This window comes from Peribacillus sp. NPDC056705, assembly GCF_043656335.1.
This window is the reverse complement of record NZ_JBHTYI010000013.1, coordinates 1-109,861: the sequence shown is the minus strand read 5'-3', so window position 1 is coordinate 109,861 and position 109,861 is coordinate 1. Positions and strand designations below refer to the sequence as shown.

Genomic DNA, 109,861 nt, shown 5'->3' with positions numbered 1-109,861 from the left:
AAAGAAAATAAGAAGGAAAAATCTACAGAAACTAATAAAAAAGAAAATAAGAAGGGGAAATCTACAGAAACTAATAAAAAGGAAAAACCTTCGGAAACTAAAAAAAAAGATATACAAGGGGCAACCCAAGATAACTTGACTGAAGAATTTAGGAACTCAGGCCCTCAAGAAATGAACGAACAATCCTCAAAGAAAAATAATTTAAAAGAAAAAAGGAAACTGATAGATAAGAAATGTTACGAGTTAATAAAATCCACTGAAAAAATGTATACAGAAAGCGGAAATGAAAAAAACGATTATTGTTCATTGATGAAATTTGCTGAAAAAGTGCATGGGAAATTGAAGGCAAAACGGTTAAAGCCTTAGATACAATCCAAGGCTAATTGAAAGGAGGACATGGAATGATGATTTTGTTTTTTTCTGTAATTGGGGGAGTCTTCTATTCTTTTTTTGTAAAACCTCAAAATCAAACCACTCCTGATACCGTAAATATTACACCATCCAAAAGCAAGGCGGCGGAGGTAAATGCTTAGTTCACAAATTGTCTTGATGTCAATAATTTTTACTTTAACAATTATTCTCATGTTATGGAGACCATTTGGGATTAATGAAACGATACCTACTACAATAGGTGCCTTGACTGTATTAGTTGCAGGCATTGTTCCTTGGATGGATGTTTTAAATATATTTGATATTATCAGGGGCGCTTCGTTAACCATATTATCCACCATAATGATGTCTATTGTACTTGAGAGCATTGGTTTTTTTAGGTGGGTTGCTTTAAATATCATCATCCGGTCTAAGGGTTCAGGGGTTAGATTATTCGCCTATACTAATCTCCTATGCTTTTTCATGACAATGTTTTTCAATAACGATGGAAGTATCCTTATCACAACTCCTATTATTATTCACATTGTAACGTTACTAAAGATTAAACCTCACCAAAAAACCCCCTTTCTAATATCAGGAGCTTTAATTGCAACGGCAGCGAGTGCCCCAATAGCAGTAAGCAATATTTCCAATTTGATTGCACTAAAGATTGTAGGATTGAGCCTTAATAGTTATATCAAAATGATGTTTGTTCCTTCAATGATAGGGATTTTAACAATCGGGTTATTACTATATCTATACTTTAAGAAGGACCTACCAGGGAAAATCCCCAGTGTACCAGTAAAATGGGATAAAACCTTTTCACGCTATGTGCAAACTCATCCACTCGATGTTAAACAACAATCCGAAGATAATGATTGGAAGTTGTTTAAAATGAGTTTTGCAATCGTCATTTTAACTCGGGCGAGCTTCTTCGCACTTACACCATTTGGGGTTCCCTTGGAATTGATCGGTTTGGTTGGAGCGTCCCTTTTGATATTACTGAGATGGTATAAAACCAAAACTGGTCTTAGCGATATTGTAAAGAAAACACCCTGGCATGTTCTTTTATTTGCTTTCAATATGTACGTGCTGGTATATGGTTTGAAGAATGTTGGCTTGAACGATTATATAGTCAGCAATTTAAAACCCTTAATTATGGACAGCCCATTCCACGCAACCATGATCATGGGCATATTATTAACTATCCTATCCAATTTTTTTAATAATCTTCCTGCAGTTATGATAGGGACTTTGTCGATAACAGAGATGGGATTGGATCCTCACCTTGTGCAAATTGCTTATCTTGCTAACGTGATCGGAAGCGATATAGGTGCTTTGTTGACGCCTGTTGGTACGCTGGCTACATTAATTTGGATATATATATTGAAGAAACACTCCATCAATATCTCATGGGGAAAGTATCTTAGAGTTACCTTTTTGATAATTCCTATAGGGTTAATTGTAAGTTTACTCTCACTGTATTTTTGGACCACTTGGTTATTAAAGTAGGAAGGAGAGGTTATTATGAATAAAATCTTACAAAAGATCAGAGGAGAAACAATTAAAATAGAAATTTCAGGAAGAAAATTCTTTTTCGGTACACTGGTTGATACTGGTATTGATGTAGTGGTTATCTTTAATGGGCAGGATTTTGTGTATCTTCCAATAATTCATATTCAAAATTGCAAAGTAAATACTACGGAAAACGAGGAGATTTCCCTTCCTGTAGACTCACCTGGAATTGAAGCTGAGGAAGAATTATCACTGCGAAAAATTCTTTTATCCGCGAAAGGGATGTTCACGGAAATATACGTAACTGGTAACCAGCCTTTACACGGTTATATAACAAGGGTGATGAATAATTACTTTGAATTCTATTCACCAGTTTATAAGACTATGTATATACCTTTATTTCATTTAAAGTGGATTATCCCATACACAGACAATCAAACTCCTTATGGTTTAAGTAACAAGGATCTTCCTGTACATCCTTCAAACATTTCATTGGCAAGAACCTTTGACGTACAAGTGGAAAAACTGATCGGTAGCTTAATTATTTTTAATATAGGAGAAAACTCCAATTTAATTGGACAAATTAATAAGTTTGAAGATAATTTTGTTGAACTTATTACGGCAAGAGAGGAACTTGTATATTTAAATCTTCATCATATTAAAACAGTTCACCTACCCTGAATTAAAGGCAGCAAATATGCTGCCTTTTAGATATTCCTTTTCTAAAGCGTAACAAGGTGAGAATACTTTACGAAAGGCTGTTTTCGCATACTTTGTTGCTATTTACCAAGGAAAGCGGTGTGGTTGATTTCCCCTCCAGATGCTCGCTTTCCGCGGGGCGGGCGGTAAGCCTCCTCGGCGTAAACGCCTGTGGGGTCTCACCTGTCCCGCTGCTCCCGCAGGAGTCTCGCACTTTCGCTCCAATCAACCTTAAATCGTTTAGTTTTTAAAAACAACAATCTTTACGAAAAGAGCCTTACGAAAAAACCACTTCTTACATATTTATCTTTTAGTAAAAAATCAGGAATTTGTTCAATCCGCTTTTTTTTCCTCATAATGATTATCGCTGTTGGCTTTGTCCATGGAGTGGTCGAAAACCAAGGGAGTTTTTGTTGAATTGAAATAAGTGACACCCCTTCCCGAGGGTCTTTCTTTAGATACTCGATTTCTACGGGATATTTAATGGGTATCCTGGTTTCTTATCATGTATAATTTGGAATTAATTATAAACAAGTGGATAGCGTTGAAATATTTCGGGGAATTTACTAGTAACAAACCATTCTATAACTTTAATGAACTCCCTCAGTTTATAGACAAAGCTCACGAATACTCGTTTATTCTCAGGATTTCAAATCACATGGTATAGGTTGATTTAGATGAACGAAAGAGATAGGACCGTTATTATAAGATGAGGGAAGATTGAAATAGGGATCTATTGAAAATCCCATTATTATTTATACTACACGCATTTTCCACGCTGCCCTTGGAGGCTTTCCCCCCCCCATCTCAACGGATTATATTCATATGTCCTTTCATTCCTTCTTCATGCCTATCCAAGGGGGGGAGGCCGGTTTTGCAAACGGAACGGGCATTGCCCTTTTGTTCATTACATCAATCTTTTGAAATAAATAAATACTGTAGTATGTGTAAAAAAATGTAATTTAATAAAGGCATATTGTATTATTTAACTATGGATAAATATTAAATAAATAGAAGAAGTTAAGGCTGACATTAGTTAGCCTTAACTTCTTTTCTGGGAGCGGGTTTTATGAAAAACAACTTATGGTAATAACGGTCATTTTATTTATTGGGATTTCAGGTTGGTTATTATATGATAATAAATCAGCCGAAAAAACAAATGAAAATACAAAAGGAGTTCAACCAGGATTTGAGGAAAGTTCTAACACCATATCCTTCGGCCTATTAGATGAAATCGATAAAGTAGTAAATAACGGAAGTATACTAGAACCAAAAGAAAATAAGCTCGAGTATACCTTTTCTCACTCTAATTTTATCGAAGTGGAAAGGGACTAAGCATTAATTGTCCTCGATAACTTTAAACAAATTCCTTTTACAGTCCAAGGAAAGCAGTACAATGTATATCCTTTTAATGCGAGGGCAAATAAAACCGTTGAATTCAAGACAAGTATTTCCGTTAAAAAAGATACAAGTGAAATAGATTATCTTGTTATTAAAAAACCTAATTATTTTACAGAGAAATTAGATATTCCAAAGATGCATTCATTACAAGAAATTTTACCTTTGCGCTTTCAGGTTAAGAACAACAGTCAGAAAAAAAAATGCTACCTTTACTCCTGAAGAAATGTTTAACGAAGGACCAAACGATACCATATTTATAAGTAAACAAAAAGAGGAATTAACGATTCTTCCAACAGAAAGAAGTGGGGAAGATATTTATATATCTGTCGGAAATATTAATGAGGAAAAAGAAAACTACAATATTGTTGCTTTAAGTAATTGGAAGCAAGTTCCTTTTGAAAATAATGAATTAGTAGGTAATGTATTAGTGAATCCAGGTGAAAGAAAAGTTTTTAAATTTAAGCTGCCATTTGTAAAAGCTAACTCGAATTTTCAAGTTATTGCTTTACCAAGACCCTATGAAGTTAGCGAAGAAGATTATGAGAGCACAAGAGCAGAGGGGTCAATGCGAGCAGTTATAAAACCCTAAATAGTATAATAACAGGTCCGAACAGCTCAATAACCTTAGATAGGAAACAAATAAAATCCTCTGACAGTTTTTATCAAGTTGATATATATAGTTGTTTGTGAGTTTGTCTAATTTTTTGATGCTAGGGCTAGTAAATTCAGAGTAATGTCCATACAGGTAGAGAAAAATTTCCTTAGCTTATTTGAAAACCCTTCTCTAAATTGAGAGGGGCTTTTCTAAAGTATAGGCTTAGCTTTCCTAACTCTAACTCCGTAATATCAATATCGTCGTTATAAACCACTTGATCAATTCGGAAATCCTCACTTGCTGCAAATCTAATTATAATCTGCTGAATCCATTCGTATGCCGCAATAGCTGATGTCCAGTCTGGGTCCTATTTAAAGTCTGAATTTAGAACAGGGAAGCTTCCACATTGTAAAAACTTCGTTCCTTTTGAATGTAAGTACACTTTGATATTTATGTTCATTCTTACCTACCTCAGAGAAGGATCATACCAGCCTTCACCAATGATCATATTCTCACCTTTCCTTGTATAAGTGAATTTCGCTATATTTTGACCTTCTAAATGATAAGGTGCTTCCCAGAAAATCGTCACCTCACTGATATCGTCCTATTTGGCAAGATTAGCTGCTACCAGAGGGGGAGAGAATGTGTAACCAATTATCGTTCTTTCCGGATTTGGATCAAAAAGAGGTCAGTTCTATCCTTGTGAAAGAACTGAAATTGTATAAGCATTGAAGATACAACAACAAAATAAAAAAAAAAAAATTAAAGGAGAAAGGGATTGTTGACATATATTCCCCAAGAGAATGATGTAGCAAAGGAATTAAAAGTGATTCAAATGGAAAGAGCCTTAGAATATAGCCTTTACCCAATAGAACGCAAATTCATTGAAATGAAGTATTTGAGCCATGAAGGGCAGAATGTTATCTATATGGATATGGGGCTACAAAAAGTTGCAATTTTTCAGATTGCATCCTCCTTAGGGATAATGTAAATAGCAGAAAGTCCGTTTTTTATTTCGGTCTTTTTTGTTGTTTAATTGTGTCATTAAATTATTTAGAGCATAGAATGAATTAACCCATTTAAGTTCCTCCTTATAAAAATAAGGAGTGATTGTATGTCAGGTAGTCGTAGAGATGGCTGTTGTGATGGATTTGACGGAGGCTGTGGATTTAGTGGTGGATTTGCCTTTTTAGTTGTATTGTTTATCCTCTTAATTATTGTTGGAGCTAGTTTCTGCGGTGGTTTTGGTGGCGGTGGATATGCCCCAGCATATGGATATGGTGCATGCTGCTAAGAATATCAAAAGCTGACCTAATTTTGGTCAGCCTTTTATTATTTAATTTCTATTTCAGATGGGGTACTTTTAACTTTGTAAATCTGTATTTCCCTGATTCTACGCCTTAAAGTAATCGGCTCATTAGTTTTATAAAAACAGGGACAAAATCAGGAGAAAAAGGCGGACAAAGTTGCTGCCTTTTTTTATGCCCATTTTTATAAGATTAATCCATGAAATAATTCCTGGGAGACGCACAGTTTAAAGTTATTTTAGAAATTGTAAAATCAGTTGTCGGAAATATAAAAGGTGTAATAGACGGTGGACGAAAGGTCATCATGGGTTTAATACAAGTTTTTTCCGGATTGTTTACCGGTGATTTCTCAAAAATGTGGATAGGAATCAAGAATATCTTTTCAGGTTACATTCAGTTTATTTGGAATTTCATGCAGCGAATGTTCTGGGGTAAGCTGCTTAAAGGTATTTATCATTAGCGAAATTAATGGTAAATGCATTCAAGGGCATGTGGGGCAGTATAAAAAATGTTTTTTCTACCGTCATTAAGTGGATCGTGGATTTTGTGAAGAATCGATTTGCTGCAATGAAAAATACAGTGAATACGATTACTACCACTATAAAAAAACTCATCTCTACTATTGAGAATTTTATCTTAGACTTTTTCAAATTAGTGATTAAATCTATTGTGGATTTTATTTAAAAATCGTTTTACAAGTTTGAAAAATACAATCAAGGCCCTGTAAAAGGATGTTGTTGATTATATTGTAGAACTTCGGGGAAGTTTAGTTGAATAATGGTTCTGGAAAGTATAGGTTAGTAAAGTTATACTCTTAAATATAAACTGAATTCATCGGGGGAGAAAATGGAATTATTTGTGGGAATAGCTCTTATACTAATTGTGTTTTTTTCTTCAAGTATTATTGAAAAAAGATTAAAGAATATAGAAAAACAAAACAATCGTGTAATAGAAATTTTAGAAGAAATTAGAGATAAGAAATAAAGGATCTTTAACTATCTACTAATCTATTATAATAGTTCTTCTTTTGTCTATACTGTCTATTAATATGGTATAGATTGGAAAGAAACATGTATGATCTTAACTGATGTATGGGGTTTATATAAGGCAGATAAGCAAATCCAAGGTAATTCTCCACAAACATTAAAGGCCTATTACGTCCAAATAAACTTCATTTACATAATCTTATAAATTGATGGATATCTTACAGTAGGTTGGAACCCCCTTTATAAAAGGTATGACGTCAGTTAGTTAAAATGCTTATAGATTAGCTTATATAGAAGTTTTTAAATTGAAAAAAGGCCAGTAACAGAAATACGCTCTGTTACTGGCCATTTACAAAAACTCTGTTCTCTTTTAAAATAATTTATTTATTTTTTTTTCTAGGGTTAAATGCTCGATTTGAAATCTTATTTCACCTTCATCCTTTTCAGGTTCCATCTCTACCCAATCCCCATTTGTATGAGTCATTGGCATGGAGCCTTCTTGAAAAAATCTATGAAGTCGGCAAATTATTAGGCAGCCCGCATTAAAGCAAAAGGCGAGTAGTTTTTTAAAATACAGAATAATAACAATGGTCCATGCTGATATTTGAGCATGGTTCCTTTTCTTAGGTAGTGCAGGAGAAGGACAGTGACTTGTCTGCAAAATGAAATACCAAGAAGTTAGAAGGGTAGCTAAATTTTTTCAATTTTAGAAAAATATTATCAATATTGCTAAATTGGTAATTTCGATAATTACTATGTTTTACAGTGTACCTTGCCAAAAATGAAAATAAATAAAGAATTTAAATATTAAAACTGTAGATTTTATAAGGTTTACAGAAATGGCATAATTTTTGCATATAAAGATTTGCATACAACGAAGAAATAAAACGGCAGCATTTCAGATTACTAAAATTAGGAGGCATAATAATAATGAACTATTCATCAAAGCTAGTAAAAGTAAATAAAGATCCAGGGCATGGCTCACACATCTCCCCTGTTTATATGACTTCAACTTTTGTTTTTGATAATGCAGAAGTAGGAGCACAACGCTTCGCAGGAGAAGATTCAGGATTTATGTATTCACGACTGGGAAATCCAAATGTAAGAGAACTGGAAGAGAAGGTAGCGGCATTGGAATTTGGCGAAGGTTGTTTAGCTTTCTCATCTGGAATGGCTGCCATAACTGGCTGCCTTTTGGGTGTTTTGCAGGCAGGAGATCACGTTGTTGCACACACAGCGTTGTATGGGGCGACGCACGCATTTCTATCCAAAACGGTAAAGAAATTTGGAATTGATGTAACATTTGTACCGTTTAAGACAGGGAAAGAGCTTGAACCACATATTACAGATAGAACGAAAGTGGTCTACTTCGAAACTCCTTCTAATCCGACGCTTTCCTTAGTGGATATGAAGAGTGTAGCGGCGATCGCAAAGCAAAAGGGTATCTTAACTATTGTTGATAATACGTTTTTGTCCCCATATTTACAAAATCCTATTCTATGCGGCATTGATATTGTTGTCCACAGTGCAACGAAGTATTTGTCGGGTCATGGATATCTTATTGGCGGACTAGTGATTTCCAGCAAGGAAATTATTGATCCGATGAGAAAAGAAGTGCAGAAGACTATGGGAGCAAATTTGGCCCCTATGGATGCCTGGCTTCTCTTTCAAGGGATACGTACATTGCACATTCGCATGGACCGCTCACAAGAAAATGCACAAAATTTGGCTGAACGCTTGGAAAAACATAAGGCTATAGAGAAGGTTTATTTTCCAGGGCTAGCAAGTTTTGAAGATAAAAATATTATGGAGAAACAAATGAAAGGTCCTGGAGCAATGATTTCTTTTGTCTTGAAGGGGGGATACGAAACAGGTGTTAAAGTTATGAATTCTGTAAAACTGAGTACTTTAGCAGTTTCCCTAGGAGATGTAGGTACATTAATTCAACATCCAGCTTCGATGACACATGCGATAATCCCTAAAGAAGAAAGAGAAAAAGCAGGTCTTTATGATGGACTCGTTCGTTTTTCGGTTGGAATTGAGGATGTAGAAGATATATGGAAGGATCTAGAAATGGCATTAGAATAACGGCACGGCTGTAGGATTTGTCAATTTCATTGCGGTTAAGGGAATTTATAATGCTGGCATGAATAGCAAATTACTATCCATATTTAAGAGATTAGCGAAGCAAGGAGGCAAGTGATGTATAAAAAAGGAAAAGGGAGGCTCCTGAATTCTGATGGAGTCAGTGCAGTATCAATCCTCGAGGGTCGGTCAAAAGATTTTCTTCCGCAATTGGGGAGGCTTCTAGCGTAACAGTCATGCGGGAATAATCAAGGCGGGGATAGGAATTGAACCGGAAGATTTGTTGAGTGTTTAGGTTAAATATGATCTGGAAAAATCCAAGTAGATAAAGAAGGTGTAAAAATTCTAAACCTACTGGTTTTAGAATTAAATCATGTCATTGAAGAACGGAATAAACCAGTATATGAGATGTTTTCAATGTTAGGAAAATCCTTGTATTAGTTGCGGATGAATTAAAAATTAGTTTATCGACACTTTATCGTAAGCTAAAACGATACAATCTAAAAGTTTATCCACTTTACCTGAGATTGCAAATGTTATTTGCAATCTTTTTTCGTCTCCGTAGGGGATATTTCGCATATTTGGAAATATCTTTTCCGAATTTGGGAACCGAAAAACAGTTCGGATCGGTAGGTTATCACCATGTTCGTCGCGGAAATGGGAATTTATCAACTAGTTCGATAGTAGGAATGTTGAATTAACAAGGATTTTATTTTGGCACAACCCTTGCATAATATTATAACGAAAAGGAGGAGGTGGAGTCCATTTGAAAAGTATAGATAAAATTTACAGAATATTATAACTATACGGAATAATGAAACTGGAAATCTGTAAACCATCCATTTTTTTGAAAATGCAGGGGGACACTAGTGTTGTATTTTGGTTTTCACCAATAAATTTTCAATTATTCGAGGAACAGGTGAAAATGATGAAATTAGATTACTATACGACAAAATTAACAACGGAGTCGTTCTTAAAATTACTGCCTTTTGCGTAGCTAGAAGAAGTCGAAAGCCTTCATGCGCTGGGCGATTGTCTTTTCGATGACCAGCTTCAAAAGGGAATTAACCTTGATTCTATTAGTATTTCTCAGTTGTCACGCCGTTTATGTATGAATCCAGACCTATTCCAAAGGCTTTTTGTGTAACAAATTCATGTCAAAACGCATTATACGAAACTTGTGATGCCGTTAAAAATCATCGATTCAAGCACTTTGCCACTCTATTTGACGAATCAAAAATGGGCAGAAATCCGCAAAACGAAGGAGGAAGTGAAGTTGCATCTTCGTCTTGTGTTTATGGAAAAAAGAATTTCCTATCCTGAAAAAGCCGTTATGACAACTGCCAAAGAACATGACCGCGGCCTGCTTGAAATCATGCTAGAGGACAAACAGAACCACCTTTTATAAGGTATTTACCTTTTTGGCTCCAAACAGAAAGAGTGATTAAACTGAAAATTATGACACTACTTATCAACGCTGGTGAGGGGGGAATTATTTATGAAAAAGAGTTTCATCATCATCGCTTTTTCGATACTCGTAGCACTTGTATTATCTGCATGCGGAAAGGCTGAAAATCAGGCAGCAAGTCAACCCGGCAAACAGGCAGATGAGAGCAGGGATATACTAGAGCAAATTAAATCGAGTGGGACCATTAAAATTGGAACAGAAGGAACCTTTGCACCTTTTAGCTACCATGATTCTTCAGGGAAGTTAACCGGTTTTGATGTTGAAATCGCGGAGGAAGTAGCAAAAAGACTTGGTGTGAAACCAGAATTCATTGAAACCCAATGGGACGGTATGTTCGCAGGACTCGATTCAAGGCGGTTCGATATTATTGCTAATAATGTAGGAATTACTCCTGACCGCCAGAAAAAATACGATTTTTCAGTGCCGTATATTATGTCAAAACCTTTCTTAATTGTTCACAAGGACAATAATACGATTAAATCATTTGAAGATTTGAAAGGAATAAAATCAGCTCAGACATTAACTAGTAACTATAAAGATATAGCAGCATCTTATGGTGCTGAGATCGTTGGAGTGGAAGGTTTTAATCAATCCATTGATTTATTACTTTCAAAACGTGCGGATGCGGTTGTAAATGACGGACTATCCTACCTAGATTTCAAAAAGCAAAAACCTGATGCACCGGTTAAAACTGTCGCAGAACTTGATGATCCGGCAAAAATGGGGGTCATGATGAGAAAAGGGAATAAAGAATTGGAAGAGGCCGTAAATAAAGCGCTTTCCGACATGATGAAGGATGGTAAATATTTAAGTATTTCACAAAAATATTTTGGAAAAGATGTTTCAAAATAGGGAGGGTTCTACATGTTTGCTGATGAAAGAATGGACCAAATTTTTGACATCATTGTAAATTCCTTTTTCCCGATGTTAAAAGCTGGGGTTGCGTTTACGGTTCCCTTGACATTAGTATCCTTTTTACTGGGACTCCTACTTGCTTTACTTACGGCATTAGCTCGAATCTCGGGAATTAAACTCCTAGACGCTGTTGCGAGATTTTATGTATGGGTGATTAGGGGAACACCGCTGCTTGTTCAGTTGTTTATCATTTTCTATGGCCTTCCGAGTATAGGCATTACGATTAGCCCCCTTCCTGCTGCGATTATCGGTTTTACGCTTAGTGTTGGCGCCTACAACTCAGAGATTATTCGTGCGGCTATACTCTCCATTTCCAAAGGTCAATGGGAGGCGGCTTATTCTATTGGGATGAGCTATCCGCAGGCATTAAAAAGAATTATTCTCCCTCAGGCAACAAGGGTATCTGTCCCGCCTTTGGCAAACAGTTTTATTAGCTTGGTAAAGGATACATCGTTGGCTGCTACCATTACGGTGACTGAGATGTTTAGAGTTGCTCAGCAAATTACCGCAACAACCTATGAACCATTGGTACTCTATTGTCTAGCAGGATTTATTTATTTGATTTTCAGTACCGTTCTTTCGAATGCTCAAGGACAGATGGAAAAACGGCTCGACCGTTATGTGACGGGCTAATTTGATAGGGGGAAATATACATGATTGAAATAAAGAACCTGCATAAACAATTTGGACAAACAGAGGTTTTAAAGGGAATCGATCTAAAAATTGAGGAAGGCCATACAGTTTGTATTATTGGGCCATCGGGTTCAGGGAAAACAACCTTGTTACGCTGCCTGAATTTATTGGAAACGCCTACAAAAGGGACCATCAAGCTTGGAAAGTTTTCTTTGGATTTTCAGGATAAAAAACCAGTTCCAAAAGATAAGGTGATTAAGTTCCGTCAACAAACGGGTATGGTTTTCCAAGGTTACAATTTGTTCCCTCATATGACTGCACTTGAAAATGTTATGGAAGGTCTTGTTTATGTTCGTAAACAAGACAAGGAAGCCTCTCGTACGAAGGCTCTTCAATTGCTGAAAAAGGTAGGACTATCGGAACGGGCGAACCACTATCCATCCCAGCTATCCGGTGGACAACAACAACGTGTAGGAATTGCACGGGCGATGGCTATGGAACCTGAAGTTCTGCTTTTTGATGAACCTACTTCCGCGTTAGATCCTGAGTTAGTTGGTGAGGTTCTTAAGGTCATGAAAGAACTTGCTAAAGAAGGAATGACCATGGTTGTAGTGACACATGAAATGAATTTTGCGCGTGAAGCAGCGGATAAAGTCGTATTTATTGATAAAGGTGTAATCGTTGAAGAAGGAACACCTCAACAAATTTTTGAAAATACAGGGCATGAACGGACATTACAATTTTTAAATAGACTTTGTTCATAGGTAAGGGCAGGTACCCCCAAGCTGCGGAAAAATGGAAAACTCGTTACTCGGCACTTTCCCGCAGGTTAGAACGACAGAATCTTATAACTTATACCCTGGGATTGCAAATTTCAATTGCAATCTTTTTTTGAATAACTAAGATAAAATTTTCAAACTTGGGAGATGGATTTTGCAGATTTAGAGGCTCAGATTGATTCTTCCGTTAAAATGTTAATCCTTTGCAGCCCGCATAATCCGGTGGGAAGGATCTGGACACGACAAGAGCTCACACGGTCTAGGGGGAGAAGGCTTTATGATAACGAATATCGCATGTCCACGCTCTACTATGGAAAAAGCTCTACTACAGTTAGAACAAGCAGTCAAGCAACTTTCCTATACAGGAAAGTAAAACATCAGAATATTGGGGAGGAATTAAAATGGATCACACGAATGAATATGATTTCAAAAATTTTGTTCAAGATATGACGGTTATGGTGGAACTTAGTCAGAATGATAACGAATGTGTTGTGGAAGCAGAAAGGTTAGTGAGGAAATTAATTCAATCCCAATCATGGCTTCCTTCTGAGAAAAGAAGACCCAGTGAGGGAGGGTACACGCGGCATCTGTTGTATTGTGACCCAGAGGATCGTTTCGAAGTGATCGTGCTAGTCTGGAAGCCCGGCCAGAAGACCACTCTTCATGATCACGATGATACATGGGGAGCAGAAGGAGTTGTAGCGGGTAAGGTTAAGGTGACTAATTATATACGATTAGAGGAATTATCTGGGGGTAATATTGTTAAGTTACAGCATACTGATACTATCATTGTAAACGAGCAGAATACAGGAAAGCTACTGCCTCCAGCAGACTGTCATATCTTGGAGGGGGTAGGTAATAAACCAGCAATCACGATCCACGTTTATGGAAAGCAATTGAGAAAATTTCGGGTATTCACCCCTTTAGACGAAGAGGGGCTATATCTTGCAAAAGAAAAGCGGGTTGAATACTCCCCTGCTTAGAATCGATTAAATAGTGAAAGTGTGGTCCGGTCTGTCCTTACATCCTAAGCAGAGGCGGGCTACACAATTTCATTTTGGCACATTCAGAATTTAATGGAGAAAATGCGGATCTACAACTAATCATAATAAAAAGCCACCTTAAAAAAGATGGCTTTACCTCTTACGTCTAATAATAAGGATTAACATGGTAAGGATTAAAATGGTAAAGGTAAACATGATGAGGATGATTACGGAAACCAAATTCATTTAGACGCCAATCACTTAATTTAAATGTCTCATTGGTAGACCATAATGTTTTTTCAAGACAGCCCATAGTCTAACACACCTTTTTTCCATATCTTATGAATGAGTAAATGAGTATGATTGGGTCGTGATAAGCTTCCATTAATGTTGGCGGTATTGCCATATGCCTATTTCCCATATGTTTCTTGCCTTTTTGTACCATTATTCGATTTAGTGGTGCCAATGGATTTGCAAATATTGTTCAAGTGTTACAACAACTATCTTGTATCTTTCCTTTATAACTTTCTTGGACCGTTTTGTTACATGTTTTCTTGGTCTTGAAAAAATTTTTCTCAAACGTGATAGAAAATAGGAATGATTAACCTATAAGAGGCTGAAATAATAGTGATTTTGCAAGGAAATAAAGATTGGCACGAATATTGCAAATTAATATTCATGACTAAGAGATAAGGAGGTAAGCGATGTATAAAGCCGTTATTCTAGGAACTGGACCTGCTGGGTTAACCGCAGCAATCTATTTAGCACGTGCAAACATAAGTCCTTTGGTCATTGAAGGGCCTGAACCAGGGGGGCAATTGACATTGACAACAGATGTCGAGAATTTTCCTGGTTTTCCTGAAGGGATTATGGGACGAGAGTTGATGCAGAACATGCGAAAGCAAGCTGAGTTTTTTGGAGCAAAGTTTAAAAGAGGCTGGGTTAAAAAAGTCGACTTTTCCAATAACCCTTTTACCTTAACGGTGGAAGGAATAGGGGAGCTTAAAACGGAATCTCTAATCATTTCAACGGGAGCTTCAGCGAAACTTTTGGAGATTCCAGGGGAAAGAGAAAATATTGGTCGTGGGGTAAGCACCTGTGCAACATGCGATGGATTTTTCTTTAGAGGAAAGAAAATTATCGTTGTCGGGGGCGGAGATTCTGCTATGGAAGAGGCAAATTTTTTAACGAAGTTAGCTTCGGAGGTTCGGGTTGTCCACCGCAGAAAGGAGCTTCGCGCTTCCCAAATTATGCAAGACCGTGCCAAAAAGAATCCAAAGATTACGTGGAGCTTAAATTCCATTCCTGAAGAAGTGATCGCAGGGGATCGACACGTTACTGGCTTGAAAGTGAAAAACAGCGAAACAGGAAAAGAGGAAGTTCTGGAAAGTGATGGTGTTTTCATTGCCATTGGGCACAAACCGAACACAGCATTTTTAGACAATCAAATCAAAACGGACGATATGGGATATATCATGGTGAATCCTGGTACAACCGAAACGAATATCCCAGGTGTATTTGCCTGCGGGGATGTTCAAGATCATAAATATCGCCAAGCCATTACGGCTGCGGGAAGTGGTTGTATGGCTGCTCTGGATTGCGAAAAATATCTTGATGCAAGTGAATTATGTAGTGGAAACAATCAATCTATCAATGAGAACCAAATATTGGGAGGGTTTTAATAATGAAAGAGATTAAAACAAAACAAGAGTTTGAAGAGGCGATTTTATCAACAAAACCGGTTATGGCCAAATTCTATGCCGAATATTGCCCAGACTGTCAGCATACCGATTTATTTATGCCCATCTTGGAAGAAGCGTATAGAGAAAAAGTAGATATGATTGCGGTAAATCGTGAACATTTTCCAGAGGTTTTAGAGAAGCTGGATGTGTACGGAATCCCAAGCTTTATTGTTTTTAAAGAAGGGAAGGAACTGAACCGCTTTGTAAGTAAACTTGGAAAAAGTCAGGAAGAGGTTGAACAGTTTCTTAATCAAATTGTAGAGGCAAGTGGAAAACTAGGATAGAAAATCCTTGCATGGAGCCAATAAATATTGAGCAGTCACTCAATATTTATTGGCCTCTTTTTAGTATCGACAATCTTATCAACTATTTTTTCATAGAAACTATACAGTTTTTAAAGTTCGAATAACACGGAGACTTTGTGCATGTAGTAGATGAGTATTGTATGACCTTTTTTGCTTCAAGGGGGATAAGAAATGGAACCTATGAAATATGTGAAGGAATAAAATGATCTAAAATCCAAAATGGAGACATCGGCATTAAAGTATGGACTGGAGATTCATGAACGATTGAATATAGCCATGAATTGGATCTATTACTTAATAAAGTTAGATATACAGGATTAAAACAGTTTACGCGTCTTAATGGTTTGTCAGGAGGAACAGAGGATGAAAACAACAAAACGATTCCAAAAAGGCGTATAAAATTTGGAGGCAAGAGTAAGCTAGCATATATATAAGCTGCCGCGGGAGGTGAGTAAGTATGAGTAATGATGCAAGAGGTTCTAAAAAAAATAAACAAAATGATGCAAACCATGTGAATGCCTAGACGAAAGCCAATCAAAGACGAATTTCAGAAATGAATAACCAAGAGAATAATGATAAGGAAGAATAATGGGAAGGTTCAGTATGGACTGATTTTTTATGATTCCACTATAAATTTCTTCTCATATAACAAAAAAAGAATATAGAAAAAATTTTTACTAGAGAACTTGATATATTACATCAGTTCTCTTTATTGATTTATCACTCGAGAAAGAAGGTCATATTCAAGACCATACACCTCGTTAGAATATATAAAAGCAATCTCTATAAATATAAGATCGTTTTTTTGTCCTAGAGTTACTGCCTAATTAAAACCATCTTTTACATAAGCTCAATTAAAACCAGCCAGTTTTGCAACAGCTGACGCTCCAATTGACTTTATTAGTATCGCTACAACCCAATGTGCTACAGCTTTACGTTTATTGTTTTTAATAATTTGTTTTAAGAAAGAAGTAGTTGTTTTAATGGCCGGACACTTTTTGGACTCTTTCACAGGTTGAATAATGATGGCATTAGCTGTTTGCATCTCAAACCCTTGGCACCTCTGGTGTCAGGGGTTTATTATTTGTTGGGCAAATCTAAGTTATATAAATGAAATTGATATTTGCCCACCAAATTCAACAAAAAAATTTAATCAATGATTTCCTTTGGTGTATTCCTCAAACTTGTCTACGTTTTCTTTTCGAGTTTTTTGCTTATATGTGCGTAAACATCAGAAGTTATAGCAACGCTGTCTTTCTGAACATATTTCATATTTAATGTTCTTTAATTGGCATAAACCCAAAATCTAGATGCAAAAAAAACCGGAATGGTAGTTGGAGTGAATGTAGGTACCTCTACCGCACTCCCTGCTATAACCAACTTTTCCAGGTAGTCTGTAACATTACTCATATTTAAGCCTTTGGGGATCTAGCTCACTCAAGCGAGTTGCTTTCCTTGGCAAAAGGACATCCGGAGTTGTACTTGAAGCAAAAACGTTTACGCTATCTCCGGCATTTAATTTCACTATGACACTAACTGATATTACTAGAGAGTATCATAGGATACATTTACATTCACAACTGGATTACCTACGTTTGAAATAGTATCGGTATCATTTTGAGCCTTGGCCTGAAGTTGAGCCTGGGCTTGAAGTTGAGCTTGAAGTTGCTCTTGCTTTTGTTGCTGTTCATCTCATTGGGCGGCTTTTTATTATGAATACATCCTAGGCATACATTTTTGCGATAAATAAAAATTAATTGAAGGAATACATTCTCAATAACCCTCGGAATAAAACCATCGATCCCTTTTCATCGAGATGGTTTTTTTATTTATGGCTCTGTTAATAGTACATTTACTCAATAAGTGCATAAGATAATTTTAAAAACTGAAGGATTGAGAAAAATGTATTATGTTCCTTATATCCATCCCTATGAATATCAAAATCCTTATTATGTTAATGTACCTATGAGAAATCCTGATTATAGGCGTGTTAATAATGCTAATCAATTGGGTTTTTTACAAACATCAAACGGAAGAAATCATACTGAGGCTAAAGATTATGGACCAAAACCATTTGTAGTAAATATCAACGAGGCTTCGAAACAAAACACTACCTATCGTACTGCTATTTGGACAGGAAAACATTTGCAAGTTACACTGATGAGTCTTAAAGCTGGTGAAGATATTGGTTTGGAAATTCACCCTAATGTTGACCAATTTTTGCGTATTGAGCAAGGTCAAGGGGTTGTTCAAATGGGGAATAGACAGGATAATTTAAACTTTGTACGAAACGTCCATGATGATTTTGCAATAATGATACCTGCTGGCACATGGCATAATGTAACCAATACTGGTAACATTCCTCTAAAACTTTATTCGATATATGCTCCTCCTAACCATCCATTTGGCACTGTTCATGTTACCAAAGCAAATGCATTGGCTTCGGAAGAAGGGCATCGGATATGGCAATAGATCAAACCTTTAAAAAATACCCATCTCCTTAACTTTGAGTATATTCTTCAGTGATATCATTAGTGTAATCGTTAAGGATTAATAAAAGCCCTTTTCGAATCGAGAGGGGCATTTTTGTATTATTCGATTGAATGTTATTTCATTAATGATATACGTTAATAATTTGGCTTCCCAATCACCATAATTCGTGATAGGCATATTAACTTGTAAACTAACTGGATTACTGTTCCAGTCTTTAAGACCTAAACGAGATATAGTGAACTTTTTGTTGGTGTCTTATTACTGAAACTCCCTGTGAAAGTTTGGGTTACTACTGGACCAGCGTCTGGATGACCTATCCAAAGTTTATAGTATTTTACAAGAACCATAGATTGTTGAAATTTGCACTAAAATGACATTTCTATGTATTAAATCATTTAATATATTTAAATATAAATAGGTAGATCAAGCCAAGCTAAGGAGGGATTTTTCTTATTCGTTTTGATCTTAGTCACTAACTTTTTTTCTCAAAAAGTATAGTATGAAAAAAAATCTGGATATGGAGCATATCCGGGGTATCCATATTCACCAATTCCATCATAAAAGGGCTCTGAAAGAAATGCTCCACCAGCAAGTTCCCCTGCGAAAGGAAATCCATAGCTAATACCAATACCAACATAATCTCCAATGGGACCACCATATCCAATACTACCAACCGGACTAACATGCCCAATACTACCAACATGTCCAACACTACCAATGTGTTCAACCCCTCCAATGGGACCAATAACACCTAAAGTAATTCTCCTTAAATCAACTATATTTATATCTGCATTTAATTCACACATTCCAAGTAATCTCACCCCTGTTTTTCAATTTGATTTAGAGTATGCAAAGGTAAGGAAGAAGTTTAGGTTATTACCTAGGAATACCAACATTATTTATGTTTTATATTTCCTGTTACGAACCACATTTAACACATTTACAATAACCCCTCTCAATGTGAGAAGGGCTTTTAAAGTAGATTATCTTTACAAATCCAAATTCGTTCTTGTTATTAGTCGCATACTTTTTTTCTCAATAAGTGTAATATAAATATGGGTCCGGATATGGTGCATAGCCTGGATATCCATATCCATCATATCCATATCCATAATACCCACCATAGCCCCCATAAAAAGGTCCTGCAAGCAAAGCTCCGGCAGCGAGACCACCTAAAAAAGGAAACCCAAAACCAAATGGTCTCCCAAACCCAAAAGGTCGTCTCCCGAACCCAAAAGGCCTCCCAAAACCTCCAAAGTGACCTCCACCACCAAAACCAATACGTCTTCTTATATCGTTTAAATTTATATCTTCATCTGTGTATATATAATACATTTTTTGAGGCTCCTCCCCTATTCTTCATTGATATAGAGTATGCAAAGAAAAGGCGGATGTTTAGGTTCACACCTAGGATATGTAATGGAAACTTCTACTCTGTAAACATCTTGTTCCTTTAAGTAAGCCTTGATGTTTATGTTCATTGTTTTTCTTCAAAAATTAATAAAGAAATGCTTTAATTTCTGCGTGATCTATTTCTTTAATCATATTACTCGGGAATGAAGGAAACCCTAGGTCAATGCTACTCTTATTGCCAGATTGAACAGTAGTGAATTCGTCAGAGATGAGTATTAATGTACCTAAACATTTATTATCTTCTGCTGCAACCTGATTATCTGTCGCATCCATATCACTTTTGTTGTGAATATATCCGGTTACATTAACGCCTACACCCCAAAAAGTAAATCATAGCGATGAAGAATTATAATGTAATACTTGGAATTCGAACGATTTAAAATTTTTATAAAAAGAGGAACATATGGATAAAGGAGGAATTTTTGTGTATCGTAATATAATGATTTTCTTTTCCCTGTATTTTATAACTTCCTTATTCTCTAATTAACAATCGTAAAAACCCTTTTTTATTACCGGCAATCTTTTAGGGAGCAATAGCGACTTTAGTTATTTTAATTAGTTATCTAATATAGGTTTTATACGAAAAAAGACAAAAGAACCAATGGAATAACTAAACCTTGATGGCATTATGGTGAATGTCGGTGCTCCTGGAGAGCCATTGTCCCTTAACGTGATATCCCTTATCGGTCATCGCCGTTCTTTTGCAGGTTCCGCGATTGGTGGCAAACGTGAAACTCAGGAAATGTTGGATTTCTGTGCAAAACATCATATCTTTCCAAAGATTGAAGTAATCTCTGCTGATCAAATTGATGAAGCATATGAGCGTGTCTTAGCATCAGATGTAAAGTATCGATTTGTTATTGACACCAGTACAATCTAAGTTGCTAAATTACGATCTAAACTGCCTGTAAGACAGCGGAAGAACAATAAAGTTTTTCATAATCGGGTGTGATTGTGGTGGGTGCTATGATGACTCATGGTTAAATGAGGGTGTAAAAGAGGAACTGACAGCGCACCCTTATTTTATATGTTTTCCCTAATGAAAAACAGCATCTATTATTTGGGGTGCTTTTCTTTGCAGGGAATTTGTCCCTTTTGTCAAATTAGTTAAACAAAGGGGATGAAAAAATGAATGATGATTATGAGAAAATCAGTATTTTATTATCCAATATGACAAACGAATTAGTGTCCAGTAGAGTAAGGGTTAGAGCTATAGTAGAATTGCTGGGTGAAAAAGGACTAATAACCCGCGAAGAGTACGAAGATAGGTTTAAAAAAGTTTTTGAACGAGATGCAATTTCATATAGAAATGATCTATTGAAAGAAGTCAAAATTGATGAATAAAAGGAGAAGGCATCCATTAATTTGGGTGCTTTTTTCATTGGGGTGAGAACGATGATCCATGATGAGAAAAAGAAACCGGTTAAAAAGCCAGTGAAGCTAAGAAGTAGAGATATGGAAGACCAAAGAATATTAAAGCTTTTACAAATAAGTATTTTACAAAATGAAATTTAAGCCAGAAGATTCCTAATGTGCAAAAAGGAAAAGAGCGTTAATCCTTATGTGATCAACACTCCCGTTAGTGCAGTAACATTCATGTTATTTTTTTAGATTTGATTTCATTAATAGTGAAATCTGTTGCTCATTCGCATTTGGAATTTGTTCCAGTTGGTTAACATTTAACTTTTGTCTTTGCAATGGATGATTTTGACTAAACTTAGCTTTCCCTTCATTTTGTTGCTTTTTATTTTGCATCCTTGAACTCCTTTGTTCATACCAGCGAGAAACCCAGCATCTACATCTTGCAAACTGTATGAACTGTCAGGAGCTTCGTACTTCGATAGCATTTCATGTGGGCGCTGCTGTATAACAATGCAGGTCAGGAAAATTACTAAGACGGTATGAATTTTGATGTTTTTCAAAAGATAAGTCGACAACTTCTCATCTATAAAATTTAGTCTTCTATAAGCTAACTTTCATTGAGTTAGCTTTTTTTTGATACAGCTCCGTTTTTTGATACGGGAGCATTTTTGCCTAATATAACAGAAAAGACAACAATCACTGCTATTACAAGAGTGAAAATTGTGATGGATTCATCTAGAAATACTGTTGCAAATAGAATCATCAAAAATGGTTGTAAATATTGAATCTGACTAACTCTTGCTATCCCGCCCAAAGCCATTCCGCTATACCAAGCAACATATGCTAGAAATTGGCTAACCACTGCGAGATAAATAAAACTAATCCAAGCTTGTATTGGGGCATGAAGCATTTCAGTTGTCAGATTCAGCCCAACTGGAATAATGAAAAATGGAGCACCAATCATAATTGCCCAGGCAATCACTTGCCAGCTACCTAATTCTTTCGCTAATTCTCCCCCTTCTGCGTAGCTAAGTCCCAGAATGATCACTGCTGCCAGTAAAGCTAAATCGGCAAATTGCAATTGGCCGAATCCAAGATGAAGGGCATACATAATTACCGCTAAAGAGCTGAACATACTTGAAATCCAGAATTTGAGAGAGGGGAATTCACCTGCCCTAAATATAGCAAATCCGGCTGTCGCTAACGGTAACAGAGCTAATTCCACAGCTCCATGAGAAACAGGCAAGGATTCCATTGCCCAAGAAGTGAGGAGAGGAAATCCTAAAACTGCACCAAAAGCAACAATGAGTAGTCGTTTGAATTGGTGAGGAGAAGGTAGTTTTTCCTTTCGAACAATTAGTACAACGGCTACTAAAATAGCGGCTACAACTGTTCTTCCTAAACCAACAATCGTAGTCCCAAAATATTCTACTGCAATACTTGTAGAAGGAAGTGTTAAGCTAAAACAAATGACCCCCACTAATCCTAATAATAATCCGAATTTTTCCCTTGTTACTCCCCGCATCTTCTCTAGCCTCCCATTTATACTTTGTACCCATCTGTACCGTTTTTTTTCTTATTTTAAAAACAGTTTTGATATAATTAACATACTATGATTCCATTCAATAAAAATAAACCATTTTTTTACCTATCTGTCCTGGTACAGTTGGAGGGGGGCATTAAATGAATTCAAAATATATAAAGATAATGGAAGACATTAAGCTTCGATTAGAAGATGGTTCGCTAATTGCTGGCAGTAAACTGCCTTCTGTTCGTCAGTTATCTGAGTATTTTTCATGTAGCAAAAATACGGTCATTAAGGCATACGTAGAACTTGAAAAAGAGCATTTAATTTATTCTGTTCCTAAAAGCGGCTACTATGTTGTGAATGAATACCAAAAAGCGCCGGAAGAAAATGGGGTAATTGATTTTTTGTCTGCAGGTCCAGATAAAAATGTTATGCCTTATGTGGAATTTCAACATTGTATGAATCAAGCAATTGACCATTATAAAGAAGAGCTTTTTACATACTCTGATCAACAAGGGCTTTACTCATTACGAGTACAGTTGGTGAAATATCTGCAAAATTTACAGGTTTTCACTCAACCAGAAAGATTAGTCGTTGTATCTGGCTCCCAGCAAGCCCTTAATTTATTAGTGTCTATGCCATTTCCAAATGGAAAAAACAATATTCTAATTGAACAGCCTACTTATTTCGGATTCATTGAGTCAATCAATCTACACCAAACTACTACCTTTGGAATTGAATTATCAATGGAAGGGATTGATCTTGATCGTCTGGAATACATTTTTCGAAATAATGATATAAAATTTTTCTATATTATCCCTAGATTTCACAATCCACTAGGACATTGTTATACGAATAGCGAAAAGAAAAAAATCGTGGAGTTAGCTGAAAAATACGATGTATATATAGTGGAGGATGATATATTAGGAGACCTTGATCCAAATCCAAAATCAGATCCATTATTTTCTTTTGATCCCTCTGGGAGAGTGATTTATATTAAAAGCCTTTCGAAAATTTTTCTCCCTGGGTTAAGGATTGGTACTGTCGTTCTTCCTGCATTAATGATTAACAATTTCATACGATATAAATTCAGTTCGGATTTTAATAGTTCAGCTCTTTCTCAAGGTGCGCTGGAAATCTATTTAAAGAGCGGTATGTTTAATAGCCATCTCAAAAAAGTTAAAGAGCTATATAGGACTAAAATGCAAATCCTTCAAGAAGCATGTCAATTATTTCTGCCGGCCAATACTTCTTTTTCAAAACCGACTTCCGGTTTCTATCTTTCCATCAGTTTGCCCGAAAATGTGAAAGCAAAACAGGTGGTTCATATGTTAAACGAGCAGCATATATATGTTGATGATGCCTCTAGAATGTTTTTAGCAGAATATAAAAAGGAAAATCTCGTTCGATTATGCATCTCACAAGTGAACGAGAGTCAAATTAAACTAGGGGTAGAGCGATTGGCTTACTGTATTGCTTTAATTGAAAATAGAAAAAAACATGTTTATCCAAATAACTTTTTACGCATATAGTATGGGTAAGTTTTTTATAGAGGGCAGCATCTGAGGATTATACGGATTTCCAAGCATTATCAAAACGGTTGATTATGTAACTTAGAAAAATTAAGCTATGTTCTTTTTGAATCATAATGATATGTTTTCTGTGAAGTTATCCTAATAATCCTGCAATAATATACTATATATCAATTTATTTTAAGATGTAATATATGGGTTACTTGAAAGGAATTTTCCTCATGAATATTACACCTTTTTTAATTTACTGTTTTATTGTTTTAAAGGCGTATATTGAATAACGGCATTTGAATATATGTCACATTTAAAATGAAAAGTGGTAAATATTACAGCATTTTAAATGATTTCACACTAGACGCTACCACGAATATCTAAACTAAAAAAATTTCAAGAATTACCATGGCGGCAATCGTTTCATTCTACACGATTATAGTTGCATAAAAATAAAAGGGGGAATAAAGTTGTCTTTAAACGTAGGGGATATTATTACATTTGAACGGACTTTCACTAAAGAGGATGTTGAATTGTTCACAAAAGTATCATGGGATGAGGGGAATCACCATATTACTCCTGATGAACAGGGAAGACTTGTTATTCAAGGGTTGTTGACTGCTTGTTTACCAACAAAAGTTGGTGGAGAAAACAATGTACTGGCTCGTACCATGAATTTTGAGTTTATTAAACCAGTTTTTACAGGAGATACAATAATATGTGAAGTAACGATCGAAAAGTTTGAAAAGAAAGATAATGGTAGAATATCTATTTTGGCAACTTTCCTATGCACAAACCAGAATGAGGAGCAAGTATTAAGAGGAAGCTTTGCGGGAGTCATATTATAAACTAATATATTTAGAACGGCTTCCATAGCCCCTAACCCGCCGATAGCAGAAAGAAAAAATCATTCGTTACGAGGGTACTTGTGGCTTTTAATGTGTTTTAGTAATTTTAATGCATCCTGTCGAGGATGTTTTTTTTATTGGAATAAATACACATGACAAAAACTGTGATGACAATAAAGTCATATAAATAAATCTTTTTGAAAATTAGCTTGTTTATAAGGAGAGGTTCTGATATGATGGTTTGATAAATTTTTTAAGGGGTTTAGAGAGGGTGAGTCAATTGACTAAAAACCTTAGACAATTGAAAAATGTTTCGGTGTTCCAAACGCTTCTAACTTAGAAAAATAATTTAGAAGCGAGGAATAATTATATGAAAAGTCAAAGAATCTTTAATAAATCATTTCTTTTTTTATTTATAAGCAACTTTTTAGTTTTTATTGGGTTTGAAATGTTGCTGCCTTTTTTGCCTGCCTATTTGTTAAGCATGAATGCATCTTCCATTCAGGTAGGTCTAGTCACATCACTATTTACGATAGGTGCTGTTTTAATCAGGCCTTTTGTAGGTTACTATTTAATTCATAACCAGAGGAAAAGTCTGGCCATTTGTGCAAGTGCAGCTTTAATGATCATTACAATGCTATATCCGTATCTTAATATTATATGGCTTCTTCTATTGTTACGGCTTTTCCATGGTGCTGCTTGGGGGGTATCAACCACAGCTAATAGTACAATAGTAGTGGGTTTGATTCCTAAGACACGCTTAGGAGAAGGGATAGGGTATTTTTCTATATCCACAACGGTAGGGGCTATCATTGCACCAAGTATAGGTATCCTTATCTATGACTCTTTTTCCTTCGATATTTTAATTTGGTCATCAGTAGTACTGAGCTTATTAGCGGTAATTGCGCTTCAATTTGTAAATTCACCTACTAATGTAAAGCGTAAGAAGAAACCATTTCGCTTTTTGGATATGATTTATGAAAAAGACGTATGGTTCCCAGCATTACTTACCGTTATTACAACACTAGGTTTTGGGGCTGTCATTACATTCTTGGTTCTTTTTGGTAAACAAAAGGGAGTAGATCATATTTTTCTATTCTTCCTTATCAATGCAACTGTATCAACTTTACTACGTCCGTTTACAGGAAAATGGTATGACAAAAAAGGACCTTGGTCTATTATCATTATTTCAGCTATGTTAGGATTTTTGTCACTTTTTATCCTGTCTTATACGACAAATGATATTCAACTTATCATTGCGGCGATTTTATTTGGGGCAGGGTATGGCACTGTTATGCCATGTTTACAAACGTGGACTGTTCAAAAAGTAAGAGAAGAAAAAAGAGGTGCAGCCAACGCAACCTTTTTTTCCAGCTTTGATATTGGTGTTGGAATTAGCGCATTTGTATTAGGCATTTTAGCTGAATGGATTAGTTTAGAGATGATCTTCAGGTTTGTTAGTCTAAGTTTTATTGTTGTTGCAGTTTTAGTCTATAAGGATTATATAAATAAAAGTAAGGCATAAATAAATCGATCTAAAACCAATCCACCTCTATTTTTATAGAGGTGGATTGGTTTGCTGGAATTATAATACCAATAAGGCAAAATGGAATGCATCTAGTTCCACTCGTAAGCATATAAGGGATGTATTAAAAAGGCAGCTAATGACCTAGTCAGCAGGACAAGTGTTAAGAATCAACGATTCTACAGTAATTTTCTTACCAGCAGAAGTGCTTTGATTTACGAATCTCAAGCTTCAAGGCTCTTATCAAATTTCCCAGGTGCGAAGTTTAAGTTATAATAGTTAAAAACATCCGTCAATATAAGATGGATGATGTAAGCTTCTTGATTAATACATAAAAAGGATTGGTGAATAAGAATGGCAATAGTTGATGTAACGGTTATTCCTGTAGGTACACAAACTCCAAGTGTCAGCAGTTATGTGGCAGATATTCAAAGAGTATTAAAGCAATATGAAGAAAAGGGAGAAATCCGTTTTCAACTGACTCCCATGAATACAATCATTGAAGGCGACCTTCCTAAGTTGTTTGAAGTGATCCAAGCGATGCACGAAGTACCTTTTGAAAAAGGTCTTGCTAGAGTTTGTACGAATATCCGAATCGATGATCGTCGTGATAAAGAACGCAAGATGGAAGACAAAGTAAAGCGAGTGGAGGGCATACTTGAGGAATAGTGAAATGTATAAAATGGCATAAGGTCAAGAAAATAGATCAATTATACAAACACCTCGATTTTCGCATATATAGTGCCGTTTTCGGAGATATATCCTGAATTTCGGAGATATAGTGCTGTTCTTCTGAGATATTTCCCTAGTTTTTTGTGATTTTCAATTAATGTAAATTTATTAATGGCTTTGAAGCCTTGGTATTACTGATTTCTCAGTTCCCAAGGCTTTTTTTATTTGAAAGGGAGATTTCATACATTTGCATATTATATTTTGCATAGGTGATTAGGTAGTGATAAAAGGTTCCAAAAAAGATATAAACAGTTGTCTAGATAATTTATAAGCGTTCTCCATAAAGTTCCTTTTCTTCATTTGGATGAAAAAGAGTGAATCCTTTTGAACAAAAAACAAACCTTCTATCTATCTCGAATCCAGCCTTGTTCAAAATTTCAACAGTTCCATTCGCACCATTACCAGCATACCCGCAACTACAACCAGATAGGTGTAGCTCATTTCCTTTTTTGTCTATAAGGATGAGATCACTATCGAGCAAAAGATTGTCTTTATTAATTTCTTTAACAATTTTTGCAATTTTAAAACGGTCAAAATGATCTTTAACTGCTTCGTATAATGCAATACTTTTATAGGTAATACCGCGGTCTTCACCGTAATCTTTTATGACGAATACTTCCCGATTGTATGGTTTCTTATATAGATTGTACTTTTGGTAAGTGACATCATTAATTTTATAAATTAGTGGACTATTACTTTCCAGTTTTTGATTAAACATTATACCCCTCCTAAATAGTTAGTTTATTAATTTTATTAGGAGAAAAAGAGATTAGTACCAAGAACGTGTTAAGAGGGCAAAATTTTTTCATTTTTGATTCTCGTTTAATTAATATGGATGGAGCCGGTAGGAGGAAGTGAAATGGTGAAGTCAAATTAAAAGGCACCAAAATAGGTGCTTCCTAGTTATATATCTTCTTAAAGTAATGAACAAACATAATGTTCATGACAATTTCGACTATAGCATTAATGCTTGCATCGATAATATTAGTTTCCTCAAGTGAATGATAAGGGGCAAATAAGACAATATAAATAGAGCCAAGGATAGTTAAAAGTATGGTCCATAAGCTGTTACGTATAAATAGTGGAATCATTAAGCCAAAAAAGGGCAAGAAGAAATCTAATTCCTTCCTAATTCTCTTCTTATAAATACCGACTAAAAGATAGATTGCAATCACATTGATAATAATAAATAAAATTAGATCAATAACATCATATCCATTCATAGATGAAGGGTTATAAACTCCAGGCAGTGAAAACACTGTAAGAGCAACCAGTACCCAAAAAGTTATACTGTATCTTTTCTTTTGTTTGCCAGTTATTGTTCCTTCCTGTAAAGCTATTACGAGTTTGTTAATATTCCAAATAAACATAGTTGTCTCCTTTTGTAGATTATCAGACTATTTATAGAGCTGGGTCTAAGTAAAAACCATCTTTATTAAAATCCCCTTTCCATACTCATTACATCCTTCGAAACATAAAAAAACCCGGATAATTCAAATTTATACTATTGCTCTTTTTTATTAACTGGAGTGGAGTAGTTTTGTTCACTCTTTTTTTTCATATAATTTTTCCCCCACTCTCCCATAATGTCCAGTACTGGGATGATGCTTTTCCCTTGTGGTGTTAGCGAGTATTCTACTTTAGGAGGAACTTCTTTATACACTTCTCTGTGAACGATACCATCTTCTTCCAATTCTCTTAGCTGTCTTGTCAATATTCCTTTTGAAATGCCCGGTAACAACCTTTGAAGTTCGTTAAATCTTCTTGTTTGTCGAATTGTCTACCATAAAATAACAATTTTCCATCTTCCGGCCAATACATTTTGAGTAAGTGTCAAAGAGCATACCTCTTCTTGTTCTTCAGGAGGGGGTTCTCCTTGAAAATTAAATCGAGCCATTGACTGTAATTTCCCTCTCTCTCTTAATGGTCCTATTTTTGTGACTATGTCATAAAAAAATGCCTACTTTTATTATTGTGACCGTGGATATAGTATCTACCTGTACTTAATAATTCAACAAGTATACGTATAAGTGAAGGGTGGTATATCAATAAACTTAAAAAGTTTTTTTACTATGTTTATCAATACACATTATTTAGATTGCTAGTGCTAGTATCTACTTTTCTAATAGAATTGGAGGAAAAAAGATGAAAATATTAGTTACTGGTGTAACAGGAAAATTAGGATCTAAAGTTGTAGAAACGTTATTAAATGCTGTACCAGCGAGTCAATTAGCAGTTAGTGTTCGAAATCTTAAAAAAGCAGAAGGATTAAGAGCTAGTGGAATAGAAGTTCGATATGGAGATTTTGATCAACCAGAAACATTAGATTCTGCTTTTTCAGGAATTGATCGACTTTTAATTATATCCACTGTTGGGGATGATGAAACAGTAATAAGACAGCATGCTAATGCAGTAGCAGCTGCTCAACGTAATCAAGTTAAATTCATTGCTTATACCAGTGTAACAAATGCAAGTGAAAGTAACTTATTCCTTGCCCCAGCGCATCGTGCAAGAGAAGAAGCTATTTTGAAAACAGGTATTCCATACACAATTTTAAGAAAAAATTGGTACTTGGAAAATGAAATGGGGAGTATACAAGGTGTAATGGCAGGAGCACCTTGGATTACATCTGCAGGAACAGGAAAGGTGGGCTGGGCACTTCAACAAGATTATGCGGAGGCAGCAGCAAATGTCTTAACCGGGAGCGGACACGAGAATACTGTATACGAGCTTTCCGGCAAGCTTATGACTCAAGTGGAATTAACATCTGCTCTTGGAACTGTGTTAGGTAAAGAAGTACTTTTACAACAAGTCGATGATGCTATGTATACCGATATTATGAAAGGTGCAGAGGTGCCAGAAACATACATTTCTATGCTCGTTAACATGCAAAAAGGCATTAGGGGTGGTGAATTAGAAATTTCGAGTAATGATTTGGAAATATTACTTGGTCGCCCTTCTACACCAATAAACGAGGCTTTGAGCCAAATTATTAGTCAGAGCATCCAAACAGGAAAGTAAGTTTAATCAAAAAAGACCTCCTCATATTTAAGAAGCTTGTTATGCCCGGTACTAACAGAAAGCAGCTTTATTAAATAAGTAAGACATGATCCAAAGAATATGACAACCCATCATTGTCATACCCTTTAGAAAAAGATAAGGGTGTGACAATGCTGCGTAGGAAGAAAAACAACCAAATCGTTATTTATGTAGTAAAAGGCTCAACAATTAAAAGGTTTTTAATCCTAGATCTAATTATTGGATCAGGAATTTTTTATGTGGTCAAATTCATTTCTTCAAGCTTATTAATAGCTAGTGCGAGCAGTTTTATTGGAACAGAAGGAATTAAAAAGGCACCGAAAGTTCTAAAAAATGCAATTGGATTAATAACCTAAAGACAAATTCATTCCACAAAATGGAGTGTTGTTTAACAAGAAGTAAAAGGAGAATGCATATAATAAACGTCCGATATGTATTTTCCTTTTTATTCATTGGTGGTAGGATTGTAGGCTTCGTATTGTAAGTCCTTATCTTGAGATAGTAAACTTACAATAACTTTTTCGATAGCTGGCTTTTGTTAATAGCCTACATAATGCTGTCCTGGTGTCGACGTAATTGATTTACTACCCTGGTTCACTTTGATTCGGACTTTGGAAAAGCTGCTGAGTTGGCTCTATAAATTCCAAAGAATGCGTGGGATTTCTGAAGATAAGAAGCGGGTAAAGTGAAGCACAAAAAAATCAATAACCTAATCAAGCTGTAACAAACGTATACATCTATAATGATTCATTTTTATCAGGGGGGAATTATGACAAATCCTCATAAAGTGAAACCCTATTTATTGACTCGTAGTTTGATCCCGGAAAATCAGGAGAAATCGGTTCAATTCATCAATAATGATAGATAGTATGGAAAACCACTTATTTCATAGAAGGAACCACTTTTCTTATCCGCCTCTTTCTTATTCAAACTGTAGGCTACCTATAAATGTTTTAGTATCCGATCCTATACTCCTATCCATGCAAGACATTCTTCAATACCCATCTAAAACTCGTTGTCCTTGAATGCTCGGGAGACAAGTGTAATCTATTCGAACTTAAAATATTTGGAGAACAATGGGGAAAGGGAGCTATTAGCCAAGGTAGGTGGAAAGCTGTACCATTAAGGACCTTACTTGATCTATCTGGATAGAGGAAGGGGCAAAAGGAGTTGTCGTGGAGGGTTATGATTATGGAAATAGGACCGATCTAGATGAGGCTTACACCTACACCAGGAGTGTGCCTGTCGAGAAAGCACTGCATCCGGATACCATTATTGCATATGAGTATAATAATCGGCCAATTCCTTTTAAACATGGTTATCCACTGAGGTTAATAGTTCCGCAGTGGTATGCAATGGCATCTGTTAAGTGGATAAAGCAGATAAGTGTTATTAATTCAAAATTCAATGGGGCCTTTTCAAACAATTGATTATGTGTATTATCCAAATGAAGACAATGAACAAAATGCATTTCCAGTCACTACAATACATATCAATTCGGCAATCCAAAAACCGCTGGATATGGATATTCTAAGCCATTAATAAAATTAAAGTTAAGGTAGAATAACTTTGAATTTAATTTAAGGAAAAGAAAACGGCTGAAAAGACTTTTGTTACCCTGGTAGATAAAGACGGATATCCGTGAAATAAAAATGGGAAAAGTCGTTCCTGGATTTAGCCAAATAGCGGTTTTGTGATTCAGAGAAAGAACCTTCCAAAAGGGTTATGGAGGGTTATTTGGCATGGCCAAAAAAGTACTGAAAAAGGAAATGCATCTTATTTAAGTTGGGATGGGTGGTTGCCATTTGGTGTTTTTTCTTTTAGTCACTGTAATGGATTTCTAATGTCTTGTTAAAGAGAGCTAACTTTCAAAATATTAATTGACGGTTATTCGTAGAAATATTATGATAATTCTATTAACGGCTATTTAACGACATGTCATTCTTTTTAAATAGTCATCAAATAATAGAGTCATGAAAAATAATCACAAAGGGGATGCTTTATGAAAAAAGAAATGTCATTCGGTGTTGCAATAATACCGCTCATCGTCATGATCGTAATGATGGCAATTTCGGTGGTCTGGCTGGAACAGGGTCCGCATATACCACTTATTGTAGGCACATCAGCTGCTGCTATTGTTGCTTGGAGTTCAGGTTATAAGTGGAACGAAATAGAAGAGTCTATGTACAAGGGAATACGTCTCGCCCTGCCAGCAGTCGTCATCATTATTCTAGTAGGGATGACAGTCGGGGCTTGGATGGGCGGAGGAATTGTTGCCACCATGATATATTATGGTCTTAAAATCCTCACTCCTTCATTTTTTCTTGTTAGCATCTCCGTTATTTGTGCAGTGGTATCATTGGCAATCGGCAGTTCTTGGTCAACGATGGGGACAATCGGTGTTGCTGGGATGGGGATTGGTCTAAGTATGGGAATACCAGCACCAATGATTGCGGGGGCTATTATTTCAGGCTCATATTTTGGTGACAAAATGTCACCGCTTTCAGACACGACCAATCTTGCATCTGGACTTACAGGAACTGATTTATTCGTACATATTCGCCATATGCTTTACACGACGATTCCAGGATTTATCATTGCCTTGGTTATATACGCCATACTTGGGAAGGATTTTGGTAAAGGAGATATGAATGCTGAGAATATTGAACAAACGATGCGTGTACTGCAGGATAGCTTTGTCATTTCTCCGTTTCTATTGATCATTCCGTTAATCGTCATTATTCTAGTTGCTAAAAAAGTTCCAGCCATTCCGGCGTTGATTATAGGGGTGCTGCTCGGCTTCTTATCACAAATTTTCATTCAAGGAGGCAACATGGCTGATGCAATAGCAGCATTGCAAAGCGGCTTCGTGATTAATACGGGCAATAATATGGTCGACAAGCTGTTTAACGGCGGCGGATTGGATTCAATGATGTACACCGTGTCCATGACGATCGTTGCAATGACATTTGGTGGAATCCTTGAAAACACAGGCATGCTTCAAGCGATCGTAAAGCAAATATTAAAATTCGCAAAAACATCTAGAAGCGTCGTTGCGTCAACAGTTTTATCATGTTTTGCGACGAATGTAACATGCTCAGAACAATATATTTCCATCGTCATTCCTTCACGTATGTATGTAAAAGCTTACCGAGATAAAGGACTTCACTCGAAGAACCTATCCCGTGCACTTGAGGATGGAGGAACATTGACTTCAGTATTTGTTCCTTGGAATACTTGCGGAGTATTTATCCTTGCAACACTTGGTGTACATGCATTCGATTATGCACCATATGCGATTCTGAATTTTATCATCCCAGTTATTTCTATCATTTATGCGATGACTGGCTTTACCATTACGAAATTGACAGAAGCCGAAATTCAGAATATCAAGAAAGAAGAGGAAGCAACTTTACCTATATGAAAAACTTGCCAAATTTAAATATGACCTGCAATAAAGCAAGAGACCTCTAGCGAGGAAAGGTTCCTACCAAAAGAACCTTTCTTTACATTTAAATCCAGTATACTGGCAAATTAAGTTCATAAACAGCTCTGGGGCGTCCCTTCGAATAGGTCATTTCTTCGCCGACGATGGTGACATGCCCATGATCGGATAGCTTTTTTAAAATTCTTTCTGTAGTACGACGGGTCACCTGTAAATAATCCTCTAGTTCAGCAGCCGTGAATTGGACGGATTGGCGGGAATGACTGAAATGGATGATTTTAGATATGTTAGCAGGACTCAATTTTGTCTGTTTGGCAACCTGAAGTAGTTCGGGATGATCGTTTTTCAAGCGTTGCTGTTTGGTTTGCTGTGGAAATGGTCCAAGCAAATCTTTGTCTTCAGTGAGAATGTATCCGCATTTGTACTCATTATATTTTTCAGCAAATCCGAGGGCAATCTTTGCATGACGATCTGCATCCATAATGGTTGAACCATATCCGAAACCAACTTTACAATTCTTCTTGAATTTGTCAAAAAAATAATTCAGGCCATTTTTCTTTATCAACGATTCGATTTCACCACGAGTGCTGTACAGGATGAAGTGGAAGTCTTCAAGAAGCTGGACCGAGGCTTGTATTTCATGTGCTATACCATCTACCAGTTCATGAGCGTTCGCTTCATCCGATATTACATAGCAAACGGCAATCTGTGAAGATTTGCTTTTAATTAGTTCTGTATTGGCTCTAATATCCTGCAGCGCTTTAAAGATGGAGCTTCGGGGATCAACCATGCGCATGGCAGGTACCCCAATAAGTTGCAGTTGATCAAATACAGAATGGATGCTTGTTAATGCAAGATCAATGAAACCCTCCTTCCAAAGTTCATGATGGTAAGAAGTAATCAGTGAAATATCAAATGAGTCATTCAGCATCTCCTGATAATCCATGATATAGCTCGGGTCCATCTCGATTTCGAGGTCAGTTAATACGTTCTTTACGATCAAGGCGTTGCTAACATCGACGGAAATTCGATGTGGAGAGATTTTTTTATGATAAAGCACGGATAGTAAGGAAGAAGCGACCGACATTTCATCTTGTGCTAAATAAAAAGAAGGAATCGGAAGGTGCTCATGATATTTTTTTGAAAAGTAGTACGGTAACGCCCCGGAGAACAACAAAGCATCACATGGCTTGAGTTTCTTAACAAGCATACCGGCCTCAGTAGGTTTCTCATATACATAGGCGTCGAAATCAATTCCAGCAATTTCGGATGTGATGGATTCAATTTTTTCGATAAATTCAGTGGAACCAATGACAGCAATTCTTGTATTCATTGTTAACCTCCAAGTGAAACAGCTAATGGATTAAATAACGGTTTATTAACGACAACTATATCAAACTCGTACAATCTTGTGAATCGAAAGGGAGTATTAGAAATGAAAATTACAGCGATCCACCTATATGCAATCCATCTGCCTCTTAAAGAGCCCTTTGTGGTTAGTTACCATACTTACGAATTTATGCCATCGATCATTGTCAAAATTGAGACGGATGAAGGGTTTGTTGGGTACGGGGAAGGTGTGGCAGACGAACATGTGACTGGTGAGATTCTGGAAGGGACCTACCAGGTGTTGAAAAATACGTTGGGACCCATACTGTTAGGCAAGAATCCATTTGAAATCGAAAGGCTTCATGATTTGATGGACAAAGCGATTTATGGAGCTCCTACAGCTAAGGCAGCCATTGACATTGCTTGCTTTGATATCATGGGAAAGAAGCTGGGGCAGCCAGTCTACCAGCTAATCGGGGGACGTTATCATGATGAGTTTCCAATTACCCATGTCTTAAGTATAGCTCCTCCTGAAAAAATGGCCGAAGAAGCGGCAGTTATGGTCGAGCAGGGCTATCAGTCATTTAAAATGAAGGTTGGCACCAATGTCAGTGAAGATGTGGCACGCATACAAGCTGTCCGCGACCGTGTAGGTGATAGTATCGCTATACGTGCAGATGTTAATCAAGGATGGCGGAACAGTGCGGTAACTCTTGTAGCGATTGATCAATTGCTTGAATGCCAGCTTGATTGGCTTGAACAACCGGTAGCTGCCGATGACATCGATGGGATGGTTGAAATAAAATCGAAGTCTACGATTCCGCTGATGATTGATGAGGGGTTAAAGGGCACACGGGAAATGCGCGAAATTATCCAGAAACGAGCAGCTGATAAATTGAATATTAAACTGATGAAATGTGGTGGTATATATCCGGCAATTAAGCTAGCCCACCAAGCAGAGCTTGCTGGGTTAGAATGTCAGATTGGCTCAATGGTAGAATCATCCATAGGTTCTGCAGCTGGCTTCCATGTTGCATTTTCAAAAAAGGTGATCACAAGCGTGGAACTCACTGGTCCATTGAAATTCACCAAGGATGTAGGGAATCTTTATTATGATGTCCCATATATTAGGTTGAATGAAAAACCAGGATTAGGTGTAGCGATAAATGAAGAAATGCTAGTTGAATTAACAGTTTTTCAGGATGTCATCCAAGGGGGAGCAACTTTGGAATTGATTTATGAAGGTACCATCAGTAAGGATAAAAATCATAAACGCTATGAGGTCAGAAAATTAGTGTTGGAGGATTTAACCGATATTTTACAAGTTCAAGAACAGGTCGTTCACCATTTGACCGATAAAGGTGTACTTCAACCGCTTACTAAGGAAGAATTTCAATATATTCTAGAAGGAAATGGGCTCATGATTGGAGCATTCGTTGGTGAGGATCTCATTGCATTCCGGGCGTTGCTGGCTCCGCCTATTGATGAGGAACATCTAGGGAGAGATTTCGGAATGATGGAACACGAGCTGTCGGAAGTGATTTATCAGGAAATTTCAAACGTACTGCCTGCATACAGGGGAAACAAACTGCAACAAACACTTGCAACGTTGATCATGCAGGAGTTGAACAAGCAGGAGTCGCCTTACCGATATGTATGCTGTACAGTTGCGCCTTTTAACATTCCCAGTTTAAAAGATAAATTTGCCCAAGGAATGGAAATTGTTGCGTTAAAAGAGAAATATGGCGGGCAATTGCGTTATATATTTGTCAAGGAATTGTCTGAAGTGGACGCATCTCCATGGCAGGAAATCCAGATCATTGAGATGAATGATATAGCATCCCAGCAAAGAATTATCGCAAATGGTTGGCGTGGATTTAAAATGGAAGAGCAGGAAGGAAAACAGTTAGTCTTTTATGGTAGTAGGCATACGATTTAAATGTTTAAGATGTTTATCCTTAAACAGTACTGGCTTGATCGTAAGTGGTTTTGCCATGCCGGAATGCTGATGGAGATAGAATTTGAAATTATGATTAGTGAAGGAAGCAATGAAATTTAATAAGTTAACGCTATAAATCAATAAAAACGCAAATCCTTGAAACATAAGGATTTGCGTTTTTATTTTTCGTAATGGATGTAACCTTAAGGGGGAGTGGGATTTACTAGAGAGAAATAATATAAAAGTGTGAATTTCTTGTTATGAAAAGGCAGAATAACACGAGAGTGAAAATATTAGAATTCGAAAAAGAATAAGGCCTACAAAAAAGCAAATCCCCCTCAAAGCTTAATTTCGGATTATTCCGCTTTAGTTAAGTTTAGTAGGCATACGAAAAATAAAAAATTCATTTATCTAGAGGTACAGAAGTGGGGGGATTATTGTAATCGGTATATTAATAGGAGGAAATACGTCATTATTAGCGTAAACAGAAGTATATGCGGTTAAAAAGTTTCTTAGCAAAGTAATTAAGGTAGGAATTTCCAATACCGGAAAAAATAACTTCATTGTTAAATTATTGTTATTGAATTATAATCTTTTAGAAACATATGAAATGTTATGAATAGGAGAAAAGTATGAAAAAACTGTGGACCATTTTAGTTTCATTTACGTTGTTAATTAGCTTATTCCCGCAATTGGCATCGGCAGCACCAAAGAAAAATTTTGAGCAAGAACTCACAAAGTATTTAAAAGAGGTAAGCCTTGTCAGGGGTTTTGAAGTGACGAAGGATGATATTGAAACGTCTCTTTCTTTTTACGATGAGAGTATTAAAAACTTTGAATCCATTGATGATCTTAAAGATGCTTTGGGCGAAGTTATTAAGGCAGATTTAAGTAATTTAGATGCCATTTATGAAGATTATAATCTAACTAGTGAGAGCCTAATTAAACTTTTGCATGAAAATGGCGAAGAACTTGACGATTATATCTTTATCTGGGACCTCGATGAAGCTGTTTATTTCTATGCGGAAGAGGGCGATTTTGAACGTGATCCAAACTTTGACAAAGAATTTGTCAATTATTTAGCCAAGGTTAGCAAAGTAAGAGGCTTCGAAGTAACAAAAGAAGATATCGAAGCGACATTGGAACTCTATGATTTTAGCACGGAGGAATTCGAATCTGTTGATGAGCTTAGCGAATTCTTAGGTGATGTCATAAAGGCGGACCTAAGCAACTTAGATTATTTTAATGAGAACTATGGATTGGATAAACAAGCGTTGCTTCAATTGTTGAAAGAAAATGGTGAAGATATTAACGATTATATATACATAGATAATCTTGAAGAAACTGTTTGGAACCTTACTGGTGGGGGGATGGATGGTGAAGTTGCCGAAGGTCTCCTTCCTATTTTCGAAGAACTCGGACTAACGGAAGAAGAATTACAGAGGCTTGAAGACCACTTAATGTCTTTGGAAGAGCATCTTTCCAATCCGGAAACAATCAAGCGACTTGAAGAATTGGGCAACCGCATGATGGCTTTCGAGGAATTTGATGTAGCAACCGAGCTTACAGCTGAACAGATAGCTGAAATGGCATCAATCTATGAAGAATTACTTTCCATCTTTAAGCTTAAGGTATCCTATTCCCTTGTGAAAAGCGGATCGGAATCACCTGTATCCCTTTTGGATTTAATGAAATTGGAAGAGCTAAAAGGTGCTAACCTGAAAATATCAATTTACTCTATTGATGGGAAGTTCTTGGCTGATCTTTTAATAACGGGTGAAATGGTCGATTCTGATACTCTTACCAATGCAGGCGGGCAAATAAAGGAATCTGCTAAAGAGGTGCAAAAGACTATTGAAAAGGCACCGGTTGCTAAACCAGTAAAACAAAAGATCAGCACTCATACTAATTCGGAACATCAAACTGTAAAAGGGGCTAAACTGCCAAATACCGCTTCCGATTATATCCCTAATGCTCTTTTAGGGCTTTGCATTGTCTTGTTCGGAAGCTTGATGTATCGAAGAATTAGGAAAGCTTAATATGAAACAATTAAAGAAAAGGCGGTTTCTTCTGCTTTCTTGTGCAATTGCCATCATTTTATTTGGGGTTTGGTTTTCCACATCCAATATGTATAAGTTTGCAAAAGGCTACTTTCTTTATAAGACTCATACTCCAACTAGCCAAGTGAATGAACCTGTACAGAAACCACCCAGTAGTGAGCCAATAAGTAAAAAAATAACAAAGAAAGAGCTATATCCTGTCCGCCCTGAAACGGGTGAAGAAATCGGGGAACTGTATATACCCAAACTAAAAGCCAAGCTCCCTATTTTCCATGGCACAAACGAGGACGAATTGGAAAAAGGCGTTGGTCACTTTGCAGGAAGTGTACTACCAGGTGAAAATGACAATTCCGTTCTTTCGGGTCATAGAGATACGGTATTCCGTAAACTCGGGCAAGTTGGCGAAGGAGATTTGTTGATTGTAAGAACATCGGCAGGCGAGTTCACATACAAAGTCAACAAAGTTCGAATTGTGGATGAGGATGATCGAACCGTAATCGTACCAAAGCCACGGGCAACGCTAACCGTCAGTACCTGTTATCCCTTTGATTATATTGGGGCGGCACCTGAACGCTATATACTTGTCGCTTATTTGTCTTCAAAAAAAGTAAGTAAATTATAGGCAACTTTTTATTACATGTTCAAAAAAAGAGTCCCGATAAGGTAAAACTTATCGGGACTCTTTCAATTTCCAATTTCTTTTATATGTGACGAGTTTGTTGCCAATTTATTATATTGTTAAGCTATCCTTATTGCTCAAAGTGCTCGATATAGCGGAATTTAATATTTTATGATGGTAAATATAAGAGCCGGCTATCAATATATATCCGATAATGAAAAGCAGCCATCCACTGGCAGGATCGCCCACTGATATGCTTGAATACATAGCACCCGTCAAATCAAATACAAAACCGGCATAAGCCCATTCCTTAATTCTCGGAAAACCTGGAATGAGTATTGCCACGACACCTAATAATTTGGCTATACCAATAAAGGGCAGGAGGTAGGTAGGATAACCTAAATGATTAAATAAAGCGACTGCATCGGGAACAGACATTATATCAGGAATAGAACCCAAAACCATTAGTGCCACTAAAATTCCTGTGAAAATCCAATATATAATTTTTATTTTTTTCATTTTATACTCATTCCCTCCCTTAAGTTGACAGTTTAATCATATTCCACTTTCCTTTTTTTAATGCATTCTATAAAAATCATTGAACTTCAACAGTCGCAGAATAGCGAGTATGCCTGCAGTTTTTTCTAAAAAAATATTCAGATGATTTCAGAAATCGCACCGACGATTATACAGCTGAAATCATGGGGGCAGCACGAATTTACGAGTAAACATGCTAAATTCACGAGTAAACATGCTGAATTCACGAGTAAATGACCAAAACTCACGAGTAAATGATGCGAAATCACGAGTAAACGACGCGAAATCATGGGTGCAGCACGAATTCACGAGTAAACATGCTAAACTCACGAGTAAATGATGCGAAATCACGGGTGCAGCACGAATTTACGAGTAAACATGCTAAACTCACGAGTAAATGATGCGAAATCACGAGTAAATAAGCAGAATTCACGAGTAAACATGCTGAATTCACGAGTAAATGACCAAAACTCACGAGTAAATGATGCGAAATCACGAGTAAACGCCGCGAAATCATGGGTGCAACATGAAATCACGAGTAAATGGACCAAACTCACGAGTAAATGATGCGAAATCACGAGTAAACGCCGCGAAATCATGGGTGCAGTACGAATTCACGCGTAAATAGTCCAAACTCACGAGTAAATGGCCAAAACTCACGAGTAAACGCCGCGAAATCATGGGTGCAGCACAAGCAAAATATCGAAGGAGGGATATACCTGATCAATCTTCCCTGTTGCAGTACTTGTAGGTAGGTTTTATCTTATAAAAATGTTTATTGCCTTAAAAGAATTGATAAAGAATACGCATATGCCGACACAGGAAATCGTGAGGAGTGAATACATTAGCTTTAAGTCATTCAATATAATAATTCCCGCAATTACTATGAGTGAATCGATAATAAAAATAATGATTCCAGGGTTCGTTGCTGTGGTTTTAGAGATTAATAGTGCTAGTAAGTCCACTCCACCGGGGCTAATATGCTGTCTCAGCATATAACCAACTCCAATCCCGATCGTCATTCCACCTATAATGGCACTCGTTATGATCGGTAGATGAACCAAACCGTTTAGTGGTGTTAGCCAATCAATAATGGTTGAAGTAAAAGCTAACCCAAGGATGGCATTGAAGAAATAAGACTTATCGTATAGAAGGTATATGGGAATGTTGATCATGATCATGGTATGTCTAACTTGGATTCCCCAAACATATTTGATTAACAGACTTATTCCAAATATCCCGCCATTTATTAGATGAATGGGGACAATGAACAGGTTAAGACCTACTCCAATGCAAAAACTTGAAAAAAGCAGAGTAACCAACTTTTTCATAAAAACATTCCCCTTGTCCAAATCATTATCTTAAAATATATGAGAGCCATGTAAATATATACTTAGCTGTTTTTGAAATTACGATTGCTATTTGTGTATTGTTGGTTAAATTTCAGATGCATTTCAGTATGCAGCAGGATCAAAAGGAATGCCGTTACCTTGTGCACATGAAGCAATTTGGCCAAAAAAAGAGACACTCATAATAAGTGTCTCTTTTTTGATGGGGCAAGTCAGTTTTATAGAATTTTTATTCTTTGGAAAAAAGCCTTGTTTATTCAAGCTCTTTTTTTCGATAGGCGATTTGTAATGGTATCTTCTTGCGGTGAAGTTTGCCGTATATAAAAGGCCAGTATGAATGCAATTATGGTCAAACCTGTTGCAATCATGAATGCATCATCCACTCCCATTACGCTACCTTGTTTAATGGCCATGGCCATTTGTGATGTATTATCTGGTGATATGTTCCTATAAGATAAGATTTCCTGAACATGCTTCGTTCCCTGGTTTGTCATGATGGAAACAAAGAATGCCATGCCAACAGCACCTGCTACCATTCTCAATGTATTGACCATTGCTGTTCCATATTTATTTAGGCTAAGTGCCAATTCATTTAATCCAGCTGTGAAGATAGGCATCATCAGTATCGACATTCCGAACATTCTGATTGTATATACCCACACCACATAAGAATAGGACGTATCTGTTTCTAGCCGCGTTAAAAGATAGGTTGTAATGATAGTGATGGCAAGTCCGCTCACGGCAAGCCATCTCGCACCAAATCGATCAAACAGCTTACCTGTGATAGGAGACATGATCCCCATTAAAATCCCGCCAGGCAATAGCATGAGACCGGATTCCATCGGGGTAAACCCACGGATATTCTGCATATAGATTGGCATGATGATCATTCCAGAGAACATACCCATAGTTGCGATGATGTTGATAATTGTCGTTAAAGTGAACATCCTATACCGAAAAATTCTAAATTCCAAAATAGGATGAGATACAGTAAATTGCCTCCATACAAACAAAACTAAACTGATTCCTCCAACAAGGAACATCGTCAGTACTTCGAGATTGCCCCAGCCCTTGGTACCGCCTGTAGCAAATCCATATAGAACTCCGCCGAATCCGATAGTGGAAAGAATTACACCCATTTTATCGAGTTTAGGCCGACTCGTTTTCCCTACTTTTTTGATGATGAAAAATGCAAAGATGAAGTCAAGCAGTGCAAATGGGAAAATGACAAAAAACAGAACCCGCCAAGAGTAGTTTTGTATAATCCATCCTGATAACGTCGGTCCTACAGCAGGGGCAAAATTCATCGCAATACCAAATATACCCATTGCGAAACCGCGTCTGTTAGGTGGAAATAAAGTGAAAATCACATTTGTAATCAAAGGGAATAAAATCCCTGCCCCAGCAGCTTGAACAACACGTCCGATTAATAAGACGGAGAAGCTGGGGGCAATACCACATAGGAAAGTTCCTAAAGCGAAGAGTCCCATCGAAGCAAGATAGAGTTGCCTTGTATTGAAACGTTCCATTAAGAAAGCGGTGATAGGGATGACAATCCCATTGACCAATAAGAAGATTGTAGTAAGCCAGTTAGCTGTTGCAGCTGATATTTCAAAATGATTCATTAACTGAGGCAATGCGATATTAATTAATGTCTGATTTAAGAAGGCGACTAGAGCACCAGCCAGCATCACCGCAAACATGGGACCCGTACGAATTTTAGTGATGGCTGTTTTGTCGTGATTCATTATTATGGTACGTCCTTTCCGCTAAGGTAGTACGTATTGTACTGCCTGCTTTTTTTTAAAATTATACAAATTAAAGCGAATTCATTAAGAAACCAGCCTATATTTTCCTATGATATACAACATCTTAAGGAGATTAACCTCAATTCACGGATTTTGGAGGCGTTATTCTTTATTAACAACTTACTTGACAATAACCAGGATATATTCTTATTTTTAGGAAATCCCCCAGTTTAACATCCATCCTACAGGTATATCATACTTCAAACAAAAATCACCAATATAATACTTACTACGTATCAGAAAAGTTGTTCTACTTAAGTATAAATACTTTAACATTCTATCATTCGTATTCACTAAAAAATAGTTAATTGATAAAAAGGTGTGATGAACAATAAAAAGAACTTTGTGAAACTTATAACGTAAATTGCTTTACCATACGAAAAGGAATAGAGGAATTGGTGAAGGAAGGGACACTGACACGGCTTCCGCGATGGGGTACCTTTATTGCATCTAATAAGTTCCATAATGTAAGTTCCATAATGAATTGTTATCCATAATGGATTTTCGGAGTTTAGTCATCAGCTTGGGATGAAACCTAATCCTGGATTTTAAGAAATAAGGCCATACCAGCGCCAAGAGATATTGCAGGTCATCTCCTCATTGAAGATGGTAGCCACGTTCTCGAACTTGAGAGACTCATATAAGTAAAGTGATCATCCGCTTTTCTACGATGCCGCACATTATTCATTCATTCGTTTTCCGGATTTAGAAAAGAAGAATTGCAAGGGATGAATCAACTTATAAAATCCATACAGAATTAGTCAATAACGATAACATTATAGACGTGAATTATTGGTGCCAATTTATTTAGAATATTAAAGAGCGCCTTCGATGCAAACGACCGACCCAATCTGACTGTTCATCGGGCAAAATAGGTCATGCCAAATTATTGGCATGACCTATTTTTGGTGTATTGCTCCTTTAACTCTCATCTTCCATTCTTTCTTCTTTGATTATTGCATATAAAGTATCCTTACAATTAAAACATAAGATTTTCTTGTTATCTAACAGAATACCGTTCAGAAATCCAGCAGTACAATATACATTACGTGCACAGCGAACACAAGTGCCAACTAGTTCGTCCATCGATACATCCCCTTATTCAGGAATCGGATATAGTTTGGTTTTTTATTTCGAATAAAGGTAAAGGCCAAAATCTTGCATAACGGAAGTGTGCCCCATTTGCCGCAACATGGTAGCAATGTTGCCACGATGATATGATCCGTGTGTGACAACGTGTAATACCGATTCGGAAATGGTAGTTTTAAGTAACCCAGCATATGGGTTATCCACGACAATTATCCTTTTCATATCCTCTGTGCTCAGAAGTGCTTTGTTTCTTTCGTATAAGTCCAGAAATATTTTTTTCATTTCCTCAATACTTTTCTTTTCCACCTCTTCTCTTAATTGATTGGAAGATGCCATTGCTTCATTCATACTTTTACCTGTGATAATGTCAAACCACGCATAATCCGTGAGATAAATATGAGACAACACTTTTGATACGGACGAAAAACCACTCTGAATTTCCTTATGATAAATGTGCGGTGGAAGCTCATTTAACCGGTCGATGATGACCCCATTTGCCCACGAGTGATAGTTATACATTTCTAATACTGGCTCGGGATGATTCATTAAAAAACCCCCATATACACTAGTTTTTTCGTATTGAACAATTTATGCAGTAAAAACAAAAAAATTCAGGTGAATTCAATGAAGGATCTTTATTAATATGCTGTTCCTCCTAACGTGCATACGCTCATCGCGAATTTCCAATGTATAAAGGTAATGCGAACTACTTATCATCCTGAGTATTTTTTCTTGCAGGAAAAAAGCTCCTTATATCGAACTGATAGTAAAGGAGATGGTATTTTTATGAATCTGAGAATCAAATATAGGCTTTATATCCATGTAGACGGAAAACTTATTCCAGAACAGTATGACCGATACGAGATACTAAACGTCAGGGAAGGTATAGATCCAAATGATACTAAGGATTACCAAGAGCTTATTAGTAAATTGAGTAAGTCGATTAATCGACCCCTAAGTGAATTTGAAATAAAAAACTATGAAACAATGTAAGTGCAGTTACGTATTCTGAAATTTTCTCCTTCGTTAGAACGTAAATCAAAATATAGAAGAGAAAATATTTAAAGTGAACTTTTGATTTTAAAAATGTGATGAGCCTCCCCCTTGGATCTGAGCACCGCCTGATGAACCTCTGGAAATATGTAATAGATACAGCATCTCCAAATAACGACGGTGGTATTGGAATGCTGCGGTAGAGGCCATGGAGACACAGACATGATTGAAGTGCATGATAAATAACGCCGATTAAGCGCGCCATTTCTTGGTGCGCTTAATTGGCGTTTACTCATTAAAATCAGATATTCGTCGAATCGCTTCAACAAAATGGACTGGCATTTATATTCCTGAGATCTTAAAAATAAACAAAAATCTCCTTATTAACCTTGACTTTGTAATAATTATTTCATATTATATTTTATAATGAAATGTTTATTTTAATAATTAGAAAATTCACTATGGGTACTACAGGAAGTGAGTGAGAAGCCGGGAATGATGGTTGTGGAAGCAATTTCAAAATGTATAGCTTACTATCTTTTATCTTCTTATGATCGGGCTGGACCTGGTTGCTTAATCAAGGTCTGAAAATACCCACATTTAATAGAAGTTTTGATTAAATTAAAAAAATCGCTTCTATTATTTATAAAATACTTCGCATGAAAAAAATCTATATTAAGGGGAAATTCATTATGATACTACAAAATAAGGATTTATTATCAGAAAAAACGAAAAAATCTGCTGATTTATTTGAAAAAGCTTGTGACGTGATTCCGGGCGGTGTCACAGCACATATTAAATATTTTCCTCCACATCCTATAATGATGGAAAAAGGAAAAGGCAGTAAGTTATATGATGTAGATGGCAATGAATATATCGATTATTTATTATGTTATGGAGCACTTATATTAGGGCATGGTCATCAACAAGTATTTGATGCTGTGACAAAACAAATGTTAGAGTCTGGAACGACCATATTCGGTACGCCTCACAAGATGGAAACAACAATGGCGGAAAAATTAGTAGGGTTATATCCCGGTATTGAAATGGTTCGTTATACGAATTCAGGCTTGGAAGCGACACTTCTTGCAATTCGTACCGCGGTGGCTTATACCGGAAAACCGAAATTGGCAAAGTTTGAAGGACATTATCATGGAGGATACGATCAAGTATTAGTGAGTGTTAACCCTGATATGGATCAAGCAGGTAACGCAACAGCTCCTAAAGCGGTAGGAGAATCAAGAGGGATACCAGATTACTATATTGAAAATACCGTCATTCTTCCATTCAATGATTTAGAATCTACCGAGAAGATTTTACGTGCCCATGCACATGAATTAGCAGGTGTCATTTTAGAGCCAATTCAAGGAGGGTTCATACCTGCTGAACAAGAATTCATGGAAGGACTTCGCAGAATAACAGAAGAACTCAATATAGTGCTTATTTTCGATGAAGTAAAAACAGGATTCAGGATATCGATTGGGGGGGCTCAAAAAGTATATGGCATTAAACCGGATATCACTACATTAGGAAAGGTTCTGGGCGGCGGATTCCCAGTAGGGGCCATTGGAGGTAAAAAAGAAATAATGATGATTACCTCTGCTAGTGGCGGACGAGATATTTTAACAGCTGGAGCAGATAATGAAGATAAACAAAATCCGTTATATCATAGTGGAACATACAATGGCCATCCAACCATTTTGGCTGCCGGTTTAGCAACCATTGGCTTATTGGAACAAGAAGGAACAATGGAAGATTTGTTTGCTAAGACGCAATCTTTACGTAAGGAACTTGAGAATGTGTATAAAAAACATGGCTTATACATGCAAACAGTCGGTATGGGCAGTATCTTTAACATTATCTTAGCCGAAGGCCCGATTAAAAATTATCGTGATATGAGCAGGGCAAATACGAAGTTAAGAAAAGAGATTGACTATGAGTTATTAAAATTAGGTATTTATACAAAGCCGCTAAATCGTTATTCGATGTCTGTTGTACACACGGAGGAAGATATTCTTCGAACTGTGGAAGCGCATGACAAAGCCATTGGACGGATCCTGAAATAATTCAGCTTAACTGAGTGTCAGATGAGAAAGCAAAAGGCCCGATCAAAGCGATTTTAATTGATCAGGCCTTTTTTAATTCCACCATGGCACTTGCAATTAACTTGACAAAAAAGGATGAAAAAACCTATTGTTAAATTATAATCCTTCACAAAAAGGAAATAGCTACTCCTACAATACATAAATATAAATAAAGGGGCGCTCTTTTTAATGTCAAACGTCTATCAAAACATCGCTGGGCAAATAGGGGAAATGAGCAAGTCCCATGTGAAAATAGCTACATATATATTAGAGAATCAAACGACCGTTCCTTTTTTTACAGTTGGAAAATTAGCGAAAATGGCAGGGGTCAGTGATGCCACCGTTGTGCGGTTTGCAACCTCGCTTGGCTATTCAGGCTATCCAGAGATGCAGCAGTATATGCAGAATTCCGTTAAGCAGCAGCTGACAACGACAGAGCGATTAAAGATGTCCCAAAAGGTATACAATAAAGAGTCTTCAGGGGTATACGAAGTTTTCCAGGATGACATCGCAAACATAAAATCCACTATGGAGAAATTGGATGAAGATGCATTCCATGAAGCAGTGAAATGCTTATTACAAGCGAGAAGGGTTTATGTTATCGCAAACCGCAGTGCCACATCACTAGGCGTGTTTTTGGAATATTATCTTCAAATTGTCCTCAATAATGTGGAACTTCTGCAGTCATTGGAGAATTCATCGGAAAAGTTATATAATTTAAGTGAAAAAGATGTAGTGATTGGTGTCAGTTTTGCACGATATACGAAAAGCACAATTCAAATGTTTTCTTTTGCAAAGGAAAAAAATGCGACAACAATAGCCATTACTGATAATCTTCTCTCACCGCTTATTCCTCATGCGGACATTCCGTTGACAGCATCCAGTCAGATGCCTAGCTTCATTGACTCTTTCGTTGCACCATTAAGCTTGATTAATGCTTTGATCATGTTTGTCGGAAAAGAGAAGCAGGAAGATATACACGAGCGATTAGAAGTTTTGGAAGACATCTGGAGTCATTTTGATGTTTTTCAAAGAAAGAAAATGGAATAAAAAGAAGCCTTACTTTCCCGATGTGGAAGAGTAAGGCTTTTTAATTTATCACATAATGATATTCCGCCATAGCTTATTTCAATGGAGGCAAATTACTGGTTAGTTTACTTTTCTCCTCTGCGCTACTGATTTTCTTTTTTCCAAAAAAATGAGTCAACACAATGATTACCCCGGTTAGTAATAGTGTTGAATATAGTTGGCTTCTTGTAGATTCGATAAAAGCCATGGAGATTAAAATGATGGAAATCCCCAGGATCGTCGCATATGTCAAATATGGGAACAACCACATCTTCACTTTCAGGGCATCGGGATTCTCTCTTTCCAATCTATTTCTCATCCTCAACTGAGAAATGGAAATAACCAAATAAACTAGTAAGATAATCGCTCCCGATGAATTAACGAGAAACAGAAAAACTAATTCAGGAGAAACATAACTCATCACTACAGCAATATAAGAAAATATGGTAGCTGCAAAAACAGCTCTGGCAGGTACGCCATTTTTATTCAACTTACTAAAATATTGTGGGGCATCCCCTTTTTTTGCTAAAGAGAAAAGCATTCGGGATGTTGTATATAATCCAGCATTTAGGCATGATAAAACAGCAGTTAGTACGATGAAATTCATGAGGTGAGCTGCAAAAGGAATGCCTAGGTTTTCTAAAACGGCAACAAATGGGCTTTGTAATACATTAGCAGAATTCCAAGGAAGTAATGTCACAACTACGGCTATTGAGCCTACATAAAAGATCAAGACACGCCAAATTGTACTATTAATGGCTTTAGAGACAGACTTAACAGGATCCTTTGATTCAGCTGCTGCAATGGTCGCTACTTCTGTACCGGCAAATGAGAAAAATACAGTGATGACTCCCACGAAGACGGAACTTACACCATTAGGGAAAAATCCCCCGTTTTGTACAAGGTTAGATATTCCAACCGTCGATTCTCCTGAAAATCCAAATATATAAGATACGCCTAAAATCAAAAAGGCGATGATGCTCGCTACTTTAATCATGGCAAACCAATATTCAAATTCTCCAAAGGATTTCACTGAATAGATATTTGTTAAAGTCAAAGCAATTGTCAAGGCCAAAGCAAGAAACCATAAAGGAATACCTGGGTACCACATATTGATGATGGCTGCACCTGCAATGGCTTCAATGGCAATAACGACAACCCATTGGAACCAATAAAGCCACCCAACTGTTGTACCTGCCCAAGGGCCGATTGCGTCCCGGGCATATTCTGAGAATGAACCACTTGATGGATTGGAAGTGGCCATTTCGCCAAGGCTCTTCATAATCAAGAACACTAAAACACCGGCAATTACATAGGAAACCAAGATGCCAGGCCCGACCTTATGTATGGCAGCGCCACTACCTACAAAAAGACCTGCACCAATGACACCTCCGATTGCAATCATTGACATGTGACGAGAACTGAGTGATTGTTCTAAATCATTCTGTTGTTTTTTCATGAAGACCTCCCTGAAAAATATTGTGTAAAAGCTTACAATTTACCCTAACCGAAACTGGATTGATTATAGTTTACACAATTTTTAGATTTTTTGAAATAAAAAATTCAAAATTATATACCAAAAGAAATAATCATTGCTTAATTAAAGGAAATAAAATATTATTAAATTTAACACAGGTTTCTAAAAAATCTGATAATTTTCATTTGCAGAAAAGGATGTGCTTTTGTTGATTAAGGTTGCTGCAGTTCAATTACAAGCTATCCCTGGTGAAAGGGATAAAAATATTAAAAATTGTATAGAAATGGTTGAAGAGTCGGCTAAACAGGGAGCTGAATTAATCGTATTACCCGAACTTTGGGTGAGTGGTTACTATTTATCGAAGGAGCAATTCGAATCGTTGCAAGAGTTTTCGACTGGAGAGACTGTTTCATTATTTCAAAAGCTCGCTAAAGAGTTAAAAGTAATACTCATCGTCCCATTTGTTGAGGGGGAAAGTGGAAGCCTTTACATATCCTTAGCTGTAATTGAGTCAACAGGGGAAGTCATTGCCACTTATCGAAAATCATTTTTATGGGGAAGAGAGAAGGAGATATTTACTCCTGGTGAGAAAGTCTATAATGCAATAGAAACATCGAAAGGGAAAATAGGTGTACTTATTTGTGCAGATATTGAATTTCCTGAACCAAGCCGAATTCTAGCTCTTCAAGGTGCAGAACTTATTATTGTTCCTTCAGTATGGAGCTACGGAGCTGAAACAAGATGGGATATTCAACTTCCGGCACGTGCACTCGATAATACGGTTTATATTCTTGGCGTAAACACGGTTAATGAGGGAAGTTGCGGAAAGAGTAAACTTGTTGCTCCGACCGGTGAGGTCCTATGTGAAGCTTCAAGATCAGAGCAGGGCATTCTAATTCATGATGTGGATTTTTCAATTATATCAGAGGTACGAAATGAAGTTCCTTATCTGGATGATTTAGACAAGAAATTGTGGCCAAATGTTTCGTTATTTGCTTTGGAAAAATAGATTTTTCAAAATTCATTGAACGAATTATGCGGGTCTATAACTAGAATCTTATAAAAGTTTATTAAAATCCATTTTTCATTATTAAATGATTAATGGATTTTTTGTTTTAGGCTCTTTTCGTAAATATTGTTGTTTTTAAAACAAAACGATTTAAGGTTGATTGGAGCGCAAGTGCGAGACTCCTGCGGGAGCAGCGGGACAGGTGAGACCCCACAGGCGTTTACGCCGAGGAGGCTCAACGCCCGCCCCGCGGAAAGCGAGCATCTGGAGGGAAAATCAACCACACCGCTTTACTTGGTAAATAGCAACAAAGTATGCGAAAACAACCTTGTTTTATTAGGAATTATAAGCAAAATAATTTTTGAACCATGAATTATCGTTTAAGAACATACTAGATTACAATATTTCCTATCAAAAGGTTCATGTGTTAATCTCGGTGCAACTACTGTTATCACAAGAATAATTATTATCGCGGATTATTTTTTCAGAAAATTATTGTTTTTCAGAAAAATACGCTATATAATTTACCTAATAAACGTTAGGTGGGGATGAATTGAAAAAGCAAGAATTGATAGATGCAGCCCTTTTGCATTATTCACTACATGGATATCAAGGAGCTACCATGAAGAAAATTGCGGATGAAGTGGGAATAAAACCAGCATCCATTTATTTTTTTTATAAAAACAAAGAGGAATTATTTATTGCCGCTTTTCAACAATTACTTGATAACCATTTAGCCGAAATGAAACGGATTTTAGCTAAAACAAGTTCACGATCAGTTGATCAGATTTTTAGTGAAATGCTTCATGGAATCGTCAAGTATCACAAAGATGATGAGCGAGGGACCATGGCGTATATATCGTTGGTGACGTCACCCATTCCGGAAATCAAACTATATTTACAAAAGTATTTGTTGCATTTTAATGACTGGATGGCGAGTTCACTTGAGGAACTTTTGAGGCATAGGTATCCGGGCATTTCCGCCGACGAAGTGGACCAAATCATTAAGCAATATGTTTTACTCGGGAATGGATTGTTCTGGGGTATAAACTTGTATGAGGGACAAGATTTAATGGAACAAGTTCATATTGCAGATCGATTCATCAGCTCCATGTTTAGTGATATAGAGAGAAAATATGTCCAAAAGTGAATAATAAAAAGGTCTATTGCAGAAATGGATTAGTTGCTAAAAGGGGGTGATATAAATAATGAAATCATGACAAAAAAATAAAAATGGTTAGAGGGTCTATTAAAAACAAAGGAGTGTATCCCAATGAAAATTAAAGTGATCATGCCGGTTATATCGGATATTTTTAATGAAGAAATTAGAAGAGAGATTAAATCTTATGTTTCTGAAAACACTGAAGTAGGAGTTTGCAACCTTGATTATGGACCTGAATCAATTGAAAGCGAATATGATGAAGCACTATGTATACCTAATTTCCTGGAAAAAGCAAAGCAGGCTGAAGAAGAGGGGTATGAGGGTGTAATTAGTGATTGTTTTGGAGATCCAGGTGTGAAGCCTGCAAGAGAAATATTGGATATTCCCGTTGTTGGGCCGTGTGAGTCTTCCATGCTTGTTGCGAGCTCATTAGCAAAATCCTTTTCGATTGTAACGGTGCTGCCTAATGTTGTGCCCATGATTGAGAACATAAGTAAGACCCTAGGTGTGGATGGGAATGTCGCTTCCATTCGATATGTAAATATTCCTGTTCTGGAAGTTCAAGATAAGGAAAAGTTAAAATGTGCGTTGTTTGAAGAAATGATAAAGGCGATTGAACATGACAATGCCCATGCTTTAGTGTTAGGGTGTACAGGCTTTATGGGTGTTGCAGCGGAGCTTCAGGAACGATTAGCGCAAAGAGGTTATGATGTTCCGGTTATTGATCCCGCATTTGCAGCAACAAAGATGCTTGAAATTTTAATTGCTATGGGGGTTAAACAAAGCCGCTTGACCTACATGACTCCACCTTCTAAACAGAGAGTAAAAAATTCATAAACTTTTTTAAGAAAAATAAAACCAACGACTCTGGCAAAGTGAATTAACGGAATATTCTGGATATTAAATTTAAAAAGGCAGGGAAATCTCCAAGTTGATCGATAAAGCTAAGGAGTAATTCATAGGGGGTGAATTTATGGAAGATCATACAAAGTTGGGTGACGATTACTCTCTATCGAGAGTTCCACAAAATGCGAGATTGCCAATGTGGGATATCATGATTGTCAGAGTCGGTGCTCTAGTTACACTTTCTCAATTTATGCTAGGTGCGGCATTAGGATACGGAATGACTTTTTGGCAGGCGTTTTGGGCCATGATGTTTGGAAGTGTCATTTTACAAGTTATAAGTTTTCTAATCGGTTATGCCGGTGCACGTGAAGGCCTTTCAACCAGTCTATTGTCGCGTTGGACAGGATTCGGCAGGTATGGTTCAAGTATCATTGGCGCAGTCATCGCTTTTTGTACAATTGGCTGGTTTGGAGTACAGAACACTGTTTTTGCTAATGGATTGGTTGAAGCCACCAACGGTAAATTGACCCTCCCAATTGCAGCTGCCATTACCGGATTAGGCGTTACTGTACTGGTTATATTTGGATTTAAGCTATTAAGCATGACTGCCAAGATTACCGTTCCTGCTTTTCTATTGGTGGTAGGGATTGGCATCTATCAAGTTCTTAGTGATCATTCCATTTTCAGTTTAATGGGAACGCCGCCTCCGGGAGAGAGTCTTTCTCTGGGCGTGGGTGCAACAATGGTTGCTGGAGGATTCATTATAGGTGCTGTAATCACACCTGACTTCAGTCGGTTTGCCCGAAACGGTAAGGATGTTTTTTGGATGACTACCATTGGTACACTTGTGGGTGAACTTGGTGTAGGAATGATCGCTGTGTTAATGGCCCATGCAGCAAAAACGAGCGATGTTGTCAGCATCATGCTACAAACGTCTGGCTGGCTTGGCGCTGCAGTTGTCGTTTTTTCCACAGTGAAAATTAATAACGAGAATTTATATTCCTCTTCTCTTGGCTTTACTAATATTTTCGATTCGGTTTTTAAGGTCAAGATGAATCGAGGACTCGTTACACTTGTAATTGGTGCTATCGGCACTTTGCTTTCCATTATGGGCATTCTCGATAGATTTGTAGACTTCCTTGTTTTACTTGGAATCATGATACCTCCAATAGCCGGAATTATGGTGGTTGATTACTTCGTGCTTAGAACGTATCGAAAAGCCCTTGATGAAAGCAGGGAGAAAGGAACATTGCCATCTGAGCCTGAAAAATTGAATCCAATTACACTAGTTGCCTGGGCAGCAGGATTTGCAAGCGGCTATTTCATTACAGTTGGCATACCATCTATCAATTCCCTTCTAATAAGCGGCATTATCTATTACGCAGGTGTGTTATTTATTAAATCCATCAAAGGAAAAAAAGAGAATAGGGATCATATCGCATCATAATTTTTGAAAATCGGGGGTTTTGAGAATGAGGAGATTAGGTAAACAGGAAATTGAAGATATTGCAGTAGGTGCGGCTTTACTCGGAACGGGCGGAGGAGGAGATCCTTACATTGGTAAACTAATGGCTTTACAGGCAATTGAAGAATATGGGGAAATCACATTGTTGGATGTGGATGAAGTTCCTGATGACGCATTAGTAGCACCTTCCGCGATGATGGGAGCGCCGACGGTAATGTTGGAAAAAGCTCCAAGTGGTGAAGAAGCAACAGCCGCTTTCAAAAACCTCGAAGCTTATTTAGGAAAAAAGATTTTTGCAACGATGCCGATTGAAGCAGGCGGAGTGAATTCGATGGTGCCACTTGCACTTGCTGCCAAGCTTGGCTTGCCTGTAGTGGATGTTGATGGAATGGGAAGAGCATTCCCGGAATTGCAGATGGTCACTTTTTATTTGGATGGAATTGCAGCCACGCCGATGGTCCTTGCGGATGAGAAAGGCAATACGTCACTGCTCTCAACCATAAACAATGTCTGGACAGAAAGGATTGCCCGTGCAGCAACGATTGAAATGGGCGGTTCCACCATGACAGCCATCTATCCAATGACAGGAAAGAATATAAAGGAAAGCGGAATTAGAAATATACTAAGTTTAGAGGAACAAATCGGTAAGACAATAAGGCTTGCAAAGCAAAACAATGTTGATCCAATAAAAGAAGTGTTGAATAAGGCGGACGGGTTTGAATTGTTCCGTGGAAAAGTGAGTGATATCAACCGCAAGACAGAGGCGGGATTTGCTAGAGGTGTGGCAACATTCGAGGGAATCAATGAGTATAAGGGAGAAAAACTCGAGGTGCGATTCCAAAATGAACATTTAATTGCACAGACAGAGAAACGCTTGCTTTGTGTCACTCCAGATTTGATTGCCGTGCTTGATGCAGAAACAGGCTTGCCAATCACTACTGAAGGGATCCGTTATGGAGCAAGATGCGTGGTGATCGGAATGCCATGCCATCCTAAGTGGCGAACGGAAAAGGGAATTGAAGCTGTAGGCCCAAGATACTTTGGCTATGAAGTAGGTTATGTACCTGTTGAAGAACTAGTGAAAAAAGGAGGGATAGCATAATGGGTGTTTATCGAATAGGAATTGATGTCGGGGGAACCCATACAGATGCCGTGCTTTTAGATCAATATAATCAGGTCATTTCGGAAACAAAATCGCATACAACGGAAGATGTTTCCATTGGCATCTATACAGCAATGAGAAAAATAATCGATGATGCAAAGGTTCCGCGGGAGCAAATTAAGTATGCAATGCTGGGTACGACCCATTGTACAAATGCTATCGTTGAACGAAAGAGATTAAACAAAATCGCAGCAATCCGTATTGGTGCACCGGCTACTTTAGCGGTTAAACCGCTGATCGGCGTACCTGAAGACCTCTGCGCAGTACTCGGAAAATACGTATACCTAATCCGCGGCGGGCATGAATATGATGGCCGGGAGATTGTTGAATTAGATGAAGCTCGTTTGTATCAAATTGCCGAGGAAATCAACGGGAAAGTGGATTCGATCGCGATTACTTCTGTCTTCTCACCTGTATCGCAATCACATGAACTAAGAGCAAGTGAAATTTTCAAAGAAGTGCTGGGAGAAGAAATTTCAATATCTTTATCTTCAGAAATTGGTTCAGTCGGTTTACTGGAAAGGGAAAATGCGACGATTCTTAATGCTGCTGTCGTAAATGTCGCTAAAACAACTGCTGACGGATTCATCAATGCCCTGAAGAACGAAGGAATTGAGGCAAAAGTATTCTTTTGCCAAAACGATGGGACATTAATGTCAATTGAATATGCGGTTAAATACCCAATCTTCACTGTTGCTTGCGGTCCGACTAACTCATTAAGGGGAGCATCCTATTTGAGTGAGTTAACAGATGCAATCGTTGTTGATGTTGGGGGGACAACAACGGATATTGGTGTTCTGGTACAATCGTTTCCAAGGGAATCTTCTTTGGCAGTAGAGATTGGAGGAGCCAGAACAAACTTCCGGATGCCTGATTTAATTTCGATTGGACTTGGCGGAGGGACAATAATCCGCATAGGAGATAATGGAGAGTTCACAATTGGACCGGACAGTGTCGGTTACCGACTGCCAGAAAAAGCCTTGATTTTCGGAGGTGATACTTTAACGACAACTGATGTTGCTGTGGCACTTGGAAAGGTGAAACTTGGTGATGCTTCAAAAGTGGCCCACCTTGATAAGGAATTATTAAATAGAGTCTATTTAAATATGGTCAACCTGGTCGAAGAAGCCATTGATAAGATGAAAACAAGTGCTGCACCAGTTCCTGTCATTCTCGTTGGAGGTGGAAGCATCCTTTTACCTGAGGAATTAACAGGTGCATCTGAAGTCATACGCCCATTACATTCAGGTGTAGCAAATGCCATTGGATCGGCTATCTCCCAGGTTAGCGGGCAGATTGAAAAAGTATATGCACTAGCTGAAATTGGAAGGGAAACAGCATTGGAACAGGCAAAGGAAATAGCGATGTCAGAAGCGATCAGCGCCGGAGCCGATCCCGAAACGCTTGTTATTGTCGACATAGAAGATGTACCTTTAGCATATATGCCTGGGAATGCAACCCGTATCCGTGTGAAAGCAGCTGGTGATTTAGCCCAGTCTGAATTGAATGAACTGGTGTAGGCGAGGCAGAGGGCTGTAAATTAGCTAACTATTGTGCAGAAGAAGCTTTGTCTTTTCTAGTAAGTGGAAAAAGCGGGCGCTATGAATAGTGGAGTTGACAAATTATTGTACTTGGTATTGAGATTAGATTACAAATTACCAACAACAAACCATGGTTGGCATCTCTGAAATAGTAGATATTTGCTTACACAGATAAATAAGCTTATACACTAACTTGTTTGCCGAATAACAATGAATATAAATGTATTCGTTTGGCGATAATTATATTATTGTACTACCCCCTAAGTGGTACTCCTCCATTGTTAAAAGCCCCTCTCTTGATCGAGGGGCTTTTTTTATGTTGGGGTTTGTTAAATGAATTTGTAGGAGCTTTTTGGACTGTATTTAGATAGAATTGGATTTTTTATACTTCTTCCCAACCAAAAGTATCAGCGGTGAACCTATAATGCTTGGAAGAAACCAAAAAATTAATGGGTTCCATTCATTCAAGATAGTTATATTGGGTACATTCACTACAAGAATTGCAGTACAAATAGCGATATAGGAACCGAGCATCCCGCTAATATGAGATGCAATCCAGTTTTTCCATTTCTTCTTAGCAGCAAGATAGCCTATAAAAGCGAAAGAATATGAAAATATCCCAATGAAAAATAAATATGCGCTGCTTTCCCAATTCAATATTGCCATTGTCAGGGATGTGACAAAGAGTACAACATATGCACTGTGATAAATTTCACCACAAATTGTATGCATACCTCTTTTTTTCTTTGAAGACATAGCACCTATTCCACTAATAAGACATATTGCTCCAGCGAAAATATGAATGAATAGGATGATCTTAAAGATAAGCATCTTTCCCTTCGTTAAATAATCATTATCATAATGTAACAGATTAAATACTTATTTTATTATAATACAAATATTTACCAAAAACATGATTGTTAATTTGCAAAAAACAAAATCAATATAGTTAGGGAAGATGAGTTTCCATACAATGGAACATCCTTTGCGAAAATTCTTCAGGCGCTGTATACGCTGCAGAAAGCCGTCAGTCAATCTGTTTTTATGAGTTGAAAGTGCAGTGCCCCTTAAAAAGGCAGTAAGCGTAGTCCTTTTTAAGGAGAAAGGAGGATTTTACGTTTCATTTGAAGAATGTTTTGACCAATGGGGGTGGAATAATTGCGACAACATATTGAACAGGACTTATCTAAAGATGATATTTTTAGAATGATTGTTAAGCACCTTGATGTATTTCCGTTGACTAGTCTAGAGGCTATTAGAGAAGTGATCAGAAGTTCATTAAAACAAAGAGGCTTGATAGGGGGGATGAATAAACAAACAGGAACCGCTAATGTAACATATAACCGGAAAATATCAGACCAGGATATCCAGTTATTAAATGATTGTATTTGTGACCTATTATATAGCCGCGTTATCCAGCCTGGTATAGACGATGATAATCTGGATTTACCATGGATTCATGTTTCTGATAAAGAGAAACTTAAAACATTGGTGAACTCCCTTTCTTAACTTTTTACATATAAAAGCCCTTCTCTAATCGAGAGGGGCATTATTTATTTGAATATATTAATCCATGAAAGCAATTTTATAAGGCTGTTTTTGCATACTTTGTTGCTATTTACAAAGTAAAGCGCTGTGGTTGATTTCCCCTCCAGATGCTCGCTTTCCGCGGGGCGGGCGGTTTGCCTCCTCGGCGTAAACGCCTTTGGGGTCTCACCTGTCCCGCTACTCACGCAGGAGTCTCGCACTTTCGCTCCAATCAACCTTAAATCGTTTAGTTTTTAAAACAACAATCTATACGAAAAGAGCCTTTTATGACCAGTTATTTTTCTATATCCTTCATACTCAATTAATTGTATGTTTCACCTGTAAGGTGGGATTCAAACATATCGATGATTTCAAGGAAATGTTCAGCTTCACGGAAAACGTGATCCGCCAATAAAGGATGGATAATGCTCTTGATTTTGCATTCTTCGATTAAATCTCTGGCGGTTTTCTTAAAGTCTCGAAGTGATACGACGGAAACACGGTTCTGATCTAGAAATTGATCCAAAAGAGGAGCGGTTAGAGATTGCGGTTTCATGGACTCTAAGTCAACAGCTTGAAAGACTAATTGATCAAAATCATTGCTAAAATTACGCGCCATATCCACCAGCTTTCTTTCCGACGGATCAAGGAGATGTCCGATGAATTTTGCATGATCCGCCATGATCCTTAAAAAGAAAACATTTTCTTTGATGATGGCATCTGCAAGTGGTTTCAGTTTACCCTCATTTAATTCTTTTAATCGTTTTCTGAAATAATTGGCTTCCCTGCTTGTATGGTCGACTAAAAGTGGGAAATTGTTTGCACCAGGCAATTTACAGGTGAGTATCAGCCCCAATACCTTCCTTTTGAATAAAAATATTCCTGTAGCAGCTTGTTGCACTTCCGAGTTAAATATCCTGATCTGTTCAGGGTCAGCTTGATTTGTTAATGTATGGGATTGTTGTTCTATCCGTTCAAATAAATGATAAAACTGATTAGCCTCCTCAATTAACTGCGAATCTTCACATCTAAAACCTAGTCTTAAAAATAACGAGTGTTCCTTCATAATTCTTGACCAAAAACGAATCTCATCCAAAGAGCGGGCAACAAACATTCCCGATTTATTCCTCATAGCTTCCTGCATGTCCTCATTCATAACTAAAGCCCCCCCCCTTTTAAAACAAAACCATCATTAAATCTTATTAACAAAGGGACATTAGTATGCTGCTCAATTTGAATATAAATAAAATTACTAATATCCCTTTAGCACCTCAAACCAATTGGTGCTTGATGGCGTTTTTTATGATGAGTTCTTATGGAATCTCTTGAAGGGGAGTACCATGATCCATCCATGTTCTTGAAGAAAAACAAGCGGGTATATGTGATTCTGCATTTTAGCAAGAAGGGAAAATGGATATTGAATATAGGATGGCACCAAAAGCATGTAACAATGGAGATTCAAAGGGGGAATCGTATACCGTGGACTTTCTAAAAAAACTCGGCAACCATACTGTATAAAAAACCCTTAGACTTTATCTAAGGGTTCTCGCATTTTAATCCAGCAGTTACATTAGGCTACAATGGATTAGTCATTTGTCCCTAAGTTCATTTATTTTTTTCGTAAGCTCATTAAACTTCTTATCGAGTTCAGTGTAGGCTTTATCGTTTGGAGTCATAAAGCTAAGCTTTCCCAAAACTTCTTGTCTTTCTGTTTCAAGTGTTAATCGTAGTTCTTCCAAATCATCTCTTTTTGAGGATGATTCATACAATTGCTTTTGTATGTGATTATTTGAAATGATAAGTTTGCTGCTTGTGATTTTTTCGAGAAAATATCGATCATGCGAAACGACGATTAGCGTTCCAGTATACTGTGCTAAGGTATCTTCAAGTTGTTCCCTTGAAGATAAGTCCAGGTGATTTGTCGGTTCATCCAAAATAAGCACATCTTTTTCTTCTAGGATATATTCCATTAACTTACATTTTACTCGCTCACCCATACTCATGTTCTTAATGGGTTCTGTCCATTGAGATGCCGTGAAGCCTAAATGCTTCATTAAAGTTTGAACAATCCCTCTCGACTCGAAAGTTTCTTTATGAAATAGCTGGGAGGGTGTTAGTTCAAGTGGTAAATCAAACACCTCTTGCGTCAAATAGCCAATTTTTGCAGATGGCGAAATCCAAACATTGCCCGCAAAATTTTCCCGTCCAAGAATTATTTTTAATAATGTCGTCTTTCCGCTGCCATTGGGACCTATTATGGCAACCTTCTCCCCATGCTGTATCGTGAAATTGACGTTTTTAAATAGCGTGCGCTCGTTAAAAGACTTAGTTAAATTCTGGACTTCCAAAAACCGTTTTCCCGACTTGTTTTTTGCTTTAATTGAAAAGCGTACAGTATATTCGGATTCAACAGGTTCAGCTTTTGCTTTTTCAAGCTCTTTTTCAAGACGCTTTTGTTTAGATTTTACCTGTGCATCCATTCGTTTTGCTTTTACGCGATAGTATTCCTTAACTCCTTCTTTTTTCGTCGATTGGGAATGGGCTTTTTTCGACCAAGAAGTGATTTCATTCATTTGTCCCTCAATCCGTTCAACCATTTTTTGCTGTTTTTCATATTCACGTTGTTGTGTAAGTCTTTTCTGTTTGCGAACTTCCATATAACTAGAATAATTCCCTCTGTGTTCAATTAGCTTTTTATCTTCAATCGACCAAATTTTCGTTGCAACAGCATCCAAAAAATAACGATCGTGCGAAACAAAAATAATGGTACCTCTATAATTTTTTATTTGTTCCTTAAGGAATTCTATACTGTCTTCATCAAGGTGGTTCGTCGGTTCATCTAATAGTAAAAGGTCTGCATCTTTAGAAAGTCCTTTTGCAAGTCGGGCTTTCAGTTTTTCTCCCCCGCTTAATTGTTGGAATTCATGGCCTGGTACATGCATTTTATCAAGTAATTTAACTTCGGAAGGGGTCTTATCTTCGGAAGGATGCGATACGACTTCTTGTTCAACCATAAAAACTTTCAAGTCTTGCTGCAGCCATTGGATTTGTCCGCGTACAGGCTCTAAATCATTGTTAATTAATTGCAACAACGTAGACTTACCGGCACCATTTTTGCCAATGATACCGATGATTTCCCCTTGTTGTACACTTGCATGTATATTTTCAAAAATGTTTACGTCCATTACTTCATAGCTAATATTGGTTAATTTTAATAATTCTTTCATATAATTCATCCCTCTCCTTAATGGGAGGATAAAAAAATCCTCCCAATTCATATGGAAGGATTAGCCGTACCTGTGCATTGTCAAATAAGAGCTATTTTGAGTATAGCTCTGTAATTTATAGAAAATGGGCAGACTAATCCTATTTCGTTTGATTTGAAATATGCGATTTCAAATTTAAAAAAATAAGATTAGTTAATCATCGGCCACCCATCATCCCTTCTGATATTAATAAAATCAGTATAGCATAAATTCATCTTTGAAAACAAAAGGAAACAGCTATTTTTTTCCTTTCATTCCCAAAAGATTAATTATTGGTTTAACTCCATCAAATACCTTATTATAAGGTGGGCAATAGGACGGCATTTTTCCTGTGTTTATAAGGGCTTAGTTAAATTCAATAAACATTTACCGCCATAGGGTTGTTCCGTAAGGAGGACATTAATATGGAATATATAAAGGGAATCGATGTTTCACATTGGCAAGGTGCCATCCGTTGGGAGGAAGTTGCAAAGGCAGACGTGAAGTTCGTGTTTATTAAAGCAACAGAGGGAACGAGTTATTCTAAGTTATCTTATTTCAAAGAAAACGCACCACAAGCATTGGCAGCGGGATTGAAAGTCGGGGCATATCACTATGCAAAGTTTGCAACTGTTGCAGAAGCAAAGGCTGAGGCAGCTTATTTTTTAGATTCAATCAGATCTTTTGCTTTAAATTACCCTGTTGTACTGGATCTTGAGGAAAATAAAAAAAAGGCAAAGAAAAAAACGCTGACCGATGCAGCAATAGCTTTCTTAGAAGCTATTGAAGAAGCTGGATACATGGCTATGCTGTATACCGGTAAATATTTTCTTGAAAATAGTTTAGATGAATCAAGGTTGACGAATTACGCTTTGTGGATTGCGAGATACAACAGCACGTTGGGACGTAGCGCAGATATTTGGCAGCATTCTGATTCGGGTAAAATAAGCGGCATCAGTACAAAGGTGGACTTGAATATAGCCTATAGGGATTTTACAAATACAATAAATACTTTTAGGACACACAACATCCGTGCATGGGAAGCCGAAACAACCACAACTTATACAGTAACAAAAGGCGACACACTTAGCTTCATTGCAAAAAAACATAATACAACGGTAAAATCTCTTGTTAGTCTTAACGGAATTAAAGACCCCGACAAAATTTGTATCGGTCAAAAATTAAGGTTGAAATAAGTAAAGGCTCTTCTCATGACGAGAGGAGCTTATTTTTAAATATATTCCCTATATTTCATTAAGTTCGTCAATTGCTACTTCTGATCTTTCCTCTAATGGTCCTCTCAAATGTACTGTAGCCGTTCTTCCATCTTCATTTAAATTATCAATCCATACTGAGGTGCCATTATATCTCACCTCAATGTCGGATGAAGAAGAAAGTATCTGTTTTACACGCTTAACATCCACATATATCCCTCCCTGCTGATTAGTCTACCTATTATTTGGGGAGAGGCTTAATTTTATTCGTTTATTCAGGGATTAATGTTGTAACTAATCATTTAAGCACGATGATGTTTAACGCTTTTTAATTATGTTTGTTATGAAAGGTGAGGATTCTTAATCTTAACAATAAGTTTATCTGCCGGAATGGATAGGATTGTAAAAAGAATCTTAAGGTGATGAATTTGAAAAAAACCAGACTGGAATTCCAGATTATATCAAGGGGCAAAGACTAAGATTATAGAGCTAACGGCTGCCTGCTTTCAATAGGGGAGTCGCCACCTATTCAAAATTGAGTTAATGGAACGGAAGGGTTGAATAAGGAAGTAAATAAGATGGGACAATATTTGAGGAGAAAACATTGCTTGGTTTGAAGTCCATACGCATTCTTATAAATGCTTTTAGGGGGGTATCATGGAATTTTCGTTATTATTGGAATATGGCTGGGTGTTAATTATTCTAATTTTTTTAGAAGGCTTATTATCTGCCGATAATGCATTGGTTTTAGCCATTATGTCAAAGCATTTACCAAAAGAACAGCAAAAAAAAGCGATTAATATTGGGCTGCTTTTGGCTTTTATATTTAGGATTGGTGCAATCTTTATTATTTCGTACCTTTTCCATGTCTGGCAAGTTCAAGCAATTGGGGCTGCATATTTGATTTTCATCTCATTAAAACATTTACTAAAAAAGGACCACGGGGAGAAAGAGGGAAAAGGGAAGAGCTACCGTATGACCGTTGCGCAAATTGCTTTGGCTGATATTGCTTTTGCTATCGATTCCATTTTAGCTGCAGTCGCCCTTGTAATTGCCTTGCCAGATACACCAATGGGTGATATAGGAGGTATGGATGGGGCCAAGTTCATTGTTATTTTAGTAGGGGCGATTGCGGGTTTAATTGTCATCCGGTTTGCAGCAGGATACTTTGTTAAGGTACTGACGGAGCGACCTAGCCTCGAAACAGCAGCCATGTTAATCGTTGGTTGGGTAGGGGTTAAGTTATTAATGCATACCCTTGCGCATCCAGCCGTGCACATTATCCCACACGATTTTGTTGAAGGACCGATTTGGAATATCATCTTTTGGTCAGTCATGCTTCTTATTGCTCTAGGCGGATGGTTTTTATCTGGGAAAACAGTGAAAAATGATAAGCAAAACGACTAATGTTATCCGAATAAAAACGAGTTGAAATACCTTCGTGTTCATTTTTGTAAACCTTATGTTTGCTAAATAGGATTTTAAGACAGAATTCCAATTTCGGTCTTTTTGCCTCCATGCACTTGCTTTCCGCGGCGGTCCGGGAGCCTCCAAGGCTCCTTTGCGCCTGCGGGTCCAACTCTGGACTCGCTTCTAAGCAGGAGTCAGGCACATCTGTTCCAATCAATTTTGAATTAACTTTAAGAACCCCTTTGCCTACAAACTGAAGGAGACCACAATAAGCGATCTCTTTTATTATTGTTTTACAAATCTTGTTTGTAAATCATGTATGAAACAAATATCTTGATTTATTTATCCATTGCTAAAATCCGTATACTGTGCACCGATGATGAGGATGCTAGAAGATTTATGGGCAACGTCCAAAAAAGACCAGATGCAGCACTGCCGAAAAGTAAGAAAGGACATAGCATCGTTTTTATATCCAACCCGATGACCAGTTTTGATTGGCTATTTTTTAATGAATCAATTATAAAGGTCTAAATCTTTACAGTATTTCCGCACTAACCGTGATGCTTTTGATTGGCTAATGGATAATTGATGAGCGACCTTCCTTGTACTCCTGAATTTTGTATATGAGGTGACAATAAGGTTTTTTTCAAGTTCTTCTAACGCTTTATCCAATGAATAATCTTGTAGCATTTGACTTGTTCTGTTCTGGACGGTGCTGTTTGGACTATGTGGTGTTTTTTGACTTGGTGTTTCTTGAGCAATTTTTTGTTGAAGCATTCTCGGTAAATCAGATACTTGAATGATAGCATCACTCGTTACAACCAAGCTTTCTATTAAATTTTCTAATTGTCTTATATTTCCGGCCCACGGATATTCATAAAAAATATCGAGTACTTCCTTCGATATAATCCGATTAACTTGATACTTTTTATTGAATACTGAAAGAAAATAATAAGATAGCGGAATGATATCTTCTTTTCTTTCCCTTAATGGCGGTAATTGTAAATGAACTACATTAAGCCGATAATATAAATCTTCTCTAAATCTTTTTTTCTGCACCATCTCAAATAAGTCTCGATTGGTAGCAGAAATAATACGAATATCCACTTTCTTTAGTTCTCTGCCCCCGACAGGAAGAAATTCAAGGTCTTGAATAACCTGTAAAAGCTTAGCCTGAATATTAATCGGGATTTCCCCTATTTCATCCAAAAATACGGTACCGCCGTTTGCCATTTCAAGTAGACCCTTTTTTCCGCCTTTGCTTGCCCCAGTAAAAGAACCATCGGTGTATCCGAAAAGTTCTGATTCTATTAATTGCTCCGGTATGGTAGCACAGTTAATTGATAAGAAAGGCGAGTTCTTTCGTAGTCCTCTATCATGAATGTATTTAGCCAACACGCCTTTCCCTGTACCAGACTCCCCTTGAATCAAAATGGTCGCATCAACCATAGAAATCTTATCGCAGACCTCCATTACATTGTTCATCTGTTCGTTGTTCGTAATTACGCTTTCTTTTAAAGAATTCTTTTCACTTAGTTTTTCTGGTTCGTGTTCGTCCGGAATGTATAACCCTTTATAGTTTGGTTCTTGTGCTGTTGTAATAATAAGTTCAATTTCCTGCTCATCGTTGAGTAAAGGAATAGCTGTTGTGATCATTTCCTTTCCAATATATGAAACTTGCTTGATTGTAACCGATTTCTTTTCTTTCAAAACAAAGGGTAAAATACTCGGTTTCCAATATCCTTTGGAGAAAATTTCATTATTATGTTTTCCGATTATTTCGCTTAACTGTTTTCCATAATGCCTTTCATACGCTTTATTTGCATAAATTATGCAGGCATCTTTGTTAAGAACATATATCTCATTAGGTGAATGATCTAAAATTTTTTTCAATATCTCCGTACTCATTTCAATTTTACCTTCATTACTCATTAAGTTTTGCATGAGTTTGCTCCCTTCATCTCAAATGAGTCTATAATAACTGGGATGAGTCAATTGTGGTTAAATTGAGTCAATTATAAATCATATTTATACATTAAAGAAGGGGGGAATAGTAAAATATCGGTAATAATAGGGGGCGGTCGAAATGGCATTATCCTTGCATAAGTGTTAAGTAAAGCATGCTGCAGAAATAAGGAAATATGAAGCCAATCGGCAGAGGAGGTTTAAAAGGAATACCTGTATCCTTATTCAGGGCAAGTCTTTATTTTTATGGATAATAAAAGGAGGAACTGCCATTATGTCGACAAAAGAAGAAATGAAAGGGCTGGACTATACACTACCTTATAAGAAGTATGTGGATCCTGAAGTCATGAAGGAGGAAAGGGAAAATATTTTCTATAAAAATTGGATCATGATTGGTCATACAAGCCAGGTAGAGAAGGTTGGAGACTTCTTTACATTTGATTTGGTCGGGGAGCCGATAATCGTAACACGGGGCAAGGACGACGAGTTGCATGCTTTTTATAATATTTGCCCTCACCGTGGTGCGATAGTCGAGCGTACAGATCAGGGCAATAAAAAAATTCTCCAGTGTATTTATCATGGATGGACATTCCATTTAGATGGTAAGGTGAACAGGACTCCAAATTTCAAAACAAGTGATATCGAAAAACCTAGCTGCATGACTCCCATTCGTTTAGAAGTCCATCAGTCGATGATATTTGTAAATCTAAATCAGGATGCACCAGCCTTCGAAACAGATTATCAATCTTTTTTAAATAACATAAATGAATATACATTTCTTAGTTCCTTAAAAAAGGTCAGGGAAAACCGTCGAATTGTTCAAGCTAACTGGAAATCAATCATTGACAATTATTTGGAATGTGATCATTGTCAAATTGCACATCCTAGCTTCTCGAAGGCCTTCGATTTAACTAAATATAATATTACTCCTTGTGATAATTTTTCCTATCAATGTACAACAGCTAGTGATGAAGAAGAAGGTCCCGGTGCACGTTTTTACTGGGTTTGGCCGAACACCATGATCAGTATATACCCAGGTACTGGAAATATGACGACGAGCCATATCATCCCTGTTGACGAAAAAAGTTCATTGGCAATTTACCGTTATTATTTTGCTGATGAAAACTTGACTGAAGACGAGGAAGATTTAATTAAATTTGTCGATCAAGTGCGGGAAGAAGACTTCGAATTAGTTGAGTTATTACAAAGTGGATTACATTCCAGGGCTTGTGGAAGAGGAGTATATTCTCCTACCGAGCACGGTTTGAAACATTTTCATCAATTAGTCACAAAGGCGATGCAAAGCTAGTCTGTAATCTAAAAATGACCTATGGTTTGATAAAATGAAAGTGTTTTATACGTTGATTAACCGTTAGGTGAATAATATAAAAGCTGGAGCTGAAAGTGAAAGTTTTCATAGTATCAAACATGAAAGAGGGGTTCTTTTATTATGAAACGATCAAATGTTGATAAAGCAATCTTTTGGCCGGCTCTAGCTATTCTTGCCGCTTTATCAATTCCTGTCCTATTAAATCCTGAACAAGGGACTGCAATTCTCGGAGATCTTCATCATTTAATTGCCGAGAGTTTGAGTTCATTATATTTATGGGCTGTGGTGGCGGCTTTAGGTTTCTTGATTTGGCTGGCATTCAGTAAATATGGAAAGATAAAATTTGGTGCGCCTGATACCAAGCCGGAATTTTCGACATTCAGTTGGTTAGCTATGTTATTTACGGCGGGAATTGGTGCAAGTATCACATACTGGAGCGCGATTGAATGGGCGTATTATTACACTGCTCCGCCATTTGGGGCCGAACCAAAAACTGCTGCCGCGGCAGATTGGGCATCTACGTATGGATTATTTCATTGGGGCTTTAGCGCATGGGTATTATATTGTCTACCTGCTTTGCCGATTGCCTATAACTTATATGTGAGGAAAAATCCGAGTGTGAAATTGAGTTCAGCATGTGAAGGCGTTCTCAAAAAGGGAGCAAATAGCTGGTTAGGTAAAGCGATTGACGTTTTTTTCATGGTTGGGTTGGTTGGAGGAATAGGGGCGGCTTTAGGCTTGGGACTTCCGATGATTTCTGAAGGAATTTCTGAATTATTTCATATACCTCGAAGCTTTATGCTAGATATGACGCTAATAGTAGCCTTGACATTGATATTCTGTGTTAGCACGTATTTTGGTCTGAAAAAGGGTCTGAAAAGATTAGCAAACATCAATACGTACCTTTTTTTGGCACTTTCTGCATTCGTTCTTTTAGCTGGTCCAACTTTGTTTATAATATCCAGATTTACGGATAGCGTTGGGGTTTTGTTACAGAACTTCTTTCGTATGAGCTTCTACACCGACTCTGTTGCCAATTCTGGCTTTCCGGAAGCTTGGACGATATTTTACTGGGCCTGGTGGTTTGCTTGTGCTCCTTATATGGGCATATTTGTAGCAAAGATCTCGAAAGGAAGAACGATAAGACAAGTCATTTTTGCTGAATGTATTGGAGGAACAGTAGGGTGTTGGGCGGCGTTTTCCATCATGGGTAATACAGGTCTTTACTTTGAACTTAATAAACTTGTTCCTGTCATTGACATTTTAGAGAATAAAGGTGGGGAAGCAGCCATCGCTGCCATTTACCAGGGGCTTCCCGGTGGCAGTATAGCCTTGTTTGCGATTATGATTATCACCCTTATTTTTCTTTCTGCAACACTGGACTCTTCATCATTCACATTAGCAAGCGCTGCATCAAAAAAGTTGTCATTAGATCAAGAACCAGCCGGATGGCATAAAATATTTTGGGCATTGGTCATAGAGCTCGTAGCGTTTTCCATGATGTTCGGTGGAGGACTGCATGCTCTTCAATCAGTAGTGGTCATTACTTCCGTTCCACTCATCTTAATAATGGCGATGGCATCGATATCGCTCATTAAATGGATAAAAGAGGATCAGGCAAGAAGCAGCCGAATAGAAAAAACGATCAATGAAGAACCTACAAAACTAACATCTTAAAAGTATCATTCAAACTGGGAAGGGAATAAACGCCAGCAGGCACCAGCTAAAAAACAGCTGGTGCCTGTTTGGCGTACGATTAAATCGTACAATATTTTTCCGATTTGTGTAAAAGACCTTAAATAATGAATGAGAATATCATAGATAGGGCGGTGTACCAGGTACAAGGCATAATGGGCTCTGTGCGAATCCGTTCACACTCATGCCTGATGGTATTGCAGTGCATCACTAAGTGTACTGGATATAGCTAATAGGATCTTTATTGAAAGCGGCATATGAAATTGAATAATGGTTTGAAGGTTGGGACATTCTTCTGAATGCACCGGGAAAATCGTTAAAGCCTAATTGATTTGTAAACAAAAAATATCACTGAATTATTTACCGCAAAGTCGATGATAAATGGCAATTGATCCAGCGGAGCTTATTGACGGTAGAGGACGTTCAAATACCTATCTGTTGATTAAAGAAATGATGCACCATATGAATAAAAACAAAAATGCCTCCTCATATTAAAAGAGAGGGGATGTGTCACATGATAAAAAGTATATCAACTTTTCAAGCGACAATGGTGCTGATTCTATCCACTGGATTGATGAACCATGTTATCGTTTTGCCTTCATTGCTTGGAGCATCCGGAAGAGATTCATGGATCAGTAATTTAATCGCCGGGATGCTTTTTCTAATATGGCTTCCCATGGTTTATAGGATCATAAATAAAACAAAGCAACAGCATATCATTGGCTGGCTTCATACTCACAGTCACCCGCTCGCCGCCTGGTCCATAAAAATCCTTCTTTTCTTCTATATTTTATTAAACTTGTTTGTCACTTTATTTAGCACATTTTCCTGGGTAAACAGTACTTATATGATTCAAACGCCAGAATATATATTATTTATACCTTTCATCATCCTATGTTTTATTGCTGCCGAGGCTGGAATTAAAACAATAGCGATTGCCGGGGGACTGATTTTACCCCTTGTTGTGTCACTTGGATTTATGATAATGACGGCGAATATACAGTTTAAGGATTACTCCTTGCTTTTTCCTATTTTTGAAAATGGGATTACACCTGTTTGGGACGGGGTCGTAATACTAGGTGGAGGTTTTACAGAGATATTTCTACTCGTTTTGATTCAACAGTTTATAAAGACAGAAATAAAGTTCAGGAGTTTACTTTTTTTAAGTTTATTTCTTTTGTTTATCTGTATGGGACCCATAATAGGCTCCATTACAGAGTTTGGTCCGGTACAAGCTGCAAAAATCAGCAATCCTGCATACGCTCAATGGCGGTTACTAACCATGGGTAAGTATTTGAACCGGCTGGATTTTTTATCAATATACCAATGGCTTTCTGGTGCATTTATCCGTGTATCGTTATCGATATTCTTAATGGGGGAACTGTTTCAAATTAAATCAAAGAAAATAAAAAATATTGTATTGCTTGCTATAACAGTCTCCTTAATCATTGCGCTTTGTATACCAATCGACATTCCAGCATACAGGGATTTTACGGAAAGATATTATTTTAAATTGAGTGTGATTAGCATTTTGGTAATAACTTTTTTCATTAACATGGTCATTTTTGTAAAAGAAAGGGTGAAAAAGAATGAAGCCTCTATTGAACAAGGCAAATAAGGGGAGTTCTTCGGAGATCCAACTGAAGACGGAATATTTCATTGAATTACTCGGAATGAGCTCGGATGTAAAATTCAAAAAGCATACCATTACATCTGAAGGGAAAACAGATCCGCCCCTTAATTGCACTTTGATTTATTCAGAGGTGTTGGTCGATGTCAAAAAATTGTGGGAATCAGTAGCGCGGCTTGATAGTGCATTCATAAATTCTAAACTGAAGGAAGAAGAGGGTATAGAGGATCCGCAAGAAGAATATAAAGTTACTAGGGTTTTCCCTTCCTCCACTTTAAAAGAAAATGTGGAGGAAAACGTATTTTCCGGGATGGTCCTGATGCTATTTGAAGAATTGGAATTATTATTTATGTTTTCCCTACCAAGCATCCCGAATCGAAGCCCCGAGGAAACAAGTAGTGAAACTTCCATCCGAGGTCCACGTGATGGATTCATCGAAGATATCTCTGTTAATTTAGGGTTGATCAGAAAAAGATATAAAACTGCATCACTCGAAAATCAAGCATTTACGATTGGGAATAGGAGCAAGACAAAAATCAATTTATTATATGTGAAGGATGTTGTAAATCCAGAAACCATTGAAAAAGTAAAAAGGAAAATCTCCTCAATAAACACAGATATCTTGTTGGGAACTGCTGAACTTGAAGAATTTTTATCAGGCAGTAAGTTCAACCTGATCCCGTTTTTTGATTATACAGGGAGGCCGGATTATGCTGTAGCCAGTTTAAACAATGGGCGCTTTGTCATTTTAGTGGATGGGTCACCAACTGCCTTAATTGGGCCAGGTAATATTACACTCTTGTTAAAAGCCGCGGAAGATCGTCATACTCCTTCTTACTATACAAATTTCGAATATTTCTTTCGCATTATCGGACTGGTAGTATCAATATTTCTGCCAGGTTTTTATATAGCATTAGTATCATTTCAATTAGACCAGCTCCCCTTCTCATTTTTGGCGACGATAACCGTATCTAGATTTGGATTGCCTATATCACCTCAACAAGAGGCTTTCTTGATTTTGGGTTTATTTGAGCTGTTTCGGGAGGCAGGGGTCACACTCCCAAAAGCAATCGGTCAATCACTGGCTGTTGTGGGTGGATTAATCATTGGTGATGCGGCAATTAGAGGCGGGATTACATCCCCGACGATGTTGGTGGTTGCAGGAACTACTGCGGTAGCCACCTATACATTAATCAATCAATCATTAGGTGGAATTGTAAGCATGGCCAGGTTTTATGTATTATTTCTCTCTTCTATTTTAGGCTTATTCGGATTTTTTCTCGGTGTTTTCTCTATTGTCCTTTATTTATCAAGGCTGCAGGTTTATGGTTTACCCTACTTAGCGCCTATTTCACCAATATCCTGGAAAGATCTAGGGGGCGGTGTCTTTGTGAAACCATATCTCTTTAAAAAGAAACGAGCCGAGACGCTGAATACCAAGGACAATACAAAAGGAAATCGCTAATGAAAGTGATCCTTAGAATTATACTATTTGTATTGAGCCTCGCTCTTTTAAGTGGCTGCTGGGATACCAAGGATATTCAAGATATTCAATATATAAGTGCAATGGGAATAGATTATCAAAATGGTCAGTATGTCATTTATGTGCAAGTGACGTCTTTTGCCGGTGTTGCTAAACAAGAAGGCTTGGAACCAAAACCAACAACTGTTTGGGTCGCCAGAGGGCGAGGGGAAACAATGAACGAGGCCATGAATGACATTTATAAAAGGTCAAACCAGTATATTTATTGGGCTCATGTTAAATTGATCATTTTCTCTGAAAGCTTACTAAAACATGGATTGGTCAACGTAAACGATCCCATTTTAAGATTTCAGCAAATTAGGGAAACAGCTTGGTTATATGGTACCGATGATTCCTTAGAAAAGATCCTTTTTGTCAATAGTCTATTCGGCTCTTCAGTGCAAACAAGCATTTTCAATCCGGATGATATTTATAAATTAAGATCCTTTGTCGAACCCATACGGATCCAAAGATTTTACACGCAAAATTATGAAACAGGAATGACAATAAAACTACCGAAGATTTCGTTAAAAAATGAGGTGTGGAAAGCAAAAGAAAAATCCCAGAATACCGTAAAATTATCAGGGGCCTACCTTATTAAAAATAATAAACTGATGGGGGAGATAGAAAATAAACATCTTGGGGGGATGAGGTGGTTGACAAAATCAACGGTAAGGTCCCCAATTAGAATAAAACTCAACAACAACAAGAATATTCAATTATCGCTAATGAGGCCCAAATTCAATATAAAGCCAATCTATGTAAATGATGAAGTCGAATTTGATATTTCAATTGAAGTAAAAGGTGCCGTAATGGATATGGAAGAAAACATCTCCTTTCCCCACCTTAAAGAAAAAATACAACGGGCATTGGAGAAAGAAATTAGGGATACTTACAAATATGCTCTAAAAAAAAATATAGACATTTATAATTTAGAAGGAGTTATCTACAGAAAGGATTTGAAAAAATGGAAAGAAGTTTCCAAAGAGGGTTTTAGTCTTAATGAAGAATCCATCCGTAATATTCAGGTGGATGTAACGATTAAAATAACAGGCGATTATAAATATGAGTACATGAATTGATTCCTTCCTTCATTAGTGAATCGTTGGCTGCCATGACAGAATCTTTCTTCAAATCCGTTTCCAATGATTATGATATGGCAGCTACTGTAAATGTATATCCAACAACTAACTATGTAAGGATTTATTTTGACTTACATAACGATTAAAGGAAACTCGATTTTACTTTAATAGACCTAAGCGAAATCCATAGACTACGACCTGTGTACGGTTCTTGGCTTTAAACTTTGTCATTAAACTGCTTATATAATCCCTTATAGTATGCTCGCTTAATTGCAATAATTCGGCCATCATTTTATTGTTATGCCCCTCCGCTAGCAAATTTAAAATCATGGATTCCCGTTCCGTTAATTGTAGATCTGTATCAATGGATACCTCATCATCCTTTCTTGATAAATATAAGCCTAATCGTTTTCCGACCTGTTCAAGTAAAGTTAGTTCATCTTTTGAATAATCGAATTCCTCTCCTAATTGATCAAAGGTCAGCCAGCCGAACACTTGCTGGTCATGAACAATCGGTACAAATATGACAGATGAAAGATTAAACAACGTTATATGTTCCTTTTTAATATAATGATCGGGATTCTTTAAAAAAACAGGCTTTTTTGAATTGAAAACAAAGGATTGCTTCAAGCTGAGTTGCCCTCTCATGCTTTGAACCTTGGGGAGCTCCTCTCCAATGGTGCCATAAAATTGATTGGACCAAGGAATATAAGCATAAAAAACACATCTTTTATAGTGAAAGAACTCTTCACATTTTTTTAGGATATGAGCAAAGTCCTTAATTCCTGATGAGTTAATTAGAAGCTCATCTAACTGGTCTAATAATTTCAGCCTTTTCAGTTCAGCATTTTCTTCGTGGGTTTTTGAAAGTTGCGATGGTTCGACATCCATCCATTTGTTATAGCTATGGATGAGATGAGAGAAAATGGATAATAAGAAAAGTAGAATGGAAATGGTATGGGCCTGTTTCAGGTTGGCCATTAAGGTAACGATGGACTTTTCAAAGATTAATCGGAACATGCTGAAATGTTTCACATTTAAAATGGGTAGATGTGATTGAAGCCAAGTTTCCAGATGCTTATCGTATGTTTCATTTATGTCTTCGATTTTTGGAGCGGATAAAAATAGTAGGAATGATTCAAGTAATGTTTGTATCACCTTACGTTCATTTTCTAATATAAGGGGCTCAAGATTCAAATAAATATTGATATTTTCTTCAATTTGTTTGTTATGGCTTTTTATGAATAATATGAATTGCTGAAACGATATTTCTTCATAAGCATGTGAGGGCAGGATCATACGGGTCTCTTCTCCTTAAACAAATTACCCCTATATAAGGGGGATACTTACCCTATTATTATACAGCATATTATAGGATAGTATTTCAAATTACGAGGAGTAAAATAAAGGAATAGACAGACAATGAAGCTTTTTTTAGCGGCATTCCATTTAAAGGGATGGACAATTGCTTAATTCAGCTTTAATTGCTTGTATAGGAATACTAGTCTAGTGAGAACCTCTAGGGATGAGGATTTCAGTATCAGAAAAATAAGAAAAGGAGATCTGGTGCAATCATGAGACTTGAAAACAAAGTGGCAATCATTACTGGCGGAGGTACAGGAATCGGGAAAGAAACAGCTTTGCTATTTGCCAGGGAGGGAGCAAAAATCGTCATCACTGACATAAATCAGGAATCCGGTGATCAAGCTGTGAAAGACATTCAGGCAATCGGCGGAGAGGCCCTATTCATTCGTCATGATGTCAGCAATGAAGAAGATTGGAAAAAGGTTGCAAAGGAAACGATCGATACTTTTGATAAGGTGGATGTTCTGTTCAACAATGCGGGTATTTATATCATTAAACCGGTTGCGGAGATTGAATTGGAGGAATGGAATCGTCTCATGTCGATTAACGTGACCGGCGTATTCTTGGGAATGAAGCATATTATGCCACTGATGGCGCTACAAAATAAAGGTTCAGTCATAAACGCTTCTTCCATAGCAGGCTTAATTGGCGCCCCTGGTCATGTATTATACGGTGCAAGCAAGGGAGCGGTCCGGACAATGACTAAAGATGCTGCTATCGAGTATGCTTCAAAAGGGGTCCGTGTAAACTCGATTCATCCAGGATATATCGATACCGGGATGGCGGACTATGCATCTGAACAAACGGGCAGTTCAAAAGATGAATTGGGTAAAGAATTTCCGTTGGGACATCTGGGCAGCGTCAACAATGTGGCGAATACAGTTCTTTTCATTGCCTCGGACGAATCTTCCTATACTACGGGTACTGAATTTGTAATAGATGGCGGAGCGACCGCTCGCTAAAATCCTTTCTAACGGATAGTAAAAACTAAAAAAATAAGGAGTGTTTAATTATGAGATTGGAAAATAAAGTGGCGATCGTAACTGGGGGAGCAAGCGGGATTGGAGCAAGTACGGCTCAATTATTTGCAGAAGAAGGAGCAAAGGTGGTCATTGCCGATTTTGCTGATCATGGACAAGCTGTGTCAGAAGAGTTAAATGGAAAAGGGTATGATACTCTTTTTGTTAAAACTGACGTGACAAATGAAAATGACGTAAAGAGTATGATCGAAGAGACGGTTAATAAATATGGAAAACTGGATATCATGTTCGCAAACGCAGGGATTGCAAGAGACGGAAACATCCATGAGTTAAGCTATGAACAATGGCAAAAAACAATTGATATTAATTTATCAGGTGTCTTCCTATCCGATAAATATGCGATAGAGCAAATGCGAAAACAATCTACAGGCGGCGCCATTGTCAATACAGGTTCCATCCATAGCCATGCAGGGAAACCGGGGGTAACAGCCTATTCTGCTGCGAAAGGCGGGGTCAAACTATTGACACAAACGTTAGGCTCGACTTATGCCAAAGATGGCATTCGTGTCAATGCAGTTTGCCCAGGATATATTGATACACCACTTATTGCGGAAGCACAAGGTGAGATCAGACAAGGTTTGATCGACTTACATCCCATCGGCCGTTTAGGCAGAGCCGAAGAAGTGGCGAAAGCTGTTCTCTTCCTTGCAAGTGACGATGCATCATTTGTTACAGGCACAAGCCTTATTGTAGACGGCGGTTATACGGCAGTATAATAAGGGCAAGTCTGGTTCTTTTAAACAGTCAAATTCGTTTGTTGGATATTTACATGTAATATAGAGCTTCTTCCGTAAGATGAGTGGTGTTAGATTACTCAACTCTACTGGAGGGCTCCTTTTTTTGTATATAATGAAAAAATCCCCGGAATGCTAAAAACATTTCCTTGGAAGATGAAACGATACAATGTCTATTAAGGATACTTTTAAACTCTTTTTGAGTGTGCGGCGATAAATAAGGCCAAACGGATAATTCGATTACGATCTAGATCGCTTAATATCTCTCTACAACTTTTAAATATGTCCGAGTATCTCCCATTTCCTTCCGTTTATATAAATTATATTTAGTTCGATAATAAAAGTGGAAGTAAATCCAATTAATAGTATTTTTATGATAAAGTTATAAAGTTGATATTTTAGGAAGAAACAAAATCTGTTGATAAAGGAAGGGTTAAATGGCGAAAAGAATATTAGGTAGTATGTTGATTTTATTACTAGGCATGGTTAGTTTCTCTTTTTTATCTGGCTTAAAAGTTGAAGCGGCAGATCGAGTGCATACTGTATCCTCTCAAGAAACGGTAGAATCGATTGCAGCGATCTATGATATATCGACGGAGCAATTAATGAATATGAATGGTTTACCGGATGATAAGTTATATATTGGCCAGAAGTTAACCATTCAGACTGCTTATACTCCTTCGAACTATCAGTGGTCAGAGAGAGGGAAACAAATTGGGAATTATGCGAAATCTTTTACAGGATTTAAAAAAACGGCTGGTGGAGAGACACCTATCAAAGGGTTTGATTCTAGCGGATTGATTCATTGGGTACTCACCCGACAAATGGTGCCTATCGACCGTTTGTCAGTTGAAGGCTATTATAAGCAAGGAATGGATACAAATACGCCTAAGGCTGGAGATATTATATTTTTTCTGGAAAAGGGAAGTTCAAAAGCCGTGACCGCTGGGATCTATCTGGGGGGAAATCAGTTCATTAATTCTGGATACGGAGCAGAGACAGTTCAGGTGAGATCTACCACAGAAAAATATTTTGCACAATACCAAGTCGAGTATAAAACGTATACACCAAAAGGAGAGCATGTCGTTCAAAATAATGAAACACTTAAAAGTATCTCGGATAAGTACGGTGTATCGGTGGGTACAATCAAAAAGCGTAACGCATTACCAACTGATAACTTGATGAAGGGACAGTATCTTCAAATATACAGCAATCCCTTGTATCCATTTTATACAAATCAAGAGGCTTCCTATGATAAAGCTTATGATGTCATAAAGTATGCCTATACTCTACGTGGATTTACCTATGTTTTTGGAGAATATGATCCGATGATTGGAATGGATTGCAGCGGTTTTATCTATTGGGCCATGAAGGAACAGGGCATTTCCCTTAAACGTGGTTCGGCAGCGGACTACTATTCCACGCTGCCGAAACTCAGCGATCCAAAGGCGGGGGACTTAGTATTTTTCAGAGATACAGACTTAAGTCAAGAGATAACCCACGTCGGTATTTATCTAGGGGACGGTCGCTTTATTCATACAACAAGGAATACTGGAGTTCATATATCTGATCTTACTTCAAGTTATTTTACTCAGAAGTTCGAAAGTTTTGGGCAAGTCCAAGTCAATAATGGACTAAGATAGCCATGAGAGAGTTAGACTATTTGAATTTTCTAGTCATATTATTCATTTAAGGTTAACCTTAAACAAAATCCCGTATACTTAATTGAATACGGGATTTGTGTTTGATCTTCTCCTTTAGTTGAAGAAGGAGGCACCATTAACGAACGTTTATGGTGAGAGCTTTTTTAAAATTTTTCACTTTATGACAGGTTAATTGAAGGAATAATTATCTAGATGAGTTTTGGTTTATGTGTACTCTCATCATACTGAGGGGCTCTGCTTTTTTAAATTAACTGAAAATTCAATGTATTATCTGTAAATACTAACTTATAATTGTTATACAATTGTAAAATTATACAGTTTTATTTTCGGTATAATGGGAATTATTAGAAGTGTATTATGGTGTATGAATATTTACAAATAGGGAGCTTCCACCATACAAGGCTATCGAATCTTTAGCTTGGTAATTGTTCGTCCTTTGAACAAATCTACTTTTTGTGAACTACCCCTTACATAAATGTCGAATGTAGTTAGGATACCCTCAAATCAACTATTAGAAGTAATGTTTGAGGGTAAAGGTATTAAAAGGGAGGCGAATTGTTTTTGACTATAATAGATATTGACCAATTGCTTTTAGCTACTGAAGAACTTGCTGATGAGTCAATTCCATTTCATCTCGATGCATTTGATATTGATCAATTATTAGATAAAGCGGATAACCGGTAAAGAAAAGCATACCCGAATGAAGTGAACCCAAAAAGATGATCCCGGCAATAGGTGGCATTCTATATTATCGCCGGTACTGGATTAAGTGAAAGTTCGTCGGGAAAAATGGATAGGGGACTTTAGTGCCTTAGGTCTAGCATTATTCGTTTATCTCATGTTTCATGCAGAAACGGTAACGGGAATTATCATCTATCAAACCATTATACTTATATTTTCCGCAGTCTTATCCACTATTATATTTAGTCTGCCGCTGAATTATTTACCGAGGTTCGGCAGTGGGTGTGGTCAATTTAGGGATGCGAGTGGCTGACTTGATAGCTCCTTTAACGATTGGTTTTGTCATAGACGCTTTCGATGGATCGTTTAATGGAGCTGTTTGGTTATTGGTTTTATTCGGTGTCCTTTGCTTTATCGCTTTTATGACCTTGAAATCGGGTAAGGAAAATTTCATGACTGAACATCCACATACACTTCCTGCTGTAAAATAGATTGAAATAAATGCAGGGAAAAGTGAGTGTTAGGATTAATAAAAGTTGGTTTGAAATGGTATATAGAGAGTGCAAGAACTCTACCAGTCAGATCTTGAAAGCCTGATGTTACTGAATTTCAGTTAACAGGGCTTTTTATTTTTGGCTTTTTCGCATACTTTGTTGCTATTTACCAAGTAAAGCGGTGTGGTTGATTTCCCTTCCAGATGCTCGCTTTTCGTGGGACAGGTGAGCCTCCTCGGCGTAAACGCCTGTCGGGTCTCACCTGTCCCGCTGCTCCCGCAGGAGTCTCGCACTTGCGCTCCAATCAACCTTAAATCGTTTAGTTTTAAAAACAACAATCTTCACGAAAAGAGCCTTATTTTTTTTATACGACTTTACCAATAATGTGCTGCAATTCATCTAAATGATGGAGTGTTAGGACCTATATCCGGAAAAAGGGAAATGCATGTACCAGTATCGTGCAGAAAGCACTGAAAAACATTCCAGTCGAACCTATCCGTGTTGATGAGTTAACAGGAAAAAAGGTTTGCTCTTTTTGTGCCGGATGATTTGCCTCGTTTGATGGGAGGGTAAAACTTCAAGAATTGAAGTTGATTTCATAGATGAATACGAAGATTTAAAGAGGTTACATATGCCGATTAAACTATGAAGATTCCCTATGATATGCCGTTACATTTAATTTATCTCCACTTGTATTCCATATTTCGATGATAACTGAAATGATCACCAGCTATAATATCTGTAGATTGGTATTTAAATATGTCAGGAGATAATAAAATGAATGTTTACAAATTTACACTGTTGATTCTTTTAACGACATTTTTAATGGGGTCTTCTTTTGCGGTGGTTAAAATGGGTCTACCATATTCATCCCCATTATTATTAGCAGCATTACGCTTCACACTTGCCGGATCCATAATGGCGATGATCGTAATCTTATTAAAAAGACCGCATCCAAACACTAGAGGGGATTGGATAAAAATGCTCATTATCGGCACTTTTCAAACAGCCGGAGTCATGGGGTGCATTTTCCTGAGTTTACGCACGATTACAGCAAGTGAATCCTCCATACTTACATTCACAAACCCGTTACTTGTTGTTGTTTTCGGTACCATCTTTTCACAAACACGCTATAAGCTATATCAATGGTTTGGAGTTTCATTAGGAATAGTTGGAGTTATTATAACGATGGGAGCTCAGCTTGAATTTAAGGTTGGTATTCTTTTCGGCATTCTTTCTGCGGTTTTCTGGGCCATTTCCACTTTATTGGCAAAAAAATGGGGGGCGATTTCCGATACATGGGTATTATCTGCTTATCAGATGCTTTTTGGCGGTTTACTGCTTTTACTTGGCAGCTTTATTCTTGAAAAACCATTTTTCATAATGAATGGTCATTCGTTGTTCATTTTATTATGGTTAAGTATCATGTCATCGATCGTGCAATTCGCTGTTTGGTATTACCTTTTACATAAGAGTGATCCAGGAAAAACAAGTGCCTTTTTATTTTTGGCACCTTTCTTCGGAGTCGTATCAGGGTGGGCACTATTAGGTGAACCGATATACACTTCACTCCTAATTGGCGGACTGTTTATTATCATTGGCATCTATCTTGTAAATAGCAATTTCCAAAAGGAAAATAAATTCGTTAAAAGAGCTTTATAGTAATCGTATGGATTGTCTATGCTGCTAAGGACAGAAAATCCCTCGTGAAAAAGGCAAGAGCCTCTTTTCTTTTTCACGAGGGATGATTAAATTATACATCTATACAAAAAACTTCCTTAAATCCTTCATTCCCTTTAGCTGTTACTTTAACTGCGCGAATAGATGGAACACGGACTATCCAGCCTAAATCAAAAAAATGTGTAAGGAGCCCTTTTCCTAAAGCACCGCCAAGATGATGGTGACGTTCACTCCAGTCTAAACATGAGTGGGAAAAAGAACGGCGTTTTTTTCTTAAATCAAGTAAATCTATGCCGAACTCAGAAAAAAAACGATCTCCTTTGGGTGTGACTGTAAACTCTCTCTCTTCTTTTTTCAAATATCCGGCTTTCAACATAGATTCAGTTAATTGAACTCCTAGTTTTCCTGCCAAATGATCATAGCAAGTCCTGGCTTCCTTAAGCAATTTGACTTGGCTTGATTGTTTCAGCGACCGAACTTCAGGAGGTGGGGAAATGGCCAGAAATGATTCTAAAATGCGCGCAATATCTTCATTTGCTAGCTGATAGTAACGATGTCTTCCGTGCTTTTCAACTTTAACAAGATTTCCTTCCACTAATTTAGAAAGGTGAAAGCTGGCGGTTTGCGGTGTTATTACAGCCATCAATGCTAATTCACCTGCCGTATGAAAACGCCCGTCCAGTAAACTTGCAAGAATTGTTGCACGTGACTTTTCCCCAAGAAGGGAGGCTATCTCCACCATATTTGGATGTATACTCAAAATAGTTATCAACCTTTCTACCGATGTTTTAGTTTGAATAAGCTGAAAGCAAAGTAAATACATTAAAAATAAGTAAACTTATTTTCTATTATACAGTACCGCTGCCCTGGTGATATTTTGTATGTTCACGATTCCCGCTTTAAATATTTTTGAAAACGGCCGATAAAAGGATCCATATCTCAGCGCGGGGAGAAAGTATAGATTTTAAAAGAATTGACCTTGAAGCCTTAAAATCCGTGCGCACCCGCGTTTGGATTTCACTTCAACGAAAAGCACGGACGGGTAATTATATAGGTTCAATTGTTTCCTGAATACTGGAAGGTTTTTTATTGATGTTAAAGGGGCATCCGTTAAATTGGATGCTTTTTTTATTGGGGGAGATTATGAAATCAGGAGAGGTTTAATAAGAAGACTGTAAAGAAGAAAGACTGTCTATCCTTTGGATAAGCGGTTTTTAATGAAGTATATTCTTTGTGAACTAGGCATACATTTTTACATGTTCACTAACAGGAAACGTTCCTTAATAGTCTTGGAATAAATACCGGTGAATAGTCCCTTTTGTCGAATTTTAGTAGTCAAATAGGAGGGAATGGAGAGTATGAAAATATCAGACATTGGATTTAAAGGCCAAGTATTTGGATTTATAAAGTTCACACCTTTTGTGGAAAGTTTCTTATCCGGAGATTTATATATGAATAATTTCAAAAAGTATATTGATATGGAAAGTGCTTCAGGAGAAAAAGGTGTAGGGGACAAATTTGAAGCAGCACATGTTTTTACGGAATTAACAATGAATTTCTTTACTCAAGATGCCCATGAATTAATCATGTCGGGGCGAACTAAAAAATTGAATTTTAGAAAAAATATAAATGAAAAAAGACCAATATACTGTATGTTTGCAATTGTCGGCGAAATGTTAAAAGTGGTTAAGGAGGATGAAAAGTATTACTATACCAAATTTGATTTACCTAAAGAACAAATCGATAAAATGATCAGGGAGTTCGGAGATAGCTTGATTTTTGTTACCCCATCGCAATTTATTGACAGAATTACTAGAACACTCAATGAAAAAGGATATGCTTACAGAGGGGGATTGGTAAAATATGATGATTATAACATCAATTCCTCAGCTAGGATGAGCTCTTATAAAAATCAAGGGACTGATATTTATTTTTGGAAAGATAAATATTTTGAAAATCAATATGAATATCGCATAGTCCTCACAGATCAAGAAGTTGACGAAGCTTTAATCGTGAACGTAGGTGATATCTCAGACATTAGTACTATATTTAATGCAAACGAATTTTTCAGTGATAAATTTGAAATAAGATTACGAAAGAAAGGAAATCTAAGCATCCATTAAATTGGGTGCTTTTTATTTGGCAGGAGAGATAAAGAAAATATATAACCTTTTAATTAGAAGTGTTAAATTAAACGGAAATTCCAGGATTATCGCATATACAAAGGGGTTAATACTTCATTTATATTCACTAGTATTGGTCTTGTCTGTTTGGTTTATATCAGTTTCAGAGGGGTTTTTGTCGAATGTTGGACTCTATAGAATGGCGCTCTCTTAAAAGATCCATAAATGGTTTAAAGTCAAAACGCGGAAAACATACGTTATGCAAATTTCGACAACGTAAATGCAATGGTGATTAGTGGTTATTTGTCAGTTAAGATTTTTATGCAATAAAAAGTCGATCACTTTATAAGAATGTACTGCGGCTATTTGATCTGCCCTTATAGGGGAGTGACTTTTGAAGGTGCTTCCGTGTTTGGCTCAACAGCAACCTATTCTTTAAAGGGAATTCCTTTTTTTGTAGGGAAAGTAATGATTTAATGCCGACTTTATTTCTTTTTTTAAACAGCAAATAACTGGATATATGATGTAAATTATTGTAATCTACAAAAGTATGTTTTTCCTAATCGTAAAGGGGGACCATAATTGAGTTCAACAAATAGTAAACAGACAACGATTGTTGCCCTTTTGCTTGCGGGTACATTTATAGCGATCTTGAACCAAACATTAATGATTACCGCGATTCCTCCTGTGATGGAAGAAATGAATATAACGGCAAATAGTGCACAATGGCTAACAACCGTTTTTATGCTGGTTAATGGGATCATGATTCCTGTGAGCGCGTTTTTACTGGAGCGCTTTACCACCAGACAGCTCTTCCTTTCAGCCATGGGGATTTTTGCTACCGGTACATTGGTTGCGGGGCTAGCTCCTAATTTTGGAATGCTGCTGCTTGGAAGGATGATTCAGTCGGGCGGAGCCGGAATTATGCTCCCGTTAATGCAAACAGTCTTCCTTATGATTTTCCCTGTTCATAAACGGGGTGCAGCCATGGGACTGGTCGGACTGGTCATTTCCTTCGCGCCGGCTATTGGGCCCGCTTTGTCGGGCTGGGTTACAGAGACCTACTCATGGAGGGTATTATTCTTTATCATTCTTCCAATTGCCATTATTGATATCATAGTTGCGTTCTTCGCTTTAAAAAATGTAACAGAAGGTACACGGCCAAAAGTGGATGTGCTTTCGATTGTTTTATCTTCCGTAGGTTTCGGTGGATTATTGTATGGATTTACAGCTGCAGGTAATTATGGCTGGACAGACGAGAGTACCATCATATCGCTAGGCATTGGAACAATTTCACTTGTTTGGTTTATCAAAAGGCAATTGCAGTTGAAGCATCCAATGCTGGAGTTCCGTGTGTTCACGTTTTCATTATTCCCGATTGCTATTATTATAGGAGCCGTTACCTTTATGGGTCTGATAGGTGCCGAAACGCTCATCCCGCTATTTATGCAAAACATGCGAGGATTTACTGCGTTTGAAGCTGGATTGGCGATACTCCCGGGAGCACTTATTACCGGGTTAATGTCCCCGTTCATCGGACGTATTTTTGACCGGATTGGGGCCAGGTGGTTGGTTATTGGCGGGTTACTCCTCATAACCGCTTCATCCTTTACTTTTATGGATGTTGGTCCTTCGACAAGTTTTACATTTATAATGGTCATGTACAGTATTCGGATGTTCGGATTAGCCATGGTTATGATGCCCGTTTCAACGGCCGCCTTAAACCAGCTGCCTAAACGGTTAATCGCCCATGGTGCAGCAATGGATAATACGATGAAAATGATTGCCGCTTCTGTAGGTACTGCAATACTTGTTACTGTGATGACATCAGCTACAGAAAATGCTCAGCAGCGTCCCGAGATAGTCCATCCTGATATGTATGGCGCGCAAATCTCATTTATTGTCATCGCTGTACTTTCGTTAATTAGCCTCCTCATTTCTTTTAAAATAAAGGATCAAAAATCAGCGGGAAAAGAACGTGGAGAGAAGAATTAAATATTTGAATTCGAGTTTTTAGGCTTGAAAAGAATCACAATATAGATTCATCTTTTTAAACTAAAAATCTTTTTTTGCCGCCAGAGTAGAAACGATTGCAAGTATCAATGGACTTAAGGATGTTATTGTTTTGAAGAAGTGGGGTTCTGGTGAAATTGGACTACTTACTATTATTACCACAATGATTACGGTAAACTTGGAAAGACATTTAAAACAGGTGAAGTCAAAACAAAGGCTGCTATCGCTCAAATACTGAATAACATTAAGAGAAATAAAGCCAGTTATCTTTCGAACAAACAACAAAGCAGTGCATTCCAATTTTCGGGATACACTGCTTTGTTGTTTTCATTTAGGTTTCCAAAAAGGATTAAATCTTGGTTATAACATTTTATTTCAGGATAGAATTGTTTCTTATTTAGACACAATTGAAATTATGTTCAAAAATGAATAATGCGTTTTCATTTATCAGAAAATTACATATAATCTAAACATGAAATTAATTTTAGTGAGTGAACATAATTTCTCGGAAGGGAGGATGACATGTACTCAAATGAAGAAATGATTGTAGTAGCTAAGATGTATTATGAAATGAACCTTACACAAAAGGAAATAGCAGAAAAACTCAGCTATTCAAGACCAACGATTAGCAGGATTATTGATGCAGCGTTTAAATCCGGCATTATTGATGTCAAAATAAATTACACACTTAATTCTGTGCAAGAACTAGCAAATAAAATTAAAGAAAAGTATAAGTTGAAAAAAGTGTTCGTTTTACCGGTTTATGTAGATGAAGTGCCACTCATTCAAAATGATATAGGCAAAGCGGTTGCAGGATATTTATATGAAATTTGTGAGAGTCACTCGATTTTAGGTGTTTCTTGGGGGACATCCATGAGTTACGTTATTCCTCATTTAAAGGAAAAAAAATTACCCTTTATGAAAATCGTTCAATTAAATGGTGGAATAGCTAAGAGTAACTTTTCCACAGGATCAGGGGCTTTGCTAGAAAAATTTTCGGAAGCGTTTTCAGCCGACCATTACCTCTTACCCGTTCCATCCATTGTGGATACTTCGGATATAGCTGATTCAATTATGAAAGATTCTAGTATTGAACAAGTATTAAATCTCGGTAAAAAAAGTAATATTGCCGTATTTGGAATTGGGAATGTGTCATTTGAATCGGTTCTCTATAAAGGCGGGTATTTTAAAGGGAATTCGTACGAAACATTAATGAATCAAAAAGCAGTAGGTGATATTTGTTCAAGATATTTCTCCTTGGATGGGGAAATTGTCGATAAAGACTTGAACAAACGAACCATTGGGCTAGAGTTAGATGAATTACGAAATAAAGAGTTTTCCATCGCCTTAGCTGCAGGCAAGGCAAAAGCCCGGAGTGTAAAGGGTGCTTTAAATGGAGGGTATGTAAACGTTCTCTTTATTGATGAAGAATTAGCGAAAGAAATTGTGTAATTTAAATGGGGGGAACATCATGAAAGCAGTTAAATTGTACGAGCCAGGTAATTTACAGGTAGAGGAAGTAGAGTTACCTTCAATCTCAGAAACAGAAGTATTGATTAAGGTGAAGGCGATTGGAATTTGTGGATCTGATATACCTAGAGCTCTAACAAAAGGTGCTTATTATAAAGGATTAACATTAGGACATGAATTTTCAGGACAAATAGTAGAATGTGGGTCAAAAGCTATGGAATGGTCCGTCGGGGATCGTGTAACAATTGCTCCATTAGAACCTTGTATGAAGTGCGTTTATTGTAACCAAGGAAAATTTGGTTTATGCGATACATACAACTATTACGGTTCAAGAACAGATGGTGCAATGGCGAACTTCATAAAAGTAGGGAAAGCAAATATCCTGAAACTTGAAGATACCATTTCGTATGATGCAGGAGCGATGGTTGATCCAGCTGCCAATGCTGTTCATGGTCTTTGGAGAGGAAACTTAAAAAAAGGTGATACTGCTGTCGTTATGGGACTTGGAGCAATCGGTATGTTTGCGGTTCAATTCGCACGTGAAATGGGCGCGAAAGAAGTAATTGCAGTGGACATTTTCGAAGAAAAACTTGAAATTGCCAAAAAGCTAGGAGCAGATCGTGTCGTCAATTCGAAAAGGGAAAATATAGCAGAGGTATTAGGGGACACTCATGTGGACTTTGTTATTGATACATCAGGCTCAGCCATTGCACAAGATCAAGCGGTCTTGATTACTGGGAAAATGGGACGTGTTGTATTTCTTGGAATCTCTAATCAGCCATTAACCCTCTCTGCTAAAACAGTTGATCGTCTATTACGATATGAAATTGGTATTCACGGCTCTTGGAATTCTTTTTCCGATCCCTTCCCTGGTAAGGAATGGTCATATGTGATTGAGAGTATGGCACAAGGGAAGATCAAAACAGAAGAAATTGTGTCCCATCGTTTTGATTTAGACGAAACACCAGCTGTGTTTAAAAAAATAAAAAACAAAGAAATCGTTTTTAATAAAATTTTGCTTTACCCCGGAGAATAATTATGAAGAACGATATTGTACTAGGTATTGATTTTGGAACACAGTCCTTAAAAGTTGGTGTCTACACGGTAGAAGGAAAGCATGTTTATACGGCAAGCGCCTCTTATCCAACATACCACAGAAAAAATGGGTATTCCGAACAAAATGCGAACGATTGGTGGGGAGCGCTGCAGAAGGCCATGCAATACGTTACTCGAGCGGTCGATTCAAAAATGATAAAAGGGATATCCCTTTGTGCTACCTCTTCAACCGTTGTCTTAACAGACGAAAGCTTGAATCCGCTAACCCCAGCACAATGCTGGATGGATCAGCGGGCTACAGCTGAAGAAGAGGAGATTAATAGTAATCAGCATTTTCAAGTGGAAAATCATCTGCTATTCTCTGGCAAGAAAACATCAGTTGAGTGGATGACTACAAAATCCTTATGGTTGAAAAAGCATTATGACTTAACAGGTAAAAGAATCGTCGAACAAATTGATTGGATCAATTATCAATTAACAGGAGAGCTTGTGGCATCGAAATGTAATGCCAGCTGTAAATGGAATTATGTTGATCGATTAGAGGGATTTTCTGAATCCTTCTTCAAGGAAATAGGTCTTGAAGGCATTACTGAACACTGGCCTTCAACCGTTCTGAGAGTCGGTGATCAAGTAGGAAACATAACATCAAGTGCAGCGGAGTATTTAGGCTTGGTTACAGGAGTACCGGTTTTTCAAGGAGGTATCGATGCTCATATCGGTATGATTGGCTCAGGGGCTCTTGAACCTGGTCAGCTCAGTATGATTACGGGTACAAGTTTTGTTCACTTAATGCACCACGATAAACCGGTTTTTAATGAGTCACTTTGGGGTCCTTATGATTCACCGCTTCTTGAGGAACACTGGCTTCTTGAAGGTGGTCAATTATCATGCGGCTCTATCATTTCATGGTTTCTACAAGAGTTTTATGGACACCGGACGGACAAAAAAGAAATATACAAAGAACTTGAAATGGAAATCAATAAGATTGATCCAGGTTGTGAAGGGTTGCTCGTTTTAGATAGTTGGAAAGGGAATCGAACGCCATATAAGACACCATATGCTACTGGTGCCTTTGTTGGCCTTACACTATCACATAACAAATATCACATTTATAGAGCCATTCTTGAAGCGATTGCGTTTGGTACAAAAAATGTAATCCGAACCATGAATCATTCTTCGATCCCAGTTGAAAGAATCATTGCAGGGGGTGGTGGAACACACAATGCTTGCTGGATGCAAATCATAAGTGATGTCATTGGACTTCCTATCTCGATTCCTAAAGATATTGAGACCGGTTCAAAAGGAGCGGCCATTATCGCTTCATACGGTCTAGGATTCCATTCCACCTTGAAGGATGCGTCGATATCTATGGTAGAGATGGAAAAAACCTATTACCCAAATATGGAGAAAACAAAAAAATACGATATGTTATTTGAAAACTATTTACATTTAAATCAGGTATTATTTCCTATTATGAAACAATTGAAAAATGGAGGGGGTGACCAGAGTGAGCAACATACTCGAAATGAAGCAAGTGTCTAAATCTTTTCCAGGTGTGAAAGCGGTACAAAATGTAAACTTCACTCTAAAAAAAGGAGAAGTACATTGTCTAATTGGGGCAAATGGAGCTGGAAAATCTACTTTAATGAAAATCTTATCAGGTGTCTATACAAAAGATGAAGGCGAGATAAGGTTAGAAGGAAAGCCGGTAACGATTCAAACACCTGTTGATAGTATGTCTCTTGGAATCTCAACTATTTATCAGGAGCTCTCCCTAGTAGAAGAATTGAGTTTAGCGGAAAATATTTTCCTTGGAAACTATCTAAAGCCAAATGGAGGCTTTGTAAAATGGAGAAAGATCAATGAAGAGGCAAAAAGACTATTTTCTATACTAGGATTATCTGTATCACCTACCATGCAAACATCTAAAGCCAGTATGGGTTTAAAACAAATGACGGAAATCGCAAAAGCCATAGCAACAGAATGCAAAATAATAATCATGGATGAACCCTCAACCGCTTTGTCCAATGATGAAGTGTTAAAACTATATGATGTTATAAAACTATTAAAAAAACAAGGGTATACGATTGTTTATATTTCTCATAAACTCGAAGAATTATACGCTGTGGGAGACAGGGTAACCGTTCTTAGAAATGGAAAATGGGTTATCACAGATGAGATGAAGAACCTCGCACAGCCTGATTTAATCCGCCACATTACCGGACGTTCTATTGAAAAAAAGGATAAGGTCCATACAGAAATAAATAGGGAAGAATTCTTAAAAGTGAAAGGGTTTACAAATCATAAAATACAAGACGTCTCTTTTTCAGTAAGTAAAGGAGAAATCGTTGGATTATACGGACTGGTGGGTTCTGGAAGGACAGAATTACTAAGAGCGATATACGGAGCAGATCCGATACAAGCAGGGGAACTGAAGATGGATGGGATGAAAAAGAGCATATCCTCTCCAAAAAAAGCAGTGGATGCTGGCATGGGACTTGTGCCGGAAAATAGAAAAACTGAAGGAGCTAACCTGGACTTATCCATTTTAGAAAATGCATTTCTGCCTTCCCTTCACACCTTTTCTAAGCGAAGTTTTGTAAAACAACAGCAAATGAAAATGGTTATGCAAGAAATGATTAAGAAATTAAATATTAAAACAAGCGGTAGTGATGTGCCCATGAGGAACCTAAGCGGGGGCAATCAGCAAAAAGTCATAATTTCCAGGTGGCTCATTAAGAAATCCAAACTTCTACTATTCGATGAACCTACGCAAGGAATCGATGTAGGAGCAAAAGACGAAATTTATAGCATTATGAAGGAACTTTCAAATCAAGGGACTAGCATAATAATGGCAACATCAGAAATTGAAGAACTACTCACCGTTTGTGACAGGGTACTAATAATGTTTGAAGGTAAGTTGATCAAGGAATTTTCGCATCCTTCCAATTATAAAAGCGAAATTATGAATATCGCCGTATCTGGTTAATACAAAAGGAGGCGTACTATGAATGCAAATATGGAAGTAACTCAAGCAAAGCAAACAAAATCCCCTTCAATTAAGAATACTTTAAAGAAGTATAATCTTTTCTTTATCTTTTTAGGCTTCATCCTGATTGGCAGCATACTATCTAATCAATTTCTTTCTGTACAAAATTTACTTAACCTTCTTCAACAGTCTTCTTTTGTAGGAATCGTTAGTATTGGAATGACGTTTGTCATATTAGTTGCTGGTATTGATTTATCTGTTGGAGCAGTGTTAGCGCTAGCAGGCATGTTAGTATCGATTTTGCTCGGTACAGGAATGAATCCTATACTAGCCATAGTCATTACACTTATAGCGGGAGCCTTTTTGGGCTTCGTAAATGGATTTGTTTCCACTAAATTTAAAGTTCCTGCCTTCATCGCAACTCTTGCCATGATGGTAAGTGCAAGAGGACTTGCCTTACTATCAACAAATGGAGAGCCAATATACGATCTCCCGGAAGGTTTTATTGCATTGGGCGGAAATGTTTTTGGAAAGATTCCATTCACCGCGGTAGTTTGGATTGCATTAACGATTGTAGCCCTGGTGATTTTAAAATACACAACATTCGGAAGAAAAATATATGCAGTAGGCGGAAATGAAGAATCATCTAGACTCTCGGGTATTCCAGTTGAGAAGTATGTTACATGGTGTTTCGTAATCGCAGGGTTGTTAGCGGCAGTGGCCGGTATTCTCATGAGCGCGTGGCTAACCGTCGGACAACCAACGGCCGGTACTGGTCTTGAGTTAGATGTTATTGCGGCAGTTGTCATAGGTGGAACAAGCCTAATGGGCGGAAAAGGTAGCATAGGTGGAACTTTCATTGGTGTACTGATCATGAGCATGATCGTCAATATCTTCAACCTGTTAGGTTTATCATCTTACTACCAATCTATATTCATGGGCTTAATCATAGTACTAGCATTAATTATGAACCAATATATCATTAATAAAAAATAAGGGGTGTTTAATTTGAATAAAAAGTGGATGACAGGTTTAGTGGCAATAGCACTTACGTTTACGTTAACGGCATGTGGAGGTGGTGCAGCAAAGGACTCTGGTTCAAGCACAAGTAAAGATGGAGATGGTGAATCATTAGTGATTGGTTTCTCACAGGCAACTCTTGAATCTCCTTTTTATACATCATTGGTTGATGGAGCTAAAGCAGAAGCTAAAAAAGAGAACGCCGAATTAATTGTAGTGGACGCTCAAAATGATATAGAAAAACAAAATACAGATGTGCAATCTCTCATTACAAAAGGAATCAATATTTTGCTCATTAATCCGGTCAATCCATCAGCTGTAGCACCCGCATTAAAAGCAGCTGAAAGAGCGGGTATACCAGTTATTACAGTGGATCGTCAAACAAAAGAAGACGTCGTTTCTTATATTGGCAGGGATAATGTAGAAATGGGTCGTCTTGCTGGTGAAAAAGCCGTTGAGCTTCTAGGCGGTAAAGGAGCTACTGGTAAGGTTATTGAATTACAAGGGGACGCTGGTGGCACAGTTATGAAGGCTCGTCATGATGGATTTCATGAAGTTGTAGAGAAAGAAAAGGGAATTAAGATTATTGAAGGTCCTTACAGTGAGTATATACGGGCAAAAGCCGTTTCATCCATGCAGGATTTACTGCAGGCTCATCCGGATGTAAAACTGGTATACGCTCATAATGACGATATGGCACTTGGCGCAATGAAAGTATTAGAGCAGGCAGGAAAACTGAAAGATGTTAAAATTGTTGGAATCGACGGGTTAATGGAAGCAGTGAAAAAAATTGAAGCAGGCACGTTTCATGCAACAGTTATCAACGATCCGATTTCCCTCGGGACACTTGCTATCCAAACAGCAATCAAAACCGGGAATGGAGAAGACGTTGAAAAAGTAATGAATGCAGAGACAGGCTTAATTGATGAAAAGAATGTAACGAACTATGAAGATGATTCGAAAAAATTTGCGGAAGTAAAATAATGGAGGTAAATGAATTGAAAGAAATAAAATTGATTGACCATACCTTACTTAAACCGGAAATAAAGAAAGAAGATATTATTAAGCTTTGTGAAGAAGCAAAAGAATTTGGATTTGCCTCCATATGTGTTAATCCAACTTGGGTAGCGAAGTCAGCCGAAATCTTACAAGATACAGATATAAAGGTTTGTACGGTTATTGGTTTTCCATTAGGTGCAAATACTCCTGAAACAAAAGCATTTGAAACAAAAAATGCACTGGAGAATGGAGCAACAGAAATCGACATGGTCATAAATATTGGTGCTTTGAAAGATAAAAACGATGAACTCGTAGAGCGAGATATCCGTTCCGTTGTAGAAGCTGTAAATAAAAAGACCATTGTGAAAGTCATTATAGAAGCTTGCTTGTTAACAGATGAAGAGAAAGTGCGGGCTTGTGAAATTTCAGTAAAAGCTGGAGCCGACTATGTTAAGACTTCAACAGGATTTTCCCTACACGGAGCAACTGTTGAGGATGTAGCTTTAATGAGGAAATCTGTAGGGCCAAATATCGGAGTTAAGGCTTCAGGGGGTGTCCGAAACCTTCAAGATATAGAAGCTATGGTAGAGGCCGGGGCAACAAGAATAGGGTCTAGTTCAGGTGTCCAAATATTTACTGGAAAAGTAGCCACTCCTGACTATTAATTAATAAAGGAATAAAGATTAGTGAATCTTATAAATAGAAGCTACTTTCTTAAGAAGTTAGCTTATACCTTTTCATTATATGATTCGAAAGTTTACTGTGAGGTTTTGGACCAGTAAGAATAGTAGTTTCCTATCTCACCAATTTTAAAAGGTTTTTCAATAGGGCAGTTTTTGCTTCTTGTTTAACTATCCACATTTTAATAATTTCAAACCAGAAGGGGTCTTAACACATTGACAGCTTTTAAGCCGATTTGGCCTTTACCGAAGGTTGGTTTTATAAAATTGTAAAAATATATAAAGATAAAGATATGTAGCAAATTCATGCTAGGCTCAGGAAGACAATAGGGATTATTTGAAAAAAGAGTGAAAACAAGTCATCCAGATGATTTGTTCTCACTCTTTTATCTTTTTCTTTATAAAAAGAAGAAGGTAAGTAAACATACATGAATTAGATGTATGTGTGGAAATATTATTTATTAAATCTGGACTATTTTTCATTTCTTCAATTTTTAAACCAATTTCGAAATGGGTTTTTTAAGAGCGCTCATTTCAATTGGAATACAAAGTTCAGTAAAAACTTCTCTAAACTTATTCAAGTCTACATTGATTTCCTCCGAATAAGTGAGTAATTATTTGATAAATTGAATAAGTTCTCACTTATAGGCCTGGACCGTATGGATGGACTTTTTATGCATACCTGTATTTCTCACTTTTAATAATCCCACAATCCATAAGATTAAGTCTATACGTATTATAGATGAATTACGTTACTTTTCTATTTCTAAATAAACAGCCACAAAAAAGAGAAAAAAACTCTAATGTCATGAGAAGAGTTCCTTTCTTGATGCTCTCCAAACACATCTGATTTCCACAAATGGATCGCATAGACTTTCTTTAGGGGGCGAACTGTTTAGTTGACGGGGTCCAAGCCCCACGGGCAGGAACGTTCTATCCCGGCTACCGTTATCATATATCGATATAAAAATTGTTCAACCAGATATAACTGGCTGACCTTACCTACACTTCTTAACAATGCTTCCTTAATTCCCCTTAATGCCCTCATAATTGTGTTCTTAAGCATATGAAGTAATGATGTGAGCTGGATTGCAGGGGTTAGGATCACCTTGTTTTCCTCATCTAGTAGTTGGTCTAGAGCGACATTCAAAATGGGTTCTTGCAAGTGAAGATCTTTATTCCAATTGCTACTAAGATTTTTTATTAAAATACATATCTTCTTTTCATGTGTAGTTTACCTAGGTAACTCTCCCTTATTGTTATTCGCATTTGATAAGTGTATAAGATTTGTTTGCTATACCCATATTAAAATTATTGAATTTACTTTTCCCCAGAGCAATATCAAAGGGAGGTTAAATTTCCAATGCGGAAAACAGATTCAGCTTTTCAAAAAAGCGAGCTTGCCAAGCTATTAACAGCGTGCGGAGAGTCAGCAGACTTTCTTACTTTCAGGCTTCATGAAAACTCTCCCTTTTTCATTGCCTATTTTAAAACTTTAGTTAAACCAGAGATTATTCACCACGATATTCTCCCTACAGTTAAAGAAGATGAGCTTTATACTTTAGGAGAAATAAAAGAAAAGCTATCAATCGAGAATCTTTCTATTACAGACAATATATCGGATATTCAAGATAAATTAATGACCGGAAATTTGATTTTTTACAAAAAAGAAGGGCAGCCTGTCTGCCTGCCTGTTCCGGCACTAGCCGTCGAAAAGCGGCAAGTAGCCACTCCGGAAACGGAATACTCAGTGGTTGGGCCGAAGGAAGCTTTTGTTGAATCACTCGATACAAATTTAAATCTCGTGCGTAAACGCCTGCCGATTCTCGAGCTGCAGGTAAAAGAACTGATGGTCGGAAAGTTATCAAAAACCCGGGTCGCGGTCGTCTACGTGAATGGAATCGCTGACCCGGAAAACGTGAATATGGTCATTCAGCGGATTCAAGGGATTGAATACGATGAAGTTGCCGACAGTTCGTTTCTCAGCCAAATGATCACCGATAATAAAAACTCGCCATTCCCACAGTTACTCGACACAGAGAGGCCTGATCGGCTTGCCGCAGTCCTAGCTGAAGGGAAAGTCGCCATCTTTTCGGACGGATCGCCCACTGCAATATCAGGTCCCGTATCATTAGTTACATATTTCGCGGCATTTGAGGACTATCTTTCCATTTGGAATGTCGCATCCGCTTTCCGGCTTCTCCGGCTCTTTGCGGTTATTTTCTCTGTTTTAGCCTCATCTACTTATGTAGCCGTTTTAACTTATCATTATGAAATGATCCCCCGGGATGTCCTGAGCTTGCTGATTACATCAAGGGGCAGTATTCCATTTCCACCCTTTTTGGAAGCTATTCTCCTTGAATTGGCGATTGAGCTTTTGCGGGAGGCAGGCGCTCGGCTGCCGACAAAGATTGGCCAAACGATTGGGATTGTAGGCGGGATTGTGCTCGGAACAGCGGCTGTACAAGCAGGTTTGACAAGTAATGTACTTCTTATTGTCGTGGCCACAGGCGCGCTTGCTTCTTTCACTACTCCTATCTACCAGCTCAGCAACGCGATCCGCTTGATTCGATTTCCTTTTATCCTGCTTGCCCAGCTGCTAGGCCTTGTCGGTGTCGCCGTTTGCTTTGCTTTTCTTATGTCTCATTTATTAAAGTTGACCTCTCTTGGTCGTCCTTTTCTTGAGCCGCTCTATCCTTTGCGCGTGGAGGATTTCAAAGACTCTATTATTCGACTGCCGTTCAGCAAGCAAGCACTACGTCCCCTCCAAATAAGAGCAAAAGACCGTGAGAGATTTCAGCAGGAGGCTTCGCAAAAAAAAGAATGGGATATTGACGACTAATTTGCATATGGAGGTGCTGTATGCTGCCCTTACCGCCGGAGAGCCGGAAAGTCTCTCCTTTCTTTGTTTTTTATCTTATTGTCGCGGGGCAATTTGGCTTGAGCGTTTTCAGCTTTCAACGGTATATTGTTAAAGTCGTGGGCAATGATGCCTGGATTGCTGTTATTATCGCCGGTCTCTCGATCCATATTGTCTTGTGGATGATTTATCAAATATTAAATAAAGGAACGAATGATATTACTGTTATCCACAAGGAACTGTTTGGAAAAGGGCTTGGAGGGCTCTTCAGTTTGGCTTTGATTGTTTATTTGCTGACTTTGGCTGTCTCTGTGTTCCGTAATTATATCGAATTGATTCAAGTCTGGATCTTTCCTCAATTGGAAACATGGTATATGGCCCTGATTGTCTCTTCGCTCGTTTATGTGTATGTAATCGGAGGCTTTCGAGTCGTTGTTGGGATTTGCTTCCTAAGTTTCATCTTAACGACTCCTATATTTTTTATAATGTTAGAGTTCCCTTTACGGCACGTGCATTTTTCTCATCTTTTGCCTATTTTGGATCATACCGCAGTTGAGTTCTTATCCGCCTCTAAAAAGATGACGTATAGTTTAACGGGATTTGAAACACTTTTTTTCTTTTATCCTTTTATAAAAGATGCTCCACGCTCGCAAAAGTGGGTACATTATGGAGCGGCGTTCAGTACTTTTAGTTATTTAGTAATAATGATCGTTTCCCTTATGTACTTTACTAAGGCTCAATTACTTGAGTCGATTTGGCCGACATTAACTTTTTGGAAAATTGCTGATTTTCCTTTTCTTGAAAGGTTTGAGTTTATGGGGCTTTCCCTTTGGCTGTTTAACGTACTTAATAGTGTTTGTTTGCTTATTTGGGCCGGCACGAGAGGACTGAAGCAGCTGTTTAGCGTGAAGCAAAAACATAGCCTTATTGTAGTACTCATCATGACAGCTGTGGCGGCTGTTCTCTTGAAAACCCGCGAGCAGATCGAGCAGCTAAATACAATAATTGGCTTCGTGAGTCTTTACGTCATTTATGCCTACATTCCATTTCTCTTCTTTTTCCAAATGATTAAAAGTAAAATGAGGCGAACGACATGAAAAAGTACCTCTTTTGGATCATCTTTACGCTCATCTTGCTGTTTAATTATTCCATTGAAACAAAGATACTTGAAGATATCCAGCACGTTTCCGCCATTGGTTATGACTATGTGGACGGGGAACGGATGAAGGGAACAGCCGCCGCTCCTTTTTATCCTGCGGGGATAGATGTTAAGCCGCTCAATGCCTTCTTTACGGGGGTCGGACATACCATTCTAGACATCTTACAACAGCAGCAGATGGAGGCCCAAAGAAAGCTCGCCACGGGACGTTTGCAAAATTTTTTGATTAGTAAAGAGCTGGCAAAACACGGAATCGCCGAGCTTACTGATCCGCTTGGACGCTCTACCGATATTGGCAGAGATGTTTACATGGCGGTCGTGGACGGCAGCGTAGAGGAGCTGTTAACTTTTGATTATCCTAATGCGCCAACATCTGCTGAATATCTTTCCGATTTCATGGAGAGAAATCTGAAAGATATTGTTCCTCAGCCAACTGTTCATGCTTTCCTGAATCAATATGACGGGTTCGAACAAGATCCTTTTCTACCTATTATCGGGAAAAAAGACGATCATATTCAATATAAGGGTCTCGCTCTTTTTAAGGATAATCTCTACGTAGGAGAGCTTTCCAATAAGGACAGTTATGCATTTAAACTCTTTTACGAAAAGACTAAAACAGGCACATATGAAATAAGCTTCAAAAATAAAAAGTACATTGCTACTGAAAATATTCGATCCAAAGTGAAATATAAAGTGTCCGGCAGCCAAGACAATCCACGGGTGTCGGTTCATGTCTCGGTGATAGGAGAGGTTAAAGATGCTTCCAGCGTGTTAAAAAAAGGGAACACCATGAAAGAAGTGGAGCAGGAATGGAGCAAAGAGACGACGAAAAGAGCGGAAAAAATGATGAGAAAATTTCAGGAGCTAAAGGTTGATCCGCTCGGAATCGGCGAAAAAGTCCGGAGCCATTTTCGGAACTTTGATAATGAAGCATGGAAAGAACGCTACCCAACCGTTCCTGTTGAATTTGATATGAAGGTTCGTATTGTGAACACCGGCATCACCGAATAAAAAGTGACGTCAAAAAAGGGAGCGACCCAAAAGGATCTAAAATCGTCCCCTTGAGGCGCTCCTCTTTTTTCCACCCTTTCAATTTAGTTCAAGTAAATGGACTATATTTTGCAGAAAAGGCAAGAAGAATATGAGCTCTAAATAAAAAGCATAAACATAATATACTAGCGGTATGCTTTTCCCTTGTTTTTATTATTGTTTAGTTTCTCTGTTAATAGGTAAAATCCTAAGCACCTTCTATATAAATTTGATGCAAATCAAAAACACAAAAATTGTCAAACAGTAGCTTGGGAGCTGATGCACCCTAGGGTAACATGATCAAACGTGCTCATAAGATAATATTGGCTATACCATTTTATACTAAATAATTGGTAGGATAATGGGGGATGTTCAGCTTGTAGAAATTGGGCCATTTTAGGGTCTGAATTTGCAAGTTTTTTTGTGATCAAAAATAACAGATTAAGTTAATAGTTGGATCTAGTAGTTTCATGGACACATTTTAGTTAAGTCCTTACAATGATTTTTGAGAGGATGTGTCCGTCTTGGAACGTAAGAATACAGGTAAAAAATATAATAATGAATTCAAGAAGACTATTGTAGATCTTTATCACTCGGGTGATTCGGTCAAAGAATTATACGGCGAGTATGGCGTATCAGAAGACCGTTTACTCTTTCGGTACCTCTGAAGAGGTTCGAGGTGCTGTAAGTATGTATATTCGATTCTATAACCATCATAGCTTCCAGAAAAAATTAAACAACCTGAGTCCATATCAATATAGAACTCAGGTTGCTTAATTGGTCTTTTTTATTTCTGTCTATTTGATTGGGGTCACTCCACAATACAGAGATCATCTTCTTAGGCTGCCTAATCACTTTTTTTAAAATGTCCTTTACAAAGGGTACACTTTACAACTAGGTTCCAACTTCTTAACCAATATAGACAAGAAGAGTCGATCGCTTCTCAAATTAAGGATTAGTTGACCATAATCCTGAAGTCTTTACTAGGACTCTTGGATGAAGCTTTAACCCGGCTACGAGCAGCTCTGCTAAATCCTCTGATTGCATAACATTTTCAGGATTTCCACTAATAAGATTGGTTTCAATGGCCAAATCAGTTGCAACTGTACTTGGTGTTAAAGCCGTTACACGGATATTATGCTTTCTTACCTCTAGCATGAGTGATTCCGTTAGTCCTAAAACAGCAAATTTAGAAGCACTGTAAGCACTTGTAACAGGTGCTCCTTTTTGGCCCGCAGTTGAGGAGATATTCACAATATCTCCTGATTTTCTTTCAATCATATCAGGTAAAACGGCTCTTGTTACATTATATACACCCATCAAGTTTACTCGGATGATGTTTTCCCATTCTTCAGGAGTTAAATCAAGAAAACCGCCAAATTTAGCTATACCTGCATTGTTGATTAAAATATCAATAGAACCTAGGTCTGATTTGATGTGTTCGACAGCATGATGAACTGCTTCAAGATCGGCTACATCTGCTGTTGCTGCTGAAACGTTCACATCATATTGCTCTAGTTCCGCGGTTACCTTTTCAAGATTTGACATCGTTAATCCAATCAATCCTAAATGAACTCCTTCTTTTGCTAAAGCAATCGCAGTAGCACGCCCGATTCCTCTGCCTGCCCCAGTAATTAAAGCAGTTTTTCCTTTTAATGAAATCATGCTATCATTCCTTTTTAAAAAATTTTAGAACAATTGTTAATAATAACAAAATAATGTTTTAAAGACTAACCAAAAGACCGCAAAGTTTCTTTAGTTTGTCTGCGGTCTTTTGGTTATTACATTCTTAGAACTATGTTTTATTCAAGGTTGGCATGTCTGCCATACATCTTATTGGTATCTAAACCCTTTTTCTCCATGAATCTCAAGATGACGGCATCATAAAAAAGTAAAAGGGTCTGCTCAAATAGTGAGCCCATTGGTTGGATGGTTTTATAATCGCCCTCTGATTGGTCTTTCGGGGATCCAGGCAATTTAATGGTGATATCGGCTAACTGTCCAATAGTGGATTCAGGAAATATCGTGACAGTTGCAATTTTACCACCAATGCTTTTTGCTTTTTCAGCCATGGAGACTAAGCTTTTTGTTTCCCCGGATCCGGATCCGATGATTAAGATATCCTCATTTTCAAAGTTGGGAGCTACAGTTTCACCGATTACATAAGAATCAATTCCCATATGCATCATCCGCATGGCGAAGGATTTGGCCATGAATCCGGATCTGCCTGCACCGGCAACAAAAACCTTTTTCGATTCAAGTATCCCGTTGACGAGTTTTTCAGCTTCTTCATCTGCGATTAAGTCAGCTGAATGATTAAGCTCTTTTAAGATTTCTGCTACATATTGAGTCGTCTGCATCTTAGGATTAACCTGCTGTAACCGTTTGTTCTTTGATCATTTGTTGCATTTTGGCAGCAGCAGCTTTTTTATCAGCTTGTCCAGTAATCCCGCCGCCTACAATGACAAGGTCTGGATTTACTTTAATGACTTCTGGAAGTGTTTCTAATTTAATGCCGCCTGCGATGGCCGTTTTAGCATTTTTAACCACACTTTTGATGGTTTGAAGATCTTCAAAAGAATTTTTTCCGACTGCTTGAAGGTCGTAGCCCGTGTGAACACAAATATAATCCACGCCCATAGTATCCACTTCTTTAGCACGTCCAGCCAGGTCTTTTACCGCAATCATATCGACAAGGACTTTTTTACCTTGTTTTTTCGCTTCTTCTACAGCACCTTTAATCGACATATCTTCAGCCGTTCCAAGAATAGTGATGATATCAGCACCTGCTTCGGAAGCTTTCATCACTTCATATCCAGCAGCATCCATAATTTTCAGGTCAGCTAATACTTTTAAGTTAGGGAATGCTTCTTTTACTGCCTTTACAGCATGGAGACCTTCGTTGATTACAACCGGTGTTCCGATTTCTACGATATCAATATGCTCCTCTACTTCTTTTACCAATTCGATTGCTTCTGGAATGTTGACTAAATCTAATGCTAATTGTAATTCCATCTATGTTTCACTCCTCAGAATTTTTTAAGTTTGTTGCACAGTAGTAATTATGCTCATTGCTCACTTTCGTTTCTCCTGGCAACTGTAACCAATGCTCTTGTTAACAATGGTACAGTGTTAGTATAATGTGTATGTTAAAAGTGTGAAAGTACGCACTTTATTGTTACATAGTGTTAAAAAGTATACTATGTGTTATTCTATATAGAAGTGGAGGTGAAACAAATGTCACGTATCCAGGAAAAAATGTTTAACTGTGAAAAAGAATTAACGCTTTATGTTATTGGCGGTAAATGGAAAATGCTGATTTTGTGGCATTTAGGAAAAGAGGGAACGAAGCGATTTGGTGAGCTGAAGGCCCTTATGCCGGGCATTACCCAACGAATGCTTGTTAACCAATTACGCGAGCTAGAAGAAGACCTCATTGTTGAACGAAAAGTCTATCCTGTTGTTCCGCCAAAAGTGGAATATTCATTGACCGAACAAGGAAAAAGCTTAATGCCAATACTCGATTCCATGTATGAATGGGGTAAAAACTATATGGAGAATGTGATGGATACTCCTGCCAATAAAAGTGCACCTATTAAATAGCAATCGTTCTAAAAAGAGGGGATTAAAAACCACAAGTAGACTTTTAATAAGTCAAGACTTGTGGTCTTTTTATTTGCAATGATCCAGTTCATAAAGGAAATTAAGGAGTACATTCTGGAAAAAGGTAAATAATATTCCTGTGTTGTAAAGGATTTTAGCTGAACTGTTTTATAGTAAGGAATCAAGAATAATACATATTTTCAGGTGAGATGATGAAAAAATGCCATTAACAGTACAGTAAATTTGGTGTGGGAGAAGCAGAATTTGAAAAACACCTGAACCAGATGGCAGCAGGAGCTTTTGAGGATCCTTGTACTCCGTCCAATCCACGAGAAGTATCGGTGGAGGATATGAAAAAAATCTATATTGCGGCTTACAACGGAGATAAAATCAACTTCTAATGAAGATAATCAGAACATGGTACGAAAATGAATATTTTTAGTTCTGTTCTATGATTTTAAGGAGGTTAATGAGCATGAGCAAAAAAATCGCTACGCTTATAACAAACCTATTTGAAGATGTGGAGTACACTGAACCAGTACAAGCCTTTAAAGAAGCTGGTCATGAAGTTATCACGATTGACAAACAATCAGGTAACGAAGTAACTGGTAAAAAAGGCACAACCGTAAAAATTGATAAATCAATTGATGTGTTGCTTATCCCTGGTGGTTTCTCCCCCGATTTATTGCGTAAAGACATTCGTTTTGGGGAATTCGCAAAAGCATTTATCCAAGACGAAAAACCCGTTTTTACCATTTGTCATGGACCACAAGTGTTAATCGATACAGACCTTTTAAAAGGTGTCGACATCACTGGTTATACATCCATTCGCAACGATTTGAAAAATGCTGGTGCAAATTATAAAGACGAAGAAGTTGTCATCAGCAAAAATATTGTAACAAGTCGAGAACCAAAAGATATTCCAGCATTCAATTGTGAATCACTGAAACTTTTAGCTAAATAACAATGGTGATGTATAAACTAAAATATATCTAACTTGCGGATTCTTTAATCAGAATCCGCAAGTTGGTTAAACAAACGTATGAATAAAGGAGGAATTGCGTTGTCATTAAAAGGAAAAAGAGTGGTTGTTTTAGGAGGTACATCTGGTATTGGTTTAGCCGCTGCTAAGGCGTTTATCGATGAATCCGCTCAAGTCATTATTGCTAGCCGTTCTGCTTCAAAATTATCTGACGCAAAAGTGAAGCTTAGTGGTAACGTAGAGGGCTATGAAATCGACTTTCGCAGCGAGGAAAAGGTTGCTAGCTTTTTCAAGAAGGTTGGAAAATTTGATCACCTAGTGGTTACTGCAGGTGAAGGAGCAATGGGTCACTTTAGCGAACTGCCTGTTGCAACAGTAAGAGAGGCTTTTGATAGTAAGTTCTGGGGGCAGTATATTTCGGTTCGTGCTGCTCTTCCATACTTGAATAATGAAAGTTCTATTACATTAACTTCTGGTGTATATGGTGTGCGTCCTCCTCAAGGTGCAACGACTCTAGCTTCCATTAATTCAGCAATCGATGGATTAGTACGAGGACTTTCAGTAGACCTGGCACCTATCAGAGTAAACGTGGTATCACCTGGTATCGTTGACACTCCTCTTTACGGCGGAATGCCAGAAGATGAAAGACAAATTATGTACCATGGGATCGCTAAGCAATTACCAGTTGGACGTGTTGCTCAACCTAAAGATATAGCTGAAACCTATGTTTACCTAGCGAAAAATGGATTTACAACTGGCACATCGGTTCTTATCGATGGAGGAGCTCATCTGATCTAATCCATTGATATCAAAGTCGATTGATAAATTGATTTAGAATAGAAGTGGTGAGGTTGACTCAAAGTGTCAGTCACTTACAGACCATCCTCACTTTCTTTGTTTTTTTTGCACAGACGGAAGCAGAAATGGCCATATCATGCAATAAAGAATGGCTTTGTTGGTTACGGAAATTCTAAATATATGCGCAGTATACGAAGAGACGTTAACATTCTACTTCTATGATACCCAAATACATAAAAGAAAGGGTCGAGCCTAATGGATGAAAAGAGAAGAGCGGAAATTAAAAATGCATTAGCCAAACACGTGGTATCCCTATCTGACGGCACTTCTTTACCTTGTTTAGGACAAGGAACATGGTACATGGGGGAAAATCCCCAAGTGAGAGACAAAGAAATAAAAGCCTTGCAGCTCGGCGTAGAATTAGGCATGACACTTATTGACACTGCTGAAATGTACGGAAATGGCGATTCTGAACGCTTAGTTGGCGAAGCCATTAAAGGACGCAGAAATGAAGTCTTTTTAGTCTCAAAAGTGTATCCCCATCATGCAGGTTTAAATATGATTTCAAAAGCATGTGAAAACAGCTTAAAACGACTCGGAACAGACCACTTGGACTTATATCTTCTCCACTGGAGAGGACGTGTTCCTTTAGAGGAAACAATTGAAGGAATGGAAAAACTACGTGAAGAAGGGAAAATTTTAAGATGGGGCGTCTCTAATTTTGACACGGTTAATATGGAAGAGCTATGGAATACTAAAAATGGAAAAAATTGTGTAACTAACCAAGTGCTATACCATTTAGGTTCGAGAGGAATCGACTTCGATCTCTTACCATGGCAGCGTGAACAAAACATGCCAATCATGGCCTACAGTCCCCTTGCTCAAGGAGGCTCTTTAATAAGACAGCTTTTAAACGATCCAACTATTCATGATATTGCTGACAGATACAATGTCCAACCATTACAAATCGCTCTTGCTTGGACCATCCGTTCGAAAAACGTCATCTCTATTCCAAAAGCAGTTCAAGATGAACATGTTTTAGCAAATGCTGAAGCAGCAACAATTGAGTTTACTGAAGAAGATCTCAGTAGAATTGATCAAGTATTTCCTAAACCTACTAGGAAAATGCCATTGGATATTATTTGAAAATACACTTTAAAGAGGGAATATTGTTGGAGTTGCTGACCATCTAATAGAAATTTCAAAAAAACTGTGTAGAATTTTGATCTTAATGCATATAGGAGTTCCGGTAGCAAAACGCGGAAAACATACGCTAAGCAAAATTCGACATCAAAAAAGCCGATTTCCTACTCTAAGGAAGTTCGGCTGTTACTTTTGGATTTACCGTTATATATTGCTTGATATAAATCTGATTACGCCTTCTTTTATTTCTTCATTTTTTGATGCCCAAACCCTAAAATAATTCGATTAGGATGTTTCCCTTTTTCTATAGTATGATTTTCTACTGGATAAATTTAACTCCAAATTTTTCGATTTATTCTAGTAACTTTAAAAAATGGGAATCTTTCCATTCAACAATTAGGTGTAAACCTGTTAAATAACCCTTATTCGAAAACGTTGTTTACAAGGATTCCAAACGAAGCAACAAAATCCATAGACATTGTATCGTCATCTATAACATTATCTTCATCAGAAGGTTCTTCACCTATGCTTTTAAAGCCTTGATTTTCAAAGCTATATACCAACTCAAACCATTAAAAAGATGGGCAAAATAATCCTCATCTCTTTACCACCTGTTCTCTAAGCTAATTTGTGTAGTTCCTTTAAAGCCTTTTCCTAGCCCTGTCTAAAGCATAAAATTTGATTTTGGGTATAAAGGAAAATAATATAGAGATATCGCAAATTATCGATTTCCTTTTGTTCGATTAGTTTATACGCATTCCAAGCAAAATAGATTTTAATAAGACAGAAAGGGGCGGGCACCGTTGAATCGGGAATCAAATATGATAAATGACGAACAGGCAGTTGAAATTTTCAAGGCTCTGTCAAATCAAATCAGAGTAAATATTCTGCAAATGTTGAAAGAACCTGATAATAACTTTTCCCCGCAGGCCCATGTCATCAAAGAAAAGGGCTTTGATGGCGGGGTTTGTGTTAGTGATATTCGCAGCAAAGTAGGACTATCACAGTCCACTACCTCCCAGTATTTATCTATCCTATTACAAAGCGGTCTGGTGGAAATGAAACGAATCGGACAATGGACTTATTATCGACGCAATGAGGAAACCATTAAACAGTTTGAAAAGTATATAGGCTTAAAAATATAACCTTTTAAGGAGGAGCAAGAGTGAGTTTTCAAAATCATCGTGCCTATAACAGCATGTACCAGAAAGACAAAATGACACTCGGATTTATCCTCCCGACTGCCAGGATGTCTAAAAATCCGATTATGGAGAATCAGCTGGAGCTTGCCCGTAAAATTGAGGAATATGGCTTTGCTTCATTATGGCTCCGTGATATTACGATGCAGAATTTGAATATTGATGATAACGGCCAAAAGTTCGATTTATGGATTTATTTGACGTATCTTGCTGCCTATACGAAGCACATTGCGTTAGTGACAGGAAGTGTAGTTCTCCCTTTGCGCCACCCCGTCAGGGTAGCCAAGGAAGCTGCATCAATCGATCAATTGTTTCCAGGTCGATTGATTATGGGAGTGGCATCAGGGGACAGGGAAAAAGACTTTACAGCTTTAGGGATATCTAAGCAAGAAAGCGGTCCGTTATTTAAAGAAAATTTCGAAGTTCTCGACCGGCTGTTAAAAGAGGACCAGCCGACAATCCACAGCCACGCCGGGCTTATCGATGGTACAGATATGAGGTTAATCCCAAAGCCTGTATCTTCGATTCCGACCATGGTGACTGGATTTAGCAATCAGTCTATCAATTGGATAGCCAGGAATGGGGATGGGTGGCTTCAATACCCAAGAAGCATTATTCAACAGGCGCAGCTTATCCAGGATTATCGTGCTTTAACTGAAGTTCATGCTCCAGGAGATTTTAAACCCTTCTCTCAAAGCTTGTTCATCAATTTATTGGAAAATCCCGATGAAATGCCTGTACCCATACCCTTAGGCTATTCCGTGGGAAGAAACCGTTTAGTTGATCTACTTCATCAATTTCAAGCGATTGGTGTCAACCATTTGGCGTTTGTTCTGTATTTTTCCAAGCGCCCTCCAGAGGAAGTAATCCAGGAACTTGGAGAATTTGTTTTACCCTACTTTCCAACCCATAAAGGTACAGGCCAGCTTTAAAAAATTGAATTGTATAAAAGCAGGAAGAATTATGACAAAGAGAGGCACGGCTGCGCTCTTATGAAATTTTGGCTCAGGCTGCAGTAACTTAAACAGTGTCTAGTCTAATAAAGGATTAAAGGATGTATTTTCTGCAGATATTAAATCAGTTAAATTAATGTGATTTAGATTGAAGCAGTAAAAGAAGACAAAGAATACAACCTGTAAATTCTTTTATAGGTTTGAAACGAAATTTTTAAAGAAAGAAGATGAGCATATGCCTGAAAATCATACAAAACAAATTACGGATATTCCATTCTCGGTCCTGGATCTCTCTCCAATTGCAGATGGAAGGACGCCGGCTGATTCTTTTCGCAATACTTTGGAGCTGGCCCGGCTCGCTGAAAAGCTGGGGTATAACCGATATTGGCTCGCTGAGCATCATAATATGCCATTTATCGCCAGTTCTGCAACATCGGTAGTCATTTCCCATGTTGCAGCAGGTACATCAAAAATCCGGGTAGGTTCAGGCGGCATTATGCTGCCGAATCATGCACCTCTTGTTATTGCTGAGCAATTTGGTACTCTGGAATCATTATATCCAGGACGTATTGATCTTGGCTTGGGCCGTGCACCAGGCACTGATCAGCTTACCGCACGTGCATTAAGACGTGACTTGAGAAGTTCAGGGGAAGATTTCCCTGAGCAGCTGGCTGAGCTCCGGAATTACTTTGACCCTTCCCTGGCACAAGGATATAGTCATGTTAGAGCAATTCCGGGTGAGGGATTAAACATACCTATTTGGCTGTTAGGTTCGAGCGGATACAGTGCCCAACTGGCAGGAGAGCTTGGACTGCCGTTTGCATTTGCGAGCCATTTCTCGCCGCATAACACACTGCCGGCTATCCAGCTGTACCGCCGTTCGTTTAAGCCTTCTAAAGTACTGGACAAGCCGCATGCAATGGTAGGGCTAAACATCATTGCGGCCGATACAGATCAAGAAGCTGAGCGGCTCGCTACAACATTGCAGCAGCAGTTCTTGAATTTGATGCGCGGGAAGGAAGTCCCATTGCAGCCGCCAGTGGATAATATTAATGATATAGCGAGCGACTATGAAATAGCTGCCCTTGAGAATCAATTAGGAACTTCGATTGTCGGCAGTCCTCAAATCGTAAAAGAAAAGCTGGAAAAGGTTCTGGATGAAAGTCAAGCCGATGAAATTATGGCAATCGCCCAGGTTTACGATCATAAGGCCCGCCTCCATTCCTATGAAATATTGGCAGAAATTACTCAGCTAAAATAGGTCAAAACTGGCATCACCATGGAAGAAACGTTGCAATTAGTGGACAAGTTAGCGGACCAGGACCTGGATTATCTCCATATTTCTGTCGGCGGCTTTTGGAACGGATCAATCTGTGATGATAACAATCAGACATCCCTAGTTGTTATGATCCATGAGCATGTCGGCGATCGTGTTCCTGTGATGGGTGTTGGGATGCTGCGGACACCCGATGAAGTGATGAAAGCATTTGCAATAGGTGTACCTTTAATCGCTTTAGGGAGGGAATTGATAATGGGACCTCAGTGGGTACAAAAGTACAAGCCAGTGAAGAAGACGAAATCCTTACAACATTATCTAAAAAAGATCAAAAAGAACTGGCTATTTCTGATGAAATGTGGGAGCACTATACTGGCATCCCTGGCTTCCTATTGTATAAGGAGTTCACTTATCTCATTTCATCTCTGCTTCCTTGAATTGTTCAACAAAAAATGGAAATCATGATGATAATTGTCCTTGCTCAGCAAGTATAAGAATATACCTTATACTAAACAAGACGGAATATTTTAAAGGGAAACCATCTTAGTGGTTTCCCTCCTTTATTGAGTATTAGAGCAGAAAATCAGCCATAGTTCATTTGTTTATGACTAGAAATTATTGTTAATATATAATCAACAATAGACGCCCATAGAAAGGATTGTATCTCTAAAGTGAACCTGGGATTAAAAGATAAAAAAGCACTCGTGACAGGCGGCAGTAAAGGTATTGGAAAAGCAATTGCTGTCGCGTTTGCCAAGGAAGGCACCAACCAATGTTGTAATTTGTGGCCGTGGTGAAGTAGTAAATTAATATAAGGAAAAAAAGACTTCAAAAGACAACTATCCCCTACTTTCAAACCATATGACAAGCGCCAACTACTTTCAGAAAAAGATTATAAAAATTCCAAAGCAAGTGGAGAAAAACAACCTATTTTTCTCCACTTGCTTTATTTTATGGACTTATCGGACAGCCCCCTTGTGGAATTAATAATATTAATATAAAAA

Annotated in this window: 99 protein-coding genes and 10 pseudogenes; 82 read left to right on the top strand and 27 right to left on the bottom strand. The window is 37.6% G+C overall.

Going from position 1 to position 109,861, the window contains the following annotated elements; all coding sequences use genetic code 11:
- The 19 genes and pseudogenes from ACFRAK_RS16905 to ACFRAK_RS16815 all read left to right on the top strand — a co-directional run.
- Positions 1-366 (top strand): hypothetical protein (locus tag ACFRAK_RS16905; RefSeq protein ID WP_394572117.1); only part of this gene is annotated, 366 nt, incomplete at its 5' end.
- A 35-nt stretch (positions 367-401) separates the two neighbouring features.
- Positions 402-533, top strand: a complete 132-nt coding sequence (locus ACFRAK_RS16900; RefSeq protein WP_387594728.1) for a hypothetical protein — start codon at positions 402-404, stop codon at positions 531-533.
- Positions 526-1,881, top strand: coding sequence for an arsenic transporter (locus ACFRAK_RS16895; RefSeq protein WP_387594731.1), 1,356 nt, complete (start codon positions 526-528; stop codon positions 1,879-1,881). The genes ACFRAK_RS16900 and ACFRAK_RS16895 overlap by 8 nt, the downstream gene beginning before the upstream one ends.
- A 15-nt stretch (positions 1,882-1,896) precedes the next feature.
- Entirely contained in the window at positions 1,897-2,565 is a 669-nt protein-coding gene (locus ACFRAK_RS16890; protein ID WP_387594734.1) for a DUF2642 domain-containing protein, read from the top strand.
- 1,101 nt (positions 2,566-3,666) lie between these two features.
- Complete coding sequence (locus ACFRAK_RS16885) at positions 3,667-3,918, top strand: hypothetical protein (RefSeq protein WP_387708149.1); 252 nt, start codon at positions 3,667-3,669, stop codon at positions 3,916-3,918.
- A gap of 289 nt (positions 3,919-4,207) precedes the next feature.
- On the top strand, positions 4,208-4,573 hold the full coding sequence (locus tag ACFRAK_RS16880) for a hypothetical protein (RefSeq protein ID WP_394572116.1): 366 nt from the start codon (positions 4,208-4,210) through the stop codon (positions 4,571-4,573).
- A gap of 784 nt (positions 4,574-5,357) precedes the next feature.
- Entirely contained in the window at positions 5,358-5,570 is a 213-nt protein-coding gene (locus tag ACFRAK_RS16875) for a hypothetical protein (RefSeq protein WP_394572115.1), read from the top strand.
- 123 nt (positions 5,571-5,693) lie between these two features.
- Positions 5,694-5,873: a YjcZ family sporulation protein gene (locus tag ACFRAK_RS16870; RefSeq protein WP_387594737.1), complete on the top strand. Its 180-nt coding sequence runs from the start codon at positions 5,694-5,696 to the stop codon at positions 5,871-5,873.
- Between the two features lie 859 nt (positions 5,874-6,732).
- Positions 6,733-6,870, top strand: a complete 138-nt coding sequence (locus tag ACFRAK_RS16865) for a hypothetical protein (protein ID WP_167555975.1) — start codon at positions 6,733-6,735, stop codon at positions 6,868-6,870.
- Between the two features lie 932 nt (positions 6,871-7,802).
- A complete protein-coding gene (locus tag ACFRAK_RS16860) occupies positions 7,803-8,960 on the top strand; it encodes a trans-sulfuration enzyme family protein (protein ID WP_394572114.1) in 1,158 nt (385 codons plus the stop codon).
- A 425-nt stretch (positions 8,961-9,385) separates the two neighbouring features.
- Positions 9,386-9,658, top strand: coding sequence for a helix-turn-helix domain-containing protein (locus ACFRAK_RS16855; protein WP_387596023.1), 273 nt, complete (start codon positions 9,386-9,388; stop codon positions 9,656-9,658).
- A gap of 152 nt (positions 9,659-9,810) precedes the next feature.
- Positions 9,811-10,350 (top strand): annotated as a pseudogene (locus ACFRAK_RS16850) (DUF4372 domain-containing protein); the annotation flags it as partial.
- A gap of 105 nt (positions 10,351-10,455) precedes the next feature.
- Entirely contained in the window at positions 10,456-11,277 is an 822-nt protein-coding gene (locus ACFRAK_RS16845; protein WP_387594743.1) for an amino acid ABC transporter substrate-binding protein, read from the top strand.
- A 12-nt stretch (positions 11,278-11,289) separates the two neighbouring features.
- Positions 11,290-11,973, top strand: a complete 684-nt coding sequence (locus ACFRAK_RS16840; protein ID WP_387594745.1) for an amino acid ABC transporter permease — start codon at positions 11,290-11,292, stop codon at positions 11,971-11,973.
- Positions 11,974-11,993: 20 nt separating this feature from the next.
- Positions 11,994-12,737 (top strand): amino acid ABC transporter ATP-binding protein, encoded by a 744-nt coding sequence (locus ACFRAK_RS16835; RefSeq protein ID WP_192204155.1) that lies wholly within the window; start codon positions 11,994-11,996, stop codon positions 12,735-12,737.
- Between the two features lie 156 nt (positions 12,738-12,893).
- A pseudogene (locus ACFRAK_RS16830) lies at positions 12,894-13,010 on the top strand (aminotransferase class I/II-fold pyridoxal phosphate-dependent enzyme); the annotation flags it as partial.
- Positions 13,011-13,153: 143 nt separating this feature from the next.
- Positions 13,154-13,735, top strand: a complete 582-nt coding sequence (locus tag ACFRAK_RS16825; protein WP_394572113.1) for a cysteine dioxygenase family protein — start codon at positions 13,154-13,156, stop codon at positions 13,733-13,735.
- A gap of 704 nt (positions 13,736-14,439) precedes the next feature.
- On the top strand, positions 14,440-15,417 hold the full coding sequence (gene trxB, locus ACFRAK_RS16820; RefSeq protein ID WP_394572112.1) for a thioredoxin-disulfide reductase: 978 nt from the start codon (positions 14,440-14,442) through the stop codon (positions 15,415-15,417).
- A 2-nt stretch (positions 15,418-15,419) separates the two neighbouring features.
- Positions 15,420-15,761: a thioredoxin family protein gene (locus ACFRAK_RS16815; RefSeq protein WP_387594754.1), complete on the top strand. Its 342-nt coding sequence runs from the start codon at positions 15,420-15,422 to the stop codon at positions 15,759-15,761.
- A gap of 871 nt (positions 15,762-16,632) precedes the next feature.
- Here the strand turns inward: ACFRAK_RS16815 and ACFRAK_RS16810 are convergent.
- Complete coding sequence (locus ACFRAK_RS16810) at positions 16,633-16,827, bottom strand: hypothetical protein (RefSeq protein ID WP_394572111.1); 195 nt, start codon at positions 16,825-16,827, stop codon at positions 16,633-16,635.
- Between the two features lie 857 nt (positions 16,828-17,684).
- On the opposite strand from ACFRAK_RS16810, the gene ACFRAK_RS16805 reads away from it, so the two are divergent.
- Positions 17,685-18,254, top strand: coding sequence for a cupin domain-containing protein (locus tag ACFRAK_RS16805; protein ID WP_387594763.1), 570 nt, complete (start codon positions 17,685-17,687; stop codon positions 18,252-18,254).
- Between the two features lie 506 nt (positions 18,255-18,760).
- Here the strand turns inward: ACFRAK_RS16805 and ACFRAK_RS16800 are convergent.
- Positions 18,761-19,081 carry a hypothetical protein gene (locus tag ACFRAK_RS16800; RefSeq protein ID WP_387594766.1) on the bottom strand — a complete coding sequence of 107 codons (321 nt, stop codon included), beginning with the start codon at positions 19,079-19,081 and terminating at the stop codon, positions 18,761-18,763.
- A gap of 229 nt (positions 19,082-19,310) precedes the next feature.
- A complete protein-coding gene (locus ACFRAK_RS16795; protein ID WP_387594768.1) occupies positions 19,311-19,610 on the bottom strand; it encodes a hypothetical protein in 300 nt (99 codons plus the stop codon).
- A 688-nt stretch (positions 19,611-20,298) separates the two neighbouring features.
- Here ACFRAK_RS16795 and ACFRAK_RS16790 point away from each other — a divergent pair.
- Positions 20,299-20,568, top strand: a pseudogene (locus ACFRAK_RS16790) (alcohol dehydrogenase); the annotation flags it as partial.
- A 248-nt stretch (positions 20,569-20,816) separates the two neighbouring features.
- Positions 20,817-21,032 (top strand): hypothetical protein, encoded by a 216-nt coding sequence (locus ACFRAK_RS16785; RefSeq protein WP_230303433.1) that lies wholly within the window; start codon positions 20,817-20,819, stop codon positions 21,030-21,032.
- Between the two features lie 255 nt (positions 21,033-21,287).
- Here ACFRAK_RS16785 and ACFRAK_RS16780 read toward each other — a convergent pair.
- Both ACFRAK_RS16780 and ACFRAK_RS16775 read right to left on the bottom strand, forming a co-directional pair.
- Positions 21,288-21,538: pseudogene (locus tag ACFRAK_RS16780) on the bottom strand (FMN-binding negative transcriptional regulator); the annotation flags it as partial.
- Between the two features lie 134 nt (positions 21,539-21,672).
- The gene (locus ACFRAK_RS16775) at positions 21,673-22,575 is read right to left on the bottom strand and encodes a DMT family transporter (RefSeq protein WP_394572110.1); all 903 of its coding nucleotides are present in this window, start codon (positions 22,573-22,575) and stop codon (positions 21,673-21,675) included.
- Between the two features lie 158 nt (positions 22,576-22,733).
- On the opposite strand from ACFRAK_RS16775, the gene ACFRAK_RS16770 reads away from it, so the two are divergent.
- From ACFRAK_RS16770 to ACFRAK_RS16755, 4 genes are all read left to right on the top strand, one after another.
- On the top strand, positions 22,734-24,110 hold the full coding sequence (locus tag ACFRAK_RS16770; protein ID WP_394572109.1) for an aminotransferase-like domain-containing protein: 1,377 nt from the start codon (positions 22,734-22,736) through the stop codon (positions 24,108-24,110).
- Between the two features lie 461 nt (positions 24,111-24,571).
- Complete coding sequence (locus tag ACFRAK_RS16765; protein ID WP_394572108.1) at positions 24,572-24,949, top strand: FAS1-like dehydratase domain-containing protein; 378 nt, start codon at positions 24,572-24,574, stop codon at positions 24,947-24,949.
- Between the two features lie 370 nt (positions 24,950-25,319).
- On the top strand, positions 25,320-26,474 hold the full coding sequence (locus ACFRAK_RS16760; RefSeq protein ID WP_394572107.1) for an MFS transporter: 1,155 nt from the start codon (positions 25,320-25,322) through the stop codon (positions 26,472-26,474).
- Positions 26,475-26,828: 354 nt separating this feature from the next.
- Positions 26,829-27,143, top strand: coding sequence for an MTH1187 family thiamine-binding protein (locus ACFRAK_RS16755; RefSeq protein ID WP_387594782.1), 315 nt, complete (start codon positions 26,829-26,831; stop codon positions 27,141-27,143).
- Positions 27,144-27,471: 328 nt separating this feature from the next.
- Here the strand turns inward: ACFRAK_RS16755 and ACFRAK_RS16750 are convergent, their stop codons facing one another.
- The 3 genes and pseudogenes from ACFRAK_RS16750 to ACFRAK_RS16740 form a co-directional block, all read right to left on the bottom strand.
- Positions 27,472-27,924 (bottom strand): hypothetical protein, encoded by a 453-nt coding sequence (locus ACFRAK_RS16750; protein ID WP_260287301.1) that lies wholly within the window; start codon positions 27,922-27,924, stop codon positions 27,472-27,474.
- 181 nt (positions 27,925-28,105) lie between these two features.
- Entirely contained in the window at positions 28,106-28,576 is a 471-nt protein-coding gene (locus ACFRAK_RS16745; RefSeq protein ID WP_394572106.1) for a hypothetical protein, read from the bottom strand.
- A 134-nt stretch (positions 28,577-28,710) separates the two neighbouring features.
- Positions 28,711-29,103, bottom strand: a pseudogene (locus ACFRAK_RS16740) (winged helix-turn-helix transcriptional regulator).
- Between the two features lie 248 nt (positions 29,104-29,351).
- Here ACFRAK_RS16740 and ACFRAK_RS16735 point away from each other — a divergent pair.
- From ACFRAK_RS16735 to nhaC, 5 genes are all read left to right on the top strand, one after another.
- Positions 29,352-30,227, top strand: a complete 876-nt coding sequence (locus ACFRAK_RS16735) for an SDR family oxidoreductase (protein ID WP_394572105.1) — start codon at positions 29,352-29,354, stop codon at positions 30,225-30,227.
- Positions 30,228-30,376: 149 nt separating this feature from the next.
- Positions 30,377-30,601 (top strand): hypothetical protein, encoded by a 225-nt coding sequence (locus tag ACFRAK_RS16730; protein WP_387594796.1) that lies wholly within the window; start codon positions 30,377-30,379, stop codon positions 30,599-30,601.
- A gap of 607 nt (positions 30,602-31,208) precedes the next feature.
- Entirely contained in the window at positions 31,209-31,397 is a 189-nt protein-coding gene (locus tag ACFRAK_RS16725) for a molybdopterin-dependent oxidoreductase (protein WP_387596026.1), read from the top strand.
- A 23-nt stretch (positions 31,398-31,420) separates the two neighbouring features.
- A complete protein-coding gene (locus tag ACFRAK_RS16720) occupies positions 31,421-31,675 on the top strand; it encodes a molybdopterin-dependent oxidoreductase (protein WP_387594799.1) in 255 nt (84 codons plus the stop codon).
- Between the two features lie 572 nt (positions 31,676-32,247).
- On the top strand, positions 32,248-33,669 hold the full coding sequence (gene nhaC, locus ACFRAK_RS16715; RefSeq protein ID WP_394572104.1) for a Na+/H+ antiporter NhaC: 1,422 nt from the start codon (positions 32,248-32,250) through the stop codon (positions 33,667-33,669).
- Positions 33,670-33,757: 88 nt separating this feature from the next.
- Here the strand turns inward: nhaC and ACFRAK_RS16710 are convergent, their stop codons facing one another.
- Positions 33,758-35,023, bottom strand: coding sequence for a transcriptional regulator (locus ACFRAK_RS16710; protein WP_394572103.1), 1,266 nt, complete (start codon positions 35,021-35,023; stop codon positions 33,758-33,760).
- Between the two features lie 102 nt (positions 35,024-35,125).
- On the opposite strand from ACFRAK_RS16710, the pseudogene ACFRAK_RS16705 reads away from it, so the two are divergent.
- The 4 genes and pseudogenes from ACFRAK_RS16705 to ACFRAK_RS16690 all read left to right on the top strand — a co-directional run.
- Positions 35,126-36,232: pseudogene (locus tag ACFRAK_RS16705) on the top strand (mandelate racemase/muconate lactonizing enzyme family protein); the annotation flags it as partial.
- A 12-nt stretch (positions 36,233-36,244) separates the two neighbouring features.
- Positions 36,245-36,958: a GNAT family N-acetyltransferase gene (locus tag ACFRAK_RS16700; protein WP_394572118.1), complete on the top strand. Its 714-nt coding sequence runs from the start codon at positions 36,245-36,247 to the stop codon at positions 36,956-36,958.
- A 632-nt stretch (positions 36,959-37,590) separates the two neighbouring features.
- Complete coding sequence (locus tag ACFRAK_RS16695; protein ID WP_387594813.1) at positions 37,591-38,997, top strand: processed acidic surface protein; 1,407 nt, start codon at positions 37,591-37,593, stop codon at positions 38,995-38,997.
- A gap of 1 nt (position 38,998) precedes the next feature.
- Complete coding sequence (locus ACFRAK_RS16690) at positions 38,999-39,640, top strand: class D sortase (protein ID WP_387594816.1); 642 nt, start codon at positions 38,999-39,001, stop codon at positions 39,638-39,640.
- A gap of 108 nt (positions 39,641-39,748) precedes the next feature.
- On the opposite strand, the gene ACFRAK_RS16685 is transcribed toward ACFRAK_RS16690, so the two are convergent.
- The 3 genes from ACFRAK_RS16685 to ACFRAK_RS16675 form a co-directional block, all read right to left on the bottom strand.
- Positions 39,749-40,156: a DoxX family protein gene (locus tag ACFRAK_RS16685; RefSeq protein ID WP_394572102.1), complete on the bottom strand. Its 408-nt coding sequence runs from the start codon at positions 40,154-40,156 to the stop codon at positions 39,749-39,751.
- Between the two features lie 776 nt (positions 40,157-40,932).
- Positions 40,933-41,505, bottom strand: coding sequence for a YitT family protein (locus tag ACFRAK_RS16680; RefSeq protein WP_394572100.1), 573 nt, complete (start codon positions 41,503-41,505; stop codon positions 40,933-40,935).
- Positions 41,506-41,780: 275 nt separating this feature from the next.
- Positions 41,781-43,271, bottom strand: coding sequence for a DHA2 family efflux MFS transporter permease subunit (locus tag ACFRAK_RS16675; protein ID WP_394572099.1), 1,491 nt, complete (start codon positions 43,269-43,271; stop codon positions 41,781-41,783).
- 407 nt (positions 43,272-43,678) lie between these two features.
- Between ACFRAK_RS16675 and ACFRAK_RS16670 the strand changes: the two are divergent.
- Positions 43,679-43,828 (top strand): annotated as a pseudogene (locus ACFRAK_RS16670) (hypothetical protein); the annotation flags it as partial.
- A gap of 424 nt (positions 43,829-44,252) precedes the next feature.
- Here the strand turns inward: ACFRAK_RS16670 and ACFRAK_RS16665 are convergent.
- Positions 44,253-44,417, bottom strand: a complete 165-nt coding sequence (locus tag ACFRAK_RS16665) for a hypothetical protein (protein WP_387594830.1) — start codon at positions 44,415-44,417, stop codon at positions 44,253-44,255.
- Between the two features lie 42 nt (positions 44,418-44,459).
- The gene (locus ACFRAK_RS16660; protein WP_387707920.1) at positions 44,460-44,966 is read right to left on the bottom strand and encodes a DinB family protein; all 507 of its coding nucleotides are present in this window, start codon (positions 44,964-44,966) and stop codon (positions 44,460-44,462) included.
- A gap of 1,139 nt (positions 44,967-46,105) precedes the next feature.
- Between ACFRAK_RS16660 and ACFRAK_RS16655 the strand changes: the two genes are divergently transcribed.
- Positions 46,106-47,479 carry an aspartate aminotransferase family protein gene (locus ACFRAK_RS16655; RefSeq protein WP_387594835.1) on the top strand — a complete coding sequence of 458 codons (1,374 nt, stop codon included), beginning with the start codon at positions 46,106-46,108 and terminating at the stop codon, positions 47,477-47,479.
- 207 nt (positions 47,480-47,686) lie between these two features.
- Complete coding sequence (locus ACFRAK_RS16650; RefSeq protein WP_192204195.1) at positions 47,687-48,547, top strand: MurR/RpiR family transcriptional regulator; 861 nt, start codon at positions 47,687-47,689, stop codon at positions 48,545-48,547.
- Positions 48,548-48,620: 73 nt separating this feature from the next.
- Here the strand turns inward: ACFRAK_RS16650 and ACFRAK_RS16645 are convergent, their stop codons facing one another.
- A complete protein-coding gene (locus tag ACFRAK_RS16645; protein WP_260287260.1) occupies positions 48,621-50,024 on the bottom strand; it encodes an amino acid permease in 1,404 nt (467 codons plus the stop codon).
- 226 nt (positions 50,025-50,250) lie between these two features.
- Here ACFRAK_RS16645 and ACFRAK_RS16640 point away from each other — a divergent pair, with 226 nt between their 5' ends.
- The 6 genes from ACFRAK_RS16640 to ACFRAK_RS16615 all read left to right on the top strand — a co-directional run bounded on the left by ACFRAK_RS16640 (position 50,251) and on the right by ACFRAK_RS16615 (position 57,206).
- A complete protein-coding gene (locus ACFRAK_RS16640; RefSeq protein WP_387708836.1) occupies positions 50,251-51,051 on the top strand; it encodes a nitrilase-related carbon-nitrogen hydrolase in 801 nt (266 codons plus the stop codon).
- Positions 51,052-51,604: 553 nt separating this feature from the next.
- A complete protein-coding gene (locus tag ACFRAK_RS16635; protein ID WP_387707614.1) occupies positions 51,605-52,201 on the top strand; it encodes a TetR/AcrR family transcriptional regulator in 597 nt (198 codons plus the stop codon).
- 123 nt (positions 52,202-52,324) lie between these two features.
- Positions 52,325-53,050, top strand: coding sequence for an aspartate/glutamate racemase family protein (locus ACFRAK_RS16630; protein WP_394572098.1), 726 nt, complete (start codon positions 52,325-52,327; stop codon positions 53,048-53,050).
- A gap of 136 nt (positions 53,051-53,186) precedes the next feature.
- Positions 53,187-54,506, top strand: coding sequence for a purine-cytosine permease family protein (locus ACFRAK_RS16625; protein WP_394572097.1), 1,320 nt, complete (start codon positions 53,187-53,189; stop codon positions 54,504-54,506).
- A gap of 25 nt (positions 54,507-54,531) precedes the next feature.
- Positions 54,532-55,626, top strand: a complete 1,095-nt coding sequence (locus tag ACFRAK_RS16620; protein WP_394572096.1) for an S-methyl thiohydantoin desulfurase family protein — start codon at positions 54,532-54,534, stop codon at positions 55,624-55,626.
- On the top strand, positions 55,626-57,206 hold the full coding sequence (locus tag ACFRAK_RS16615) for a hydantoinase/oxoprolinase N-terminal domain-containing protein (RefSeq protein ID WP_387594848.1): 1,581 nt from the start codon (positions 55,626-55,628) through the stop codon (positions 57,204-57,206). The genes ACFRAK_RS16620 and ACFRAK_RS16615 overlap by 1 nt, the downstream gene beginning before the upstream one ends.
- A 384-nt stretch (positions 57,207-57,590) precedes the next feature.
- On the opposite strand, the gene ACFRAK_RS16610 is transcribed toward ACFRAK_RS16615, so the two are convergent.
- Positions 57,591-58,058: a DUF2306 domain-containing protein gene (locus ACFRAK_RS16610; RefSeq protein WP_260287254.1), complete on the bottom strand. Its 468-nt coding sequence runs from the start codon at positions 58,056-58,058 to the stop codon at positions 57,591-57,593.
- 327 nt (positions 58,059-58,385) lie between these two features.
- Here ACFRAK_RS16610 and ACFRAK_RS16605 point away from each other — a divergent pair, with 327 nt between their 5' ends.
- The gene (locus ACFRAK_RS16605; protein WP_342615424.1) at positions 58,386-58,736 is read left to right on the top strand and encodes a hypothetical protein; all 351 of its coding nucleotides are present in this window, start codon (positions 58,386-58,388) and stop codon (positions 58,734-58,736) included.
- A 340-nt stretch (positions 58,737-59,076) separates the two neighbouring features.
- Here the strand turns inward: ACFRAK_RS16605 and ACFRAK_RS16600 are convergent, their stop codons facing one another.
- Both ACFRAK_RS16600 and abc-f read right to left on the bottom strand, forming a co-directional pair.
- Positions 59,077-59,910, bottom strand: coding sequence for a DUF2935 domain-containing protein (locus tag ACFRAK_RS16600; protein WP_387594854.1), 834 nt, complete (start codon positions 59,908-59,910; stop codon positions 59,077-59,079).
- 433 nt (positions 59,911-60,343) lie between these two features.
- Positions 60,344-61,981 carry a ribosomal protection-like ABC-F family protein gene (gene abc-f / locus ACFRAK_RS16595; protein ID WP_394572095.1) on the bottom strand — a complete coding sequence of 546 codons (1,638 nt, stop codon included), beginning with the start codon at positions 61,979-61,981 and terminating at the stop codon, positions 60,344-60,346.
- 443 nt (positions 61,982-62,424) lie between these two features.
- On the opposite strand from abc-f, the gene ACFRAK_RS16590 reads away from it, so the two are divergent.
- On the top strand, positions 62,425-63,195 hold the full coding sequence (locus ACFRAK_RS16590) for a GH25 family lysozyme (protein ID WP_387594859.1): 771 nt from the start codon (positions 62,425-62,427) through the stop codon (positions 63,193-63,195).
- Positions 63,196-63,243: 48 nt separating this feature from the next.
- Here the strand turns inward: ACFRAK_RS16590 and ACFRAK_RS16585 are convergent, their stop codons facing one another.
- Complete coding sequence (locus ACFRAK_RS16585; protein ID WP_260287249.1) at positions 63,244-63,423, bottom strand: H-type small acid-soluble spore protein; 180 nt, start codon at positions 63,421-63,423, stop codon at positions 63,244-63,246.
- Positions 63,424-63,870: 447 nt separating this feature from the next.
- On the opposite strand from ACFRAK_RS16585, the gene ACFRAK_RS16580 reads away from it, so the two are divergent.
- Complete coding sequence (locus ACFRAK_RS16580) at positions 63,871-64,620, top strand: TerC family protein (RefSeq protein ID WP_387594862.1); 750 nt, start codon at positions 63,871-63,873, stop codon at positions 64,618-64,620.
- A gap of 516 nt (positions 64,621-65,136) precedes the next feature.
- On the opposite strand, the gene ACFRAK_RS16575 is transcribed toward ACFRAK_RS16580, so the two are convergent.
- On the bottom strand, positions 65,137-66,567 hold the full coding sequence (locus ACFRAK_RS16575) for a sigma-54 interaction domain-containing protein (RefSeq protein WP_387594865.1): 1,431 nt from the start codon (positions 66,565-66,567) through the stop codon (positions 65,137-65,139).
- 295 nt (positions 66,568-66,862) lie between these two features.
- Between ACFRAK_RS16575 and ACFRAK_RS16570 the strand changes: the two genes are divergently transcribed.
- The 6 genes from ACFRAK_RS16570 to ACFRAK_RS16545 all read left to right on the top strand — a co-directional run bounded on the left by ACFRAK_RS16570 (position 66,863) and on the right by ACFRAK_RS16545 (position 73,993).
- Positions 66,863-67,897, top strand: coding sequence for an aromatic ring-hydroxylating oxygenase subunit alpha (locus ACFRAK_RS16570; RefSeq protein WP_387594867.1), 1,035 nt, complete (start codon positions 66,863-66,865; stop codon positions 67,895-67,897).
- Positions 67,898-68,038: 141 nt separating this feature from the next.
- Positions 68,039-69,595, top strand: coding sequence for a BCCT family transporter (locus ACFRAK_RS16565; RefSeq protein WP_387594870.1), 1,557 nt, complete (start codon positions 68,039-68,041; stop codon positions 69,593-69,595).
- A 532-nt stretch (positions 69,596-70,127) separates the two neighbouring features.
- Positions 70,128-71,231 (top strand): endospore germination permease, encoded by a 1,104-nt coding sequence (locus ACFRAK_RS16560; protein WP_387594873.1) that lies wholly within the window; start codon positions 70,128-70,130, stop codon positions 71,229-71,231.
- Positions 71,203-72,708 carry a spore germination protein gene (locus ACFRAK_RS16555; protein WP_387706756.1) on the top strand — a complete coding sequence of 502 codons (1,506 nt, stop codon included), beginning with the start codon at positions 71,203-71,205 and terminating at the stop codon, positions 72,706-72,708. The genes ACFRAK_RS16560 and ACFRAK_RS16555 overlap by 29 nt, the downstream gene beginning before the upstream one ends.
- Positions 72,708-73,847: a Ger(x)C family spore germination protein gene (locus ACFRAK_RS16550; protein WP_387594878.1), complete on the top strand. Its 1,140-nt coding sequence runs from the start codon at positions 72,708-72,710 to the stop codon at positions 73,845-73,847. The genes ACFRAK_RS16555 and ACFRAK_RS16550 overlap by 1 nt, the downstream gene beginning before the upstream one ends.
- Positions 73,844-73,993, top strand: coding sequence for a hypothetical protein (locus ACFRAK_RS16545; RefSeq protein WP_387706758.1), 150 nt, complete (start codon positions 73,844-73,846; stop codon positions 73,991-73,993). Before ACFRAK_RS16550 ends, ACFRAK_RS16545 begins: the two co-directional genes overlap by 4 nt.
- Positions 73,994-74,006: 13 nt before the next feature.
- Here ACFRAK_RS16545 and ACFRAK_RS16540 read toward each other — a convergent pair whose 3' ends face one another.
- Entirely contained in the window at positions 74,007-75,146 is a 1,140-nt protein-coding gene (locus ACFRAK_RS16540) for a LuxR C-terminal-related transcriptional regulator (protein WP_394572094.1), read from the bottom strand.
- Between the two features lie 275 nt (positions 75,147-75,421).
- Here ACFRAK_RS16540 and ACFRAK_RS16535 point away from each other — a divergent pair, with 275 nt between their 5' ends.
- The 6 genes from ACFRAK_RS16535 to ACFRAK_RS16510 all read left to right on the top strand — a co-directional run bounded on the left by ACFRAK_RS16535 (position 75,422) and on the right by ACFRAK_RS16510 (position 81,487).
- On the top strand, positions 75,422-76,174 hold the full coding sequence (locus ACFRAK_RS16535) for an SDR family NAD(P)-dependent oxidoreductase (RefSeq protein ID WP_387706762.1): 753 nt from the start codon (positions 75,422-75,424) through the stop codon (positions 76,172-76,174).
- Between the two features lie 50 nt (positions 76,175-76,224).
- The gene (locus ACFRAK_RS16530) at positions 76,225-76,968 is read left to right on the top strand and encodes an SDR family NAD(P)-dependent oxidoreductase (RefSeq protein WP_387594890.1); all 744 of its coding nucleotides are present in this window, start codon (positions 76,225-76,227) and stop codon (positions 76,966-76,968) included.
- 455 nt (positions 76,969-77,423) lie between these two features.
- Positions 77,424-78,629 (top strand): C40 family peptidase, encoded by a 1,206-nt coding sequence (locus tag ACFRAK_RS16525; protein WP_394572093.1) that lies wholly within the window; start codon positions 77,424-77,426, stop codon positions 78,627-78,629.
- 582 nt (positions 78,630-79,211) lie between these two features.
- Positions 79,212-79,334 carry a hypothetical protein gene (locus tag ACFRAK_RS16520; protein ID WP_387594896.1) on the top strand — a complete coding sequence of 41 codons (123 nt, stop codon included), beginning with the start codon at positions 79,212-79,214 and terminating at the stop codon, positions 79,332-79,334.
- Between the two features lie 275 nt (positions 79,335-79,609).
- Positions 79,610-79,822: a hypothetical protein gene (locus ACFRAK_RS16515; RefSeq protein WP_387594899.1), complete on the top strand. Its 213-nt coding sequence runs from the start codon at positions 79,610-79,612 to the stop codon at positions 79,820-79,822.
- A gap of 780 nt (positions 79,823-80,602) precedes the next feature.
- Positions 80,603-81,487, top strand: a complete 885-nt coding sequence (locus ACFRAK_RS16510; protein WP_387594902.1) for a DMT family transporter — start codon at positions 80,603-80,605, stop codon at positions 81,485-81,487.
- A 91-nt stretch (positions 81,488-81,578) separates the two neighbouring features.
- Here ACFRAK_RS16510 and ACFRAK_RS16505 read toward each other — a convergent pair whose 3' ends face one another.
- A complete protein-coding gene (locus ACFRAK_RS16505; protein WP_387594905.1) occupies positions 81,579-82,265 on the bottom strand; it encodes an ArsR/SmtB family transcription factor in 687 nt (228 codons plus the stop codon).
- A 598-nt stretch (positions 82,266-82,863) separates the two neighbouring features.
- On the opposite strand from ACFRAK_RS16505, the gene ACFRAK_RS16500 reads away from it, so the two are divergent.
- The 9 genes from ACFRAK_RS16500 (at position 82,864) to deoC (ending at position 93,840) form a co-directional block, all read left to right on the top strand.
- Complete coding sequence (locus tag ACFRAK_RS16500) at positions 82,864-83,628, top strand: hypothetical protein (protein WP_387594908.1); 765 nt, start codon at positions 82,864-82,866, stop codon at positions 83,626-83,628.
- 582 nt (positions 83,629-84,210) lie between these two features.
- Complete coding sequence (locus tag ACFRAK_RS16495) at positions 84,211-85,623, top strand: DHA2 family efflux MFS transporter permease subunit (protein WP_394572092.1); 1,413 nt, start codon at positions 84,211-84,213, stop codon at positions 85,621-85,623.
- Positions 85,624-86,163: 540 nt separating this feature from the next.
- Positions 86,164-87,093, top strand: a complete 930-nt coding sequence (locus ACFRAK_RS16490) for a sugar-binding transcriptional regulator (protein WP_387707222.1) — start codon at positions 86,164-86,166, stop codon at positions 87,091-87,093.
- 19 nt (positions 87,094-87,112) lie between these two features.
- Complete coding sequence (locus ACFRAK_RS16485; RefSeq protein WP_387707224.1) at positions 87,113-88,147, top strand: galactitol-1-phosphate 5-dehydrogenase; 1,035 nt, start codon at positions 87,113-87,115, stop codon at positions 88,145-88,147.
- 2 nt (positions 88,148-88,149) lie between these two features.
- Positions 88,150-89,709 carry an FGGY-family carbohydrate kinase gene (locus ACFRAK_RS16480; protein ID WP_394572091.1) on the top strand — a complete coding sequence of 520 codons (1,560 nt, stop codon included), beginning with the start codon at positions 88,150-88,152 and terminating at the stop codon, positions 89,707-89,709.
- Positions 89,657-91,156: a sugar ABC transporter ATP-binding protein gene (locus ACFRAK_RS16475; RefSeq protein ID WP_394572090.1), complete on the top strand. Its 1,500-nt coding sequence runs from the start codon at positions 89,657-89,659 to the stop codon at positions 91,154-91,156. The genes ACFRAK_RS16480 and ACFRAK_RS16475 overlap by 53 nt, the downstream gene beginning before the upstream one ends.
- A gap of 18 nt (positions 91,157-91,174) precedes the next feature.
- Entirely contained in the window at positions 91,175-92,152 is a 978-nt protein-coding gene (locus tag ACFRAK_RS16470; protein ID WP_394572089.1) for an ABC transporter permease, read from the top strand.
- A gap of 12 nt (positions 92,153-92,164) precedes the next feature.
- A complete protein-coding gene (locus ACFRAK_RS16465; RefSeq protein ID WP_394572088.1) occupies positions 92,165-93,160 on the top strand; it encodes a substrate-binding domain-containing protein in 996 nt (331 codons plus the stop codon).
- Positions 93,161-93,174: 14 nt separating this feature from the next.
- On the top strand, positions 93,175-93,840 hold the full coding sequence (gene deoC / locus ACFRAK_RS16460; protein WP_353871793.1) for a deoxyribose-phosphate aldolase: 666 nt from the start codon (positions 93,175-93,177) through the stop codon (positions 93,838-93,840).
- A gap of 910 nt (positions 93,841-94,750) precedes the next feature.
- On the opposite strand, the gene ACFRAK_RS16455 is transcribed toward deoC, so the two are convergent.
- On the bottom strand, positions 94,751-94,963 hold the full coding sequence (locus tag ACFRAK_RS16455) for a hypothetical protein (RefSeq protein WP_387708170.1): 213 nt from the start codon (positions 94,961-94,963) through the stop codon (positions 94,751-94,753).
- Between the two features lie 255 nt (positions 94,964-95,218).
- Between ACFRAK_RS16455 and ACFRAK_RS16450 the strand changes: the two genes are divergently transcribed.
- The 5 genes and pseudogenes from ACFRAK_RS16450 to ACFRAK_RS16430 all read left to right on the top strand — a co-directional run bounded on the left by ACFRAK_RS16450 (position 95,219) and on the right by ACFRAK_RS16430 (position 99,680).
- Positions 95,219-96,697 carry a spore germination protein gene (locus ACFRAK_RS16450; RefSeq protein ID WP_387708172.1) on the top strand — a complete coding sequence of 493 codons (1,479 nt, stop codon included), beginning with the start codon at positions 95,219-95,221 and terminating at the stop codon, positions 96,695-96,697.
- Positions 96,698-96,717: 20 nt separating this feature from the next.
- Positions 96,718-97,812, top strand: a complete 1,095-nt coding sequence (locus ACFRAK_RS16445) for a GerAB/ArcD/ProY family transporter (RefSeq protein ID WP_387594917.1) — start codon at positions 96,718-96,720, stop codon at positions 97,810-97,812.
- Complete coding sequence (locus ACFRAK_RS16440) at positions 97,809-98,885, top strand: Ger(x)C family spore germination protein (RefSeq protein WP_394572087.1); 1,077 nt, start codon at positions 97,809-97,811, stop codon at positions 98,883-98,885. The genes ACFRAK_RS16445 and ACFRAK_RS16440 overlap by 4 nt, the downstream gene beginning before the upstream one ends.
- A 542-nt stretch (positions 98,886-99,427) precedes the next feature.
- Positions 99,428-99,544, top strand: a pseudogene (locus ACFRAK_RS16435) (transposase); the annotation flags it as partial.
- The gene (locus ACFRAK_RS16430; protein ID WP_394572086.1) at positions 99,531-99,680 is read left to right on the top strand and encodes an IS3 family transposase; all 150 of its coding nucleotides are present in this window, start codon (positions 99,531-99,533) and stop codon (positions 99,678-99,680) included. The pseudogene ACFRAK_RS16435 and the gene ACFRAK_RS16430, both read left to right, overlap by 14 nt.
- Before the next feature lie 171 nt (positions 99,681-99,851).
- Here ACFRAK_RS16430 and ACFRAK_RS16425 read toward each other — a convergent pair whose 3' ends face one another.
- From ACFRAK_RS16425 to hxlA, 3 genes are all read right to left on the bottom strand, one after another.
- The gene (locus tag ACFRAK_RS16425; protein ID WP_387594928.1) at positions 99,852-100,568 is read right to left on the bottom strand and encodes a 3-ketoacyl-ACP reductase; all 717 of its coding nucleotides are present in this window, start codon (positions 100,566-100,568) and stop codon (positions 99,852-99,854) included.
- A gap of 137 nt (positions 100,569-100,705) precedes the next feature.
- Positions 100,706-101,263 carry a 6-phospho-3-hexuloisomerase gene (hxlB, locus tag ACFRAK_RS16420; protein ID WP_387594931.1) on the bottom strand — a complete coding sequence of 186 codons (558 nt, stop codon included), beginning with the start codon at positions 101,261-101,263 and terminating at the stop codon, positions 100,706-100,708.
- Positions 101,264-101,270: 7 nt separating this feature from the next.
- Positions 101,271-101,918 carry a 3-hexulose-6-phosphate synthase gene (gene hxlA / locus ACFRAK_RS16415; RefSeq protein WP_048883203.1) on the bottom strand — a complete coding sequence of 216 codons (648 nt, stop codon included), beginning with the start codon at positions 101,916-101,918 and terminating at the stop codon, positions 101,271-101,273.
- A gap of 222 nt (positions 101,919-102,140) precedes the next feature.
- Here hxlA and ACFRAK_RS16410 point away from each other — a divergent pair, with 222 nt between their 5' ends.
- From ACFRAK_RS16410 to ACFRAK_RS16395, 4 genes are all read left to right on the top strand, one after another.
- On the top strand, positions 102,141-102,506 hold the full coding sequence (locus ACFRAK_RS16410) for a winged helix-turn-helix transcriptional regulator (RefSeq protein ID WP_098186912.1): 366 nt from the start codon (positions 102,141-102,143) through the stop codon (positions 102,504-102,506).
- A 475-nt stretch (positions 102,507-102,981) separates the two neighbouring features.
- Positions 102,982-103,470 (top strand): type 1 glutamine amidotransferase domain-containing protein, encoded by a 489-nt coding sequence (locus ACFRAK_RS16405; RefSeq protein WP_387707751.1) that lies wholly within the window; start codon positions 102,982-102,984, stop codon positions 103,468-103,470.
- A gap of 99 nt (positions 103,471-103,569) precedes the next feature.
- Positions 103,570-104,286, top strand: coding sequence for an SDR family oxidoreductase (locus tag ACFRAK_RS16400; protein WP_387594940.1), 717 nt, complete (start codon positions 103,570-103,572; stop codon positions 104,284-104,286).
- Between the two features lie 255 nt (positions 104,287-104,541).
- Entirely contained in the window at positions 104,542-105,432 is an 891-nt protein-coding gene (locus ACFRAK_RS16395) for an aldo/keto reductase (protein ID WP_394572085.1), read from the top strand.
- Between the two features lie 161 nt (positions 105,433-105,593).
- Here ACFRAK_RS16395 and ACFRAK_RS16390 read toward each other — a convergent pair.
- A pseudogene (locus ACFRAK_RS16390) lies at positions 105,594-105,868 on the bottom strand (MocR-like pyridoxine biosynthesis transcription factor PdxR); the annotation flags it as partial.
- Between the two features lie 382 nt (positions 105,869-106,250).
- On the opposite strand from ACFRAK_RS16390, the gene ACFRAK_RS16385 reads away from it, so the two are divergent.
- The 5 genes and pseudogenes from ACFRAK_RS16385 to ACFRAK_RS16365 form a co-directional block, all read left to right on the top strand.
- Entirely contained in the window at positions 106,251-106,574 is a 324-nt protein-coding gene (locus tag ACFRAK_RS16385; RefSeq protein ID WP_048678279.1) for an ArsR/SmtB family transcription factor, read from the top strand.
- A gap of 20 nt (positions 106,575-106,594) precedes the next feature.
- Positions 106,595-107,560, top strand: coding sequence for a TIGR03571 family LLM class oxidoreductase (locus ACFRAK_RS16380; RefSeq protein WP_387594946.1), 966 nt, complete (start codon positions 106,595-106,597; stop codon positions 107,558-107,560).
- A 256-nt stretch (positions 107,561-107,816) separates the two neighbouring features.
- On the top strand, positions 107,817-108,842 hold the full coding sequence (locus tag ACFRAK_RS16375; protein WP_387594949.1) for an LLM class flavin-dependent oxidoreductase: 1,026 nt from the start codon (positions 107,817-107,819) through the stop codon (positions 108,840-108,842).
- Between the two features lie 18 nt (positions 108,843-108,860).
- Positions 108,861-109,322 carry a beta/alpha barrel domain-containing protein gene (locus ACFRAK_RS16370; protein ID WP_387594952.1) on the top strand — a complete coding sequence of 154 codons (462 nt, stop codon included), beginning with the start codon at positions 108,861-108,863 and terminating at the stop codon, positions 109,320-109,322.
- 206 nt (positions 109,323-109,528) lie between these two features.
- Positions 109,529-109,639, top strand: a pseudogene (locus ACFRAK_RS16365) (SDR family NAD(P)-dependent oxidoreductase); the annotation flags it as partial.
- Positions 109,640-109,861: the final 222 nt, after the last annotated feature.

What these genes read in the sequence shown, in the direction of transcription:
- ACFRAK_RS16900 (WP_387594728.1), top strand. Translation starts at nt 402, where the DNA reads ATGATGATTTTGTTTTTTTCTGTAATTGGGGGAGTCTTCTATTCTTTT.
- ACFRAK_RS16895 (WP_387594731.1), top strand. Translation starts at nt 526, where the DNA reads ATGCTTAGTTCACAAATTGTCTTGATGTCAATAATTTTTACTTTAACA.
- ACFRAK_RS16890 (WP_387594734.1), top strand. Translation starts at nt 1,897, where the DNA reads ATGAATAAAATCTTACAAAAGATCAGAGGAGAAACAATTAAAATAGAA.
- ACFRAK_RS16885 (WP_387708149.1), top strand. Translation starts at nt 3,667, where the DNA reads ATGGTAATAACGGTCATTTTATTTATTGGGATTTCAGGTTGGTTATTA.
- ACFRAK_RS16880 (WP_394572116.1), top strand. Translation starts at nt 4,208, where the DNA reads ATGTTTAACGAAGGACCAAACGATACCATATTTATAAGTAAACAAAAA.
- ACFRAK_RS16870 (WP_387594737.1), top strand. Translation starts at nt 5,694, where the DNA reads ATGTCAGGTAGTCGTAGAGATGGCTGTTGTGATGGATTTGACGGAGGC.
- ACFRAK_RS16865 (WP_167555975.1), top strand. Translation starts at nt 6,733, where the DNA reads ATGGAATTATTTGTGGGAATAGCTCTTATACTAATTGTGTTTTTTTCT.
- ACFRAK_RS16860 (WP_394572114.1), top strand. Translation starts at nt 7,803, where the DNA reads ATGAACTATTCATCAAAGCTAGTAAAAGTAAATAAAGATCCAGGGCAT.
- ACFRAK_RS16845 (WP_387594743.1), top strand. Translation starts at nt 10,456, where the DNA reads ATGAAAAAGAGTTTCATCATCATCGCTTTTTCGATACTCGTAGCACTT.
- ACFRAK_RS16840 (WP_387594745.1), top strand. Translation starts at nt 11,290, where the DNA reads ATGTTTGCTGATGAAAGAATGGACCAAATTTTTGACATCATTGTAAAT.
- ACFRAK_RS16835 (WP_192204155.1), top strand. Translation starts at nt 11,994, where the DNA reads ATGATTGAAATAAAGAACCTGCATAAACAATTTGGACAAACAGAGGTT.
- ACFRAK_RS16825 (WP_394572113.1), top strand. Translation starts at nt 13,154, where the DNA reads ATGGATCACACGAATGAATATGATTTCAAAAATTTTGTTCAAGATATG.
- trxB (WP_394572112.1), top strand. Translation starts at nt 14,440, where the DNA reads ATGTATAAAGCCGTTATTCTAGGAACTGGACCTGCTGGGTTAACCGCA.
- ACFRAK_RS16815 (WP_387594754.1), top strand. Translation starts at nt 15,420, where the DNA reads ATGAAAGAGATTAAAACAAAACAAGAGTTTGAAGAGGCGATTTTATCA.
- ACFRAK_RS16810 (WP_394572111.1), bottom strand. Translation starts at nt 16,827, where the DNA reads ATGCAAACAGCTAATGCCATCATTATTCAACCTGTGAAAGAGTCCAAA.
- ACFRAK_RS16805 (WP_387594763.1), top strand. Translation starts at nt 17,685, where the DNA reads ATGTATTATGTTCCTTATATCCATCCCTATGAATATCAAAATCCTTAT.
- ACFRAK_RS16800 (WP_387594766.1), bottom strand. Translation starts at nt 19,081, where the DNA reads ATGTGTGAATTAAATGCAGATATAAATATAGTTGATTTAAGGAGAATT.
- ACFRAK_RS16795 (WP_387594768.1), bottom strand. Translation starts at nt 19,610, where the DNA reads ATGTATTATATATACACAGATGAAGATATAAATTTAAACGATATAAGA.
- ACFRAK_RS16785 (WP_230303433.1), top strand. Translation starts at nt 20,817, where the DNA reads ATGAATGATGATTATGAGAAAATCAGTATTTTATTATCCAATATGACA.
- ACFRAK_RS16775 (WP_394572110.1), bottom strand. Translation starts at nt 22,575, where the DNA reads ATGCGGGGAGTAACAAGGGAAAAATTCGGATTATTATTAGGATTAGTG.
- ACFRAK_RS16770 (WP_394572109.1), top strand. Translation starts at nt 22,734, where the DNA reads ATGAATTCAAAATATATAAAGATAATGGAAGACATTAAGCTTCGATTA.
- ACFRAK_RS16760 (WP_394572107.1), top strand. Translation starts at nt 25,320, where the DNA reads ATGAAAAGTCAAAGAATCTTTAATAAATCATTTCTTTTTTTATTTATA.
- ACFRAK_RS16755 (WP_387594782.1), top strand. Translation starts at nt 26,829, where the DNA reads ATGGCAATAGTTGATGTAACGGTTATTCCTGTAGGTACACAAACTCCA.
- ACFRAK_RS16750 (WP_260287301.1), bottom strand. Translation starts at nt 27,924, where the DNA reads ATGTTTAATCAAAAACTGGAAAGTAATAGTCCACTAATTTATAAAATT.
- ACFRAK_RS16745 (WP_394572106.1), bottom strand. Translation starts at nt 28,576, where the DNA reads ATGTTTATTTGGAATATTAACAAACTCGTAATAGCTTTACAGGAAGGA.
- ACFRAK_RS16735 (WP_394572105.1), top strand. Translation starts at nt 29,352, where the DNA reads ATGAAAATATTAGTTACTGGTGTAACAGGAAAATTAGGATCTAAAGTT.
- ACFRAK_RS16730 (WP_387594796.1), top strand. Translation starts at nt 30,377, where the DNA reads ATGCTGCGTAGGAAGAAAAACAACCAAATCGTTATTTATGTAGTAAAA.
- nhaC (WP_394572104.1), top strand. Translation starts at nt 32,248, where the DNA reads ATGAAAAAAGAAATGTCATTCGGTGTTGCAATAATACCGCTCATCGTC.
- ACFRAK_RS16710 (WP_394572103.1), bottom strand. Translation starts at nt 35,023, where the DNA reads ATGAATACAAGAATTGCTGTCATTGGTTCCACTGAATTTATCGAAAAA.
- ACFRAK_RS16695 (WP_387594813.1), top strand. Translation starts at nt 37,591, where the DNA reads ATGAAAAAACTGTGGACCATTTTAGTTTCATTTACGTTGTTAATTAGC.
- ACFRAK_RS16690 (WP_387594816.1), top strand. Translation starts at nt 38,999, where the DNA reads ATGAAACAATTAAAGAAAAGGCGGTTTCTTCTGCTTTCTTGTGCAATT.
- ACFRAK_RS16685 (WP_394572102.1), bottom strand. Translation starts at nt 40,156, where the DNA reads ATGAAAAAAATAAAAATTATATATTGGATTTTCACAGGAATTTTAGTG.
- ACFRAK_RS16680 (WP_394572100.1), bottom strand. Translation starts at nt 41,505, where the DNA reads ATGAAAAAGTTGGTTACTCTGCTTTTTTCAAGTTTTTGCATTGGAGTA.
- ACFRAK_RS16675 (WP_394572099.1), bottom strand. Translation starts at nt 43,271, where the DNA reads ATGAATCACGACAAAACAGCCATCACTAAAATTCGTACGGGTCCCATG.
- ACFRAK_RS16665 (WP_387594830.1), bottom strand. Translation starts at nt 44,417, where the DNA reads ATGGACGAACTAGTTGGCACTTGTGTTCGCTGTGCACGTAATGTATAT.
- ACFRAK_RS16660 (WP_387707920.1), bottom strand. Translation starts at nt 44,966, where the DNA reads ATGAATCATCCCGAGCCAGTATTAGAAATGTATAACTATCACTCGTGG.
- ACFRAK_RS16655 (WP_387594835.1), top strand. Translation starts at nt 46,106, where the DNA reads ATGATACTACAAAATAAGGATTTATTATCAGAAAAAACGAAAAAATCT.
- ACFRAK_RS16650 (WP_192204195.1), top strand. Translation starts at nt 47,687, where the DNA reads ATGTCAAACGTCTATCAAAACATCGCTGGGCAAATAGGGGAAATGAGC.
- ACFRAK_RS16645 (WP_260287260.1), bottom strand. Translation starts at nt 50,024, where the DNA reads ATGAAAAAACAACAGAATGATTTAGAACAATCACTCAGTTCTCGTCAC.
- ACFRAK_RS16630 (WP_394572098.1), top strand. Translation starts at nt 52,325, where the DNA reads ATGAAAATTAAAGTGATCATGCCGGTTATATCGGATATTTTTAATGAA.
- ACFRAK_RS16625 (WP_394572097.1), top strand. Translation starts at nt 53,187, where the DNA reads ATGGAAGATCATACAAAGTTGGGTGACGATTACTCTCTATCGAGAGTT.
- ACFRAK_RS16620 (WP_394572096.1), top strand. Translation starts at nt 54,532, where the DNA reads ATGAGGAGATTAGGTAAACAGGAAATTGAAGATATTGCAGTAGGTGCG.
- ACFRAK_RS16615 (WP_387594848.1), top strand. Translation starts at nt 55,626, where the DNA reads ATGGGTGTTTATCGAATAGGAATTGATGTCGGGGGAACCCATACAGAT.
- ACFRAK_RS16610 (WP_260287254.1), bottom strand. Translation starts at nt 58,058, where the DNA reads ATGCTTATCTTTAAGATCATCCTATTCATTCATATTTTCGCTGGAGCA.
- ACFRAK_RS16600 (WP_387594854.1), bottom strand. Translation starts at nt 59,910, where the DNA reads ATGAATGAGGACATGCAGGAAGCTATGAGGAATAAATCGGGAATGTTT.
- abc-f (WP_394572095.1), bottom strand. Translation starts at nt 61,981, where the DNA reads ATGAAAGAATTATTAAAATTAACCAATATTAGCTATGAAGTAATGGAC.
- ACFRAK_RS16590 (WP_387594859.1), top strand. Translation starts at nt 62,425, where the DNA reads ATGGAATATATAAAGGGAATCGATGTTTCACATTGGCAAGGTGCCATC.
- ACFRAK_RS16580 (WP_387594862.1), top strand. Translation starts at nt 63,871, where the DNA reads ATGGAATTTTCGTTATTATTGGAATATGGCTGGGTGTTAATTATTCTA.
- ACFRAK_RS16575 (WP_387594865.1), bottom strand. Translation starts at nt 66,567, where the DNA reads ATGCAAAACTTAATGAGTAATGAAGGTAAAATTGAAATGAGTACGGAG.
- ACFRAK_RS16570 (WP_387594867.1), top strand. Translation starts at nt 66,863, where the DNA reads ATGTCGACAAAAGAAGAAATGAAAGGGCTGGACTATACACTACCTTAT.
- ACFRAK_RS16565 (WP_387594870.1), top strand. Translation starts at nt 68,039, where the DNA reads ATGAAACGATCAAATGTTGATAAAGCAATCTTTTGGCCGGCTCTAGCT.
- ACFRAK_RS16560 (WP_387594873.1), top strand. Translation starts at nt 70,128, where the DNA reads ATGATAAAAAGTATATCAACTTTTCAAGCGACAATGGTGCTGATTCTA.
- ACFRAK_RS16555 (WP_387706756.1), top strand. Translation starts at nt 71,203, where the DNA reads ATGAAGCCTCTATTGAACAAGGCAAATAAGGGGAGTTCTTCGGAGATC.
- ACFRAK_RS16550 (WP_387594878.1), top strand. Translation starts at nt 72,708, where the DNA reads ATGAAAGTGATCCTTAGAATTATACTATTTGTATTGAGCCTCGCTCTT.
- ACFRAK_RS16540 (WP_394572094.1), bottom strand. Translation starts at nt 75,146, where the DNA reads ATGATCCTGCCCTCACATGCTTATGAAGAAATATCGTTTCAGCAATTC.
- ACFRAK_RS16535 (WP_387706762.1), top strand. Translation starts at nt 75,422, where the DNA reads ATGAGACTTGAAAACAAAGTGGCAATCATTACTGGCGGAGGTACAGGA.
- ACFRAK_RS16530 (WP_387594890.1), top strand. Translation starts at nt 76,225, where the DNA reads ATGAGATTGGAAAATAAAGTGGCGATCGTAACTGGGGGAGCAAGCGGG.
- ACFRAK_RS16525 (WP_394572093.1), top strand. Translation starts at nt 77,424, where the DNA reads ATGGCGAAAAGAATATTAGGTAGTATGTTGATTTTATTACTAGGCATG.
- ACFRAK_RS16510 (WP_387594902.1), top strand. Translation starts at nt 80,603, where the DNA reads ATGAATGTTTACAAATTTACACTGTTGATTCTTTTAACGACATTTTTA.
- ACFRAK_RS16500 (WP_387594908.1), top strand. Translation starts at nt 82,864, where the DNA reads ATGAAAATATCAGACATTGGATTTAAAGGCCAAGTATTTGGATTTATA.
- ACFRAK_RS16490 (WP_387707222.1), top strand. Translation starts at nt 86,164, where the DNA reads ATGTACTCAAATGAAGAAATGATTGTAGTAGCTAAGATGTATTATGAA.
- ACFRAK_RS16485 (WP_387707224.1), top strand. Translation starts at nt 87,113, where the DNA reads ATGAAAGCAGTTAAATTGTACGAGCCAGGTAATTTACAGGTAGAGGAA.
- ACFRAK_RS16480 (WP_394572091.1), top strand. Translation starts at nt 88,150, where the DNA reads ATGAAGAACGATATTGTACTAGGTATTGATTTTGGAACACAGTCCTTA.
- ACFRAK_RS16475 (WP_394572090.1), top strand. Translation starts at nt 89,657, where the DNA reads ATGGAGGGGGTGACCAGAGTGAGCAACATACTCGAAATGAAGCAAGTG.
- ACFRAK_RS16470 (WP_394572089.1), top strand. Translation starts at nt 91,175, where the DNA reads ATGAATGCAAATATGGAAGTAACTCAAGCAAAGCAAACAAAATCCCCT.
- ACFRAK_RS16450 (WP_387708172.1), top strand. Translation starts at nt 95,219, where the DNA reads ATGCGGAAAACAGATTCAGCTTTTCAAAAAAGCGAGCTTGCCAAGCTA.
- ACFRAK_RS16445 (WP_387594917.1), top strand. Translation starts at nt 96,718, where the DNA reads ATGCTGCCCTTACCGCCGGAGAGCCGGAAAGTCTCTCCTTTCTTTGTT.
- ACFRAK_RS16440 (WP_394572087.1), top strand. Translation starts at nt 97,809, where the DNA reads ATGAAAAAGTACCTCTTTTGGATCATCTTTACGCTCATCTTGCTGTTT.
- ACFRAK_RS16430 (WP_394572086.1), top strand. Translation starts at nt 99,531, where the DNA reads ATGGCGTATCAGAAGACCGTTTACTCTTTCGGTACCTCTGAAGAGGTT.
- ACFRAK_RS16425 (WP_387594928.1), bottom strand. Translation starts at nt 100,568, where the DNA reads ATGATTTCATTAAAAGGAAAAACTGCTTTAATTACTGGGGCAGGCAGA.
- hxlB (WP_387594931.1), bottom strand. Translation starts at nt 101,263, where the DNA reads ATGCAGACGACTCAATATGTAGCAGAAATCTTAAAAGAGCTTAATCAT.
- hxlA (WP_048883203.1), bottom strand. Translation starts at nt 101,918, where the DNA reads ATGGAATTACAATTAGCATTAGATTTAGTCAACATTCCAGAAGCAATC.
- ACFRAK_RS16410 (WP_098186912.1), top strand. Translation starts at nt 102,141, where the DNA reads ATGTCACGTATCCAGGAAAAAATGTTTAACTGTGAAAAAGAATTAACG.
- ACFRAK_RS16405 (WP_387707751.1), top strand. Translation starts at nt 102,982, where the DNA reads ATGAGCAAAAAAATCGCTACGCTTATAACAAACCTATTTGAAGATGTG.
- ACFRAK_RS16395 (WP_394572085.1), top strand. Translation starts at nt 104,542, where the DNA reads ATGGATGAAAAGAGAAGAGCGGAAATTAAAAATGCATTAGCCAAACAC.
- ACFRAK_RS16385 (WP_048678279.1), top strand. Translation starts at nt 106,251, where the DNA reads ATGATAAATGACGAACAGGCAGTTGAAATTTTCAAGGCTCTGTCAAAT.
- ACFRAK_RS16375 (WP_387594949.1), top strand. Translation starts at nt 107,817, where the DNA reads ATGCCTGAAAATCATACAAAACAAATTACGGATATTCCATTCTCGGTC.
- ACFRAK_RS16370 (WP_387594952.1), top strand. Translation starts at nt 108,861, where the DNA reads ATGGAAGAAACGTTGCAATTAGTGGACAAGTTAGCGGACCAGGACCTG.